Origin of the sequence: Aureimonas sp. AU20, from assembly GCF_001442755.1 — a bacterium.
Taxonomy (GTDB): Bacteria; Pseudomonadota; Alphaproteobacteria; order Rhizobiales; family Rhizobiaceae; genus Aureimonas.
The window spans coordinates 1130615-1245957 of the sequence record NZ_CP006367.1; the positions used below are offsets into that span (position 1 = coordinate 1130615).

Sequence of the window (115343 nt, forward strand, 5' to 3'; positions counted from 1 at the left end):
CACCTCGGTCAACCTGTTCAAGGTCCTGTCCGCCGCTCTGGCGCTGCGCCCCGGCCGGCGTGTGATCGTGTCGGAGCGGTCCAACTTCCCGACCGATCTCTACATGGCCGAAGGGCTCGCTGCCCTGCTCGGGCAGGGGCACGAGTTGCGTCTGGCGGACAGCGCGGAGGAAATCCCCGCGCTTGTGGATGGCGACACCGCCGTCCTGATGCTGACGCAGGTGAACTATCGCACCGGCGCGCTGCATGACATGGCGGCTCTGTCGGCCCTCGCGCACGACCACGGCGCCCTGGCGCTCTGGGATCTCGCGCATTCCGCCGGCGCCCTGCCCGTGGACCTGTCGCGCGACGGAGCGGATTTCGCCGTCGGCTGCGGCTACAAATATCTGAACGGCGGCCCCGGCGCGCCGGCCTTCCTTTATGTCGCCCCGCGCCACGGCGAGGCGGCCCGCCAGCCTCTGTCCGGCTGGTTCGGCCATGCCGCGCCCTTCGGCTTCGAGCCGGGCTACCGGCCGGCGCCGGGCATCGCCCGCTTCCTTACCGGCACACCCTCGGTTCTGGCGCTGTCGGCGCTCGACGCGGCGCTCGATGCGTTCGAGGGGGTGGAGATGTCCCGGCTGCGCGAGAAGTCGATGGCGCTGACCGCCTTCTTCGTGGAGGCGGTGGAGACGCTTTGCGAGGGCCGGGGCCTCACGCTCGCCGGCCCGCGCGAGCCGGCCCTGCGCGGCAGCCAGATCTCCTTTCACCACCCCGCCGCCTACGCCCTGTGTCAGGCGCTGATCGCCGCCGGGGTCGTGGGCGATTTCCGGGCGCCGGACATCCTGCGCTTCGGCTTCGCGCCGCTCTACAATTCCTTTGCCGATGCCCTCCATGCGGCGGATACGATGGCGGCGCTTCTCGCCTCCGGCCGCCACGAGGACGAACGCTTCCAGCGCCGGAACACCGTGACATGACGCTTTCCAAACCCCCCTGTCGCTTCGCCATCGCCGTGCGCTCCCCCGAGGAGGCGCGCCGCGCGCTGGAGGCGGGGGCGGACTACGTCCTGGCGCCGGCGCGGCGGGATCGGCCGGGCGCCGCCGGGACGGTGGAGCGGCGCGGCGACGGCCAGCCCGAACTCTACTTCGCCATGGCCGGCGACGTCACGTTGCCGGCGGACCCGCTGCGCGTGGCGCGGCTGGAAGCGCCGGACGAGTTCGTCGGCGTGCTGCGCGGCGGCTATTCCGTCGTGCTGCTCGATCCCGACCGAGCGCTGCTGCGCGCCTTTTCGCTGGAAACCCTGGCCGAGTTCCAGCGCGCCTGCCGCGAGGCCGGCTTGGAATGCTGGTTCGGCGGCCGGCTCGAACTGCCCGACATTCCGCGCCTTCTGGTGCTGGCGCCCGACGCGCTGGTGTTTGAGGAACTCGATGCCGAAACGCTGGCGACCGGCCGGCGCATGTTGAGCACGCCCGCCGCGCCGCTGGCGCCCGAGCGTGACTTGCCGGAAACGGACCGCATCTTCGTGCGCGGCTTCACGCTGCCCTTCCGCGTCGGGGCCTATCGGTTCGAGCGCGATCGCTCGCAGCGCCTGCGCTTCACCGTGGAGGCCGAGGTGCGCCGCCCCAGCCGCACCCCGCGCGAGGTCAGCGAGGTCTATTCCTACGACATCGTGACGGACGCGATCCGCCGTCTCGCCGACCAGGGCCACACCGATCTGGTGGAAGCGCTGGCCGAGGATCTGGCGGCCGATCTCCTCGGCGACAGCCGGCTCCTTTCGGTCGAGATTCAAGTGGAAAAGCTCGATCTCGGGCCCGAGGCGGTGGGCGTCGTGATTCGACGCCGGCGCGAGGATCGCGGCTTCTGAGAGGCGTCTGCGGGAAAGACGCCGGAGATCTTTGCTTCAAAGGCAGCTCTGAACGGGGCCTTTGGCGGGCTGGAAACAGAAATCTCCTTCCGAACGGTTTGCCGCGATAACGGGCAATGCATGGCACCTTTGCGTGCAACGAATGGTCACGCAACTTTGCAACCATGTTAAAACGTGTTCACATGATGCACATAATCGTGCCCCCGGCACGCCCATGGACCGGAAGGAGAGGATGATGACGAAATCCATGCTGATCGTGAAGTTCGGCGGAAGTTCGATCGCCTCGCCCGATCTCCACAAATGGGTCCAGGCCATCGAGAAGACGACGCGCCCGCTCGTCGTCGTGCCCGGCGGCGGCCCCTTCGCCAACACGGTTCGCCAGTTCCAGACCCGCATCGGCTACGATGGCGAGGCCGCCTATCGCATGGCGCTTCTGGCCATGGAGCAGTTCGGCCACGCGCTGGTCGCGCTCGGCCAGAAGCTGGTTCCGGCCCGCACCCTGGAAGCCATCGAATCGGCGCAGGCGCGGGGCTTTGTGCCGGTCTGGATGCCCTATGAGATGATTTCGTCGAGCGAGGGCGTCGAGCACAACTGGAACGTTACGTCCGACAGCGTCGCCGCCTGGCTCGCCGCGCGGCTCCCCGGCTCTCCGCTCTGCCTCATCAAGCAGATCGACGTGCCGGCCGGCTCCAGCCTCCAGGCGATTTCCGCCGCCGGCGTGGTGGACCCGTCCTTCGTGGCCTTTCTCCATCCGTCCACCCGGGTCTATGTCGCGGGTCCCTCCGATCTCGCCGTCTCCGGCCGCCGCTTCGGCGAAGGCGTGGTGCCGGGCCGGGAAGTCTCCTCCGAACAGCCGCACACCGCCTTTGCGGAAGCCGCGCAGTAGGCCTTTTCCCATTCCCCGTTTTCCCGCTCCATGCTGATCGACGGCGCTCGGCCGCTTGACGCTCGGCCGCCTGAAGGCGAGCCCGCGCCCGGCCGCGCCCAGCGCGCGCGGGGCGAGGCGCGCGCCGTGTTCGGCCCGGCGGGGCCAGGCGGCGCGACGCGGCTTCGCCGCCTGCATCAGGCCGGCGCGCTCAAGCTGCGCTTTCCCCGCCAGCCCTCGGCCGAGGCCGTTCTCGTCAACACGGCCGGCGGCCTCGCGGGTGGGGACGCCCTGTCGCAAGGCTTCGAGGTCGAGCCGGGCGGCGCGCTCAGCGTCACTACGCAGGCCTGCGAGCGCGTGTATCGCTCCACCGGGGCGGACGCGCGGCTCGATACGCGGCTTCAGGTGGGCGAGGGTGCCGCGCTCCGCTTCCTGCCGCAGGAAACCATCCTGTTCGACGGCGGGCGGTTGGCCCGCACGCTGGAGGTCGAGGCCCACGCCACGAGCCGGGTGCTCCTATGCGAAAGCGTGGTGCTTGGCCGCGAGGCCATGGGCGAGAGCGTGCGCAGCGGCGCCTTGCGCGATCGCTGGCGCATCCGGCGCGAGGGGCAACTCGTCTTCGCCGACGATCTGCGGCTGGACGGCGCGATCGACGCGCTAACCGGCGCCGCTGCTTCGCTGAACGGCGCGCGCGCTTTCGCGACGGTGTTTTGGCAGGACGAGCGGGCGGATCTGCTGCTGCCGGAGCTTCGCGCGCTTCTGGGAGAGGGTGGGGGCGCCAGCCTTCTCGACGGGTTCGGCATCGCCCGGATCGTCGCGCCGAGCTATTATGCGCTGCGAAAGCGGCTCGTGCCGGCGCTCGGCCTGCTTTCGCAGGGCGGCCTTCCCCGCGTATGGTCGCTCTGACACCTTCGGTGCCCGCGCCGGTCGATTCGTCGTCTCGGGCGCGGACCTGTTTCAGTGGAGATCGTGCTGATGAACCTCACCCCCCGCGAAAAGGACAAGCTTCTGATCGCCATGGCGGCCGTCGTGGCGCGCAAGCGGCTGGAGCGGGGCGTCAAGCTGAACCACCCGGAGGCGATCGCGCTGATCACCGACTTCGTGGTGGAAGGCGCGCGCGACGGGCGCTCGGTGGCCGATCTCATGGAAGCGGGCGCCCATGTCGTCGGCCGGGATCAGGTGATGGAAGGCATCGCCGAGATGATCCACGACGTGCAGGTCGAGGCCACCTTTCCCGACGGCACGAAGCTGGTGACGGTCCACGAGCCGATTCGCTGAATGTCGGGGGCGGGGTAGGGCCTTCGAGCGTTCCCCGCCCGATTCGCCGCGAAGCCTGAGCTTCGTGAACGGGCGACTTCTTCCGCCCACGCCGTGTCCGCAAGCCCTGTTCCGAAGTCTCAGCGCCCCTGCGTGTCCAGCGCCGCCATCTGGCCGCTCGGCTGCGCGGCGAGAAAGCGGAACGTGCCCGCCGACCGCGAGTAGTAGGCCGGCCCGCTGACGCCGTTCATGATGACGGTGCGCACCTGGAAGGGCTCCGGCGTTCCGGCCGCCGAGACGAGGCCGAAACTGGCGCCCAGAACCGCCAGGGCGATCGAAAAGGTCACGAGCTTCGCTTTCATCACTTCTCGCGCGTCCCACCACGAGACACGGCCGGCTTGGCGCCGCCTTCGCGTCTCTTCGCTTCTGCCCCTCATCATAGACCGGCTGAATTTCGGTTCGGTGACGGGCTCGGCGTCAATTTTATCGATCCAGTCCCGAGCCTCGGTGCAGCCCCGGCCGTTCCGCCCTTTGACAAGCCGCTCCGGCGCTTCCATCCTGCCTGTTCGAAACCCGTCGGGATTGCCGGGGCGGGGCCGCCCGTGCCAAGGGCGGAGCGGCGCGACCGACACACGGGCGCTTGTCGACCAAACGAGGGACATTCATCATGCTGAGACGATCCATCCTGACCGCCGCAACGCTCGCCGCCGCCACGGCGCCGGCCTTCGCGCACATGAACCCGGCCGAGCACGGCTCGTTCATGGCGGGTGTCAGCCATCCGCTGTTCGGCGCCGATCATATCCTCGCCATGGTCGCGGTCGGCCTCTGGGCCGCGCTGATCGGCGGGCGCGCTCTCTGGCTCGTGCCCTCCGCCTTTGTCGGCACCATGCTGGTCGGCTTCGCGCTGGCCCTGTCGGGCGTCTCGCTTCCCTTCGTGGAGCCCGCCATTCTCGCCTCCGTCGTGGCGCTCGGCCTTCTCGTGGCGCTGGCGGTTCGCCTGCCGACCGCGCTTTCGGCGGTCGTCGTCGGCCTCTTCGCGCTGTTCCACGGCTACGCCCATGGCGGCGAGCTGGGCGGTGCGGGTGCCGGCAGCTTCGCGTTCGGCTTCGCCCTGTCCACCGCCGTCCTGCACGGGCTCGGCCTCGTTCTCGGCCGCTCGCTCGGCGGCTCGGGCCTTCTGCCGCGCCTGCTCGGCGGCGCTACGGCCCTGGGCGGCCTCGCGCTGATGGTGGGCTGAGATGATTCCCGGCGAAGTCTTCGTCGCCGAGGGCGACATCGTCCTGAACGAGGGGCGGGAGGCGATCGAACTTCACGTCGCCAATGCGGGCGACCGGCCGGTGCAGGTCGGCTCGCACTATCATTTCGCCGAGACCAACGGGGCCCTGCGCTTCGACCGCGAAGCGGCGCGGGGCTATCGCCTCGACATCGCCGCCGGAACGGCGGTGCGCTTCGAGCCCGGCCAGTCCCGCGACGTGCGGCTGATCCCGCTGTCGGGAAACCGGCGCGTATTCGGTTTCAACGGCCGCGTTCAGGGGCAACTCTGACCGAAAAGCCAACTCTGACCAAAAAGAAAGGCGCCGCGAGGCGCCTTTCCTTGCGAGCGGTCGAGGACGGCTCAGTTGCCGGTGCGGTCCGGCGTCGCGTTGGGCCCCTGGCGCAGGGCGCTGCGGATCGAACCGAGGTCGACCTGAACGCGCGGGCTCGGAATGTTGTAGAGCGCCGCCGGCCCGGTGCCGGCCGTGCTCTGGGACGTGCTGCCCGTGGCCGAGCCGGTGGAGCCGCCGATCGTCGTGGCGGCGCCGATATTGCCGCTGCGCGCCGCCGCGTCTGCGTTCACCGAGTTCAATGTCGAGGAGCCCGCCGTCGCGCGCTCCTGCGTCGAGGTGCTGCTGGAGCCGACGCCGCCCGACGAGCCGACCGCGTTGGTCGCTCCGCCGAGGCTGGGCGTGGTCGCACCGCTGGCGCCCGCGCTGCCGCTGCCGATACTGCTGCCGCCGACACCGCCGCCGGCGCTGCTGCCGCTGATGCCACCGCCGCCGCCGACGCTTTGGGCCGCGGCGGGTGCGGCGAAGGCCAGCCCTGCGGCGAGGGCGATCAAGGAGGGTGAAAGGACGCGCATCGCTTTGCCTCGTTCTGGGGCGGGATCAGAGGCCCGCCGGATGGCTCGAATCGGGCCCGATGGACCCCTTTGTTCCCAAACAGGAAAACGCGCTTCCCGTTCCCCTTCCAAGCCTGCCATCCGCTTTCCTTCGCGCTTTGGTTAGCGCGAAGCTCCCTTCAGCGCGCCTTCGCGTTCGGCACGATGCGCGCCCGGCGCGGCGGCGTGAGGGGCCGCGTCACGCCGCTCTCGTTGATGACCGATCCGTCCGATCGGGCGAAGTCGCCTGCGCGGCCCGGCCCGATCGCCGGGTCGCCCTCGCGGGCGCGCAGCCGCGTCGAGGTACCGTCCGCGTCCGGCCGGGGAATGCGCGGCTTCAGATAGCTGTTGTCGTAGTCGCGTCCGTATTGCCGCTCCTCCACCGTGTCCCCAAACACCGGCGCGTTGGGAATGGCGAGCGGCGCGCGCACCTTCGGCGCGCCGGCGATCGACGCGCCCGACATGGAGGAGCCGACCGGCGTGCCCGGCGGGCCGGGGTCGAAGGGCTGGGCCTGCGCCATTCCGCCCATGAGGGCGAGACCGAGGGCGGGCAGCAAGGTCGGACGAAGAAGGTTGGACAAGGGCATCATGCTTCCTAAACGCGCAAGCCGGCGAAAAGCTCAACTTTCCCGCATTGCGAGAGAAGACAAGCTTCCGCGATCGAACTAATCTGCCCCCGCCGAATGCGCCGAGGAGACCCGATTCATGCCCGCATCCATCAGCCGCGCCAGCTACGCCGCCATGTACGGACCAACCGTGGGCGACCGGGTGCGGCTGGCCGATACGGACCTCATCATCGAGGTCGAGCGCGATCTCACCACCTATGGCGAGGAGGTCAAGTTCGGCGGCGGCAAGGTGATCCGCGACGGCATGGGTCAGTCCCAGGCGAGCCGGGCCGAGGGCGCGGTGGACACGGTCATCACCAACGCGCTGATCCTCGACCATAGCGGCATCTACAAGGCCGATGTGGGGCTTCGCGGCGGCCGCATCCACGCCATCGGCAAAGCCGGCAACCCCGACACGCAGCCGGGCGTCACCATCGTCGTCGGCCCCGGCACGGAAGTGATTGCCGGCGAGGGCAAGATCCTCACCGCCGGCGCGGTGGACAGCCACATCCATTTCATCTGCCCGCAGCAGATCGAGGAGGCGCTGTTTTCCGGCGTCACCTGCATGGTGGGCGGGGGCACCGGCCCGGCGCACGGCACGCTGGCCACCACCTGCACGCCCGGCCCCTGGCACATGGCGCGCATGCTCCAGTCGCTCGACGGCTTTCCCATGAACTTCGCCCTGTCGGGCAAGGGCAACGCCTCGCAGCCGCAGGCGCTGGTCGAGATGGTGCGCGCGGGCGCGGCGGCGCTGAAGCTGCACGAGGACTGGGGCACGACCCCGGCCGCCATCGACTGCTGCCTGACGGTGGCCGACGAATACGACGTGCAGGTGATGATCCACACCGACACGCTGAACGAATCGGGCTTCGTGGAAGACACGGTCGGCGCTTTCCGGGGCCGCACGATCCACGCCTTCCACACGGAAGGGGCGGGCGGCGGCCACGCGCCCGATATCATTAAGGTCTGCGGCCTGCCCAACGTCCTGCCGGGCTCCACCAATCCGACCCGGCCCTACACGATCAACACGCTGGAAGAGCATCTCGACATGCTCATGGTGTGCCACCATCTCGACCCGTCCATCCCTGAGGACATCGCCTTTGCCGAGTCGCGCATCCGCAAGGAGACGATCGCGGCCGAGGACATCCTGCACGATATCGGCGCCTTCTCGATCATCTCCTCTGACAGCCAGGCCATGGGCCGCGTCGGCGAGGTTATCATCCGCACCTTCCAGACCGCCGACAAGATGAAGAAGCAGCGCGGCCGCTTGGCCGGCGAGACGGGCGACAACGACAATCTGCGGGTGCGCCGCTACATCGCCAAGGTGACGATCAATCCGGCGCTGGCGCAGGGCATGGGCCGCGAGATCGGCTCGGTCGAGGTCGGCAAGCGCGCCGATCTCGTGCTCTGGGACACCGCCTTCTTCGGCGTGAAGCCGGCCATGGTGCTGCTCGGCGGCACGATCGTCGCCGCGCCCATGGGCGATCCCAACGCCTCCATCCCGACGCCGCAGCCCGTGCATTATCGCCCGATGTTCGGAGCCTACGGCAAGGCGATCGGCGCCTCCGGCGTCACCTTCGTCTCGGGTGCCGCCATGGCCGACGGCCTGCGCGAGAAGCTCGGCTGCGAGAAGACCTTCCTGGCGGTGGAGAACACGCGCGGCGGCCTCACCAAGGCTTCGATGATCCTCAACGACCTGACGCCGCATATCGAGGTCGATCCCGAAACCTACGAGGTGCGCGCCGACGGCGAGTTGCTGACCTGCGAGCCCGCCAAGGTGCTGCCCATGGCGCAGCGCTATTTCCTGTTCTAGATTCGGGCAACCGCGCATCGGCACAGCCGCAGGAGACGCAGATGACGCCGCTCGGGCTTGCGACAGACGGGGCATGGTCTCCCATGGCGCCTCACGGCTGCGACGTCTTTGCTCCGCCGTTTTCACCCTGGCGGACGAACCCCTTTGACGACAATTTCGAGCGAGTGAAACGGCGTGATCGAGGCCAATAGCATCATCGAGCGCGGCGCCTTCCTGGGCGAGGCCGCGGACACCATCACGCTGGACGAGGCGCAGCGCCATCGCCGGCGTATGGCCATGGTCAGCGACAAGGGCATCGCCTTCCTGCTCGATCTCGAGGAGGCGCGGCTCCTGCGCGAGGGCGACATGATCGTCCTGTCGGACGGGCGCTACGTCCAGGTCCTGGCCAAGCCCGAGGAACTCTACGCCGTGGAAGGGCGCGACAGCGTGCATCTTCTGACGCTGGCCTGGCAGATCGGCAACCGGCACCTGCCCTGCCAGATCGAGGCCAAGCGCATTCTCCTGCGCCGTGACCATGTGATCCGCGAGATGCTGCGCGAGCTGGGCGCCCATGTCGAGGAGGTCGAGGCCGCCTTCGATCCCGTCGGCGGCGCCTATGCCAGCCCCGGCGCGGCCGCGCATTCGCATGGCCACGGCCATCACGGGCATGGCTGAGCTGGGCCCGGCCGGAGCTTCGGGGGAAAGCGCCGGGATCGCGGCGCTGGTCCGGCTTCTGACCTGGACCTCGCCAGCCTTTCCCGTCGGCGCCTTCGCCTTTTCACACGGGCTGGAAGCGGTGATCGCCGAGGGGCGGGTGCGGGACGGCGAGGCGCTGTTCGGCTGGATCGAGACCCTGCTTCTGCATGGTTCGGGCTGGAACGACCTCGTCTTTCTCACCGAGGCCCATCGGCTGGCGAGCCAGGGCGAGACGGGGCCGGGCTGGGACGATCTTGTGGCACTCGCCCGCGCCTCCGCCGGATCGGCGGAGCGGCGGCGCGAGGTGATGGATCTCGGACGCGCCTTCGCGGAGGCCGCCGCGCCTTGGGCCGAGCCGCTTCAGCCCGGAGCGGCGCCCGTGCCCTATACGCTGGCTTTCGGCGCGCTGGCCGCGCGAGAGGGCGTGCCGCTTCTGCCCTGCCTTGCCGCCTTCGCCCATGCCTTCGCCGCCAATCTCGCCAGCGTCGCCGTGCGCCTCGTGCCGCTCGGCCAGCGCGAGGCGGTGCGCGTTATTCGCCGGCTGGAGCCGGTCGTCGGCAGCGCCGCCCGGCGCGCCGCGGGCTCGACACTGGACGATCTCGGCTCGGCCGCGATCCTGTCCGACATCGCGGCGCTACGCCACGAAACCCTGCAACCGAGGCTGTTCCTGACATGAGCCATTCGTCCGCGACCGAGAGCCCGTCCCGCCGCCGCCACGGCCCGCTTCGCGTCGGCATCGGCGGCCCGGTCGGCTCCGGCAAGACGACGCTGTGCGAGAAGATCTGCCTCGCCGCGCGCGACCAATGGTCGATAGGCGTCGTCACCAACGACATCTACACGACCGAGGATGCCGAAGCCCTGGTGCGCCGGCAGGCGCTGACGGCGGACCGGATCATCGGCGTGGAGACGGGCGGCTGCCCGCACACGGCGATTCGCGAGGACGCCTCGCTGAACCTGCGCGCCATCGCCGAGCTGAACGCCCGCCATCCCGATCTCGATCTGATCCTGGTGGAATCGGGCGGCGACAATCTCGCCGCGACCTTCTCGCCCGATCTGGTGGACCTGTCGATCTACGTCATCTCCGTCTGCCAGGGCGACGACATTCCCCGCAAGGGCGGGCCGGCCATCACTCGCTCCGATCTTCTCGTGGTCAACAAGGCCGATCTGGCGCCCTATGTCGGAGCCGATCTGGAGCGCATGAAGCGGGACGCCGCCAAGGGGCGCGGCCCCTTGCCCTTCGTCTTCGCCGACCTGTCGCGCCGCGAGGGGCTGGCCGCGATCCTCGACTTCCTGGCGCGGACTGGGGGCCTTGTGCCGCTTCGCGAGGCGGCATGAGCCGGCTGTTTCTCAAAAATCCGCTCGCCGTCTTGGAGCCGCTGGCGGCGGGCGGGATCGTCGTGGAAGCGGGGCGGATCGCCGAACTCGTGCCGAGCGGGGCCGAGCCCTCCGCCCCCGTGGACGAGGTCTTCGACGCCTCGCGCCATGTCGTGCTGCCTGGCCTCGTCAACACGCACCATCATTTCTACCAGACGCTGACGCGCGCCCACCCGGAAGCCATCGACAAGGAACTCTTTCCCTGGCTGCAGGCGCTTTATCCGATCTGGGCGCGGCTCGACCCCGACAGCTTTCGCCAGTCGGTGCGCCTGGCGCTGACCGAACTCCTGCTGTCGGGCTGCACCACGGCGGCCGACCATCACTATCTCTTCCCGCAGGGGCTAGAGGAGGCGATCGACATCGAGGCCGAGGAGGCGAAGGCGCTGGGCATCCGCGTGACGCTGACGCGCGGCTCGATGAATCTCAGCCAAAAGGATGGCGGCCTGCCGCCTGACTCCGTGGTGCAGGACGAGGACACGATTCTCGCCGATTCCGAGCGGCTGCTGAACCGGCTTCACGATCGCTCCGACGGCGCGATGGTGCAGATCGCGCTGGCACCCTGCTCGCCCTTTTCGGTGACCAAGAGCCTGATGGAAAAGAGCGCGGCGCTGGCCGAGCGCTTCGACTGCCGGCTCCATACCCATCTCGGCGAGACCGAGGACGAGAACCGCTTCTGCGAGGAGCGCTTCCGCTGCCGCCCGGTGGACTATCTCGAAGAGGTCGGCTGGATGGGGCCGCGCACCTGGCTGGCGCATGGCATCCATTTCACCTCCGACGAATGCCGGCGGCTCGGCGCGCACAAGGTCGGCGTCTGCCATTGCCCGACCTCCAACGCGGTACTCGCCTCGGGCTTCTGCAAGGTGGGGGAACTGGAGGCGGCGGGGAGCCCCGTCGGGCTCGGCGTCGATGGCTCGGCCTCCAACGATTCCTCCAACATGATGGAGGGCGTGCGCCACGCGCTGATGCTCGGGCGGCTGCGCACCGGCTCGGCCTCTTCGGTCACGGCGCGGGACGCCTTCCGCTATGCCACCGAAGGCTCGGCGGCGTGTCTTGGACGCGCCGATATCGGCCGTATCGCGCCGGGGCTGCAGGCCGATCTTGCGCTCTTCACGCTGGACGAGCTGCGCTTTTCCGGCGCGCACGATCCGATATCGGCGCTCGTGCTCTGCGGCGCGACGCGGGCGGACCGGGTCATGGTCGCCGGGCGCTGGCGCGTCGTGGACGGGCAGCCGATCGGCATCGATCTCGCCCGGCTGCGCGCCGAACATGGCGCTGCGGCGCGCCGCTTCGCCTGATGTCAGAGCTCGGGTTGGACAGAATGTCGCAGGTGCGATAAGCGCCGAAACACCTGCCGCAGACTTGTACCCTCCGACGCGACGACGCTGGCCCGCCTTTCGCGGATGCGCCGGGGAGGGGAGGGCGCCGGCTTGCGGCAGGGCGAACCCGAAGACAGAAGGCTGCGAGGCGCATCATGAGCGACGCGAACGACGACTACATCTATGACGAGGCCACCGGCGAATGGCGCCCAGCCTCGGAAATGGCGGAAGCCGCCGGCGCCAAGCCGGAAGCGCGCGACGCGGCTGGCAACGTCCTGGCGGACGGCGACAGCGTCACCCTCATCAAGGATTTGAAGGTGAAGGGCGCGGGCCAGACCCTCAAGCAGGGCACGGTGATCCGCTCCATCCGCCTGACCGAAAACCCGGAAGAGATCGACTGCCGCCATGAGGCGATCAAAGGTCTGGTGCTGCGCACCGAGTTCGTGCGCAAGCGCGGCTGACCTGAACCATCCGGAGGCGAAGCGGGTTCGTTTCGCCGCCGGATGGGCCCTTCGGTCACGGCATCGCCGCTGCCGGCCCTCGCCGTGGCCGCCACCGGGCCGTCATGGGCCCGCAATGCGTCTGGTGTATCGGATGAACCGAGCCGGTTGTGCTCCGGCCGGAGATGTCTGCCCAAACCTCACAGGGCCGACCATCCGACACTTGGGGAGGGAAGGCTAGCCAAGGGCAGGGCGCTACACTCTCTTATCCGCCGCGCCGCGTTCCAACACCGCCGGAAGAGAAATCCTTTGCCCCGGCACTCCACCGCCTCATGAGACTGCGTGCCCGCAAAGCATGGCCTTCGCCGTAAAACTTCCTGGCAAAACGCGGGAGATTTGGTGAGAACGTGCCTGGACCTCTGGGAAGAAAGAACCGCCCGTGACCGCAAGTGCCGCTCCCGCTCTGCCCGCTGCCGTGATCTTCGACATGGACGGGCTGCTGTTCGACTCGGAGATCCTCAGCCGCGACGCCTTTCTTTCCGCGTCCAGCGAGATCGGACGGGCGGCGAGCGAGGCGGATTTCCTCGTCATGGTCGGCCGGCCCTGGACGATCAACCGTGTCTATCTCCAAGACTTCTTCGGCGAGGCGCTGGATATCGAGGCCTTCGGCGCGGTCTGGCGCCGGCACTATGTCGCTGGAAAAGCAACGCTGGCGCTGAAGGCAGGGGTGGTGGAGTTTCTCGACCATCTCGACGCCTTGAAGATCCCGCGCGCCATCTGCACCTCGTCCGTCCACGAGGACGTCGCCTTCAATCTGGCGCTGCACGGGTTGGCGCATCGCTTCGACGCGGTGATCGCGAGCGGCGACTATACCAAGGGCAAGCCGGCGCCCGACCCGTTCCTGCGCGCGGCAGAAGTTCTCGGCGTCGATCCCAGTGAGTGTCTGGCGCTGGAAGACTCGCACAATGGCGTGCGCGCGGCGGCGGCGGCCGGAATGCGAACGGTCATGGTGCCCGATCTCCTGCCGGCCACCGACGAAATCCGCGCCCTTTGCCGGCTCGTCGCCGCCGACCTGCACGAGGTCCGCACGCATCTCACGCCCTGAGGGCGGCTGTCAGATCGCTCGCGCCTGATAAGCGCTCGTCACATAGGGAACGGTGATCTCGTCCTGCCCCGCCGTTTCCGGCGTCTCGACCAGAAGGCGGCGCAGACGGCCCGCCACCGCCTCCTGCTCCTCGGCGGGCAGGGCGGCGACATAGCTGACCGACAGGCAACGATCGACCACCACGCGCTCGGGCGGGCCGACCTGCTTGTTGCGCAGTTGCGTTTCCGCCAGCGGGCCGAAACCCTTGGCTGGGAAGAGCGCTCGCCACGCGCCACTTTCGTGGCGCGGCGTGTCGCCGGCCAGCCTCCGCATGATGTCGCCCAATTGGTGCAGCCAGGGCACGCTCTCGTCGCGCATGTTCCAGATGAGGATGAGCGAGCCGCCGGGCCGCAGCACGCGCCGGATCTCGGCCAAGGCGCTGCGCGTCGCGAACCAATGAAAGGACTGGGCGCAGCACACGGCCGAAAAGGCCGCGTCCTCGAAGGGCAGGGCGTCGGCCACCGCATCGATCACCGGCACGCCGGGATGGGCGGCGGCAAACCCCTCGCGCATGGCGGCCACCGGCTCGGCCGCCACCACGCTCGCCCCGGTGGCGAGAAGAAGCCCGGTGAACTTGCCCGTGCCGGCGCCGAGATCGAGCACTCGCTCGCCCGGCGCGATGCGCTGCGACAGCCAGCCGCCAAGCGCCTCGGGATAGCCCGGTCGGCCCCTGGCATAGGTCTCGGCGGCGCGCGAATAGCCCTCGCGCGCCGCCTCGTGGACTCCTTGTCCGCTCACTGCGCCTTCGGCAGCGCGTAGGCGATCACGCTGTCCCCCCGCTTGGTGCCGAGCGAGCCGTGGCCGCCGGCCACCACCAGCACATACTGCCGCCCGTCGGCACCGCGATAGGTCATGGGCGTCGCCTGACCGCCGGCCGGCAGGCGCGAGCGCCAGAGTTCCGCGCCGGTCGTCACGTCGTATCCGCGCACATACTGGTCCAGCGTGCCGGACAGGAAGGCGACGCCGCCTGCCGTCATCACCGGGCCGCCGAGATTGGGCACGCCCATGCGGAAGGGGATCATGGGCACGGGCGCGGCGTCGCGCACGGTGCCGTTCTTGTGCATCCAGGCGACTTCGCCGGTGGTCAGATCGACGCCCGCGACATTGCCCCAAGGCGGCGCCTGGCAGGGCAGGCCGAGCACGGAGGTGAAGGGCCGAAGCTTCACGGCATAGGGCGCGCCGAAATTCTCGTTCAGGGCCGGCAGGGCGCCTTCCGGCTTTTCCTTGTTCACCACCAGCGTCCGGTCCTGCGGGCGCGGCACGAGGGTGGACAGGAAGGCGAGATGGGCCGGCGTGCCGAACAGGACGCCGCGCTGCGGATCGACCGCCACGGAGCCCCAGTTGAAGACGCCGAAATTGCCGGGATAGATGATCGAGCCTTCCAGCGAGGGCGGCGTGAAGCGCCCGTCATAGCGATAGGAATGGAAGGCGATGCGGCAGAAGAGCTGGTCGAACATGGTCGCGCCCCACATGTCGCGCTCGCGCAGCGGCTTGGGATCGAAGCTGACCTGCGAGACCGGCTGCGTCGGCGCCGTGTGGTCGGGCGCGACGGCCCCGCCGGGCGCTGGCTTCTCGCGAACGGGCAGAACGGGCGTGCCGGTGCGCCGGTCGAGCACGAAGACCTCGCCCTGCTTGGTCGGCTGAACCAGAGTGGGCACGGTCTCGCCGTTGATCGGCAGATCGATCAGGCTAGCCTGCGAGGGCACGTCATAGTCCCAGAGATCGTGATGCACGGTCTGGAAGTGCCAGCGGACCTGACCCGTGCGGATGTCCAGCGCGACGACCGAGGAGGAATAGCGCTCCACATTCTCCGAGCGGTTGGCGCCCCACTGGTCCGGCGGCTGGTTGCCGAGCGGCACGTAGACCATGCCGAGCGCGGGGTCCGCGCTCATGATCGACCAGGAATTGGGCGAGTTCGGCGTGTAGGTCCCGCCTTCGCCGATCGGCGCCGTGTCGGTCGGATTGCCCGAATCCCAGTTCCAGACGAGATCGCCGGTCGTGGTGTCGAAGGCGCGGATGACGCCGGAAGCCTCAGCGGTCGAGACATTGTCCAGAACCGTGCCGCCGACGATCACGAGATTGTCGGCCACGACCGGGGGCGAGGTGGAATAGTAGGAGCCCGGATTGACGTTGGGCATCCGGTTCCAAAGATCGATCTGCCCGTCACCGCCGCCGAAATTCGAGCAGACATGGCCGGTCTCAGGATCGAGCGCGATGAGGCGCGCGTCCGCCGTCGGCATGAAGAGCTTGGCGTCGCAGACGGCCGTCTCGGCATTGGCGGCCGCCACCGGCAGGCCGGGATCGGCCGAGCCGGCGTTCTGCTGGGTGGGCGCGCCTTCGCTCGAAGCGCCGCTTGCGCCGCGTTCCTGCGGCGCGGTCAGTCCGCCTTGTGCGGCGAGTTCGGAGGCCGTACCGGCAGGGGCGTTCGGGTTTTCGGCGACGTTGGTCGGGGCCGGCTGCGCGGCGGCTTGAGCGCTGTTGGCGGAGCCGGGCGGCTGGTAGGCGAGGCCGCGGCAGGTCAGGTGTTGGAGCGCCAGCGCACCCTGGATGCGCGGGTCATAGCGCCAGACCTCGGCGCCGGTCGTCGCATTGAGCGCGATGACGCTCTGGTGCGGCGTGCAGAGGTAGAGGCGCTCGCCGATCTTCAGCGGCGTCACCTGGAACGTGGTCTCGACGGGGTCGCCGGGCTGCGGCAGGTCGCCGGTGTGGAATTGCCAGGCTTCTTCCAGGTTCGACACGTTGGCCGGCGTGATGTCGGCGAGCGGCGACCAGCGCTGGCCGGCCTGCGTGCGCCCATAGGCGTGCCATTCGCCCGCCGGAATGCCCGAGGCGTCGGCAGAGATGCGGGTGCGCACGCCCGGCAACTCGCCCTCGATCCGGTGCAGATCCACGAACCAGGACGTGATGGCCACGGCGACCGCCACGACCAGCGAGCCGCTCAGCATGGCGCCGGTGCCGCGAAGGGCCGAAGGGGGCGTAAAGGCCCGCCCGTCCAGCGCGTCCGCCACGCTGCGTCGGCCGAGCTCGCGCGTCACGAAGGGCAGGAGCAGCACGGCGCCGAGCACGAACACGACATCGCCGCGCGCCGCCAAGGGCCACCAGTCGAAGCCGACTTCGTAGAGCGCCCAGATCAGCGTGCCGAGAACCAGCAGCGCATAGACCGCCAGCGCTTCCGGCTTGCGCCGGTAGAGAAGAATGGCGGTGACGAGGAAGAGAACCGAGGCGACGAGATAATAGGCCGAGCCGCCCTTCAGGAGGAGCCAGGCACCGCCCGCGAGCAGTGCCAGGCCGAATACGGCGAGGAGGATGGAAAGAACAAGAAGGGCAGGTGGGGGAGAGCGGCCGGGCATGGTCGGGTTCCTTCGCGGCGACGACTGGTGCGAGATGTCGCGCTGCGAAAGGGCTTCAAGCCAAAACCTCACGCAAACGGGAAGATTAGGTCCGACCCGGTCGAATCTCGGTGAGAAACGCTGTGCGCGGGCGGAGCAATGGCTCTGCGGAGGGGAGCCAAAGAAGCTGGAGCGGACGCCTTTGCCGGCTAACCCCTGCGGAATGCCATGCCCCGTCCCTGGCGCAAACGAGCGGCAGTGCCTTCTCGATGCGCGCAAGGTGTCAGGCTCGACCGGCTCCAACGGCGCACAGGCGCCGTCGAACCGACTGAAGCGGGGCGCTAGATTGGATCGACGCGCACCGGCTCGGGCAGAAGGAATTCCACGAGATTGCTGCCCGTCCCGCCGCGATCCACCACCAGAAAGTCCGACACGTCCTCCAGCGCGATCAGCGGGTGGTGCCATGTGCCCTTGGCGTAGGAGACGCCCTGCCGGCCGCTTGCCAGAAAGGCCACCGGCTCGCCGGGCTGGCCGTCCCGATCGGGCGCGACGACCACGAGATAGGGTCGGCCCTCCAGCGGCATGAAGGCCTGGCTGCCCAGCGGATGGCGCTCCAGCATGGAAATCTCCAGCGGCAGGGAGAAGGGCTTGCCCCGGAAGATCGAGATCAAGGCGTGGCCGCCGCCGGACGCCACGTCCACCGGCGCGATGTCATGGAAGCGCGTCGTCGTGCCGTTGTTGATGAGGCGGATTTCGGTGGAATTGTCGGGCTCGATCACTTCGCCGAAGGGGCGAAAGCTGTCGGCGTCGAGCGGGCGGGGCGAAAGGCGCTTCATGACGCGGCTCGCTCTCCCAGGATCGCGGCGATGCGCAGGCGGGCGATCTTTTCGACCTCGCGGCAGGCGGCGGCAAATTCCTGCGTCTCGCCGTTTTCCACCCGCCTCTCGAAGGCGGCGAGGATGCCGTGCTTGGAAAGGCCGCGCACGGCGATGATGAAGGGAAACCCGAAGCGCTCGGTGTAGCGCCCGTTGAGGGCGGTGAAGCGCTCCAGCTCCTCCGGCGTCAGCTGGTCCAGCCCGGCCGAGGCCTGCTCGGCGGAGGATTCCGCGGTCAGCCCGCCGGCCAGCGCCAGCCGACCGGCGAGATCGGGATGGGCACGGAGGACGGCGAGGCGCTCGGCTTGGCTCGCCCGGCGGAACGTGGCGGCGAAGGCGGCGGAAAGGCTAGGAGCCGTGTCGTGGGCCGGGCCGATGCCGCGATCCAGAACCCGCTCGGCCAGATAGGCCGAGTGCTCGAACACGCCGCCGAACATTCGCAGGAAGACCGCGCTCTCCAGCCGGCTCGGCTGGATCGACGGGCGATAGGGGAAGTGCTCGCGCCAGTGGCGGGCGATGTCGGCGCGCGTCGCCACCCAGACGTCGGGCTTGGACTGGATATAGTCGAGGAAGCGCGCGAGCGCCTGCGCCCGGCCGGGGCGGCCGACCAGCCGGCAATGCAGGCCGATATTCAGCATCTTCGCCTGGCCTTCGCCTCCCTCGGCATAGAGACAGTCGAACGCGTCCTTCAGATAGGTGAAGAACTGCTCGCCCGTGTTGAAGCCCTGGGGCGTGGCGAAGCGCATGTCGTTGCTGTCCAGCGTGTAGGGCAGGATCAGGAGCGGCTTGGTGCGCGTTTCCTGCCAATAGGGCAGATCGTCGGCATAGGCGTCGGAGGCGTAGAGGAAGTCGCGCTCGGCGGCGAGTTCCAGCGTGTGCTGCGAGGAGCGGCCGGTGTACCAGCCGAGCGGCGCCTCGCCCGTCACCGCCTCGTGCAGCGCCAGCGCCTCGTCCATGTCGGCGCGCTCGGCCTCGATCGTGTGATCGCGATAGTCGATCCATTTCAGCCCGTGCGAGGCGATCTCCCAGCCGGCTTCTTGCATGGCGGCGACCTGTTCGGGGCTGCGCTCCAGGGCGGTGGCCACGCCATAGACGGTCACCGGCAGCCGGCGCTCGGTGAACATCCGCCAGAGCCGCCAGAAGCCGGCGCGCGCGCCGTATTCGTAGATCGATTCCATGTTCATGTGGCGCTGGCCCGGCCAGGGCGCTGCGCCGACGATCTCCGACAGAAAGCCCTCGGAGGCCTTGTCGCCGTGGATCACCGCGTTCTCGCCGCCTTCCTCGTAGTTCACCACGAACTGGACGCAGATCCTGGCCGGGCCGGTGCCGCCGGGGTTCGGCCAGCGCGGATCGGGGGTGCGGCGTCCGTATCCGAGCATGTCGCGGGGATAGGCTGTGGTCATGGCGCGGCTCTCCGGTCTCAGGCGTCCCTTTCGGATACGACGATCCACCGCCGATTTCCATGGCCGTCCGGGCGCGGGATCGTTCCCTGGAATCGTTCCGAGACTGGACGAGGGCGCCTGAAGCGGTGCAGACTGATTGACCGGATGGTCAAGACCGAAGGATCCCTCGATTCATGACAGCCAACGACGCGCCGGCCGGCCGGCTGACGACGCATGTCCTCGACACGGCGCGCGGCGTGCCCGCGAGCGGCCTGGAACTCGTGCTCCACCGTGTGGAGGGCGACCGGCGCGAGCTGGTGGTGGAAACGCGCACCAATGCTGACGGGCGCTGCGACAAGCCGCTTCTGGAGGGCGAGAGCTGCCGGCCCGGCGTCTACGAGCTGACCTTCTTCTGCGGCCCCTATTTCGACGGAAACGGCACCGAGCTGCCGGCGCCGAAATTCCTGGACGACGTGGTGATCCGCTTCGGCGTGGCCGAGACGCGGCACTACCATGTGCCTCTTCTCATCTCGCCCTTCGGCTATTCCACCTATCGCGGGAGCTGAGACACGATGAGCGAGGCGATCCGCTTTCTCCTGAACGGCGAGGACCGCAGCGTCGAGGGCCTCATGCCCACGACCACGGTTCTCGATTATCTCAGAGGCCCCACCGAGCGGCTGACCGGCACGAAGGAAGGCTGCGCTGAGGGCGATTGCGGCGCCTGCACGGTCCTGATCGAGGAGCCGGACGGGGAAGGCGGCCTCCGGCGCCGCGCCGTCAACAGCTGCATCCTCTTCCTGCCGGCGCTGCACGGGCGCTCGGTGGTGACGGTGGAGCATCTCGGCCAAGACGGGCCGCACCCGATCCAGAGCGCCATGGTGGAGCGGCATGCCAGCCAATGCGGCTTCTGCACGCCGGGCTTCGTGATGCAGCTCTATGCGGGCTGGCAAACCGGTGCGCTCGGTGATCGTCAGTCGGTGAAGGATCTCGTGTCCGGCAATCTCTGCCGCTGCACCGGCTATGGGCCGATCGTGGATGCCGGGCTCGATCTCGCCAAGCAGCCGCTGCCCGATACGGCGAGCGCGGATGCGGGAACCGCCAAGCGGCTGCGCGCCGCGCGCGGCGAAAGCGTCTTTCGTTATGAGGCGGAGGGCCGGCTCTGGCTCTCGCCCGGCAATGTGGACGATCTCGCCGACTGCTATGCCGCGCATCCCGACGCCACGCTGGTCGCGGGCGCCACCGATGTTGGGCTCTGGGTCACCAAGCAGCATCGCGACCTGCCGGTGATGATCGACGTTTCGCGCGTCGAGGACCTTCGCCATGTCGAGGAAGGGCCGCACTCGCTTTTCTTCGGCGCGGGCGTGACGCATGCTGAGGCGCGGCTGCGGCTGGCCGAGATCCACCCCGATCTCGGCGAGGTCATGCGCCGCTTTGCCGGCTATCAGATCCGCAACACTGGCACAGTCGGCGGCAACATCGCCAATGGCTCGCCGATCGGCGACCTGCCGCCCATGCTGATCGCGCTGGGCGCCAATCTCTTCCTGCGCCGGGGTGACGATATGCGGACGCTGCCCTTGGAAGAGTTCTTCATCGCCTATGGAAAGCAGGACCGCGTGCCCGGCGAGTTCGTCGCCGCCATCGAAGTGCCGCTCCTGAAGGAGGACGAGCGCTTCGCTGCCTACAAGATTTCCAAGCGGCAGGATTCCGACATTTCCGCCGTGCTCGCCGCCTTCAAGCTGACGCTCGAAGACGGCGTGGTGAGCGAGGCGCGCCTTGCCTTCGGCGGCATGGCGGGAACGCCGAAGCGGGCGCTCGCCGCCGAGCGCGCGCTGACCGGCCGGCCCTTCGACACTGAAGCCGTGGCGCTGGCTGGAGCGGCGCTGCGCGAGGATTTTCAGCCGCTGGACGATCTGCGCGCCAGCGCCGACTATCGGCTTCTCGCCGCCGCCGGCTGCCTGGAGCGCTTCCGGTTGCAACTCGCCGGCGTCCCGACCCGCATCGACGAGGTGGCGTGATGGACGAGACCCGCATTCAGGACCGGGGCGAAGCCGGCACGGTCGAGCCCACCGTGCTCGGCGAAGCGCCGCCGCTGCAACAGACGCGCCTCAAGGGCGGCGTCGGCCAGCCGATCCGCCACGATAGCGGCGCCAAGCATGTCTCGGGCGAGGCGCGCTATCTCGATGACGATCCTGAGCTTCCGGGCACGCTGCAAATCTTCCTCGCCATGAGCCCCAAGGCCCATGCGCGCATCCTCTCCATGGATTTGGCTTCCGTGCGCGCCGCGCCGGGCGTCGCCTGCGTCCTTTCCGTCGAGGATGTGCCGGGCATCAACGACTATTCTCCCGTCTTCGGCGACGATCCGATCTTTGCCGACGGGCTAGTCAGCTTCGTCGGTCAGCCGCTTTTCGCCGTGGCCGCCGAGAGCGTGAAGCAGGCGCGCGCCGCGGCCAAGCTCGCCGTGGTTTCCTACGAGGATCTGCCGGCGGCCGTGACGCTGGACGAGGCGATCGCGGCGGCCGATACGGCCGGCGAGGACCTTCTCGCTCCGCACGAAATGCGCCTCGGCGACTTGGAGGGGGCTCTCGCCGCCGCGCCGCATGTGGTGGAAGGCCGGGTCGAGACCGGCGGGCAGGACCATTTCTACCTCGAAGGCCAGATCGCCTATGCCTGGCCGCAGGAGGACGGCGACGTGGTGGTGCGCTCCTCCACCCAGCACCCTTCCGAAGTGCAGCACAATGTCGCCAAAGCCATCGGCCGCGCCGACCATGCGGTGACGGTCGAAGTGCGGCGCATGGGCGGCGGCTTCGGCGGCAAGGAATCGCAGCCCGCGCTCTTTGCCAGCGTCGCCGCGCTGGTGGCACTGAAGACCGGTCGTCCGGCCAAGTGCCGGCTCGACCGCGACGACGACATGGAAATGACCGGCAAACGGCACGAATGCCGCACCGACTACCGCGTCGGCCATGACGGCGAGGGGCGGCTCGTCGGCGCCGAGTTCCGGCAGTTCATCCGCTGCGGCTATTCCAAGGATCTGTCGGGCGCCATCGCCGATCGCGCGATGTTCCACGCCGACAATGCCTATGACCTGAAGGCCGCCCATATCCATTCGCGCCGCCTGAAGACGCACACGGTCTCCAACACCGCCTTTCGCGGCTTCGGCGGGCCGCAGGGCATGGTGGCGATCGAGCGGGCGATGGACCGGATCGGCTTCGATCTCGGGATCGATCCCCTCGACGTGCGCAAGCGCAATTTCTACCCCGCCATGGGCAGCGCCGAGCCGGGCGTGACGCCCTATCGCCAGAGCGTCGAGGACAGCGTCATCGCCGAGATCGTGGAGGAACTGGAAGCTTCCTCGCACTACCGCGCCCGGCGCGAAGCCCTCCGTGCCTTCAACGCGGCGAGCCCGGTCCTGAAAAAGGGCCTTGCGCTGACGCCGGTGAAGTTCGGCATTTCCTTCACCACCTCGCATCTCAACCAGGCCGGCGCGCTGGTCCATGTCTACAAGGACGGCTCGGTTCACCTGAACCACGGCGGCACGGAAATGGGGCAGGGCCTCTTCACCAAGGTCGCGCAGGTCGTGGCCGAGGAATTCCAGATCGACGTGGACAAGGTGAAGATCACCGCGACCACCACGGCCAAGGTGCCCAATACCTCCGCCACCGCCGCCTCCTCCGGCTCGGATCTCAACGGCATGGCCGCGCAGGCCGCCGCGCGCACGATCAAGGAGCGGCTGGTGGCCTTTGCCGCTGATCGCTACCGCGTCAGCCCGGAGGCGATCGAGTTCCTACCGAACCGGGTGCGGATCGGCTCCCTGGAAAAGCGCTTCTGCGACCTCGTGGGCGAGGCCTATCTCGGCCGCGTCTCGCTCTCTTCCACCGGCTTCTACGCGACTCCCGGCATCAGCTACGATCGCGACACGGCGAGCGGCAAGCCCTTTTACTACTATGCCTATGGCGCGGCTTGCGCCGAAGTGGTGATCGACACGCTGACCGGCGAGAACCGGTTGCTGCGCGCCGACATTCTCCACGATGTCGGCCAGTCGCTGAACCCGGCGGTCGATCTCGGCCAGATCGAGGGCGGTTTCATCCAGGGCATGGGTTGGCTCACCACCGAAGAGCTGGTCTGGGACAAGGCGGGGCGGCTGCGCACCCATGCGCCGTCCACGTACAAGATCCCGACCGCCAACGACCGGCCGGACGATCTCCGAATCAAGCTCTGGGACAAGGGCCGCAACCCGGCCGAAACCGTCTTCCGCTCCAAGGCGGTGGGCGAGCCGCCCTTCATGCTGGCGCTCTCGGTCTTCTCCGCCTTGACGGACGCGGTGCTGGCGGCCGGCGAGGGCCGGCGCTTTCCCCAGCTCGACGCCCCGGCGACGCCCGAGCGAATCCTGTCGGCCGTGCGCGCGGTGCGCGCCGTATGAGCGCTCTGCCCGCCCTTCGCGCCGCCCTGGTCGAGGGGCGGCCCGCCATCTTCGTTCGTGTCGAGACGGCACGCGGCTCCACCCCGCGCGAGGTCGGCGCCTTCATGCTGGTGACGGTACAGGATGCCAGCGGCACGGTCGGCGGCGGTGCGCTGGAGATGGAGGCGATCATCGAGGCGCGCCGGCTTCTGGCGGCCGGCGAGGCGCGGAGCGATCTCGCCATCCCGCTCGGGCCGGCCATCGGCCAGTGCTGCGGCGGCCATGTCGGGCTGGGCCTGCGCCGGCTCGACGCCGCTCTGCTCGCCGAGATGGAAGCGCTGGAGGCGCGGGAGAGAGACGCCTGGCCGAGCGTCTTCCTGTTCGGCGCCGGCCACACCGGCCAGGCGCTGGCCCAGGCCCTTGCACCGCTGCCGCTGCGGACGATCGTCGTCGACACGCGGGCCGACCGGCTGGCCGCCTTGCCCGTCGGCCCCGAGCGCCGCCTGCGCGCGCTGCCCGAGGCCGAGATTGCTGGTGCGCCCGCCGGTTCCGCCTTCGTGGTGATGACGCATGACCATGCGTTGGATTTCCTGATCACGACTGAGGCTCTGCGGCGCGCGGACGCGGCCTATGTCGGCATGATCGGCTCGGCCACCAAGCGCGAGACCTTTCGGCGACGCCTGACGGAAGCGGGGAAGGGGGCGCTCGCGGCCCGCCTCACGCTGCCGATCGGTGGGCATCAAGTGCGCGACAAGCGGCCGGCGGTGATCGCCGCCTTGGCGGCTGCCGAAATCTTGACCGCGATCCTATCGACGGCTGAGGAAAACCGCTGCTCAGGCTTTGCGCTTGTGCAAAACGAGTGCAATAACCCAGATGGTTGAATCGCGTCGGACCTCTTCCATGTCGCCTCGTCTTGAGCTTCAGTCCGTTTCGAAGCGCTTTCCGGGCGTTGTGGCGAACGACGACATCTCCTTTTCCGTCGCCCCCGGCGCCATCCATGCGCTGCTCGGCGAGAACGGGGCCGGCAAGTCCACGCTGGTCAAGATCATCTACGGCGTGCAGGGCGCCGACGAGGGCACGATTCTGTTCGACGGCCGCCCCGTGCGCGTCGGCTCGCCGCGCGAGGCGCGGCGTCTCGGCATCGGCATGGTGTTCCAGCATTTCTGCCTGTTCGAGGCGATGACGGTGCTGGAGAACATCGCGCTCGGCATGGACGATCCGCCGCCCCGGCGCGCGCTGGAAGCGCGCGTGCGCGAGGTGATGACCAGCTATGGCCTCGCGCTCGACCCGCATCGCGAAGTCCACACGCTTTCGGTCGGCGAGCGCCAGCGCATCGAAATCGTGCGCGCCCTGCTCGGCCGGCCCAAGCTCCTGATCATGGACGAGCCGACCTCGGTCCTGACGCCGCAGGAGGTGGAGGCGCTCTTTGCTGTGCTGCGCCAGCTGCAGGGCGAGGGCTGCTCGATCCTCTATATCTCGCACAAGCTGGACGAAATCCGCACGCTCTGCTCGACCGCCACCATCCTGCGCGGCGGGCGCGTCGTCGGCACCTGCGACCCGCGCGCGGAAACCGCGCGCTCCATGGCCGAGCTGATGATCGGCGGTTCGCTGAAGGCGCTCTCGCAAAAGCCCGCCAGCAGCGCCGGGGCCGAGCGGTTCGCGGTCTCCAGCCTGTCCGCCCCCGGCCTGCTGCCTTTCGGCACGAGCCTGAAGGAGATCGGCTTTTGCGTGCGCGCGGGCGAAATCCTCGGCATCGCGGGGGTGGCCGGCAACGGGCAGAACGAGCTTCTGGAAGTGCTGTCCGGCGAGCGCACGGCCGGCGTTTCCGGCCGCATTGCCATCGACGGACGCGAACTCGGCCAAGCCGGCGTCTCGGCGCGGCGCCGGGCGGGGCTCGCCACCGTGCCGGAAGAGCGCAACGGCCACGCCGCCGTGCCGGACATGACGCTAAGCGAAAACGCCATCCTTTCGGCCCGCGCCCGCAAGGGGCTGGCCTCAGGGGGCCTCCTGCGCACCGCAGCCGCGAGCCGTTTTGCCGAGGGGGTCATCAAGAGCTTCGGCGTCAAAGCGACGGGGCCGCGCGCCGCCGCGCGTTCGCTCTCGGGCGGAAATCTGCAGAAATTCATCATGGGCCGCGAGATCGGCCAGGAGCCGACCGTGCTCGTCGTCTCGCAGCCGACCTGGGGCGTCGATGCGGGCGCCGCCGCCTTCATCCGGCAGGCGATGATCGACCTCGCTGCGCGGGGCGCGGCCATCGTCGTGGTCAGCCAGGATCTCGACGAGCTTCTGGAACTCTGCGACCGGCTGGCCGTGATCAACGAGGGGCGCCTGTCGCCCGCGATGGAGGTGAAGGGCATTTCGATCGAGCGCGTCGGCCTTCTGATGGGCGGCATCCATGGCGAGCCCCATGCGGAGGTCGCCGCCTGATGGCTCCGCGCTTCGTTCCCCGGCGCGAGCCGAGCCGCACCATGCTCTTTGCGACGCCCGTGCTCGCGGTGGTGCTGACGCTCGTTGTCGGCGCCGTTGTTTTCACGCTGCTCGGCTATGACGGGTTCGGCGCCGTGCGCGAGATCTTCGTCACACCCCTGTTCAACCCCTATCGCTGGCAGGACCTTCTGGTAAAGGCCGCGCCCTTGGCGCTGATTGCCGTCGGCCTTTCGGTCGGCTTTCGCGCCAATGTCTGGAATATCGGCGCCGAGGGGCAATACGTCATGGGCGGCCTCGCCGGCACCGGTGTCGCGCTTCTTACGCTCGAGATGACCGGCCCCTGGATCCTGCCGTTCATGGTCGTGGCCGGCATCGTCGGCGGCGTGGTCTGGGCGGCGATCCCGGCGCTTCTGCGCACCGCGCTCGGCGTCTCGGAAATCCTGTCCAGCCTGATGCTGAACTACGTCGCGATCCAGATTCTCTATTATCTCATGCGCGGCCCGTGGAAGGACCCGATGGGGTTCAACTTCCCGCAGACGGCCATGTTCTCGGCCGACCAGACCCTGCCCTTCGTGGTGCCGGGCACGCTGATCCATCTCGGCATTCCTGTGGCTCTCGCTGTGGCGCTGGCGCTCTGGTTCGCCGTGTCGCGTACGGTGGCGGGCTTTCAGGTCCGCGTCGTCGGCCTCAGCCCGCAGGCGGCGCGCTATGGCGGCTTTCGCGAGAACCGGGTGGTCTGGATGACGCTGGCCCTTGGCGGCGCGTTGGCCGGGCTGGCCGGCATTTTCGAGGCGGCAGGACCCTTCGGCCAGATGGTCCCCGCCTTTCCCGTCGGCTACGGCTTCACCGCCATCATCGTCGCCTTTCTCGGCCGGCTGCATCCGATCGGCATCGTTTTGGCCGCCCTCGTCCTGGCGCTGACCTATGTCGGCGGCGAAAGTGCGCAGACCGCGATCGGCCTGCCGGCGGCGGCGATCGGCGTGTTCCAGGCCATGATGCTGTTCTTCCTGCTCGCGGTGGACGTTCTGGTGCGCTACCGGCTGGCGCTCGGCGGCTCCGGCGGGCTAGGCGGCCCCGCGCCCGCGACGCTGGCGCCCCCGGCGGGCGCGGCGACGCTGCCCGAAGCGAACAAGGCGAAGGGCGAGGTGACGGCATGAACGAAGCGCTCGTCGTCGCCATCATCGTCGCCATCGTTACCTCCGCCACGCCCATCCTGATCGCGGCGCTGGGCGAACTGGTGGTGGAGAAGTCGGGCGTCCTCAATCTCGGCGTCGAGGGCATGATGCTGATCGGCGCCGTCACCGGCTTCATCGTGTCGGTGACGACCGGCGTGCCGGCCCTGGGCGCGCTGGGCGGCATGGCGGCGGCGGCCGCCGCCTCGCTGATCTTCGCTTTCCTGACGCTGACCCTTACCGCCAACCAGGTCGCGACCGGTCTGGCGCTCACCATCTTCGGCACCGGCGTCTCGGCGCTGGCGGGCGCCTCCTTCGTGGGCATCACCACGCCGATCTTCGGCCCGGTCTTTCCCGCTTCGCTCAGCACCGATCCGATCTGGCGCGTCCTGTTCGGCTATTCGCCGATCGTCTACGCCTCCTTCGCGCTGACCTTCGCGGTCTGGTGGTTCCTCAAGCACTCTCGCGCCGGCCTCGTGCTCCGCGCCGTGGGGGAGAGCGACGCCTCGGCCCATTCGATCGGCTATCCCGTTCTCAAGGTGCGCTATTGCGCGGTGCTGTTCGGCGGCGCCATGGCGGGGCTGGCCGGCGCCTACTATTCGCTGGTGCTGACCCCGATGTGGGCCGAGCGGCTGACCGCCGGGCGCGGCTGGATCGCCATCGCGCTCGTGGTCTTCGCCTCCTGGCGGCCGGGCCGGCTGCTGCTCGGCGCCTATCTCTTCGGCGCCGTCATCACGCTGGAACTGCAGGCCAAGGCGGCCGGCTGGTCGCTCTTTGCGCCCGAGTTCCTGACCAGCCTTCCGTATCTCGCGACGATCCTCGTCCTCGCCCTCATCTCGGGCCGGGCGCGCACCCGCAGCGCCGCGCCCGCCTGCCTCGGCAAACCCTTCCGGGCCTCGGCCTGACCCCGCACCATCGCAAGGAGTGTTCGATGATCCTTCTCAATCGCCGTCAGGTTCTTCTCGGGGGCGCCGCGCTCGCCGCCACGCTGGCTATCGGCGCGCCCGCCTTCGCCCAGGTGAAGGACCGCCCGGTGAAGGCCGCCTTCGTCTATGTCGGCCCGATCGGCGATTTCGGCTATTCCTTCGCCCATGACCAGGGCCGCAAGTATCTGGCCGAAAAGCTCGGCGACAAGGTGCAGACGAGCTATGTCGAGAACGTCGCCGAAGGGCCGGACGCCGAGCGCGTCATCCGCCAGCTCGCGCAGGACGGCAACGACATCATCTTCGCCACCTCCTTCGGCTTCATGAACCCGACGCTGAAGGTCGCCAAGCAGTTCCCGAACGTGAAGTTCGAGCACGCCACGGGCTACCAGACCGCGCCCAACATGAGCGCCTACAATTCGCGCTTCTACCAGGGCCGCGCCGTGCTGGGCACGATCGCCGGTATGATGTCGAAGTCCGGCAAGGCCGGCTACGTCGCCTCCTTCCCGATCCCGGAGGTCGTGATGGGCATCAACGCCTTCACGCTCGCCGCCCGCAAGGTGAACCCGAAGTTCGAAACGCAGGTCGTCTGGGTCAATTCCTGGTACGACCCGGCCAAGGAAGCGCAGGCCGCCTCGGCCCTGTTCGACCAGGGCGCCGACGTCATCACCCAGCACACCGACTCGCCCGGCCCCTTGCAGGAAGCCGAGAAGCGCGGCGCCATCGCCTTCGGTCAGGCCTGGGACATGACGAACTTCGCGCCCAAAGCCCATATGACGGCGATCGTCGACCAGTGGGGCCCGTACTATGTCAGCCGCGTTCAGGCGGTGATGGACGGCACCTGGAAGCGCAGCGACGTCTGGCTCGGCATGAAGGAAGGCGAGGTCGAGATGGCCCCGTTCAATGCCGCGATGCCAGACAACGTGAAGGCCGCCGCGCAGAAGATCGTCGACGAGACCAAGGCCGGCACGTTCGAGATCTTCACCGGCCCGATCAAGGATCAGTCCGGCGCCGAGAAGATCGCCGCCGGAACGGTCGTGCCGGATGCGGACCTTCTGAAGATGGACTGGTACGTCGAAGGCGTGCGCAACTAATCGCCACGGCTCGCGCTGGCGGCCGTCTGGCGCGGTTCGCTGCGCTTCCGGTGCTCACGGACGGCAAGTCCGCTCCGCTCCGGGTCTCGCGACTCCACGCCATACGACTCGCCATCACGACCCTCCTGTCGCGCCCTGAGAGAAGGGTGCGCCAGTCCAGAGAAAGCCGCGAAGGGCGCGCCTCGCGCCCTTCGCTCCCAACGCCTGCTCCTCCCACCGTCTCCTGAACGGCGAGGGGCCCGCAAAGGCACATCGGATTCATTTTGGGGCGTTCCGCGACAAGGGGGCGGCGCTTCGGGGGTCATCCCATGTGGACCTATTTCGCCGAATGGCTGCAATTCGCCGTGCGCTGGGTGCATGTCGTCACCGCAATCGCCTGGATCGGCTCGTCCTTCTACTTCATCGCCCTCGACCTCGGCCTGCGCAGGCCGCATGGCGCGCCCTTGGTGGGCGTCGGCGGCGAGGCCTGGCAGGTCCATGGCGGCGGCTTCTACCACATCCAGAAATACATGGTCGCCCCGCCGCACATGCCGGAGGACCTGACCTGGTTCAAATGGGAAAGCTACGCCACCTGGCTGTCGGGCGCGGCGCTCCTGTTCCTCATCTATTATCTCGGGGCCGATCTCTATCTCATCGACCCCGCTCGCGCCGACCTGCCGGCCTGGGGCGCGACGCTGATCGGCATTGCCGGCCTCGCGCTCGGCTGGGTCGTCTATGACGCGATCTGCAAGTCGCCGCTCGGAAAGAACGATTCCACGCTGCTCGGCATCGTCTTCGTCTATGTCGTGGCGGCCAGCTTCGTGTTCAGCCAGCTCTTTTCGGGGCGCGGCGCCATGCTGCACACCGGCGCCATGATCGCGACGATCATGACCGCCAATGTCGCCATGCTGATCATCCCCAACCAGAAGATCGTGGTGGCGGACCTCAAGGCCGGGCGCTCGCCCGACCCGCGCCTCGGCGCGGCGGCCAAGCAGCGCTCGCTGCACAACAACTATCTGACGCTGCCCGTCATCTTCCTCATGCTCTCCAACCACTATCCGCTCGCCTTCGCGACGGAGTGGAACTGGGCGATCGCCGGGCTGGTGCTGCTGATCGGCGCCGTGGTGCGCCATTTCTTCAACACCAAGCATAAGACGGGGCAGCATCTCTGGTGGTGCTGGGCCGTGGCGGGCGTGCTCTTCGTCCTCGTCATCACGCTTTCGGGCGCGCCGGGCTGGCGCGCCTCGACGGCGGACGTCGCGTCCTCCACCAATTCCAGCCTCGACTTTCCCGCCGATCCGCAATTGGCGCTGGCGCGCTCGCCGCTCTTCCCGGAGGCGGAATCCATCGTCCAGTCGCGCTGCTCCATGTGCCATGCACGCAAGCCGCTCTGGCCCGGCATCGGCCATGCGCCCAAAGCCGTGCTTCTGGAAAACGGCCGCGACATCGTGCTGAACGCCTCGCTGATCGAGCGGCAGGCCGTGCGCTCGCATGCCATGCCGCCCGGCAACATCACCGGCCTCGAGCCCGAGGAGCGGCTGACGCTCTCGCGCTGGCTGGAGTCCGGCAGCGGCCGCTTTCGCCCCTGACGCCCGCCTAACCAGCCAGACTCTGGCCCTGCCGCGCCGTTGGGGGTAAACCCTGAGACCATGACCGACATTCTCTTTCCCCAAGGCGGCACGCTCGCCCTGCGCGCGCGCGTCCTGTCCTACGAGGTGCAGCACCTCGCCCCCGGCCAGACGCCGGCCGCCCGCTTCATCGAGGACGGGCTCGTGGTCGTGCGCGACGGCTCGATCGAGGCCGTGGGCGAGGCCGGCGACCTGCTGCCGACCCTGTCGCCCGATCTCTCCGTCACCGACTACCGGCCCTTCCTGCTGACGGCGGGCTTCATCGACCCGCATCTGCACATGCCGCAGACCCAGGTCATCGCCTCCTACGGCACGGAGCTGATGGAATGGCTGGCCAAATACACGTTCCCCGAAGAGTCCCGCTACGGCGACCCCGCGGTGGCGGACGCGGCGGCGCAGTTCCTGCTGCATGAACTCCTGCGCAACGGCACGACCACGGCGGTCGCCTTCTGCACCTCGCATCCGCAGTCGGCCGAAAGCTTCTTCGCGGAAAGCGCCCGGCTCGGCCTTCGCATGATCGGCGGCAAGGTCATGATGGACCGCAACGCCCCGCCGGCGCTGACCGACACGCCGGAGCGCGCCCATGACGAGACGCTGGCGCTCGTCCAGCGCTGGCACGGGGCGGGGCGGCTGGAGGTGGCGCTGTCGCCGCGCTTCGCGCCGACCTCGAGCGAGGCGCAGCTGGAGGTGGCCGGCGCGCTCGCCGAGGCGCATCCCGACATGGCGATCCAGACGCATCTTTCCGAAAACCTCGGCGAGATCGCCTTCGTCAAGGAACTCTTCCCCTGGGCCGAGGACTACACCGCCATCTACGAGCGCTACGGGCTGGTGCGCCGCCGCGCCCTGTTCGGCCATTGCATCCACCTGTCGGAGCGCGAGCGCGCCGCGCTCGCCGACCATCAGGCGACGGCGGTGTTCTGCCCGACCTCGAACCTGTTCCTCGGCTCCGGCCTGTTCGACCGCGACGCGGCGCTCGCGGCCGGGCTGCGCATGGGGCTCGCCACCGATATCGGCGGCGGCACGTCCTATTCCATGCTGCAGACGGCGGGCGAGGGCTACAAGGTGCTGGCCCTGCGCGGCCAGCGCCTGCCGGGCCACGCCGCCTTCTACATGATGACCGCCGGCAATGCCGACGCGATCGGCTTCGGCCACCGCATCGGGCAGGTCGCGCCCGGCTTCGAGGCGGATCTGACGCTGCTCGACGCGCGCGCCACGCCGGCCCTGCGTCAGCGCGCCGAGCGGATCGAGACGCTGGAGGAGGAGCTGTTCGCGCTGGCGACGCTGGGCGACGACCGCTGCGTGGTCGCAACCTACGCGGCCGGGCGCCGGCTCCATGCGCGCGGCGTCAGCGAGCCGCCGCCGCTCGCTCATGGCGGGCTGGCCGGGCCGAGCAGCTAAAAATCATCGTGAGCCCTGCGCCTCCCCTTGCGTGAGGGGCGGCGGACGGCGAAGGAACGACAACCCGCCGGACCAACAGACCGGCGCGGGGCAGGAGGGACAGGCATGAGACTGGTGCGATTCGGAGAGCCGGGGGCCGAGAAGCCGGGGCTGATCGACGAGGAAAACCGCATTCGCGACCTGTCGGGCGAGATCGACGACATCGCCGGCGCGGTTCTTTCGCGCCAGGGTCTGGAGCGGCTGCGTGCGCTCGACCCCAAGAGCCTGCCCAAGGCCGACCCGAGCCACCGGCTGGGCGCGCCGGTCGCCGGCACACGCAACTTCGTCGCGGTCGGCCGGAACTATGCCGAGCACGCGGCCGAGACCGGCTCAGAGACGCCGAGCGAGCCCCTCCTGTTCAACAAGGCGGTCAGCTGCATCGCCGGCCCGCGCGATGGCTTCGCCATTCCCAAGGGTGCCACCCAGGTCGATTGGGAAGTCGAGGTCGCCATCGTCATCGGCGAGCGCTGCTATCAGGTTTCCAAAGAAGAGGCGCTGGATTACGTCGCCGGTTTCTGCCTGTGCAACGACGTGTCGGAGCGCACGTGGCAGAAGGAGCGCGGCGGGCAATGGCTGAAGGGCAAGAGCGCCCCCGGCTTCGGCCCGCTCGGCCCCTGGCTGGTGACGCGGGACGAGCTGGAGAACCCCGGCGCGCTGGAACTCTGGCTCGACGTCAACGGCCAGCGGAAGCAGACCGGCACCACGGCCGACATGATCTTCGACTTCGCCACGATCGTGTCCTACGCCTCGGAATTCTTCGCGCTGGAGCCGGGCGACATCGTCACCACAGGCACGCCGGCAGGCGTCGGCGCGGGTATGAAGCCGCCGGTCTTCCTGAAGGCGGGCGACATCGTGACGCTGGGCAACGCGCATCTGGGCGAACAACGGCAGGTCGTGTCCGGCCAGCCCGAATAAGAGCGTAGCCGGGGAGAGAAACGGCGCTCCATGACTGGATGAATCGGGTTTGCCCTCTATTCCTTTGCCAAGAACGGGGGGACCGCTCTCCCGTCGTTGCAACGGCAAAGAAGGTTCGTCCATGGCTCTCCCCGAACCCGTCGCGGTCAAGCCCAAAAAGCGCGCGGCCTCGCAGGCCGCCGCCCAGGAGCAGTCGCTCTCCTGGCTGAAGGAACTGGCTGCCAGCCGCGTGGTGATCGAAGGCGTCGAACCGCTGATCGACGGCGGCAGATTCGCGGTGAAGCGGGTCGAGAACGAGCCGCTGACGGTGACGGCCGACATCTTCTCCGACGGCCACGAGATCATCGCCGCCGCGCTCATCACCCATGGCGGCGAGATGGAAGGGCTGGAAACGCCCTTCGTCTTCATCGGCAACGACCGCTGGGGCGCCACCGTGCGCTTCAGGACGCCCGGTCCCTATCGCTATTCCATCATCGCCTGGCGCGACGTGTTCGGCACCTGGGCGAGCGACACCAAGAAGAAGCGCGACGCCGGCGTCGACATCGCGCTGGAACTTCGCGAGGGCGAGCTCTTGCTGGAGCAGGCCGCCGGCTCCGGTCGCGGCTCGCGCGAGGACGGCAAGGCGCTGAAGGATCTGCGCGGCCGGGTCGAGAAGCTGCGCAAGCTTAAGGACGAGGACGCGCTCTACGCCCTGTTCATGCAGGGCGAGACGATCGAGCTTCTGCGCCGGGCCGGCGTGCGCGCCAACCTGACCCGCCACCCCGGCGAGGTGCCGGTCTGGGTGGACCGCGAGGCGGCGGGCTTCTCGGCTTGGTACGAGCTGATGCCGCGCTCCCAGTCCGGCGACACGGCGCGGCACGGCACGTTCGACGACGTCATCGCGCGCCTGCCCGACATCAAGGACATGGGCTTCGACGTCCTGTATTTCCCGCCCATCCACCCGATCGGCAAGATCAACCGCAAGGGCAAGAACAACAGCGTCACCGCCAAGCCGGGCGAGCCCGGCAGCCCCTATGCGATCGGCTCGGACGAGGGCGGCCATAAGGATCTGCATCCGCAGCTCGGCTCCTTTGCCGACTTCCAGCGCCTCGTCACCCGCGCGGCCGACCATGGGCTGGAACTCGCGCTCGACTTCGCCATCCAGTGCTCGCCCGACCATCCCTGGATCAAGCAGCACAAGGGCTGGTTCGACTGGCGGCCCGACGGCTCGATCAAATACGCGGAGAACCCGCCCAAGAAGTATCAGGACATCGTCAATGTCGACTTCTACGGGCCTGATGCGATCCCCTCTCTCTGGGTCGAGCTGCGCGACATCGTCCTGTTCTGGCTGGACAAGGGCGTGCGTATCTTCCGCGTCGACAATCCGCACACCAAGCCCTTCCCCTTCTGGGAGTGGATGATCGCGGAAGTGCGGGCGGTGGACCCCGGCGTGATCTTTCTGGCGGAGGCCTTCACCCGGCCCAAGCTCATGAAGCGCCTCGCCAAGGTCGGCTATAACCAGAGCTATTCCTACTTCACCTGGCGCAACCTTAAATGGGAGCTGCGCGAATATCTGACCGAGCTGACGAAGGAGGAATGCGCCGAATACATGCGGCCGAACTTCTTTGTGAACACGCCCGACATCAACCCGCTCTTTCTCCATACGAGCGGCCGGCCGGGCTTTCGCATCCGCGCCGCGCTGGCGGCGACGCTCGCCGGCAATTACGGCGTCTATTCCGGCTTCGAGCTGTGCGAATACGAGCCGCTCGTCACCGGCAAGGAAGAGTACAAGGACTCAGAGAAATACGAGGTCCGCGCCTTCGACTGGAAGCGCGAAGGGCATATCCGCGACGACTTCGCGCTGCTCAACCGGCTGCGCCGCTCCGAGCCGGCTCTGCGCGATTTTCGCAACCTGGAATTCTATCAGTTCTGGAACGACAACGTCCTCTATTTCGGCAAGCGGACGGCCGATCTCTCCTCGTTCATTCTCGTCATGGTGACGCTCGATCCGCACCAGCCGCAGGGCGGCCATTTCGAGGTGCCGCTCTGGGAATTCGGCCTTCCCGACAATGGCACGGTGAAGGTGGAGGACCTCGTGTCCGACCGTCAGTTCGTCTGGGCCGGCAAGGTTCAGCATTGGTGGTTCGAACCGGGGGAACTTCCCTACGCCATTTTCCGTCTTTCCGTCTGACGCGGGTGCAGCGCGGGTCGAGAGACCCGCGCTCCGGCCCTTTCGCTCGCTTTTGCCAGGCCCGCCGCGGCGGACCCATGACGATGATGGATGCCCATGACCGACACGCAGTCCAAGCCCGGCGCGGGCGCGCCCGACATGCTTCCCGCCTTCGGGCGTGTCGCTTCCCTGTCTGATCTCGTGGGCGCGGAGGGCGCCGCGCTGGAAGCGGCGCTCCGGCGCTTTCTCCAGCAGCAGCGCTGGTTCGCCGCCAAGTCCGAGCGGCTGGACGCCGTCTCCTTCGCGCCGCTCGGCACGGTGGACGGCGCGGGCGATGCGCTGGCCGGCGAGGCGGTGGTGCGCACGATTGATGGCGAGCAGCGCTATTTCCTGCCGCTCGCGTTGCGCCCACGCGGGCGGGGTGTCGGGGCCAATCTCCTGGCCGAGCTGGAGGGCGAGCGGGCGCTGGTGGACGCCACGCGCGACCCCGACTTCTGCCGGGCCGTGGTGGCACTGATCGCGGCCGGCGGCCGGACAGAGACCGGAGGCGGCGCATTGCGCGCCACGGCCTCCGCCGCCCGGGCCGAGCAGCTGCGCGAGGCGGTGGCGGTGGACCCATCCGATATCGCCCCTTTGTCGGGCGAGCAGTCCAACACCTCGGTCGGCATCGGCCGCGTCGCGATCCTGAAATTCTACCGCCTGCTGCGCGACGGCGAGCAACCGGAACTCGAAGTCACGTCCTTTCTGACGGAGAACACCGGCTTCACGGCGGCGCCGGCGCTGCTCGGCTCGCTGGAACTGTCGCGCGCGGACGGCAGCCGCGCGGCGGTGGCCGCCCTGTTTGAGCGCATTGGCAACGCAGGCGACGCGTGGGCCTCCGTCACGGGCTCGCTGGCCGCGCATCTGCGGGCGGGCGAGGGCGGGGCGGCCGAGTTCGCCTTCGATCCCGGCCGCACGATCGGGCGACGCACGGGCGAGATGCACGCCGCGCTGGCGAGCGAGACGGGCGATGCCGCCTTCGACCCCGAGCCGCTTGACCGCGTGTCGCTCGCCCGCATCGTGGACGAGGCCAAGCACGAGGCGGCCGGCGCCATCGCGCTTCTGCGCGGTGTCGAGGGCGGGGCGGATGTCGCCGCCGACATCGCGGCGCTGGGCGCGCGCGAGGGCGAGATCGCCCGCTGGTTCGAGAGCTTCGAGCAGCTGGAGCCGGCAGGCCGCCGCACTCGCATCCATGGCGACTACCATCTCGGCCAGCTTCTGGTGCGCGGTGATGACATCGTCATTCTCGACTTCGAGGGCGAGCCGGGCCGGCCTTTGCCTGAGCGCCGCGCCAAGACCTCGTCGCTTCGCGACGTGGCCGGCATGCTGCGCTCCTACGACTATGCCGCCTTCGCGGCGCTCGACTCTCTGCGCAGCGAGAACCCGGCGCTGGCCGAGCGGGCGCGGGACGCCGCCGAGCGCTGGCGCGACGAGACCTCCGCGTCCTTCCTTTCGGCCTGGGAGAGCGCCAGCGGCGTCGATCTCGCGGACGAGGGGAACGCGCGGCTGCTGGATCTCTTTCTGCTGCAGAAAGCCTTCTACGAATTGCGCTACGAGGCGGCGATGCGTCCCGCCTGGCTGTCGATTCCGCTGCGTGGAATCGTGTCCCTTCTCCAGAAACGACAGGTCCTTTGATGAGCCAGACCCAATCCGCCGCCAGCGGCATCGACCACGGCCTGCACGGGGACGAGGCGCGCGCGCTGGCCAGGGGGCTGCACGAGAACCCGTTCTCGGTGCTCGGCGCCCATCGCACTGAGGATGGCGGCGCGGTGCTGCGCGCCTTCCGCCCCGGCGCCGAGCGGGCCGAGGTGCTGGACCGCTCCGGCAAGCTGCTCGGCGAGCTGGAGCGCGGCGAGGTGGAGGGCCTGTTCTCCGGCGTGGTTCCGCAAGCCTTCGAGGACCATCGCTATCGCTTCTGGCACGGCGACGAGTCCTGGGAGGAGGAGGACACCTACCGCTTCGGCACGATTCTGGGCGATCTCGACATCTACCTCCTGAACGAGGGCCGGCATTACCGGCTCTACGAGAAGCTCGGCGCGCATCCGACCGAGATCGACGGCGTGAAGGGCGTGGCCTTCGCGGTCTGGGCGCCCAATGCTCGCCGCGTCTCGGTGGTCGGCAATTTCAACGCCTGGGACGGGCGGCGCCATGTCATGCGCAAGCGCGTCGACGCCGGGCTGTTCGAGATCTTCGTTCCCGGCCTCGACCGGGGCGAGGTCTACAAATACGAGATGATCGGCGGGCATGGCGAGGTTCTGCCGCTGAAGGCCGATCCGGTCGGCTTCCGCCAGGAACTGGCGCCCTCCACCGCTTCGATCGTGGAAGGACTGGTGGAGCACGATTGGGCGGACGACGCCTTCCGCGCCAAGCCGAGCGACTGGCAGGCCGCCGACAAGCCGATCTCGATCTACGAGGTGCATCTGGGCTCCTGGCGACGGGGCGAGAGCAACAGCTTTCTCGACTACGACACGCTGGCGCGCGAACTCGTGGACTACTGCCGCGACATGGGCTTCACCCATGTCGAGTTCCTGCCCGTGTCCGAGCACCCGTTCTACGGCTCCTGGGGCTATCAGCCGATCGGCCTCTACGCGCCGACCGCGCGCTATGGCGATCCGGCGGGCTTCGCGCGGCTGGTGGACGCCTTCCACCAGGCCGATATCGGCGTGCTTCTCGATTGGGTGCCCGGCCATTTCCCGACCGATATCCACGGGCTCGGCCGGTTCGACGGCACGGCGCTCTATGAACATGCCGATCCGCGCCGGGGATTCCACAAGGACTGGAACACGCTGATCTACGATTACGGCCGGACCGAGGTGAAGAACTACCTCGTCTCCAACGGGCTCTACTGGCTCGACCGATTCCATGTCGACGGACTGCGGGTCGATGCGGTCGCCTCGATGCTCTATCTCGACTATTCGCGCAATCACGGCGAATGGGAGCCCAACATCCATGGCGGGCGCGAGAACCTGGAGGCCATGGCCTTCCTGAAGGAAACCAACGAGCAGGTCGGCGGGCAATTCCCCAACGCCACGACCCATGCAGAGGAATCGACCTCCTTCCCCAACGTGTCGCGCCCGACCTATGCCGGGGGCCTCGGCTTCCACTTCAAGTGGAACATGGGCTGGATGCACGACACGCTGCATTTCATGCAGGAAGACCCGATCAACCGCAAATACCACATGCACCACATGACCTTCGGCATGGTCTACGCCTATTCCGAGAACTTCGTCCTGCCGCTCAGCCATGACGAAGTGGTCTATGGGAAAGGCTCGATCCTGGGCAAGATGCCGGGCGACTGGTGGCAGAAATTCGCCAATCTGCGCGCCTATTACGGGTTCATGTGGACCCATCCCGGCAAGAAGCTGCTCTTCATGGGCAGCGAGTTCGGTCAGGCCGAGGAGTGGAACCACGACCAGTCGCTTGACTGGCACCTTCTCGAATATCGCGAGCATTCGGGCGTGCAGCGTCTGGTGCGCGATCTCAACACGCTCTATCGCGGCCTGCCGGCGCTCTACGAGAACGATTGCGACCCACACGGCTTCGAATGGGTCGACACCTCCAATGTCGAGCAGTCGGTCCTGGCCTATCTGCGTAAGGACAAGAACGGCGGCGCGGCGCTGGTGGTCTGCAATTTCACGCCCAATGTCCACCATGACTACCGCGTTGGCGTGCCTCATGGCGGCTTCTGGGAGGAAGTGCTGAACACCGATGCCGAGATCTACGGCGGGTCGAATGTCGGCAATATGGGCGGGCGCGAGGCCGAGGAAGTCCACTCCAACGGCCGGCCCTTCTCGCTCTCGCTGAGCCTGCCGCCGCTTTCCACGATCGTCTTCGCGCCCCGGCGCGAGGCCCAGGCGCAGGTCGAGACCGAGCTGGGCGTCAAGCTGCTGGACGAACAGGATCTCGCCAAGGCGTGAAGCCTCGCCGGGCTTGAGTGAAAACCGAAAAGGCCGGAGCGATCCGGCCTTTTTTCATGAGGAGGATCGCTTGAGGATCAGGCGACGGCCGCGAGCGGTGGGGCCTGCTCGATCCGATCGCGCCCGAGCGTCTTGGCGCGGTAGAGCGCGGCGTCCGCCTGGCTCAGGAGCCGGGACAGGTCGGCATCGCGTCCGGTGGTATGGGCAAGGCCGACGCTGACGGTGGCATGGAGGCCAAGCCGGCCGAAGCCTGCGGCTTCGGCCGAGAAGCTGCGGGCGACGCGCTGGGCATCGCCGCGCACCTCCTCCAGGCTGCGCCCGGCCACCACGGCCACGAACTCTTCGCCGCCGAACCGGGCGATCAGGTCGATCGAGCGCAGCTCGCGCTCGGCGGTCCGGGCGAAGAGCTTCAGCACCTCGTCCCCGATCTGATGCCCATGCGTGTCGTTGATGCTTTTGAAATGGTCGAGATCGAACACCAACACCGAAACGGCCTCGCCCGTCTCGTCGGCCTCGCGCAGCCGCCGCTCCGCGCGCTCGAACAGGGCGCGGCGGTTGGGAAGGCCGGTGAGATAGTCGGTCTGGGACGCGGTGAAGAGATGCGCCTCGCCTTCCTCCCGCACCAGCGAGAGCAGCAGCATCGGGGCGGCGACGGCGAAAAGCACCGCCTCGAACATCGTGAGTTTGGCGAGCGAGGCGAGAATCACCGGGCCGCTCGTGAGGTCGAAGACCAGGAAGACCGCGACGCGCGCGACATAGAAGCCGGCGTGGAACAGGAAGACCAGCGCTGCCGGCCGCCGCGAGCGCAAGGAAAGGAAGGCCGCTCCGCGCCGCAGGACGAGGCCCGTGGCGCCCGAGATGAGGGCGATCGAGGCGCCGGCGAACATATGCCACTGTTCCAGCGTGATATGGGGAAACAGCGCGAAGCAAAGCGCGGCGAAGAGCAGCGCGCCAGCCCACCACAAGCGCGGAATGCTCTGATTGTTCAGCATCAGGACGCCGGCCAGCATCGTACCGTAGCCGCACATCATGAGAAGAAAGATCGGCGCGCGCTGGTGCGGGCTTTCGATCAGCGGGAAGACCGACAGGGCGCAGCCGGTCGCGAAGGCGACATGGCCGAGCGCCCAGCGGGCGAGGACGGTTTGCCGGTGCGGCTGGAAACGGCGCTCCCAATAGGTCAGCGATGCCGAGACGCCGAGCGTCCCAAGCACGAGCACATAGAGGGTGGAGAGGTCGATCTGCATGGATTTGCATCGCTCCTTACGAAGCGTAACTTAGCGTGCCGGTTTGAAAAGATCGCTTGCGAGAAACGGAAGATTTTAAACGAGGCGCGATGAGAGCGGGCGCCTATCGCGAAGGGAGCGATGCGTCCTCGGTCTCCTCGATCGGCACCATGTCGACGGAATGGTGATGGCGCTGCGGCCCGGAGGTCATGAGGACGCCGTCGATCGGCGCGACGTCGGCATAGTCCCGCCCGCGCGCCACCAGGACATGGTCTTCGCCGGCAAAGCAGCCATTGGTCGGGTCGAAGCCGAGCCAGCCCCCCTCCGGCCCCGTCCACACTTCGACCCAGGCATGCATGGCGTCGGCGCCTTCCAGCCTCGGCCGGCCGGGCGGCGGTTCGGTGCGCAGGAAGCCACTGGCATAGGCGGCGGGCAGACCGACGCCGCGCAGCCCCGCGATCATCAGATGCGAGAAGTCTTGGCACACGCCACGGCGCGCGGCGAAGGTCTCCTCCACGCCGGTCGAAATCGTGGTGACGCCAGCCTGGAAGCGAAAGTCAGAGCGGATGCGACGCGCCAGATCGAGTGTCGCTTCGCCGATCGGTCGGCTGAAATCGAGCCCCTCTTCGAGATAGGCCGCGACGCGCGCGGAAGGAGTGACGAGTCGCCCGGAGCCCAGGAAATGCAACGGGCTCTCGCCCTCGCTGGCGCGGGACTTTCGCGCCAGCTCGACGATGGCGCCGAGCGAGGGCGTCCGGGCAAGATCCGGCAGCGGCCGGTCCACCGCGACCCGGGCGCGCATCTCGATGCTCAGCGCCTCGTGCGGCTGGTCGATCAGGATATGGTCGATCGCGTTGCCGAAGAAGTCGGTTTCCGAAGCCGTTTCCGCCGGGGCGGGGGCGACTTCGAGCGAGAAGCGCTCGATACGCTGACCGGCGGTCTGTCGCGGCGAAACGCGCAGGATATGCCGGGCGTCGCGCACGAAGCCGGGATAGCTGTAGCCGATCGCGAGGCGGATGTCGTAGCGGCTCATGGGCGGTCTATTCCGTGTCCGAGCGTTCCGCCTCGCCGCGCGGCGCCAGGGCGAAATAGCGCTGCGAGAGAAGGTCGGAGATCTCGTATCCGTCGCGCGCCACACGCCGGAGGAACGCCGGCGTCACCTCGCCGGGCTGGGCCGTGCGCAGGCGCACCTGCAGCCGCGCCGTGCGGCGCGAGGCCGGGTCCAGGCTTTCGCCCATGAGATTGCCCGGCAGTTCCGCCAGCGCGGCTTCCAGCGCCCTTGCCTGGAAAGCGAGGGAGCGCGGGTTGAGCGGGTCGAGCAGCGCGAGGTCGATCACCGTGCTGCTGCCGAGTTGCACCGAGAAGCGACGGCGATAGGTCATCCGGCTGTCGGTGAATTCCAGCAGCGCCTCGAACACGCCGTCGCCGCCCGCCGCCATGAAGGCGCCCGCCGCCTCTGCCGTGGCCGAAAGGCGCTCCAGCCGCCGGCCGCATTCGTGGAAGCGCCAGCCGGTGAAGCGATACATGTTCTCCTGCACCAGACCGGCGAAGCCGGCGAGGCGCGTCAGCACCCGGCCAGCGAGCAGCGCGTCGTCGCGCTCGCGCGGGGGCAGGCGCATGGCCTCGGCCGTCACCTCCGCGATCTCGGCCAGAACCCGCCAGGCATCGGGCGAGAACCGGTCGCGAATGCGCGAGGCGAGATGGAAGGCGCTGTCGGCGAGTTCCTTCAGGCCGTGGATCGGGTCCGCCCCGCCAAGGCCGACGCCGGCCACGCGCAGGAGGTTGATGCGCGCCTCGTCCACGGGCGCGGGGTCCTCGCCCGCCTCGGCGCGCTCGATCGCGGCGCGCCAGTGCCGGAAGGCGACTTCCAGCCGCTCGACATAGCGCCCGAGCCAGAAGAGATTGTCGGCCGCGCGGGCGGGAAGCGAGCCCGGCAGGCGGCGGTGGTAGCCAGCTTCCGGAGAGGCCAGCAGCGAAACGGGCCGTTCGTCCGCCTCGCCGGCGATCCAGACATCGACGGAGCGCCCGCCGGCGGCGATGCCCAACGCATCGCCCCGCTCGTCATGGGCGGCGCGGGCAAAGCCGCCGGGCATGACGTCCCATCCGTCCGGGCCGCGCGCCAGAAACACCCGCAAGGTCACCGGGCGGCTTTCGAGTTCCCCCTCGCCGAACACGGGCACGGTGGAGAGCGGCGGTTGGCGCAGCGCCACGACATCCGCCCCGCCGCGCCCCTTAGCCCGCTCGGCCAGTTCCTCGGCCGAGATCGGCGCCTCGGGGCCGGAGGGAGCGGGCAGGGCGCGGGCAAGACGCCAGCCGGGTGGCAAGGCGTGAGCGAACCCTTGAGCGCCCGGCTCGCCCAGCCAGCGCGTTTCGGCCGAGGCGAGTTGCAGGGGCTCGCCGATCAGCGCCCGCGCCATGCCCTGTTCGAAGGCGGCGAAGGCCGGCGTTTCCAGAAGCCCCGAGCCCAGCGCGTTGACGAGTTCGAGCTTGCCGGCGCGGATGGCGCGCACGAGGCCGGGCGTGCCGATGCGCGAGCGGGAATAAAGCTCAAGCGGATCGGCATAGTCGGCGTCGAGCCGGCGCCAGAGGACGCGCACGGGACGCAAGCCGTCCACGGTGCGGATTTTGGCCTCGTCTCCCCGCACCACGAGATCGCCGCCTTCTAGAAGGTGGAAGCCGAGATAGCGGGCGAGATAGGAATGCTCGAAATACGTCTCGTTCAGCGGGCCGGGGGTCAGCAGGCCGACGCGCGCCCCTTCCGTGCCGTTGAGCTCGTTCAGCGTCTCACGGAAGCGGCCAAAGAAACCGGCGAGGCGCCGGACGTGAAGCGAGCGGGCGAGGTCGGGAAAGGCGCGCGAAGTGGCGACGCGATTTTCCAACGCGAAGCCCGAGCCCGAGGGCGCCTGCGTGCGGTCTCCGATCACGTACCAGCGCCCGTCCGGCCCCCGGCCGAGATCCACGGCGATGAAGCGGATCAGCGGGCGGCCGGTGCGGCCCTGGTCGGCAAGCGGGCGCAGGAACTCCGGGTTGCCGGCCAGAAGCAGGCCCGGCAGGTGCCCCTCGCGGACCATGCGCCGCTCACCGTAGAGATCGGTCAGCAGCCGTTCGAGATAGACGGCGCGTTGGCGCAGCCCCGCTTCCAGCCGCCGCCATTCCTCGGCCTCGATGACCACGGGCGGAAAGGCGATCGGCCAAAGCCGCTCACCGCCATCCGTGCCCGATCGGTAGAAGACGCCGGCCTCGCCCAGATATTGCCGCGCGGCGCGAAAGCGCGTCTCGCGCTCGGCTTCGCTCCAGCCGGCCAGCGCCTCCGTCAGCGGGCGGTAATGCGGGCGCACGGAGCCGTCCGCCGCCCGCATCTCGTCGTAGCGGGCGGCGGGCGGAGCGGCGGCTTTGCCGGCTTCGATGGGGATGGTCTCAGACGGCAAGGAAGGCAGGCCGTCTGAGATCGAGCGTGTGCGGGAAGCTCGGGTCGGGGATTTCGGCCGGAGGCTGGAAGGCGCCCGGCGTGTGGCCGATCGCCTCGAACCGCGCCAGACGCCGCGCCTCGGCCTCGTTGGCGTTGACCGGGAACGTGTCGTACGAGCGCCCGCCGGGATGGGCGACATGATAGGTGCAGCCGCCGAGCGAGCGGCCCGACCAGCGGTCGTAGATGTCGAAGGTCAGCGGCGCGTGGACGGGGATGGTGGGATGCAGGCCCGAGGCCGGCTGCCACGCCTTGAAGCGCACGCCGCCGACAAAGGTGCCGACATCCCGCGTGGGGGCCAGCGGCACCGGCCGCCCGTTGCAGGTGACGATGTGGCGCGAGGTGTCGAAGCCGGAGAGCTTCACCTGAAGGCGCTCGACGGAGGAATCCACGAAGCGAACCGTACCGCCGATGGCGCCCGTCTCGCCCATGACGTGCCAGGGCTCCAGCGCTTGGCGCAGCTCCAGCGTCACGCCCTCGTGGCGCACTTCGCCGCAGAAGGGGAAGCGGAACTCCCATTGCGCCTCGAACCATTCCGGCCGCACGGGATAGCCGGCGCGCGTCAGCTCGGCCAGAACGGCGAGAAAATCCTCCCAGACGAAGGCCGGCAGCATGAAGCGGTCGTGCAGCTGCGTGCCCCAGCGCGCGAAGCGCCCGGCCTGCGGCTCGCGCCAGAAGCGCGCGATGAGCGCGCGGATCAGAAGCTGCTGGGCCAGACTCATGCGCGCGTCTGGCGGCATCTCGAAGCCGCGAAACTCCACGAGGCCGAGCCGCCCGGTCGGGCCGTCGGGCGAATAAAGCTTGTCGATGCAGATTTCCGAGCGGTGCGTGTTGCCCGTCACGTCCACCAGGAGATTGCGGAACAGGCGGTCCACCAGCCAGGGCGGGGGCGCTGCGCCCTCGCCGGGCGCGGGCACCTGCGCCATGGCGATCTCGAGCTCGTAAAGCTGGTCGTGCCGGGCTTCGTCGATGCGCGGCGCTTGGCTGGTCGGCCCGATGAAGAGGCCGGAAAAGAGGTAGGACAGCGACGGGTGACGCTGCCAATAGAGCACCAGCGACTTCAGAAGGTCGGGTCGGCGCAGGAAGGGGCTGTCGATCGGCGTCGCGCCACCGATCACCACATGGTTGCCGCCGCCCGTGCCGGCATGGCGCCCGTCCACCATGAACTTGTCGGTGCCGAGCCGGGATTGGCGCGCGTCCTCGTAGACGCCTTGCGTAATGGCCACCGCCTCGCCCCAGGACGCGGCGGGATGGACGTTCACCTCGATCACGCCCGGGTCGGGCGCGACGCGCATCACGTCGAGGCGCGGGTCGAAAGGCGGGGCATAGCCCTCGATGCGCACGGGCAGCGCCATCGCCTCGGCCTCGTCCTCCACGGCGGCGAGAAGGTCGAGATAGGCCTCGGCCGATTCCAGGGGCGGCATGAAGACATGGAGAACGCCGTCGCGCGGCTCGATGGCGACGGCGGTGCGGACATAGCCGCCGATCTCGGCTTCCGGCCCGGGCTCGGGCGGCGACCAGGCAGGCGCCGGGTCGGCCTGCGAGATGCGCTTCTGCACCTGGCCCAGGATCTCGCGCTCCGGCAGGTCGGGGAAACGCTGCATCGGATCGGCCGGGTGCGTGTAGGGATAGCGTGCCGGCGGCAACCAGGGCAGGGCGGCCAGCGGCAGGCGGTAGCCCAGCGCCGAGTCGCCCGGCACCAGGAAGAGCTGGCCGCGCCGCGTCGACCAGCGCTCCGACATCCAACGGGCCGGCAGCGCCTGCCACGCCTGCACCGGCATGACGTAGCCGACAGGATTGTTCAGCCCCCGATCGAACACGCGGGCGAGGCGCGCGCGCTCCTCCGGGTTTTCCAGCCTGGAATTGTCCGGCGAAACGTTCTCGGGCAGCTGCGCCTCGCGCACGAGCCAGTAGGACGGGTCCTCGAAGGCGGGCAGCGCGTTGCCGGGCTCGACGCCGAGCCGCTTGGCCACGCCCTCGAGAAGCACCCGCGCCGTCTCGGCCGTCGCCTCGCCGGGTGTCTCCTCGCCCGAGCCCGCTTCGGCGGCGAACAGATCGGGGTTGCGCCAGATCGGCTTGCCGTCCTTGCGCCAGTAGAGCGAATAGGTCCAGCGCGGCAGGGATTCGCCGGGATACCACTTGCCCTGGCCGTGATGGAGAAAGCCGCCCGGCGCGAAGCGCTGCCGCAGCCGGCGGATCAGACCGTCGGCCAAGCCCCGCTTGCGCGGCCCCGTCGCGTCGGCGTTCCACTCGGCCGCCTCGAAATCGTCGATCGAAACGAAGGTCGGCTCGCCGCCCATGGTGAGGCGCACGTCCATGGATTGGAGGTCGCCGTCCACCTTTGCCCCAAGCGCGTCGAGCGCCTCCCAGCTCTCGTCGGAAAAGGGTTTCGAGACGCGCGGCGCTTCGGAAACGCGCGTCACCTCCATGGCGAAGTCGAACTCGGTCTCGGCGAAATCCACCCCGCCGGCGATCGGCGCGGCGGAGCGGTAGTGCGGGGTCGCCGCCAGCGGCACGTGGCTTTCGCCGGTCATCAGGCCGGAGGTCGGGTCGAAGCCGATCCAGCCGGCACCCGGCACGTAGACCTCCACCCATGCATGCAGATCGCAGAAGTCGACCGCCGTGCCGGCCGGCCCGTCCAGCGCGACGCGGTCGGGCTTCAGCTGGATCAGGTAGCCCGAGACGAAGCGGGCGGCGAGGCCGAGATGGCGCAGCGCGTTGACCAGGAGCCAGGAGGAGTCGCGGCAGGAGCCCGAGCCCTTTTCCAGCGTCTCCTCCGGCGTCTGGACGCCGGGTTCCATGCGGATGAGATAGTCGATGCGCTGCTGGACCAGCCGGTTGATCTCGACGAGGAAGTCGATCGTGCGCCGGGGCGTGCGGTCGACCTGCGTCAGGAAGGTCTGGAGCAGGGGGCCTGCCGGCTCGTGCGCGAGATAGGGCTTGAGGTCGATGAGGAGATCGTCGCCATAGGCGAAGGGATAGGTCTCCGCCCATGTCTCCATGAAGAAGTCGAACGGATTGTAGACTGTCATGTCGGCGAGAAGATCGACCTCGATGCGCAGCTCGCGCACCTTCTCGGGAAAGACGACGCGCGCCAGCCAGTTGCCGAACGGGTCCTGCTGCCAGTTCACGAAATGGTTCGCCGGCTCGATGCGCAGAGAATAGGCGGGGGTGCGCGTGCGCGAATGGGGGGCTGGCCGAAGCCGGATCGTCTGCGGGCCGAGGGTAACGGGTCGGTCGTAGCGATAATGGGTCAGGTGGCGGAGTGCGGCGAGGATCGGCATCGGTTCCCTTACACATGACCAGTCGAACGGGCAGCATAGGCACAAGGCGCCGCCACCGAAACCTTCGCGTTGCACAAACTGCGCGCTTTCCGGAATTATTAACGGAATCGGTTGCGGTGCGGAACAAGGCGGAAGGACCCGAGTTAGGCGCGGGAATTGGCCAAAGCCCGCCATCAGGAACTTTTTCGATGAAACTCTTCTCCTGCCCGTCCTGCGATCAGGTCGTCTTCTTCAACAACGTGGTGTGCGAGCGCTGCGGTCATGCCTTGGGCTACGAGCCGCGCGCCAACCGCGTGCTGGCGCTGGAAGCGGCCGACGACGGCTGGGTTTCGGTCGGCCGGGGCAGCGACGGATCGCACTGGCGCTATTGCGACAACTACCAGTACGGGGTGTGCAACTGGCTGGTGCCCGCCGAGGGCGTGGAGCGCCTGTGCCTGGCGGACCGCCACAATCTGATGGTACCCGACCTGTCCGACCCCGAGAACCAGGCGCTCTGGGCCAAGATGGAAGCGGCCAAGCACCGGCTCTTCTACACGCTGCTGCGCCTGGACCTGCCGCTCTATACGCGCGACGAGCATCCCGAAGGCCTCGGCTTCAAGTTCCTGGCCGACGATCCGAACTCGGACCAGAAAGTGATGACCGGCCATGACGAGGGCATCATCACCGTGGCGCTGGCGGAAGCGGACGATGCCGAGCGCGAGAAGCGCCGGACCTCGATGGGCGAGCCTTATCGCACGCTGCTCGGCCATTTCCGCCACGAGGTCGGCCATTGGTACTGGGACATCCTGGTGCGCGACGGCAACCTGCTCGACCAGTGCCGCGCCGTGTTCGGCGACGACCGCGAGGACTACGGCCAGGCGCTGCAGAACCACTACAACAACGGCCCCAAGCCGAACTGGCAGGACGAGTTCGTCTCTTCCTATGCTGGCTCCCACGCCTGGGAGGACTTCGCCGAGACCTGGGCGCACTATCTCCACATCATCGACACGCTTGAGGTCGGCGGTTCCTACGGCATTGCCATCCAGCCGCGGCTCGACCGCGACGGCATCCTGACCACCGATCTGGGCCTCAAGGTCTACGACCCCAACACGACGATGGAGGAGATCGCCGACGCGTGGCTGGCGCTCAGCCAGGCGCTGAACTCCATGAACCGCGCCATGGGCCTGCAGGACCTTTATCCCTTCGTTCTGTCGCCGACCGTCATCGCCAAGCTTGGCTTCATCCACGATCTCGTTCACGGCCGGGTCGGCCAGCGCGCGGGCGCCGACGAGGCGCACGGCATGTCGGAAGAGGCCGAGGACCTCGGCCGCCAGTCCAACGCAGCGAACGAGCCGATGGTGGCGGCCGGCTGAGGCGCGGGGGCTGGCGCGAGCGACTGGAAAATTTCCCCTTCCGGTCACTGGCACTGCCCTTTCCCGCTCCACTTAAGCTGAGCAACAGCAGCGACGACGCCCCTTCGCCTTCGCGCAAGCGAAGGGGCGTCTCACCCATCGTGCATGACCTTTTGCGAACCGGCGGAGCCCCTATGAACGGTGCCAGGACTTTTTCTTTCGACCTAGGGTGGGGCGCGCAATACGAGGACGGGCGCACGCGCTTCCGCATCTGGGCGCCGAGCGCGGGAAGCGTCGATGTCGCCAGCGCGGAATCCGACGAGTACCAGTGCGAGCGCTTCGAGCCGATGACGAAGGGCGAGGGCGGCTGGTGGGAACTGGTGACCGATCAGGTCCAGCCGGGCGACGGCTACGGCTTCCGCTTCGACGGCGGCAAGGTGAGGCCCGATCCGGCGGCGCGCGCGCAAGGGGGCGACGTCCACTGGCTGTCGCGCGTCGTCGATCCCAACGCGCACAAGTGGCGCAGCGCCGAATGGGCCGGCCGGCCCTGGCACGAATGCGTCTTCTACGAGCTGCATGTCGGCACCTTCACGCCGGAGGGCACGTTCGATGCGGTCATCGGCAAGCTCGACCATCTAAGGGACACCGGCATCACCGCGATCGAACTCATGCCCATCGCGCAGTTCGGCGGGCAGCGCGGCTGGGGCTATGACGGCGTGCTGCTCTACGCCCCGCATCAGGTCTATGGCGGGCCGGAAGGGCTGAAGCGTCTGGTGGACGCCGCGCACGAGCGCGGGCTGATGGTCTTTCTCGACGTCGTCTACAACCACTTCGGCCCGGACGGGAACTACCTGCCCGAATACGTGCCGGAGTTCTTCCATTCGGAAATCGCGACGCCCTGGGGCGCGGCCATCGCCTATGACGAGGCGCCGGTGCGCGAGTTCATGATCGAGAACGCGCTCTACTGGATGAACGAGTTCCGCATCGACGGGCTGCGGCTGGACGCGATCGACTCCATCAAGGACACGACCGAAACGCCGCTGGTGAAGGAACTCGCCGCCCGCGTGCGAGAGACCATCACCGATCGGCACGTCCACATCACCACCGAGGACGACCGCAACATCCGCTGGCACATCGAGCGCGGCGAGGGGGGCAAGATTCCGCTCGTCTCTGGCGAGTGGAACGACGACTTCCACCACACCGCCCATGTGATCGGCACCAACGACCAGGAAGGCTATTACCGGGACTACGACCCGAACTCGGCCGAGCAGATGGCGACCGCGCTCGCCACGGGCTTCGTGTTCCAGGGGCAGGAGTCCGAGCATCGCAAGCGGCGCGTCGGCACCGATTCGGCCGAACTGCCGCCCACCGCCTTCGTCAACTTCATCCAGAACCACGACCAGATCGGCAACCGAGCCTTCGGCGACCGGCTGCGCTCGCTTTCCTCGGGCCGCGTCTACGACTGCCTCCAGTCGATCCTGCTCCTGTCGCCGCAGATCCCCCTGATGTTCCAGGGCGACGAATTCGGCGACACCAACTCCTTCTGCTTCTTCACCGATTTCGACGGCGAACTGGCCAATTCGGTGTCGAAGGGGCGCAAGCGCGAGTTCAAGAGCTTTGCCGCCTTCGAGGACCCCGAGGCCGCCGACATCTTCCCCGACCCGAACGACGAGCGCACCTTCGAGATTTCCCGCCTCGACTGGGGCCGGCTGACCCAGCCGACGCACAAGCGGCGCCTGCAGGTGACGCGCAAGCTTCTGACCATCCGGCAGGAAACGCTGATGCCGCTTCTGGGCGCCGCGCCCGGCGGCACGGGCATGGCGCTGGTGGAAGGGCTCGGCTTCGTGGTCGCCTGGGAGCTTCAGCCCGGCCGCTTCTGGCATCTCGTCGCCAATCTGTCGGACGAGGTCTGGGACCTGGAGGACGCGCTGGTGGAAGACCAGATCGGGCGGGCCAGCTGCGTCTACACCAACCACAAGAACGCCTTCGAGGAAGTGACCGGCGGCGCGGTGCCGGCCTGCTGCGTCCTCGCTATCCTGTCGGACACGTTGCTGATCGCGGAGCCGGACGATGAATAAGCCGCTCGAAACCCTGGCGGAAAGCCACGGCATCCAGATCCGCTACGTCTCCGAGATGGGCGAGCCGAAGGAGATCGGCGAAGCGGCGCAGGACGGGCTCCTGCGCGCGCTGCAGGTCGACCCCGTTGGGGGCGAGGCCGGGCACTTCGCACAGGCCGAGCACAAGGCGAGCCTTGCCTGCGCGCTGCCGGGCAGCGTCGCCTCGCGCCGCGCCTGGGGCGTCACCTGCCAGCTCTACAGCCTGCGTTCGGCGCGCAATCTCGGCATCGGCGATTTCGAGGACCTGGCCGCGCTGGCCGAGACCGTCGCGCCGACCGGCGCGTCCTTTGTCGGCGTCAATCCGCTGCATGCGCTGTTTCTGGCCGATGCCGGGCATTACAGCCCCTATTCGCCCTCGACGCGCCGCTTCATCAACCCGTTCTATCTCGCGGTCGATACGATCGACGGTGGGGCGGAGGCCATCGCGGCGCTGCGCGAGGCCGAGCCAGACCTGTTCGAGGGGCTGGACGGCGAGCTGGTGGACTACCGCGCCGTGGCGCGCGTGAAGGTGCCGCTGCTGCGCACTCTCTATGAACGGGCCAAGGACGGGCTGGGGCGCGACGAAAGCTTCCGCGCTTTCCTGGAGCGGGGCGGCGACGCGCTGCGCGGCTTCGCCCTGTTCGAGGCGATCTCCGAAAGCGTGCGCGCGGACGGCGGCAGTGCCGGCTGGCACCATTGGCCCGAGGATCTGCGCGACCGCAACGGCGAGGGCGCGCGCGTCTTCGAGGCCGGGCACGAGGATCAGATCCGCTTCCACGTCTGGCTCCAGTACCAGTGCGACCGGCAGCTGGCCGAGGCGCAGCGCCGCGCCAAGGCGGCGGGCATGGGCATCGGCCTTTATCTCGACTTCGCCGTCGGCGTCTCGCCCGACGGGGCCGAGACCTGGGCCGACCCGGCGCTGACGGTGCGCGAGGCGCGCGTCGGCTCGCCGCCCGACATGTTCAACTCGGACGGGCAGGACTGGGGCCTCGCGCCGCTCTCGCCCAAGGCCCTGGCCGAGCGGCAATACGCGCCCCTTTCGGCCGCCTATGCCAGCCTGATGGAACATGCCGGCGCGATCCGCATCGACCACGCCATGGGCCTTGCGCGCCTCTGGTGGATTCCCGAGGGCGAGCGCTCGGGCGGGGGCGGCTATGTCCGCTATCCCCTCGGCGCCATGGTGGATGCCCTGGCCCGCGTGTCGCAGGACACGAACTGTCTGGTGATCGGCGAGGATCTCGGCACCGTACCGGAGGGCTTCCGAGAGGCCATGACCGACAGCCACATCCTTTCCTATAAGGTGCTCTATTTCGAGCGCTGGAAGGACGGGCTGTTCAAGGCGACGGGCGAGTATCCCGAGACCTCGCTCGCCTGCATCTCGACCCATGATCTCGCCACCCTTTCGGGCTGGTGGCACGGGTCGGACGTGCGCCTGCGCGCCGAGACGGGGCGGCAGAACGCGGCCGCTACGCAGCGCGATATGGCCGAGCGCGACCGCGACCGGCGCACGCTGATGGCGGCGCTGCGCCACGAGAACCTCCTGCCGCCCGAGGAGATCGCGCTGGCGGACGGCGGCGCCACCTTGCCGGCGCGGCTGCCTTTCGAGCTGGCGCTCGCGATCCACCGCTTCGGCGCGCGCACCCGCTCCATGCTCTTCGCCGTGCAGATGGAGGACATGATCGGTTCGGAAAAGCAGCCGAACCTGCCGGGCACGACCGATGAATATCCCAACTGGCGCATCCGCTCCGACATCCGCCTGGAAGAGCTGGCGGGCGACGAGCGTTTCCAAGCCATGGCCCGCGCGATGCGCGACGAGAGACCGGAGACCCCATGAGCCGTCCCCTGATCGCGACCTATCGACTGCAGTTCCGCGAGGGGACGGGCTTCTCTGAGGCTCAGGACCTCGTGCCCTATCTCAAGGTGCTGGGGACGAGCCACCTCTACGCCTCGCCCGTCTTCTCCGCCTCGCCCGGCTCGACCCACGGCTACGACGTGGTGGACTACAACCGCTTCGAGGCGGATCTGGGCGGCGACGCCGGTTTCGGCCGGATGAGCGACGCGCTGATGGCCGCCGATCTCGGCCTGATCCTCGACTTCGTGCCCAACCACATGGGCGTCTCCCAGGAGAACCCCTGGTGGGAGGACGTGCTGCGCTGGGGCCGCGAAAGCCGCTACGCGCAGACCTTCGACATTTCCTGGGACGAGGAGAAGATCCTCATTCCGACGCTGGGCGCGCCCTATGGCGAGGCGCTGCGCACCGGCGCGCTGAAGGTGGTCTATGACGAGGCGCGCGGCGAGGTGCGCTTTTCCGCCAATGGCTACGGCCTGCCGGTGGACCCGCGCACGCTCAGCCACGTCTTCGGCTTCGTCGAGCACGAGCACCGCGACAGTCTGGTGCGCCGCTTCGCCGCTTCGCTGCCGACCGACGGCGAGGAGCTGACCGAGCGCTTCGCCGAGCATGTCGCCGACCCCGCCTTTCTCGCCGCGCTCAAGAAGGGCATCGAGGCGCTGAACGCCGACAGCCAGGCTCTGCACGCCTTCCACGAGGTGCAAGCCTGGCGTCTCGCCTGGTGGCGTCTCGCGCGCGAAAAACTCTCCTATCGCCGGTTCTTCGAGATCGCGGACCTGATCGGCGTGCGCCAGGAAATGCGCCGCGTCTTCCGCGACTCGCATCGCACCATCTTCCAGCTGGCGCGCGAGCGCCGGCTGGACGGCATCCGCATCGACCATGTCGACGGCGTCGCCGACCCGAAGGGCTATCTCAGCGAACTCGCCGCCGGCTTCGAGGCGCTGCGCCGCGACGTCTCGATCCATGTCGAGAAGATCCTGACCGGGCCGGAGCGACTGCGCAAAAGCTGGAACATCGCCGGCACCACGGGCTACGAGTTCATCACCGCCGTCGCCGGGCTCTATGTCGACGCCTCCAAGGAGGAGGCGATGAGCAAGGCTTATACGGCCTTCGTCGGCACCGACGAGGACCTGCGCAGTATGATCGCCGACCAGAAGCGGGCGATCTTCACCCACAATCTGGCGGGTGAGCTGCAGGTTCTGACCGAGACCGCCATGCAGGTGGCGGCCAATGATCTCGAAACGCGCGATTTCGGGCGCGACGACATGAGCCGCTCCATCGTCGAGGTGGCGACCGCCTTGCCGGTCTACCGCACCTATTGCGGCGTCGCCGGCGTGCCGGACAAGGATGTCGAGGTCATCGACGACGCGGTGGAACTGGCCAAGAGCACCCGCAAGGTCGAGGCCGACGAGCCGATCGCCTTTGTCGGCCGGCTCCTGAAGCTCGCCTTCGAGGACGGGCGCGACGTGACCGGAGCGCTGAACTTCACGCGGCGCTTCCAGCAGACCACCGGCGCGGTGATGGCCAAGGCCGTGGAGGACACGGTCTTCTATCGCTACAACCGCTTGATCGCTCTGAACGAGGTGGGCGGCGAGCCCGACCATTACGGCACCTCGACCCCGCGTTTCCACGACGAGATGGCGATCCGCCTGGAGGACCAGCCGGACGGTCTCATGGCCTCCTCCACCCATGACACCAAGCGCGGCGAGGATGCGCGCGCCCGGCTGTACACGCTGAGCGAGGCGCCCGAACGCTGGGCCGCTTTGGTGGAAGAGATGGCGGGCGCCCTGGAGCCCTGGCGCAAAGTGCTGGGCGAGGCGTCGTCCGGCGAGACGCATGTGTCCCCCGACCCGGCCACCGAATGGGGCTTCTACCAGTCGCTGCTCGGCGTGCTGCCGGCCGATTTCGATCCGGCCGACGCCGAGGCGCGCAAAGCTCTGGAAGAGCGGCTTCTGGCCTTCGCCGAGAAAGCCGTGCGCGAGGCCAAGCGCTACACGAGCTGGACCGCGCCGGACGAGGCTTACGAGGAAGCGCTGAAGGGATTCGTGTCCGCCATCCTGCGCGAGGGCGAGACCGGCGGCCTCCTCGCGGACTTCTGGCTGAAGTCGCAGCCCTTCGTCGTGGCCGGCGCGCTCAACTCCCTGTCGCAGACGCTGATCAAGCTCACGGCGCCGGGCGTTCCCGATATCTACCAGGGCACCGAGTTCTACGACCTCAGCCTTGTCGACCCCGACAACCGGCGCAAGATCGACTTCGCCGCCCGGCAGACGGCGATGGAGGACGGGCACTCCGTTGCCGAAAGCCTCGCGCATTGGCGCGACGGGCGCGTCAAGGCCAAGCTCACCGCCGCGGCGCTGAAGGCGCGCATCAAGGCGCCCGAGCTCTTCACCAAGGGGCGCTACATCCCGCTCGAGGTAACGGGCGAGAAGGCGGCTCACGTCGTCGCCTTCGCACGCACCGATGCCGATGGGCGGGCGGCCGTGACGATCGTCCCGCGCCTCGCGCTGCAACTCCTGGGCGACAAGGCGGAGCGGCCGATGTTGGACGCGAAAAGCTGGGGAGATACGGCCGTTCGTTTGCCGTCTCACCTTGCGAGCGCCCGGTTTGATGACATCTTGACGCAGAAGACGGTCGGTACGGGCGCGAGCCTGAAGCTGAGCGAGGTTCTGGCCGAGCTCCCCCTCGCGCTGCTTCTCGCCGACTGAAAAGCCTTGGGACCCAAGGCCGAAACGCGCGGGGCGTGTGTCCCCGCGCCCAGCAGGATGGGAGGCGCCTGATGTCGATCCGCGTTGTCGTCTGGAACGAGTATCTGCACGAAAAGGAGAATGCGGTCGTCCGCGAGATCTACCCGGACGGGCTGCACAACGCGATCGCAGGGGGGCTTCGCGAGGAGGAGGGGTTCGAGGTCTCCACGGCGACGCTGGAAGAGCCCGAGCATGGCCTGTCGAAGGCGCGGCTGGACGAGACCGACGTTCTCGTCTGGTGGGGCCACAAGGCGCATGCGAAAGTCGAGGATGCCGTGGTCGAGCGCGTCGCGCAGCGCATCCACGAAGGCATGGGGCTTATCGTCCTCCATTCCGGCCATTTCTCGAAGATCTTCAAGCGGCTGATGGGCACGCCCTGTTCCTTGCGCTGGCGCGAGGCGGGCGAGCGCGAGCGGCTCTGGGTCATCAATCCCAGCCACCCCATCACGCAAGGCATCGACAAGGCGATCGAGCTTCCGAATTCGGAGATGTACGGCGAGCCCTTCCTGGTTCCCGAGCCGCTGGAAACGGTCTTCGTGTCCTGGTTCGAGGGCGGCGAGGTGTTCCGCTCGGGCCTCACCTACCAGCGCGGGGCGGGCCGCATCTTCTACTTCGAGCCAGGCCACGAGACCTATCCGATCTATCACGACCCGAACGTGCGCCGCGTTCTGCGCAACGCCGCGCGCTGGGCCTACAACCCCGCCAAGCCCTGGCGCGAGGTCGCCGAGGCGCCCAACGTGCCGATCGACCAGGCGCGCGAAAAGATCGAGCAGAAGGGCGGCTCGCTGCACAAGGCCGGCGAGGCGGGCTATCGATGAGCGAGGAGAAGCGCATCCTGATCCTCGGCACGGGCGGCATCGCTGCCCGCCATGCCGAGCATTTCTCCTCCATTCCCAACATGCGGGTCGTGGCCGCCGTCGACACCAATCTGGAGCGCGCCCGGCTCTTCGCGCTGGAGCATTCCATCCCGCAGACCTTCGCTTCGCTCGGCGAGGCCATCGCCTGGGGTGAGTTCGACGCGGCGGTGAACTCGACGCCGGACGGCGTCCACAAGGCGACGACGCTGCAGCTGATCGAGGCCGGCAAGCCGGTCTTCTGCGAGAAGCCGCTGGCGGTGAACTATCCCGACGCGCTGGCGATGACCGAGGCGGCGGAGGGCGCCGGCCTCGTCAACATGGTGAACCTCACCTATCGCAACGCCCATGCCATCCAGATGGCGCGGCGCATGGTGGACGACGGGCGCATCGGCACGATCCGCCATTTCGAGGCGAGCTATCTCCAGAGCTGGCTGACGGCCGGCCACTGGGGCGACTGGCGCACCGACGAGCGCTGGCTCTGGCGCCTGTCCTCCGCGCACGGCTCCAAGGGCGTGCTGGGCGACATCGGCATCCACATTCTCGACTTCGTGACCTTTGGCACGGGTCTCGAGTTCGCCGCCCTCCAGGCGCGGATGAAGACCTACGACAAGGCCGAGGGCGGCGCGATCGGCGCGTACAGGCTCGATGTGAACGACAGCGTCGCGATGACGGTGGAGATGCGAAACGGCGCGCTCGGCGTCGTCCACATGTCGCGCTATGCCACGGGCAATCTGAACGATCTCAACCTCGCGATCTATGGCGAGGAGGGGGCGCTGCGCATCTGGGCCAACCATCTGGAATCGCGCCTGGAAGTTTGCCTCGGCGCCGACCGCGAAACCCAGACCTGGGTCAAGGTGGACTGCCCCGTGACGCCGCGAAACGAGCACCGCTTCGCCCTGGCGCTGATGACCGGGGAGAACGGCCAGCCGAACTTCCGCCACGCTGCCGGCATCCAGAAGCTCTTGGACCTCTGCTTCGTCTCGGACGAAGAGGGGCGCATGCTGCCGGTCAACTGACGGCTGGGATATGAAAGCCGGCCCGACGGGGGAAATCCACGTACTGGGCCGGCTTTTACGGATGGCTCCGAGCGGCGCCTACGGGCAAAAGCCCTCAGACACCGTTTGACAGCCGGGTCGGTTGGTCAGTCAGCGCTTTTCCTTCCGTCCACACGGCGCGCCACGGCGCACAGGTGCATTGGAACTGCGCAAGCGCATCAGATGGCTCGCCTGTCCGCATAGACCGTTGTCGATCTTCACCGATGCCCGACCATCCTTCACGTTTGATGCCCCGCGAATGCGTGAGAAATCACGCGACGACCCTTCTAAACCGCGTCGTCAGACCGTCTCTTGGCCTCTGCGATCTCTGCGATCTCTGCGATCTCTGCGATCTCTGCGATCTCTGCGCACCAAGCCGGAATTCTTATTTTCGCCGCAGGATTTTCCTTGGTTTCGCCGCACTCTCCGCGGCGATGCAGTACAATCACGCCGACCGTGACGGCGTAAGATTATATGATCGGAATCAGCGGCTTGCCGCCGTTGCGAAGGCGCCTCGAAAGGAATTATCAACCGGGAAGCGCGATAGTGCGCTTGCCGACCTTCCCGTCCCGAATACGCGCCCGCAAGGGCAAACGATCGACCGATCGCGATGCCGGCTATCCCTGTTTTTGCAAAGTCGCATCCATGCAGACCGGCATCCTCTTGGCCTTCCTGGCCTATCTCTCCTATTCCTGCTCGGACGCTGCCGGCAAACTGCTGGGTTCGTCGCTTCCGACCTTCGAGATCGGCTTCTTCGTATCGCTGATCGCGCTGGGGCCGGCGCTCCTGTCGAAGCGGCCGGGCGAGACCTGGCGCTCGATCGTGCGTCCGCACCGCCCCTGGCTGGTGCTCGCGCGCATGACCACAGGCACGGTGGGCGGCATGTCGGCCATCTACGCCTTCACGCATCTGCCGATGGCGCAGGCCTATTCGCTGATCTTCCTGCTGCCGGTCTTCGTCGCGATCCTCTCCATGGTGCTCCTGAGGGAGTCGGTCGGCCCGGGCCGCTGGCTGGCGCTGCTGGGCGGACTCGCCGGCGTCATGCTGGTGGTGCGCCCCGGTTTCAACGCCTTGACGCTGGGACATCTGGCGGCGATCGTCTGCGCCTTTTCCGGCGCGCTCAGCGCCATTCTCCTGCGCTCGCTCGGGCAGACGGAAAAGCGGCTGACGCTGGTCGGCGGCGTGCTTATGGCCGCGACGCTGACCAACGGCCTCCTGATGATCCCGCATTTCGTCATGCCCTCCACCGCGCATTGGCCGATCCTCGTGGTGGGCGGTCTGTGCGCGGGCATCGGCAACATCGCCATGGTGGTGGCCGCCCGCCTCGCGCCCGCCAGCCGTCTCGCGCCGACGCAGTATAGCCAGATCGTCTGGGCAGCCCTGCTTGGCGCCCTCCTGTTCGGCGAGTTCCCCGATCCGCTGGCCGTCGCCGGCATGGCGCTGGTCGGCTTCTGCGGCATGATGACGCTGGGCGGTGGCGAGGATCGCCGTACGGCACCCGCCTTGCCCAAGCCCGCTGCCCGGGCGCTGTGAGCGAAGCGATCCCCCATCGGAGCTTCGAAGCCTGAAACTCCCAGAGAACCCGCCCTCGTGGCGGGTTTTTTGTTGCATGCAGCAAGTTGGCCCGCATTTGGCGAACAAGGCTGCGTTCTTATTTTTGACGAATCGGGCGGAAACGTGCATAGAGTGTTTCGACTTCATCGGAACATCCGGCATGATCATGCTTTCTCTCACGCCCGAGCGGCAGACCCTCATTCGCGATCGTTTGGCGCGGGACGGGCGCGTTCTCGCCTCCGACCTCGCGCGCGAATTCGGCGTGTCGGAGGACACGATCCGGCGGGACCTGCGCGAACTCGCTTCGTCGGGACTGTGCCGCCGCGTCTATGGCGGCGCCCTGCCGCCGGCGCCCGGACTGGTCTCGCTCAGCCGGCGGCGGGAGGAGTCGAGCGATCGCAAGCGGACCCTGGCGCAGGCCCTGGCTGAGCGCATAGGCGAGATGATGCCCGCCAACGCCACGCTCTTCATCGACGCCGGCTCGACCAATATCCTGGTGGCCGAAGCGCTGCGGGACGATTTGCCCCTGACTGTCGTCACCCATGCGCCCGCCATTGCCTGCGCGCTCGACGGCAAGCCCCTGATCGATGTCGTGCTTCTCGGCGGACGCGTGAACCGGCATGCCGGTGCCTGCCTCGGCGCGCGCAGCCAGGGCGAGGCCGAGACCATGCGTCCGGATCTTCTCGTGCTCGGTATTTGCGGTGTCGATGCCGAAATCGGCATTACCGCGCAGGACTATGACGACGCCGCCTTCAAGCGCGCCATCGCGGCGCGGGCCGGCGCGGTGGTGGCTGCGGTGGTGAACGAGAAGCTCGCCAGCGTCGCGCCTTTTCCCGTGCTCGACACGGGCCAGCTCGACACATTGGTTATCGAACATGACGCGCCGGAGGCCGCGCTTGGCCCGATGGAGGCTGCGGGCCTTCGTCTCCTGCGCGCCCGTCCGCCCCTGGCCGAGCGCGGCCCCGCGGCCAAATCCGCCCGCAAGGCCTCCTGAGTTAAGTCTGATCGCCGTTCAACCCGGCCCCGCCCAAGCCGGCCCCTGTTCAAGCCCAAGGAAACAGCCCGTGTCCCCCTCTCTTTCCCGCCGCGCGTCCGCCTGGCCGGCGCGCCGGATCGCGGTCTCGCTCGCCTTCCTCGTCAACGGCTTCATTCTCGGCAATTGGACGCCGCAGATCCCGCTTCTGGCGGATCGCCTGTCGCTCAGCGAAGGGCGCCTCGGACTTCTCATCCTCGTCTTCGGCGTCGGCGCAGTGGCCGCCATGCCGCTGGTCGGCGCGGCGACGGCCCGCCTTGGCTCACGCGTGCCGACGCTCGCGCTCCAGGCGCTGCTCGCCTTCGCCTTGCCGCTTCTGGTTCTGGCGCCGACACCGTGGACGGCGGCGGCCGCCATTCTCTTCTTCGGCATGACGATGGGCGGCATGGACGTGGCCATGAACGCCAATGCGGTCGCCACCGAGCGCACCTTGCCCTCGGCCATGATGTCCTCCTGCCACGGGTTCTGGTCGATCGGCGGCGTGCTCGGCGCGACGCTGGGCGGCCCGTTGATCGTGGCGCTCGGCTCACTGGGTCAGGCCACGATGGTTTGCCTCGTCATGCTCGCCGCGCTCTGGCCAATTGGCCGCTTCATGATGGACGACCGCGAAAGCCCGGCCGAGACCGAGGCCAAGGCCGCCTCCGCGCAAGGCGGCGGGGCGTCGGCCACCGTGCCCAAAGGATCGGGCAGGCTGATCGCGGTGGCGCTCGGCGTCTGCGCGCTGTTTTCGATGGTGCCGGAAGGCGCGGCGATCGACTGGAGCGCCATTTATCTCCGGCGGGATCTGGGCGCGGACACCACGACCTCCGGCCTCGCCTTCGCCGCCTTCTCGGCCACGATGGCGCTGTTCCGCTTCCTGGGGGATGTGATCCGCGATCGGCTCGGTGCGGTGCGGACCATCCGCCTGTCGCTCGGCTTCGCCATGGCGGGTCTGGTGCTGGTGAGCCTTGCCAACGGCTTGGCGCTGGCGCTCTTGGGCTTTGCGATCCTAGGGATCGGCTTGTCCAACCTCGTGCCTATCGCCTTTTCGGCGGCCGGCAATCTGGAGGGGATGAAGCCCGGCATCGCGATCTCGATCGCGACCTCGATCGGCTATAGCGGCATTCTCATCGCGCCATCGGCGATCGGCTTCTTCGCCGAGCATTTCGGCTTCTCGCCGGTGTTCCTCGGCCTTTGCGTCTGTCTTCTCGTGGTCTTCGCACTGTCGGGCCTGATGCACGGGGCCGACCGGCGGCAGGTCGCCCCGGTGGCCGAGGCGCGGGAAAAGGTGGCCGCCTGAGCGGCCACCTCTTTGGGGTGGGTCAGATTCGTCCGAGCAGGACGAGGATCAGAACCACCACGAGAAGGAAGCCGAGAAGGCCGCTTGGGCCGTAGCCCCAACCGCGCGAGTAGCCCCAGCCGGGAAAGGCGCCGATCAGGAGGAGGATCAGGACGATCAGGAGAATGGTGCCGATGGACATGGGGAACTCCACTTGGAACAATCGTGCCAGTGAAACTCACGTGCCCGTGTCCGGGTTCCACATTCCCGACACAATTTGCCGCAGGAACCTTTTTGTTCGGTGTCGGGCTCGCCGAGCGATCCCTTAGACCAGGATCGTCACCCAAATCATCACCGCGAAGGTGAAGACCACGCCGACCAGAAGCGCCGGTCGATAGGACCACCCGCGCGACCAGGGCCAGATCGGCAGGAAGCCGAGCAGCAGGAGAAGGCAGAACAGGCTCAGGGCGGCGCCGATGGGCATGGGCTTTCCTCTAGGAGGGGCAGGGGCGGGCCGCCCGCGAGACCTCGAACGGCGACCCGAAATGAATCGGACCGGGAGGAGGTGACAGGCCTCGGCCGCCGCCGCAAGCGGGGCGGGGTGGTCACGATGCGCCTCGCGTCATGCTCGCGACACGAAGTCTCTTCATTTGACACGCGCGCGAGGCGATATAGACGGGAAACGCGTTCGCGGCTCGCCGGAGCGCCACCGCCCTTTTCGCTGGGAAGCCGACCTCATGACCTCAGCCACGCCGCTCGAACCCGTTCTCGCCGATCCGTTGCCCCGTCGCCGGACGGTGGGCGTCGATGTCGGCGGCGTTCTCGTCGGCGGCGCGGCGCCGGTCGTGGTGCAGTCCATGACCAACACCGACACGGCTGATATCGACGCCACCGTGGCGCAGGTGGCGCAGCTGTCGCGCGCCGGCTCCGAGATCGTGCGCATTACCGTGGACCGGCCGGAATCCGCCGCCGCCGTGCCGCGCATTCGCGAGCGGCTGGATCGGCTCGGCCTTTCCGTGCCGCTGGTCGGCGACTTTCACTATATCGGCCACAAGCTGCTCGCCGACTATCCCGACTGCGCCGCCGCGCTCGCCAAGTACCGCATCAATCCCGGCAATGTCGGCTTCAAGGACAAGAAGGACCGGCAGTTCATTGAGATTGTCGAGATGGCGATCCGGCACGACAAGCCCGTGCGCATCGGCGTCAACTGGGGCTCGCTCGACCAGGAGCTGCTGACGCGGCTTATGGACCAGAACTCGGCGCTATCCGAGCCACGCCCGGCCCGGGCCGTGATGCGCGAGGCGATCATCCAGTCGGCGCTTCTGTCCGCCGCGCTGGCGGAGGAGACGGGCCTTGCGCGCGAGCGCATCATCCTTTCGGCCAAGGTCTCCAACGTGCAGGACCTCATCGCCGTTTATCGTGACCTGTCGCGCCGCACCGACCATGCGATCCATCTCGGCCTGACGGAAGCGGGCATGGGCTCCAAGGGCATCGTCGCCTCCTCGGCCGCCATGGGCATTCTCCTGCAGGAGGGCATCGGCGACACGATCCGCGTTTCGCTGACGCCCGAGCCCGGCGGCGACCGCACCAAGGAGGTGCAGGTCGCGCAGGAACTCCTCCAGACCATGGGCTTCCGGCAGTTCATCCCGATCGTCGCGGCCTGCCCGGGTTGCGGGCGCACGACCTCCACGCTCTTCCAGGAACTGGCCGAGACGATCCAGAACGACATTCGCCGCAACATGCCGGTTTGGCGCGAGCGCTATCCCGGCGTCGAGGCGCTGTCGGTCGCCGTCATGGGCTGCATCGTCAACGGGCCGGGCGAGTCCAAGCACGCCGATATCGGCATCTCGCTGCCCGGCACGGCCGAGGTGCCCTCCGCCCCGGTCTATATGGACGGGGTGAAGGTTGCGACGCTGCGCGGCGCCGGCATCGCACAGGAGTTCCATGAGATGGTTCTCGCCTATATCGAGCGCCGCTTCGGGGGCGGGCGCGCCGCCGCCGAATGACGCGACACCTCCTGCGCTCCGCCCTGGTCGGGGCCGCGCTCGTCGTGGCCGGGCCGTCACTTGCCCTGGCCGAGGACAAGACGGGCGAGAAGAACAATCCGCGCGTGGCGGAAATCTGCGACCTCATCGCCGAGAATGCCGGTGCGGTCGGCATGGAGCCGGCCTTCTTTGCGCGGCTGATCTGGAAGGAGTCGCGCTTCGACGAATCCGCCCTTTCGCCGGTCGGCGCGCAGGGCATCGCCCAGTTCATGCCCTACACCGCCAGGGAGCGAGGCCTGACGGACCCGTTCGACAAGCGCGAGGCGCTGCGCCATTCCGCCCGCTACCTGCGGGACCTGCGCGCCGAACTCGGCTCGTGGGGCTTGGCGGCGGCGGCCTATAATGGCGGCATCAATCGCGTCAAACGCTGGATGCAGAGCGGCGGGCGGCTTCCCTACGAGACCGAGGACTATGTCCTTTCCATCACCGCGCAGCCCGCCGCCTTCTTCCGCGAGGAAAAGCGCGAGGCGGAGGTGGCGCCGCTGGTGAAGGATCTCGACTTCGCGCTCGGCTGCCGCCGCCTGCCCATCCTGCCGACGCGAACCGTCTTCGCGGCGGCCGAAAGCGCGCCCATGCGCCCCTGGGGCGCGCAGGTCGCCGGCCATCCCAACGAGGCGATCGCCGTTCGCCTTTATCGCAAGCTGCAGGACCGCTATCCCGGCGTGCTCGGCGGCGTGGAGCCCATCGTCATGCGCACCCGACCCCTGTCCGGCCCGCGCCGCATCACCGCGATCCGCATCGGCGCCAACACGCGGGGCGCGGCCGACGCGTTCTGCGCGAAATATCGCGGCGTCGGCGGCTCCTGCGTGGTCATGAAGAACCGCTGAGATGGCGACGCTCTTCTTCGTCACCCACCCGGAGGTCGTGGTCGATCCGCACACGCCGGTGGAGCGCTGGCACCTGTCCGAACGCGGCATCGCCCGGATGCGGCACTTCGCGGCTCGCGAGGAGCTGAAGGGGATCGGCGCCGTGTGGGCGAGCACGGAGACCAAGGCGATCGAGGCGGCGGGTCTTCTGGCGGCGCGCTTCGGCCTTGGCGTGCAGACCGAACGGGCGCTCGGCGAGAACGATCGCAGCGCCACCGGCTTCCTGCCGCCGCCCGAGTTCGAAGCGGTGGCTGACGCGTTCTTCGCCGCGCCCGAGCAGAGCGTGCGCGGCTGGGAGCGGGCGGTGGACGCGCAAAGCCGCATTGCCCGCGCCGTGCGCACTATTGCGGAGCGGCACGAGGGCGGCGATCTCGCGATCGTCGCCCATGGCGCGGTCGGCGCGCTGCTTCTCTCAGCGCTCGCCGGCCGCCCGATCTCGCGCCGCGAGGACCAGCCCTTCCAAGGCCATGTCTGGCGCGCGTCCTTGCCGGACCTCGCCCTGTTGCAGGGCTGGGAGCCGATCGCGCCGAGGGATTGAAGCGGAGCTTTACTCCAGAAACTCCCTTGCGGCGCGAAGGAAGACCCGCGCGCCGATGGCAATGAGCTCGTCGGGAAAATCGTAGTCGGGATTGTGCAAGCGCGGATGGTCCGTGCCGGCGCCGAGAAAGAGCATGGCCGAGGGCGACAGGTCCGCGAAGCGGCCGAAATCCTCCGACGGATACATCGGCGTGCCCGGCGCATGCGCGATCCCTGCCGCGTCGAGCGCGCGGCGCAGCAGCGCGACCGCCTCGGGGTGGTTTTCGCAATGGCGGAACACATCGTCATAGGCGAGCGCGTATCGCAGGCCGGCAGCCTCCGCCTCGGCGGCGACCAGCGCTTCGGCCTCTCGAACCAGCGCGTCCATCGCTTCGTTGCGCAGCGTTCGCAGCGTCGCCCAGATTTCGGCCTCGCCCGGCGCGATGCCGAAGGCGGGCTCGCCCAGCCTCGCATGGGTGACGGTGACGAGGCGGAAGCGCTCGTCCAGCGCGCCGCCGGGTCCGAGCGCTGCGAGCGCCGGCATGAGCCGGGCGAGCGCCGGCATGGGCGAGAGGCCGTCCTGCGGCATGGAAGCATGGGCCGTCTTGCCGGACAGCGTGATCCGCAAGCCGCGCGAGGCGCAGTTGACCGGCCCTTCGCGCAGCGCGACCTCACCGAGCGACAGGCCCGGCCAATTGTGCAGGGACAGCGCCATGTCGGGCGCGATGGCGGAGAAGGCGGGATCGGCGATCACCGCCGCCGCGCCGGCGCCGGTCTCCTCCGCCGGCTGAAACAGGAGGACGACCCGACCGCGCGCCGGCCTCCGCCGGCTCAGCTCGGCCGCAACCAGCGTCAGAATCGCCGAATGGCCGTCATGGCCGCACAGATGCCCCTTGCCCGGCACGCGCGAGCGATGCGGCACGTCGCTGATTTCCTGAATCGGCAGGGCGTCCAGCTCGCAGCGAAGCAGCAGGCTCCGCCCCGGCGCCGCGCCCTCGAACACCGCTGCCACGCCATGGCCGCCGAGGCCGCGCAGCAGCTGGTCGGGCCGAAAGGCGGCGAGCCGCGCGGCGACGGCCTCGGCGGTCTCCGCCTCTTCGCCCGAGACTTCGGGCGCCTGATGAAGCCGGCGACGAAAGGCGATCGCATTGCTCACATGCCGTTCGTCGAGTTCCATGACGCTTCTTCCTTTGCCTTTCGCGAGTCCCGAGCGATGGGCTCTTCTAACGCCGATCCGCCACGATGCCCTGCGACAGACGCCATTCCTTCAGAAGCTGCGCTCTTCGCCTGGGGCTGCGCTCGTCCAGAAGCTCGGCGGAGGCGATCCGGTCGGTGCGGAAATGGCGGAAGTCGCCGCGCATCTCGCACCAGCCGAGAAGAATGCGCGCGCCCTCGAAAAAGGCGAGCGCGAAAGGCCAGATCACGCGATCCGACGCGCTGCCCGCCGCGTCCTGGTAGGCAAGGCGCAGCTTGCGCTCGCGCCGGATCGCGAGGCGCAGCAGCGCGGGGTCGATGGAATCGGCAAGGCGCGTCTTGCCGGGGCCGACCATGAGGCTGGACGCGTCGAGTTCGGCGCGAAGCTCGGGCGGCAAAACGGCGGCGATGCGCGACAGGGCCGAGAGGGCGGCATCCCGCAGGGCGGGGTCGGCCTGACCCGCCACCCAGCGCGAGCCGAGCGCCAGGGCCTCCAGCTCTTCCGGGCGAAACATCAGGGGTGGCAGGTGGAAGCCCGGCCGCAGGACATAGCCGACACCGGCCTCGCCCTCGACCTCGGCACCCAGCGCCTGAAGGCTGGCGATATCGCGGTAAAGCGTGCGCAGGCTGACGCCCAGCGTCTCGGCGAGCGCATGTCCGCTCACCGGCTGGCGATGCCGGCGCAGAAGGGCGAGAAGATCCAGAAGCCGTTCGGAGCGCGACATCGCGGCGGTCTGCCTGAGAATGGGAGCAGCGTTTGGAACCGGGGACGATGCCTGCGGGCGGAGGATGGGCGGGGAAATTCGTTCGGTCGCAAGGAGCGAACGAAAGACCCGGCCAGCCGACCCGGCAGGTTTCGTTTGTGGTTCTCAATGATCGCGGAAGGCGACGAAGCGGGCGATCTGCTTCAGCGTATCGGCCCGCTCGCCATAGGGCGCGAGCAGCGCCTCGGCCTCGCCGACGAGCTGGGCCAGTTCGCCCCGCGTCCAGTCCTGGCCGCGCAGCGCCGGCAAGGTCTTCTTGCCGCGCGCCTGATCCTTGCCGGTGGCCTTGCCGAGCGTCGCGGCGTCGGCGGTCTCGTCCAGCAGATCGTCGGCGAGCTGGAAGGCGAGGCCGACGATCTCGCCGTAGCGGCGCAGCGCGGCGCGATCGGCTTGCTTGGCACCGGCTAGAATCGCGCCCGATTCCGCCGCGAAGGCGATCAGCGCGCCGGTCTTCATCGCCTGCATCCGCGCGATCTCGGCTTCGCCGAGCGTTTCCGTTTCGGCGGCGAGGTCCAGCGCCTGTCCGCCAGCCATGCCCGCCGCGCCCGCCTCGCGCGACAGGAGCGCGACGAGCTTGAGCCTTGCCGCCGGCTCGATCGTCTCCGCCTCGGCCACCAGCCCGAAGGCCAGTGTCAACAGCGCGTCGCCGGCGAGAATCGCCGTTGCCTCGTCGAAGGCGCGGTGGACGGTGGGCCGGCCCCGGCGCAGGTCGTCGTCGTCCATGGCCGGCAGGTCGTCATGCACCAGCGAGTAGCAATGGATGCATTCCAACGCCGCGCCGACCGGGGACGCCAGGTCCGCTGAGGCGCCGAACAGGGCGGCCGAGGCCTCCACCAGAAGAGGGCGCAGCCGCTTGCCGCCGCCCAGCGCACCATGGCGCATGGCCTGGAGGAGCCGGTTCGGGGCGCCGTCGAGAAGCGCCGTGTCGCCCGCCAGCGCCGCTTCCAAGGCGGCCTCCATGCGCGCGGCGGCGTCCTTGAGCGAGGTTTCGAAGGCGTGCCGCGCGGCGATGTCCGTCATGGGGGCTCCAGGGCCGGGGGTGCGAATGGGTGGTGTCTCTGTGCCAATCGGCGCGCGCTGCCGCAAGTCGTGTTCGGCCGGGCGTTGCCCGAGTTTCCAAAGCCTTGCTATGACGGAGGCCAGAGGCATCCTGCCGCCGATCCCGGGGAGATCATGGACAAGACGCGTGGCCGACCGGATTGATAGGGGAGGGGGCGAGCCCGGCCTTCCGGTGGAGCGGGCCTTTCCCGCGCCCGAATGGGCGGCCGACACGCGCGAGGTGGATCCCCATGACGCCAGCGGGACGCCGGATTCGGGCGCCCGGCCGTTCAGGCCCTCGATGATCCGCCGCGCCCTTTATGCCGCGCTTCTGGTGCTGGTGGGCTTGGCGGCGCTGCCCGCCGCCCTGGTTCCGATCTATGCCATTCCCGGCGTGCGGCCGGTCTCGACCCTGATGCTGGCCGAGCATTTCAGCTTTCAGCCCTATGACCGCGAATGGACGCCGATCGGCGACATCGCGCCGGTTCTGGTCAGCTCCGTCATGATGTCGGAAGACGGGCAATATTGCTTCCATGGCGGCGTCGACTGGAACGCGCTGGGCACGGTGGTGGATCAGGCGGTGAACGAGGGCGAGGCCAGCCGGGGCGCGTCTACCATCCCCATGCAGACGGCGAAGAACCTGTTCCTCTGGAACGGGCGCTCCTTCCTGCGAAAGGGGTTGGAACTGCCGCTGGCGATCTATGCCGACTTCGTCTGGTCGAAGCGGCGCACCATGGAAATCTATCTCAACATCGCCGAATGGGGCGACGGCATCTACGGAATCGGCGCGGCCTCGCGCTTCTATTTCAACAAGCCGCCCGCGCAGCTCACCGCCCGGCAGGCCGCGCTTCTCGCCGTCACGTTGCCCTCGCCGCGCACGCGCGACCCCGCGCGGCCCTCGGCCGGGCTGCGGCGTCTGGCGCAGGTCGTGGAGGCGCGGGCGCGCGCGTCGGGCGACTATACCGGCTGCGTGCTGGGTGCCCGATAAGCGTTGAGGGTGTAAAAAACCGGCTCACCCCTTTCCAAGGGGAGGCATCTTTGCTAAGGGCAGGGCCGAATTCCCGTCAATTCGATAGGGCCGAATTCGAACCCTCTGGGCTTCGACGGTCGGTCGTTTGATCGGGATCGGCTTTCGCGGCGCTCCCGCGCCGGCCAAACCAAGAACAACAACCATTCGACGCGGTTCGTCCTCGACGGAACTCAGCGCCGCCGACGTGAACGGAGAAACCGATGGCCGTCCCCAAACGCAAAACCTCCCCCTCCAAGCGCGGCATGCGCCGTTCGGCCGACGCGCTGAAGGCCCCGACCTATGTCGAGGACAAGAACTCGGGCGAGCTGCGCCGCCCGCACCACATCGACCTGAAGTCCGGCATGTATCGCGGCCGTCAGATCCTCGCGGTCAAGCAGGACGCCTGATTTCAGGCTTGGGTCTCGCGACCCTGACACATTGAAAAAGCCGGATGCGCGAGCGTCCGGCTTTTTTCGTATGGGGGAACGCTGGGGCCGAACGCCGGAGCCGGCTGGCGAAGGGCGGCGAAGCCGCGCCCTCACGCCCGCCGGAAGGCGTCAGTTGCCCTTCTTGTCCATCTCTTCCAGCCGGCGCTGCATGGCGGCGAGCTGTTCGCGCATGGCGCTGAAATCGTCTGCCGTGGGCGTGGCCGCCGCCGGCTCGGGCGCGCGCTCGGGTGCTGCGCGGGCGCCGCCCTTGTCCGGCATGCCCATGGCGCTGGCGAGGAAGGGATTGAACATGCCCATCGCCTCGCGGAACATCTCGGTGTTGCGGCGCACCTGCGTTTCCATCAGCTGCAGCGGATTGCTGCCGGGCGTGGGGCGATAGGATTCCTGCTCGCGCGAGAAGGCGGCCATGGACTGTTCGAGATAGGCGGGAATCACCATCTGCATCTGGTCGCCGTAGAAGCGGATGAGCTGGCGCAGGAAGGCGATGGGCATGAGGTTCTGCCCGCCCTTGTTCTCCTGCTCGAAAATGATCTGGGTCAGGACGGAATGGGTGATGTCCTCACCCGTCTTGGCGTCCTGCACCACGAAGTCCTCGTTCCCCTTCACCATCGCGGCGAGATTCTCGAGCGTCACGTACATGCTGGTGCCGGTGTTGTAGAGGCGGCGATTGGCGTATTTTTTGATGACGGTCGGTTCGTTGCTGCGTGCCATTCGCTCTCTCCCAAGGCGATCCAGAGTTTGGGCCCATTCTTCGCTGCCCTTGCGAAAGGATAGGCATGTTTTGGCCGACATTCCAAACTTTTCCATCTGAATTTCTTGGGAAATCCCCGTTCGCGCGCCGAGAGCGCAGCGCACTCCCCGGCCGGCGAGATTGAAATCAGCCGTTGTGTTTGACAGGCTCCGCGCCACTCTGCAAAGGTCGGGCCGAATGCCGCCGGCAAGAGGCGGCAGGACTGGGAGAGAAGGGTCAGGGCATGAGCGCATTGCAGCGGATCGTCATCGTCGGAGCGGCCCGTACGCCGGTCGGCTCCTTCAACGGAGCCTTCGCCAACGTCCCGGCCCATCTTCTCGGCGTCGCCGCCATCACCGAGGCGCTGAAGCGCGCCGGCGTCGAGCCCGGCGAGGTGGACGAGGTGATCCTCGGCCAGGTCCTCCAGGCGGCCGAAGGGCAGAATCCCGCGCGCCAGGCGGCCATGAAGGCGGGCGTGCCGAAGGAGGCTTCGGCCTGGGGGCTCAACCAGCTCTGCGGCTCGGGCCTTCGCGCCGTGGCGCTCGGCGCGCAGCAGATCGCCACGGGCGATGCGCGCGTCGTGGTTGCAGGCGGGCAGGAGTCCATGTCCATGGCGCCCCATGCCGCGCACTTGCGCGCCGGCCAGAAGATGGGCGACCTGAAGTTCATCGACACGATGCTGAAGGACGGCCTGATCGACGCCTTCCAGGGCTACCACATGGGCAACACGGCCGAGAACGTCGCCCGCCAGTGGCAGATCACGCGCGACGAGCAGGACGAATTCGCCGTCCGCTCGCAGAACAAGGCGGAAGCCGCGCAGAAGGCCGGCCGCTTCAAGGACGAGATCGTTCCCTTTACCGTGTCCAGCCGCAAGGGCGACGTGGTGGTCGAGGAAGACGAGTACATCAAACCCGGCACGACGCTGGACAAAGTGCAGAAGCTGAAGCCCGCCTTCGACAAAGAAGGCACGGTCACCGCCGGCAACGCGTCGGGCATCAACGACGGTGCGGCCGCCTTGGTGCTGATGACCGAGGAGGAGGCCACGCGGCGCGGCTTGACGCCGCTCGCCCGCATCGCCTCCTTCGCCACTGTCGGCGTCGATCCGGCCGTGATGGGCTCCGGCCCGATCCCCGCGTCCCGCCGCGCGCTGGAAAAGGCGGGCTGGCGGATCGAGGATCTCGAGCTCGTCGAGGCCAACGAGGCCTTCGCCGCGCAGGCCTGCGCGGTGAACAAGGATCTCGGCTGGAATCCCGACATCGTCAACGTCAACGGCGGCGCCATCGCGATCGGCCATCCGATCGGCGCGTCCGGCGCCCGCTGCCTCAACACGCTTCTCTACGAGATGCGCCGGCGCGAGGTGAAGCGCGGCCTCGCCACGCTCTGCGTCGGCGGCGGCATGGGTGTCGCCATGTGCCTCGAGCGCTTCTGACGCTTCGAAGGCGGAGGAGGGCGCGCCGCTCTCCTCCGCCGCTTCTTCTCAGCCATTCCCGACCACGCTTCGGTTCGCGACCTTCCCGGTCGCGGCCCGCTTCGTGTCGTCCGATGCAATCATAAGAAACCGGAGGAAACAGATGAGCAAAGTGGCGATCGTGACGGGTGGAACGCGGGGCATCGGCGCCGCCGTCTCCAAGGCGCTCCAGCGCGCGGGCTACACCGTGGCGGCCAACTACGCCGGCAACGACGCGGCGGCCGAGGCTTTTCGGGCCGAGACGGGGATTGCCGTGTTCAAATGGGATGTCGGCTCCTACGAGTCCTGCACTGATGGCATCAAGAAGGTCGAGGCGGAACTCGGGCCCCTCGCGATCCTCGTCAACAATGCCGGCATCACGCGCGACGCGATGTTCCACAAGATGACGCCCGAGCAGTGGAGCGCCGTCATCAACACCAATCTCACCGGCCTCTTCAACATGACCCGACCGGCCTGGGAGGGGATGCGCGAGCGCCGCTTCGGCCGCGTCATCAACATCTCCTCGATCAACGGCCAGAAGGGCCAGGCGGGTCAGGTCAACTATTCCGCCGCCAAGGCCGGCGACATCGGCTTCACCAAGGCGCTGGCGCAGGAAGGCGCGCGCGTCGGCATCACCGTGAACGCCATCTGCCCCGGCTATATCGGCACGGACATGGTGCGCGCCATCGACGAGAAGGTGCTGAACGAGCGCATCCTGCCGCAGATCCCGGTGGGCCGCCTCGGCGAGCCCGAGGAGATCGCCCGCACGGTTCTTTTCCTTGCGTCCGACGAGGCAGGCTTCATCACCGGTTCGACGCTTACGGTGAACGGCGGTCAGTATTTCGCCTGACCCTTGCGGCATCGCAGCAATTCTGCTTTCGGCGAGCCAGTTTTCGCCGAAAGCCTCGAAGTTGAACCATTAAACTCATCGGGTGTCCGCGCGAAAACGGGAACCGAAGCACGGGCTGATCATTTTGGAGGCGACAAGCAACCGCGCCAGGTTGCGACCCTTCCGAGGATTCGACCTATGATCCGCAAGAACCTGACCTTGGCTCTCGCCGCCGTCGCCCTTCTGGGCACTGCGGCCCCCTCGCTTGCCCAGGGTATCGAGATCGGCCGTGATGGCGTTCGTCTCGTCGATCCCAACCAGCAGCGCAACCCGAACCAGCGTGACGACATGCGCCGCGACGACCGCCGTGGCCGCGAGATCGGCGAGCGGGACGCGGTGCGCATCGCCCGCTCGCAGGGCGTTCGCGAGGTGGACGACGTCACCCGCATGCGCAACAGCTTCCGCGTTATGGGCACGGATCGCCAGGGCGACGATATTCAGGTCGATGTCGACCGTCGGACGGGCGAAGTGCTGGCCGTTCGCTGAGCCGAAATTTCGATCAGTCTATCGGGCGGCGCCATGGCGCCGCCTTTTTCGTGTCTCCAGCCTGAGCCTGTCGGAAGCCTGCTCGCCTCGCGAAAAGGGCAGGAGGCCTCCGATTCGTTTGACGGGAACCTTTCTGCCGGGCCAAGGCTTTCAGGTCGCCAAATCGTGAGCGCTCCACCAATGGGGCGCATGGGAGACGAGAGATGATGAAGCGTTTCTTGCGCGTGGGAGGTCTGGCCGTCCTGACCTTGGCCACGACGCTGCCGGCGATGGCGCAGTCGCTGGAACTGGGGCCGGGCGGCCTGCGCGTCGTGCCCGACGACGACCGGCGCGGCCCGCCGCCCCCGCCCCCCTATGACCGTGGCCCGCCGCCGAACTGGCGCGATGGCCCGCCGCCCCCGCCTCCGGGCCGCCGCTCGCTCAGCGATCGCGAGGCGATCCGCATCGCCCGCACCGAGGGCCTGCGCGACGTGGACAACGTGTCCCGCCGGGGCCGCACCATTCGCGTCGACGGCGGCGATCGCCAAGGCGACGACATCACGGTGATCATCGACGCGCGCAGCGGCGACGTTCTGGACGTTCGCTGACCCCAGTCTCCGCCCTTTCACCGAAAGCCGCTTGCGCCTTCGAGGCGGGGCGGCTTTCGCTTGTCGGAGCGCTTCTGGCCGGCGGAGCCCTGCGTGCCGCCCACCCGGGCGTGGCTGCGCAACTTCCGGAACAGAATCGTTTGCGTTTCCCGGACGCGAACCCACCTATGGTCCGACCATGATGGACATGCGCATTACCCCCTCCAAGGACAAGCGGCCGGCCTCTCGTTTCGACGGGCGCGGCGTCACCGCCGTTCTGGGACCCACCAACACCGGCAAGACCTTTCTGGCGATCGAGCGGATGGTGGCGCATTCCTCCGGCGTCATCGGCCTGCCGCTGCGCCTGCTCGCGCGCGAGGTCTATCAACGCGTGGTGGAGCGCGTCGGCATCGGCGCCGTCTCGCTCATCACGGGCGAGGAGAAGATCAAGCCGCCCAACGCGCGCTATCAGGTCTGCACGGTCGAAGCGATGCCGCGCGAGACGCCGGCCGAGTTCGTCGCGATCGACGAGGTGCAGCTGGCCGGCGATCTCGAGCGTGGCCACATCTTCACTGACCGCATCCTTCACACGCGCGGCCGCTCCGAAACGCTGCTTCTCGGCTCGGCCACGATGCGCGGCGTCCTGGAGCGGCTGCTGCCGGGCATCCAGTGCGTGACGCGCCCGCGCATGTCGCAGCTCCTTTATGCCGGCTCCAAGAAGATCACGCGCCTGCCGCGCCGCTCGGCCATCGTCGCCTTCTCCGCCGAGGAGGTCTATGCGATCGCCGAGCTGATCCGGCGCCAGCGCGGCGGGGCGGCCGTGGTTCTCGGCGCCTTGTCGCCGCGCACGCGCAACAAGCAGGTGGAGCTTTATCAGAACGGCGAGGTCGAGTTCCTTGTCGCCACCGACGCGATCGGCATGGGGCTCAATCTCGACGTCGATCATGTCGCCTTCGCGCAGGACTGGAAATATGACGGGTTCCAGTATCGCCAGCTGACCCCGTCCGAATACGGTCAGATCGCCGGCCGCGCCGGTCGCCACGTGCGCGACGGCACGTTCGGCGTCACCGGCCGGGTCGATCCGCTGCCCCAGGAGCTGGTGGAGGCGCTGGAATCGCACCATTTCGACTCGGTGAAGGTTCTGCAATGGCGCTCGCGCCAGCTCGACTTCGCCTCGATCGACGCTCTGAAGCGCAGCCTGGACGCGCTTCCGCCGGACGAGATGCTGGTTCGCGCGCTTCCGGCGGTGGACCAGCGCGCGCTGGACTTCCTGACGCGCGACGAGGGTGTTATGGCAGCGGCCAAGGGGGCCAAGAACGTCGAACTGCTATGGGAAGCCTGCAAGCTTCCCGACTATCGCCGCATCGCACCCGCTCAGCACGCCGAGATCATCGCCTCGATCTACGGCGATCTGGTGCGGCGCGGCGCGGTGGCGGAAGACTACATGGCCTCGCAGGTGCGGCGCGCCGATTCCACCGAGGGCGACATCGACACGCTCTCGCAGCGGATCGCCGAAATCCGTACGTGGACCTATATTTCCCATCGCCCCGGCTGGCTGTCTGATCCGACACACTGGCAGGAAAACACACGGGCAATCGAAGATCGATTGTCGGACGCGCTTCACGAGCGGTTGACGAAACGCTTCGTAGATCGCAGGACAAGCGTCCTGATGAAGCGGCTGAGAGAGAACGCATTCATGGAAGCTGAAATCGGCAGCGACGGCACGGTGCTCGTGGAGGGCCACCTTGTGGGCGAGCTGCAAGGGTTCAGGTTCACGCCGGACACCAAGTCCGACGGGCCCGACGCCAAAGCCGTTCGCGCCGCCTCGCAGAAAGCCTTGGCGGGCGAGTACGACAAGCGGGCCGAGCGGTTCTTCAATGCGCCGAACGGCGATCTGGCGCTGGGCAGCGACGCGCTCGTGCGCTGGCTCGGCGCGCCGGTCGCCTCGCTCGCGGCCGGCGAGGACCCGCTGCGTCCGCGCACCGTGCTCCTGGCCGACGACGGGCTTACCGGCCCGGCGCGCGACAAGGTCGCCCAGCGGGTCGAGCGCTTCGTCACCTACCAGATCTCGACCATCCTCAAGCCGCTCGCCGACCTGCGCGAGCCCGAGGGCGTGGACGGCACGGCACGGGGCATCGCCTTCCGCCTCTACGAGAATTTCGGCCTGATCCAGCGCCGCGACATCTCCGAAGAGGTGCGCGGCCTCGACCAGGACGCGCGCGCGGCGCTGCGCCGCCTCGGCGTTCGCTTCGGCGCCTATCACATCTTTCTTCCCGCTCTGGTGAAGCCGGCCCCCGCCGCCCTGATGACGCTGCTTTGGTCCGTCGCCAACGACGGGCGCGAGCGCGCGGGCTTCGGCGAGGTGACGCAGCTTCTCGCCACCGGCCGCACCTCGGTTCAGCCGGACGCGACCTTCGACCCGATCTTCTATTCGCTGGCGGGCTATCGCCTGCTCGGCCGTCGCGCGGTGCGCATCGACATTCTGGAGCGCTTGGCCGATCTGATCCGCCCTGCGCTCGCCTGGAACCCCGGCACCGGCAAGCGGCCGGACGGCGCCTATAACGGGCGCGAGTTCCTGGTGACGCCCGCCATGATGTCGATCCTCGGCGCCACGGCCGACGACATGGACGAGATCCTGAAGGGTCTCGGCTACCGCTCGCAAGGTATCGATCAGCGCGAGGTGGAGTCCACCATCGCACGCCAGGATGAGGCGGCTCTCGCCGCGCAGGCCGCCAATCGCCAGTCCGCTGAGGTCAGCGCGGACGACGCCAAGATCCTCGAAGAGGGCGCGACGCTCGCGCTTCTCGGCGACGTGCCGGCGCAGGATGGGATCGCTTCGGAAGACGCGGTCGCCGAGCCTCTGGCCTCAGTCGAGAGCCTGTCCGCGTCCGATCTGCAGCCCGCCATGCAGCCAGGCGCGGCGCTGCAGGACGATGAACTCGCCGCCGTTTCGGGCGACGATCCGCGTCCGGTCGATTCGATCCTCAGCGACGAGCCGGTGTCGAGCGCCGACGAAGTTGAGGTCCATTCTGCCGGTTCCGTGTCCGATCCCGTCGCGCAGGAAACGCCGATCGAGACCGCCCTGTCGGAGCCGACACCTGAAGATGCGGGGACGGTGGCCGATCTGGAGCCGGCCGAGCCGGCCAAGCTCGTTCAGGTCTGGCGTCCCTATCGCGGCGAGAACCGCAGCCGCGGCCAGGGGCGCGGTGCGCCCGGCGCACGTGGCCCGGGCCGTCATGGCGGTGGCGGTCGCTCGGCCGGGCCTCGTGCCGGCGAAGCGCCGGTCGGGGAAGCCGGCGAGGCGCGTCCCGACAACCGCCAGCGCTTCGGGCGCGGCGGCCAGGGCCAGGGGCAGGGCCAAGGCCAGGGTGCCGGTCGGGGCGAAGGCGGTGGCGAGGGTCGCGGCCAGCGCTTTGGCGGCAAAGGCGGTGGTGAGCGGCGCGAGGGCGCCCGCCACGACGGCCCGCGCGAGCAGGGCCGAGGCGGCGAGGGCGGCAGCCGGGAGGAGCGTTTCGGCGGTCCGCGCGGCGGCGGCAAGGCCCACGCCAAGCCCGAGCGCGATGCTGGTCGGAACGGCGGCGGTCACGAGCCGCGTCGCTCCGACAACAAGGGGAAGCCGATCGATCCCGACAGCCCCTTCGCCAAGCTCGCGGCGCTCAAGGACAAGCTGAAGTAAGGAGGCCGGAGGACGCATGGTGGCAGGCGGCGAACAGCGCATCGACAAGTGGCTGTTCTTCGCGCGCGTCGTCAAATCGCGCTCTCTGGCCCAAAAGCTCGCGGTGTCCGGCGCCGTGCGCGTCAATCGCGAAAAGATCGGCCATGCCGCTCGCATCGTGCGGCCTGGCGACGTTCTCACCATCTCCGTGCATGAGCGCGTCCGCGTGCTTCGCGTGTTGGACTCGGGCCTACGCCGTGGCCCGGCCAGCGAAGCGGCGCGCCTGTTCGAGGATCTGACGCCGCCGGCCCAGCGCCGAGCGGACGACGGGGACCTCAGCGATCTCGTCGGCGCCGAGGACGAGGCGGCCGGCGAGGAGAATTGACGGCAGTTTCGGTCTGGAAACTCGGGATAAAGGCTCCCGGGGGTCGATCGGGTGGGTCCCTTGTCGGGTTACTTCATCGTGAGCGCTTAAGCTAAGCCGCCCGCCTCGACTGCGCTTCACCCCCGTGAGGGACCCAAGTCTCTCGCATTCCTGCTCGCAGGTTTTGTTTCGTGTTCCTAGCTGGCGCTGTCGCCGGTCCGTTCACCCCAGCGCATCTGGTATTGATGGAGCCGAGCGGTTGCGAGCCATGTCGCCTTCCGTCCAACACCCTGCGGCGCTTTGTCAGGGCGAGGACGATCCTTCCCGCATTGGCGGCAATTAGAGCAAGGAGTCCCTTGCCAGCGGGGCTGCGAGGGGCTACCTCCGCCATCAACCGGGCGCGGCCGATCCTCGCGTCCTTGCGAAGCGTCCCCGATTTCGGCGTGGCGTCTCGCCATCTCCTCAAGAGAGCGTTCTTTCCGGGCCAGGGTCCGTGCGGCACGGATTGGGCGCTCAGTTTCGGGAACATGCCATGACCTATGTCGTCACCGACAACTGCATTCGCTGCAAGTACATGGACTGCGTGGAAGTCTGTCCGGTGGACTGCTTCTACGAAGGCGAGAACATGCTGGTCATTCATCCCGACGAATGCATCGACTGCGGCGTCTGCGAGCCGGAATGCCCGGCCGAGGCGATCAAGCCCGACACCGAGCCCAATCTCGACCAGTGGCTGAAGCTGAATGCCGATTATGCCACGCAGTGGCCCAACATCACCGTGAAGCGCGACGCACCGGCGGACGCCAAGGAGATGGACGGCGTCGACGGCAAGCTAGAGAAGTTCTTCTCCACTGCTCCGGGGCAGGGCGACTGAGGACACCAGGGTCTCGCCCTCCCGAACGGACGGGTGAGACTTTTGACGGACATCCTTTGGCGGTAAAGCGTTCGCCTCCGCGAGGGTGGGGCGGCGCGCGGGTATCTGCACAGTCCGGCCCGATGGCTTGGTTGACCGAGCAAGCCGCCTGCCAGTCTGGGTCTCGCAGAACCGGTCTCGAAGTCCAGGATCGCCGCCCATGTTCCTCAAGCGTTGCGCGCGAGCAGGCGGCACGTCTATGGGCTCAAGGCCTAGTTCCGGTTTCGAGACCGGGACGCAAGCTTCGGGACAGGGGAGGCGACTTGCCGCTTGATCCCGGCGTCGCCTGCTTCTAACGTCGGTTTCGTGTGCCGCCATGGGCGGGCCGCCTCGGCCGAGCCCGAGCGGCCTGGGCGGATCACCAGCGGTCGTTCAACCCGGCCCGTCACCCCTCGAATGCCCTCCGGTCGGCCGGCGGCGACGCATTCTCTTTCGCACACGCGAAAGATGCGCGCGTGCGTGCGTCTAGAGGTGCGCATTTTGGTTGAATTTTTGATCGGAAGAGGGTATTATTTCTGCAACAGTCGAACGTTGCCGCCGAATGCTCGCATCCGGCCGACGCTCACGGCGCTTCCGAAAGGTCTTCCCGAACGTCCGCGTCCTGCGACCGCCACCGCTCAGGCGGGCTGTCGCTTGGTCGTCGTGAAGGTCGGTCCCGGAGGTCCAGACTGCACCGGCTCATTCGGGTCGGCACGCTCAGTCCGCGGCCTTGCGGTCGTGCCGTGCATAGCGGCCTTCGTCGCTCTGCACAACAGGGAGTTTACCAGCGTATGAGCAATCAGAAGAAGACCTCCCAGCGTCAGGGTTTCAAGACCGGCGAGAGCATCGTCTACCCCGCTCACGGCGTGGGCCAGATCGTGGCGATCGAAGAGCAGGTGGTCGCGGGCATGAAGCTCGAACTCTTCGTGATCGACTTCGAGAAGGACAAGATGCGTCTCAAGGTGCCGGTCGCCAAGGCCGAGCAGGTCGGGATGCGCAAGCTGTCCGAAACGGATTTCGTGGAACGCGCCCTGAAGGTCGTCCAGGGCCGGGCCCGCGTGAAGCGCACCATGTGGAGCCGTCGTGCGCAGGAATACGACGCCAAGATTAATTCCGGCGATCTGATCGCCATCGCCGAGGTGGTGCGCGATCTCTATCGCGCCGAATCGCAGCCCGAGCAGTCCTATTCCGAACGCCAGCTCTATGAAGCCGCGCTCGGCCGCATGGCGCGCGAACTCGCCGCCGTGAACGAGGTCAGCGAGACCGAGGCGGTTCGCCTGATCGAGACCAACCTCAACAAGAACCCCAAGCGCAACGCCAAGGTTCTGGACGAGGACGAGTCGGAAGGCGAAGGCGAGGACGATCTCGTCGCCGAAGCCGAGCAGGAAGAAGCCGCCTAAGGCCCTTTCGCTTCTGCGCTTCCCTTGAAAAAGCCGGCCAGACTCCTGGCCGGCTTTTCTTATGCGTCAAGACCTGATACGACCGAAACATGGGTCGAGCCATGACTCCCCATGCTTTTCCCCCTTCTCCTTGACCTTGAAAATAATGCGCTATCTTGCGCAAAAAAGTTTCCGGTTGCCGGAACCTTCCGTCGAGACACGCATTTTAGCTCATGAAGGACGGCGTGTGCCCCGGGCTGGCGCTGTCCCATGTGATCTGTGTTTTCGACGTCCTCGGAAGGTTCCCGCCATGAAGTCCCAGTCCACGCGTCGCCACCTCATTCAGGCCGCAATGGCTGCTCCCTATCTGGCGAGGGAGGAGGAATACGAGCTGGCCGTGCGCTGGAAGGAGAACCAGGATCAGGAGGCGCTTCACAAGATCACCTCGTCGCATATGCGACTCGTGATCTCCATGGCTTCGAAGTTCCGCCATTTCGGTCTGGCGATGAACGACCTGATCCAGGAAGGCCATGTCGGCCTGCTGGAAGCCGCCGCCCGGTTCGAGCCGGAGCGGGAAGTGCGCTTCTCCACCTACGCCACCTGGTGGATCCGTGCCTCGATCCAAGATTACATCCTGCGCAACTGGTCGATCGTGCGAGGTGGCACCTCGTCCGCCCAGAAGGCGCTGTTCTTCAACCTGCGTCGTCTGCGCGCCCGTCTCAGCCAGGGCAGCGAGAGCCTGTCGGGCACGGAGATGTACAAGGAAATCGCGACGGCGCTGAAAGTGTCCGAGGGCGACGTGGCATTGATGGACTCGCGCTTGTCCGGCCCCGACTCCTCGCTCAACGCCCCGCTGATGGAAGACGAGTCCGGCTCGGCCGACCGTCAGGACTTCCTCGTCTCCAACGAGCCGCTGCCGGACGAGATGGTGTCCGCCTCGATCGACGACGAGCGCCGCGTCATCTGGCTGCGCTCCGCGCTGGATGTTCTCAGCGAGCGCGAGTTGAAAATCATCCGCGAACGCCGCCTGCAGGACGAGGGCGCGACGCTGGAAGCGCTCGGCTCCAAGCTCGGCATCTCCAAGGAGCGCGTGCGCCAGATCGAGACCCGCGCTCTGGAAAAGCTCCGCGCCGCGCTTCTCAAGGCCAACCCGGACGAGGCCGCCTTCATCAGCTAGAAGGCAGGTTCGCTCCGGTCTTGAAATGAGAAAGGCCGCCGAAAGGCGGCCTTTTCGTTGGGCAGGTTCGGCTCGTCGAAGTCGGCCCTACTCCGCGACGATCTTGTAGCGCTCGCCCGGTTCCACTTCGCTGTCGGCGGTCATGTCGTTCAGCAGACGGAACATGTCCACCTTGCGATCCACGCCCTGGATGCGATTGGCGATCGAGGCTTCCGTGTCGCCGGCCTTGGCGGTGACGATGCGGATGCGCAAGGGTTTCAGATTGTCGCGCTCGGCCGGCGAGAGAAGCCGGAACGACTGGGCGATGCCACCGGAAATGCCGGCGAGCCGGCTGGACGAGTCCGCCGGCAGGGCGGTCAGGAAGCGATAGACCTGCCCGCCGATGCGGATCACCGTGACGTTGAACACATAGGACCCGCCGGCGGCCTGCGCCGTCACGGCCGGCAACCCGTTCACCTGAATGGTGCGGATCGACGTCTTGTCGAGACCGCCGACCCAACCGCTCTGGATATAGTCGGTCAAACTGGTCGATTCCGGCACGGCGATGCCGTCGAAGCGCACGGCCGTGTCGCCTGGGCCAGTGGCCAGAACCGCTTCGGCCGTGTTGTCGATCACGAAGCCTTCGGGCACCGAGAAGGTGATGCCGAGGCCGGGATGGTAGAAGGTGCGGGCGCGCACATAGCCTTCCGACGCCGTGTCGCCGAACAGCATGCCGTCGATGCCGTTGAGATATCGGTTGCGATCGGTCACGCCCGTGCCTTCCGGCCCGAAGACAGCCGCGTGCCGGCGCGCCAGCTCCATGCGCTGCGGCGCGGCAGGGTGCGAAGCGAGAAAGTCGAGCTGCGGATTGGTGGCCTGGAAGGCGTTGCGGAAATTGGAGAAACTGTCCATCGCCTTCAGGAATCGGGCGGCGGCATAAGGATCGTAGCCGGCATCGCCCGTCTGCTTGATGCCCATCGCGTCGGCCTGAAGCTCCTGATTGCGCGAGAAGCTGGCAAGGTTCAGCCGCCCGCGCGCCAGGGCCGCCCGCGCCGCCGTGTCGCTGGACAGGACCTCGGACACGACACGCCCGGCAAGCTCCGCCGCCTCCTCGCGCTGCTGGCGCTCGATGCCGTGATTGGCGCGCACGTGGCCCATCTCGTGGGCCAGCACGGCCGCCACTTCGGCCGAGTCGTTGGCAAGCGCGAGCAGGCCGCGCGTCACGTAGAGAAAGCCGCCGGGCAGGGCGAAGGCGTTGATGTTGGGCGAGTTGAGGACGGTAATGCGATAGGCGCGGTTCGGGTCCTCCGACACGGCGGCGAGCTTGCCGACGATGCCGGCCAGCATCAGCTCGAGCTTGGGATCGGAATAGGCGCCGCCATAGGCGGTCAGGATCTTGGGATGCTGGGACTTGCCGATGGTCGATTGCGGGTCGGAGGCCTGCACCGCGTCGAACGACACGGGCTGCCGGCTCTGCCCCGGCAGATAGCCCGACTGCACGTCGGGACTGACGGCCGCTTCCTCCAGCCCGGCACCCAGAGTGGTGCAGCCGGCGAGAAACCAGAGCGGCCCCGCGACGATCGCCCCCTTGAGCGCGCGGCGAACCATCGAGCTGGTTCGTGCGACGCCGAGCGGCGAAACCTCATGCACCATGTCCGACGATTCCCTGCGGTAACGTTCCTGCGAGATCGACCTGATCTATCCCAGACCCGCCGCACCGCGAAAGGGTTGGCGCGTCACACAGAATTTCAAAACGACACATGGGTCGTTTCTTTTCGCGATGCCTTGGGAAAAGGACCAAATTACGGTTTCCAGCGCCGGGCGGTCGGGATGCCTCGGGCTTTCGAAGGCGAGTGCATCGCCGTTGCGTCCTCGCACCGACGTTGGGCTTCGCAGAATACCTCGCATCACTTCCCCTTGAGGTTGCGTCAGAGGCCTTCGCGTGGCGGGGCGCGCTCGCCGAGATAGGCCCGAAGTCGCGGGTCCGCGCTCCGGTCGAGAAGCTCGGCCACCGGCCCGGTCAGGCGGATATGCCCGTCTTCCAGAAAGGCGAGCCGGTCGGCAAAGCCGCGCGCGTCGTCCGGGTGGTGCGTCACCATGACGATGGTCGGCGGCCGGGGGCTTCGGGTGCGCAGGGACGCAACGAGCGCCAGCATCTCGGCCCGCAGCGCCGGCCCCAGCGCGGCGAAGGGTTCGTCCAGAAGCAGAATGGGCCGCTCGCGCAGGATGACGCGGGCGAGCGCGACGCGCTGGCGCTCGCCGCCCGACATGTCCGACGGCCGCCGCTTGGCGAAGCCTTCCAGCCCGACCTCGGCCAGCGCCGACCTGGCCCGCTCGCGCGCGGCGCGGCCAAGCCGGGCGTGGGGTTCGATGCCGATCGCGACATTCTCCTCGGCCGTCAGATGGGCAAATAGGTTGTTGTCCTGAAACATCATGCTGATCGGCCGCGTGGCGGGCTCGTCCCGCGTCCGGTCCACCCCTTGAAGCCGGACCGTGCCCGATTCCGGCCGCAGGAACCCGGCGACGAGATCGAGCAGCGTCGACTTGCCGGCACCCGACGGGCCGATCAGCGCCAGCCATTCGCCTGTTCCCACTGCGAGGTCGAAACGCATTTCGGCGCCCTCGTAGCGGTGCGTCACGCCATCCAGCTCGATCGCCGTCATGCGGCCCCCCTTTCCTGAAATCCGCGTTCAGCGAGGAAGATGAGACCGAGGCAGAGCGCGCCCAGGAGCAGCGCCAGACCTTCCGCGTCGGTGGAGCGGTAGGACCCCATGCGCTGAAGAAGCAGGGTCGGCAGCGTCACGAAATCCTGGCTCCCGAACAGCGCGACCGAGCCAAGATCGCCCAGCGCCGTCGCAAGACCCAAAGACGCCGCGAGCGCCAGCGGCCGGCGCAGCGCGGCGAGTTCCACATGGCGCAGCCGCGCCCAGCCGCGAAGGCCGAGGCTGGACGCCAGACGCCCGGTCCGAACGGCCGCCGCCTCGGCCTCCGGCGCCAGAATGCGCGTGGCATAGGGCAGGATCACCATGGCGTTGGAGAGCACCGCAACGAAGGGCGCGAAGCGCGTGACATCCCCAAGAAGTCGGAGCGCCAGAAACCAACCGGCCCCGATGACGATGGAGGGCACCACGAGCCCGAGCGCCGGCACGAGGCGCAGGACCAGCCCAAGCCTGCCGGACAGGCCGGAGGACAGGACGAGCGCCAGCGACAAGGCGAGACCCAGCACCGTCGCGCTGCCGGCGATGGCGAGGCTGGTCAGCGCAGCACGCTGGAACTGCGGATCGGCGACGAGCCTGCCGAGATCGGCCTGCAATCCGCTCCAGACGATCGCGGCGAAGGGCGCTAGGAGAAACAGGAGCCCAAGGGTCAGCACCAGCCAATCGGCGGCGCGTTTCAGCGGGGCGGGCGGGTCGAAGCGGCGCTCCGGCGCGCCGAGTCCAAAGCCGCCAAGAGCCCCGCCCGCGCGCGCCAAGATCGTCGGCAGCAGGAACAGCGCGACGAGGGCGACCTGCGCCAAGGCCAGCGCCAGCGCGCGGCCGGGCGCGAAATCATAGCGCAGCGCCTGATAGATCGCGACCTGCAGCGTCGTCCCCGCCGGCCCGCCGCCGAGCACCAGAACCAGGGTGAAGCTCGTGAAGCAGAGCATGAAGACGAGGGCGGCCGCGCCCGGCAGCACGGCGCGGAGCGCCAACGCCTCCACGAGGCGAAATGTCGCGAGCGGCGACAGCGCCAATTGGCCCGCGAGCTTCCAGCTTTCCGCCGGCACCGCCTGCAACCCGCCCAGCGCCATGCGCGTCACCAGCGGCATGTTGAAGAAGACATGGGCGATTAGGATTCCGGGCAGGCCGTAGATCGAGGGGCGGGGAAGCCCGGCCCAGACCATGAGATCCGCCACCACGCCGTTTCGCCCGAACACCGTGACGAGCCCCAGCGCGCCGACCAGCACGGGCAGCGCCTGCGGCAGGAGCAGAAGCTTCAGGAGAAGCGCGTGGCCGGGCAGGCGGTTGCGATGCAGCGCCAGGGCGAAGGGAACGCCGAACAGGAGCGACAGCAGCGTCGAGAGGATCGCCTGGGTCAGCGTGAAGCGGATGACGCCTAGGATATAGGAATCGGTGAGGCTCGCCAGCGCCGGCGACAGCCCCTCCGTCCCGGTGCCCAGGATCAGGAAGGGCGCGAACAGGAAGGCCAGAACGAGCGCAAGCGCACCCAGCGCCGCCCCGCGCCGAAAGCGCCGGTCGGCAGCAGATAGAAACAAGCGGTCCTGCTCGGCGCCCTCGTTCAAAGGAATGGCCCGAGCGCGCGCGGGGAAAAGGTCGCCGACAAGCCGGCGATCAGTCTCTGCCCGCTCAACGCCCCAGCGCGCGAAGCCATTCGGCCGTCCAGGCTTCGCGATGGGTGGCCACCGTCTCGGCATCGATCGCCAGCGGCTTGGCCGGCTGCACCAGCGTTTCGAAGGCCGGCGGCAGCGGCTCGGCGGGTTTGGTGGCGGGTAGGGCCCAATTGCCGGTCGGGATCAGCTTCTGGAAAGCAGGCGTCAGGGTGAAGGCGAGGAAGCGCTGCGCGAGCTCGGGCTGTTTCGACGTGCGCAGCCGGCCCGCAAGCTCCACCTGGAGATAGTGCCCCTCCGAGAAGGCCGCCGCCTTGTAGCGCTCGGTGCCTTCCTCGATCTGATGATAGGCGGGGGAGGTGGTGTAGGAGAGGACCATCGGCACCTCGCCCTTGGTGAAGAGGCCATAGGCCTCGCTCCAGCCGGGCGTCACGGTCAGGATGCGCCGCGAAAGCGTGCGCCACTTTTCCTCGGCGCCATCGCCATAGACCGCCTTCATCCAAAGGAGAAAGCCGAGGCCCGGCGTCGAGGTGCGCGGATCTTGGATCGCGATCTTCTGCTCGGGATCGCCGTTCACCAGCTCGTCCAGGCTGGCGGGCGGGGTCTTCACCACCTCCGTGTCGTAGACGAAGGCGAGATAGGAATAGTCGAAGGGCACGAAGACATCGTCCGAGAAGCCGCCGGGAATGGCGAGCGGTGACAGATCGACGCCGGACGGCGCGAATAGCCCGGTCTTCTTGAACTCCGGCACCAGCTCCGCGGTGAGGCCGAGCGCGACATCGGCCTGCGTGCTCTCGCCCTCCAGCTTCAGCCGGTTGAGAATGGCGACGCCATCCTCCAACCCGACGAAGCGCAGGTCGCAGCCGCATTCGGCCTCGAAGGCCGCCTCGACCTTGGGGCCGGGACCCCAGTCCGGCACGAAGCTCTCATAGGTATAGACGGTGAGGACGGGCTTGCCGCTGTCCTGCGCCAGGGCGGGGGAAAGACCCGCGAGGGAGGCCAGAAGTCCGACGGCGAGGGCAGGGCGAAGCATCCCGTTCTCCATGGTTTCGGATGAACGAAAACGCCCTCGGGCCAGTGCCGCGACGCTCTCCATCCCTCCGCCGGTGCGAGCCGGATCAGGTTCGTCGGGTTGGGCCGTAGCGCCTCTCAGCCCCGAAGGGCACCCCGTGTGAGCGGGATCTTAACTAGCGGGGCAGAGGAAACGCGGCAAGGGCGTTTGGCGCGCGGGACCACGGGGTGGCAGGCGCCTGTCGATCGTCACTTGCTAGAAAGCGCTGACCAAACCTTGTTGAGCATCGAGCCGTGTCGCGTTCGGCTGGGTCCAGGCAGCAAAGGGCAGCATCGGACCCACGAGCGCAGGGGCAAGCCAGCCCTCTGGCATTCGGACTGGCCGCACCCTATGAGGCGTTGATCGAAACCCTTGCAAGGCGGGCCGCTCTCGCGGCCTGCCGATCGGGCGTGATACCGCCCGGGTCGGCCTTGCATGCCGCAACCGAACTGGCTCCATCCTCCGGGGAGGGGCCTATGGAGGTTCGGAGGAATTCACATGAGCCGTTTTGCCATCCTTCTGGCCGGGCCGATCGACCCGACGCCCGCGCTGCGCCAAGCCGTCGCCGGCCGTCGCGTGATCGCGGCGGATGGCGGCATCGCGCATGCCGTGGCGCTGGGCCTTTGCCCCGAACTCTGGATCGGCGATTTCGACTCCGCCCCGTCCGAGCCGCCGGCTGCGCTGCGCGACTGCGCGATGGCGCGCGAGGCCTTTCCGCGCGACAAGGATCGCACCGACGGCGAACTCGCGATCGAAGCCGCGAAGCTTCTCGGCGGACGCGACCTTCTCCTTGTCGGCGCGCTCGGCGGGCGCAGCGACCACGCCTTTTCCCATCTGGTCATCGCATTGCGGGAAGTGGAGGCGGACCCCTCGCTGACTCTCGCGCTGTTCGACGGGATCGAGCACGCCCTGCCGCTGCGCCCCGGCTGGACGGACATCGAGGCCGAGCCGGGCGCGCAGTTCTCGCTGCTTAAGTTCACCGATCTCACTGGCCTGACGGTCGAGGGCGCGCGCTTTCCGCTCGCCCGCGTGGAGATTCCCTTCCCCTCGATCCTGACCCAGTCCAACGAAGCGACCGGCCCGATCCGCCTCGGCCTGGAAACCGGCCGCGCGATCCTTCTTCTCCAAGCCGACCCGGCGCGCCGCTGACCCAGCGAATGCAGCCCCCGCCCTTGGCCAACCCCGCCGCGTCCGCTATAAGTCCCTGAGGGTCCCATAGCTCAGCAGGATAGAGCACCAGATTCCTAATCTGGGGGTCGTTGGTTCGAATCCAACTGGGATCACCATTCTCCCCAAATCCGCATTTTTACGAGGCACGCCTTGGCGTCCGCCGGCGACCCGCTTTGCGCTGCCCTTACGGAGCCGGCGCGATCTCGATTGGAAGGACGGGGGTGAGGGGGCGGGGGCGGAGCTTGGTGCGGATGAGGCGGGTGAGGTCGCGTTCGATCCACCGCTGGCTGAGATGGCCGACCAGAATGGACGGGGGCAGCGCCGCGAGGAAGAAGAGGAACTGCGAGAGGTTCCCCGCCACGGTGAACAGGCCGAGTGAGGCGAGCGTGCTCTTGACGATCGCCATCACCACGGGGTGCCAGAGGTAGAAGCTGTAGCTGATCGTGCCGAAGTAGAGCATGGCCGGCGAGCGAAGAAAGGCCGAGAGGCGGCCCTTGGACCGCACGAGCCCGTCCAGAAACAGGGCCGCCGAGGCGAAGGCGATGACGGCGTAGAGCCAAGCCGATCCGTCGAACCACTGCGTCATCGTTCGAAACTCGGGCAGATTGAGCAGGTGGACCGAGTTCCAGCTCCAGAGAAAGACGAGAAGTGACAGAACGGGCCGTTCCGCGAGAATGGGAAGGCGCAGGTAACGGCTGTATCCCGTCGCCACCAGAATGCCGCTCAGGAAGAAGAGCGCGCGCGGATGCGTGTCGATGATCGGCAGGCTGAGGACGAGCAGGATCGGGAAAATGTTGAGCGACAGCCGGCGCCGACAGACGAGATAGATACAGCCGAACAGATAGAAGCAGAGCTCGTAGCTGAGCGTCCAAGCCGGCGCGAGAAAGAGCGGAAACGGCAGTAGGTTGGGCAGAGCCGCCAGATTGGCCAGCGTGTGCAGTAGAAGGGGCCAGCCCGCGAAGCTCGCCGGCGCTTCCCGCCCGCTGACGAGCGACAGAAGAACCACGGTCAGAACGCCGATCCACAGGACGGGATAGATGCGTGTCGCCCGGTCGAAAAGGAAGGCGAGGGGCGTGCGGGCGCGGGCCAAAGTTCCGATGATGACATAGCCGCTGAGCGCGAAGAACAGCTCGACGCCGAACTTCAGCGGATCGAGAAGCGTGGCCATAAACTCCCAACCGAACAGCTGGGGCAGGCCGGAATTCTCGACATGGAAGACGAAGACGAGAAGCGAAAACAGCCCTCTCGCCCCGTGCAGTTCCACACTGAAGGCCGGCCGATCCGTCGTCCCGTCATGCATCAGAATGATCCAGCCGCCGAGGACGAGGGAGCGCGGGGGAAGGATTCGTACGCCTCGTCGATCGGCTCGGCGAAGCGTCTCAAGGACCTCGGGCGCCAGAGACCGGTGCCGAAGCGACCCACCCTCCACCTTCGCGAGACCCCATCCGGGATGTCGAAAGTGTTAAAGAAATCTCAATAAGATAAACCTTAAGTTATGTTGCAAAGCAATAGGACGCGTTCCATACAATGGATCGCTACTTATGCGAGTAAGATGTTGGGACAGAATAGGATTCTTCCGGCCCAGTAGGCCTGTGGGGCGGGAGATGAGTGCGGCTGGCAGCGACGTGTCGTCTCGGAGTGAAGGGTGTTTTGAAACCGCAGGATGAAAATTCGCGATTGCCTTTCGCTGGATAAAATGCAGCTGGGCCGTCAGCGCCGAAGCACGGAGATCGGTTCTGCCGCCAAAGCTGTGCAGATGGACAAACTGAGTGATCTAAAGGTGTCGGTCAGGCGCTCACGGACGTTTTGGCCGGGCCTGCCGGGCCGGGTGCGTTGCGACCGGGGCGGCGACGAGAGCTGTCAGCGCGTCGCTCGCAAAGAAGGGCGAAGCGTCGAAACTGGGGCAGCCTTCCCAGGGTGCGTCGCAGGAGCCACTTGTTCTCGATCCAAGTCTTGGCAGCTTTCGGCGCTGTGTGCGCTAATGCGATGGCAGGACAAATGTGATCGCATGTCTTCGGTGTGCAGCTCGGCCGGGCGGTCCCGGCCACTGGCGGACCAAGGGTAGGGCAGCGAACAAGAGTTCGAGACAAGACCTCCGCTGGAGGATCGGCAAGGGGTTTGTCCGCGTCTTGTCTTCGAGCGAGATTCCTTGATCGGCCCCTCATGAAATTTTGTTCGCGGTTCGAAGGTCTTGCCCGGCGGCTGTCGCTGACCGTGGCGCCTGCTACGCTCACCGCGAACGGGACGTTTTGCGCGTCTGTGAGACCATGGTGTGCCTGGGTCTCGGCGCGACCTGTTGCGGCCGCCTGGTCGCAGATGCACACGCGGGCAGTCGGTGGATGTGGCCGCTCCCGCCGCAGAAGCGCTTCGACCGTCGCCCGAGGCCGGTTCGAGAGAAGAGGTCGCGCCCTCCCAACGCGCAAGCGGACGTTCTACCAGACGCTCTCGGCTGCGCTGCGGGGGAAGGGACGAATCCCTTCCCATGTTCCGGTCTCGATCATCGTCCCGGTTCTCAGCCGAAGAGTGTGAAATCGGAGCTGGTCAGGGCGAGGCCCGGCTCCAGATGGGCAAAGCGCACGGCGGCGCCCGAACCGGAACCGTCCGCGTCGTAGAACAGATCGCCCGATTTCGTGTCGTAGACAATCCGGTCCGCGGCCGCATGGGCGACGCCGCCGGGGGCGGCGTAGAAGGCGGAGGGGGCGAGAGTGCCGGCCGGCCCGGCCTTGTCGAAGACCGAGATCGCGAGCGCGATCGTATCGTCCGCCGGGTTGAAGTCGGTGATCGTGTCGAACTCGCCGGGCTTCAGCGCCGTGGAGAAGACGAACGTGTCGCGGCCGGCGCCTCCGGTCAGCTTGTCGGAGCCATCCTCGCCGAACAGGCGGTCGTCGCCCGCGCCGCCCGACAGGACATCCTTTCCGGCCCCGCCATGCAGCTCGTTCGCGGTCTCGTTTCCATAGAGATAGTTGTTGAACTCGTTGCCGGTGAGCGTGAGATTGACCGTGCCTCCGGCCGCGTGCAGCCCTTCGATCTCCTGGCCCGGCGTCAGCGTGTAGTCGACATAGGCGATCACGGCGTCCCAGCCACCCTTGGCGCCCTCGATCACGACATCGCCGGGATTGTCGACATGGAACGTGTCGTTGCCGCCGCCGCCGATCATCCGGTCGGCGCCCGCGCCGCCATTGATGACGTTGTCGCCGCCATCGCCCTCCAGCACGTCTGCGAACCGGCTGCCGTCCAGGCGCTCGATGGAGGAATAGGTGTCCCCGGCCGCGTCGCCCGTGTTCTTCGTGGGGTCGATGAGGCTCGCCGTCACGCCCGATCCGGCCGTGGCGTAGGAGGCGGTGTCGTTGCCGTCGCCGCCGATCAGCTCGTCGGCGCCCTTGCCGCCGCGCAGCACGTCCGGTCCGTCCAGGCCGACCAGCCGGTCCCGCCCATCGGTTCCGGTCAGAACGTCGCGCGCCGCCGTACCGGTGATGACGTTGATCGGCGTCTCCACGGGCACCGGGGCCGTGGCCGGCTTTTCCGCATAGGCGCGGATGTAGTCGATCTTCATCTCGGGCGCGGGGCCGGACGGATCGGCGCCCGCTTCCATCGCCAGATTGGCAAGGATGTACATCGGCCCGTGCATGTCGCTCGGCGTCGCCTTGGTGCCGATCAGCTGGCCGTCGTAGTAGAAGCTGATCGTGTCCTTGTTCCAGTCCATCCCGTAGGTGTGGAAGCCTTGGGACTGGTTGGCGTGGTCGCTATAGACCTGAAGATCGGCGTTCGGGTCGGCATGGGGGTCGGTCGTGTGCAGCCAGCGATACACGCCGTTCGGGTTGTTGCCGTAGTGCTCGACGATGTCGAGCTCCTGCCAGCCGCCGTTCTTGCCCTCGTTGATCTGCTTGGTCGGCAGCAGCCAGAAGGCATCCCAGGCTCCCTTGGTCTCCGAGAGGTCGGCGCGCATCTCGAAATAGCCGTAGGTCTGTTGAAACGAGCCGCGCGTGTGGATGAGGCCGGACTCCCAGCTGCCGGACATGCCGTAGGGCGTGCGATCGGGCACGGCGGTGATGGTGAGAATGCCGTTCTCGACCTTGAACGGATCGTAGCCCGAGCCGGGATCGACGAAGGACGAGCGGCCGAAGCCGATGTCGGACTGCGCGTCGAAGCGCCATTCGGGGCGGATGTCCGCCCAGACGGTTCCCGCACCGTTCTGCGAGATGCTGCGCGTGTTGAACTCGTCGCTGAAGGTCAGCGTGTAGCCCGTCAGATCTTTCATCGCGCAATCCCTTTTATGGTGCGGCGCACGGTCGGTGACGCGGCTTAAGGCTTGCTTGCGAAACTGACGCCAATCTGACCTATCGGCTCCGGCCCACCTACAAGGCTGGAAAGTTGGGGGCATAATCTGAGGTTTCGGCTGCGTCTTCTTTCATCAAGCAGCTCTTGATCGAGCGGCCTGAGCTTGGGAGGCGAAGGCCTGTTTCTCAGCGCGTTCCGACTGGTTGGGAGCATCTCCGTGAGACGGGACAGGGACACTCCGAGCCCAGCTTGGGGCAAGTTTCCCTTACAGCAACGGCATGAGGCGAAATGTCGCGGAGCGGGCGGCGACTGACGGCCGAGTGGAACGGGGAGGGATGCCGCTTGCACGCGTGTCTTGAGCAATGGCATGTCCAGCCTCGCGAGTTGCGCCGCATCGCATGGCGCTTTGGGAAGGACGGATGGATGGCGATACGGGGCGGGCAGGTCGCCGGGCCTTCGGGCCGCCGGCCACCGCGCGGCGCGGCCCTCCTGCTCTGCGCCCTGCTGCTTGTCGGCTGCGGCGACGGCGAGCGCGAGGCGCGCCGGGCCAAACTCGGCCCCGACCCGACGTTGGAAGCGCGGATGGCGATCGCCGACCCTTCCGCCGGCGCGTCGCTGTTCGGCCCTTGCGCGGCCTGCCACACGATCGGCCGAGGCGGCGTGGACCTCGCCGGCCCCAATCTTTACGCCGTCATGGGCGCGCCGATCGGGCGCCGGCATGATCGATACGGCTACACGGCGGCGCTGCGCGCGGTCGGCGGCGTCTGGAGCGACGAGGCCATGGACGCCTGGCTCGCCGACCCCGCCCGCTTCGCGCCCGGCACCAAGATGACCTTCCCCGGCATGCCGGACGCTTTGGCGCGCGCCGATCTCATCGCCTATCTTCATAGCCAGAACCGCTAAAGCATTTCCAGGCAAAGCGGGCACGCTTTGCCGTCGCGACAATGCGGCAAAGTCAGAGAGCCGGAGCATTTTCGATGAATTTCTATTCATCGAAAATGCTCCAGTCTTACCTCGCGACATCCAGGGTTCTGCCGCCCGATCCGCTCAATTTTATCGATCGGCGTCAGGAAGCGTTCAGTCTCGTTAAGGATACGGTATTGCGTCGCAGCAATGCCGCGTCGATCCTGCTTGCAATCCGGAAATGGACGATAAAGCGCAGGACGAGCCGATGGCGGCTGACACCGCACGATCTCAGAGAGACGCCCTCGTCGCCGGCAGCCGCCGCGCGATGCTGCGCGGCATTGTCTATGTCGGCCTGCTCAGCGCGGTCCTGAACCTGCTGCAGCTTCTCGTGCCGCTCTACATGATGCAGGTGCATGACCGCGTCCTGTCCAGCCGCAGCATGGACACGCTGACGCTGCTGACGCTCTTGACCGTGGGCGGCCTTCTCCTTCTCGGGCTCCTCGAGTTCCTGCGCGGTGCGGCGCTGCTGACGCTCGGCGCCCAGTTCCTGCGCCGGCTGAACCTGCCCCTGGTCGAGGCGGCGCTGCATGCCTCGCTGCGTGAAGGCTCGGCCAAGGCCTCGCAGGCGCTGCGCGATCTCACCGAAATCCGCGGCTTCTTTGCCAATGGCGCGGCCGGTGCGCCGCTGGAGGCGGCATGGTCGCCGATCTTCATGCTGGCACTGGCGAGCTTCCACCCGCTCTACGGGCTGATCGCGCTCCTCTCCTCGCTCCTGATCCTCGCCTTCAGCCTGCTCGGCGATCTCGTCTCGAAATCCTTCATCAAGGAGTCCAACGCCGCCCAGGTGGAGGTCTATGCCTCCGTCGGCGCCAGTCTGCGCCATGCCGAGGCGATCGACTCCATGGGTATGATCGGGCCGCTAGGCCGGCGCTGGCAGGCCATGCAGGTGCGGGCCGACGGTTATTTCGCCATCGGCATGCGGCGCAACAAGATGATTTCCGCCGCCTCCAAGACCGTGCGCTACGGCATGCAGATCGCGGCGCTCGCGCTCGGCGCCATTCTGGTAATCGGCGGCAACGTGTCGCCGGGCACGATGATGGCGGCCAGTATTCTTATGGCGCGCACGCTGCAGCCCTTCGATTCCATGGTGGAGAACTGGCGCCAGTGGCGCGGGGCGCGCGCCGCCTGGGGCCGGGTGAGGGAGGCGCTGGCGACCGAGGGCGCCGAGCGCGACACGACGCCTCTGCCGAAGCCAGAGGGCGGGCTGGTGGTGGAAAAGCTGGTCTATGCCGTGCCCGGCTCCACCAGTCCGATCCTGAAATCGCTGGATTTTTCGGTCCTGCCGGGCGAGGTGCTGGGCGTCGTCGGTCCGTCCGCTGCCGGCAAGAGCACGCTGGCGCGGCTGCTGGCCGGGGTGGCCAAGCCCAATTCCGGTGGCGCCTATCTCGGCGGACACAATGTCTACACCGCCGAGCGCCAGTCCTTCGGGCGCTGGATCGGCTATCTCCCGCAATCGGTCGGCCTGCTCGACGGCACGATCCGCGACAATATCGCAAGGCTGCGCACGGAGGAGGACGATCCGGCCGACACGGTGCGCGCGGCGCGCCTCGCCGGTGTCCACGACATGATCGGCCGCATGCCGCTCGGCTATGACACGCGCATCGGCGACGCCCGGCTGAACCTTTCGGGCGGCCAGATGCAGCGCATCGGCATCGCCCGCGCGGTCTACGGCGAGCCGGCGCTGGTGGTGCTGGACGAGCCCAACGCCCATCTCGACGTCGAGGGCGAACAGGCCGTGGTGCGCGCCATCGCGCGGCTGAAGGCGGCCGGCGCCGTGGTGGTGGTGATCGCCCATCGCGCCGCCGTGCTCCAGGCGGCCGACAAGCTTCTCATGCTGGGCCGCGACGGCGCCTGGCAGTTCGGCCCGGCCGAAGCGGTGACTGCTGCCGTCGGCGGCCCGGCCGAGCGCGTCGCCTTGAACAATGCGGGAGACGCGGCATGAGCCGCGCCCTCGTTCCCGCTGCGCCCGGCCGCCGCGCCGCCGCCGCGCCGCCGCCCTTGCCCAGCCTCTGGCCCAACATGCTGGCCGCCGGGCTGGCGATCGCGCTGGGCTTCGGAGGGCTGGCCCTCTGGGGATTCACCGCGCGGCTCGACAGCGCCTCGGTCGGCCCCGGAACCGTGGTGGTGGACACGAGGCGCAAGTCCGTGACCCATCTGGAGGGGGGCCTCCTGCGCGAGATGCGGGTGCGCGACGGCGAGGAGGTCTCGGCCGGCCAGGTGCTTTTCGTGATGGAGGACAAGCGCGCCCGCGTCGAGCTCGGCCAGCTGGAAGCGCGGCGCCTCGGCCAGCTCGCTCGGCTGGCGCGGCTCGGCGCCGAGCAGTCGGGCGCGTCCGGCGTGCGCTTTCCGCCCGAGCTGACGGCGGGGGGCGACGGAACCGCCGAGGCGATCCTGTCCAACGAGGTGCGCCTGTTCGAAAGCCGGCGCGACATGCAGCGCCGCGTGGTGGAATCCCTGGAAGCGCAGATCGCGACGCAGGCCGCCGAGGGCGCCGCCTCGAGCGCGCAGCGCCGCGCTGCGGAGGCGGGCGAAGTGCTGGTGCGCGAGCAGATGGCGGCGATCTCGAAGCTGGCGACGCAGGGCTTCGCCACGCGCGCCCAGATCGCCGAGCTCGAAGCGCGCCTGTCGGTGCTGGCCGGCAATCGCGGCGAGCACGCGGCGGGCGAAGCGCGGGCGCGCCAGGCCATGGCCGGTCTCCAGGCCGAGATCGCCCGCGCCGAGATGGCGCGCCAGAGCGACATCGCCGACCAGATCCAGTCCGCGCGCATCGAGCTGAACGCCTCGCTCGACCAGCAGCGCGCGGCGGCCGACACGTTGAGCCGGGTCGAGGTGCGCGCGCCCGAGGCGGGGATCGTGGCCGACATCCGCATCCGCGCGCCGGGCACGGTGATCGGCGCGGGCATGCCCGTTCTCGACATCGTTCCGGTCAACGACGCGCGGGTGATCGAGGCGCGCATCAACCCGCGCGACATCGACGCGGTGCATCCCGGCTCGCCCGTGCGCGTGCGCCTTCCTTCCTACAACACGCGTGAGGTGCCCTATCTCGAAGGCACGCTGACCTATGTGGCGCCCGACCAGACGGTGGACGAGAAGACCTCGCTCGCCTTCTATCTCGTGCGCGCCGAGGTCGCACCCGCCTCGCTGGAGGCACATCCCACGGTCAAGCTCTATCCCGGCATGCCGGCGGACCTGCTCGTTCTCAACCGGCCGCGCCTCGCGATCGACTATCTCCTGTCGCCGCTCACCGACAGCGTCAACACGGCCTTCCGGGAGGAATAGGCTTTCGCGACCGAGCGATGCCGTTAACCATATCCGTTGACGATAAAAACTGCCGGTTGTCTGAACATTACTTGCATGTAATCTTCGCAAGTCAGAACAATACAGTTTTGACGCAACCTCCCAATTGTACGCGATATAGGAGGCCAGAAATGGCAACTGTAGAAGGTGGGCAGTTCGACGATACGTTGTTGGGCACTCGCTTCAGCGACTTCATCTTCGCCAAGGCGGGGAACGATTTCGTCTCTGCGGGCGATGGTGACGATTTCGTCTTCGGCGACAAGGGTGACGACATCCTGTTCGGCGGCAATGGCAGCGATCATCTCTTCGGAGGTCAGGGCTCCGACTACCTGGCGGGCGAAGCCGGCGACGATCTTCTGGACGGCGGGGTCGGTGACGACTTCCTGTTCGGCGGAGACGGGGCCGACACGCTGCTCGGCGGCGCCGGCAACGACTATCTGGACGGCGGCGCGGGTGGCGACATCCTGACCGGCGGCCTTGGAAACGACATCCTGGCCGGCGGCGCGGGCAACGACATTCTCTCCGGCGGCGCCGGGCAGGACGTCTTCGTGTTCGAGAGCGGCGGCGGCAACGACGTGGTGATCGACTTCCAGCCGGGCGACGATCTCCTGCAGATCGAGGCCGACATCAACGGCAGCGGCATCCAGTCCGCCGAGGACGTGGTGGCCAACGCCGTGCAGGTCGGCAAGAGCACGCTGATCAATCTCGGCAACGGCGACACGGTTCTCCTGAAGAATGTCAGCCTCGAGGACATTCAGGACAATCCGTCCAGCTACTTCACGGTCCACTGACCTTCTCCGGGAAGGGCGCCTTCGGGCGCCCTTTCCACCCGCGAGGTCCGTCATGGCAGTTGGAAGGGTTCGGTATCTGGCAAACGAGGTCCGCCAAGGCTGACCGTCATGGCCGATCGATCCAGCCGGTTAGGGAAGCGGCGCTCGTCTCGTTCTTCGCGCCCACCCTTGCGCACCAGGGCGTCGCCGGGCCGGCGCAAGACCCGCTCCCTTCTCATGACAAGCTCTAACCCCAGCCCCCTCTCGGAGCGTTTTGGATGACCGATGGCGCACCGCGCTTTCTCCGTCTCGGCCACGATCTGGCGCTTCTCGTCTGGCGCGGGAAGGGCGCCCCCGCCACCCGGCCCGTGCTGCGGGACGAGACGGGCGCGCCGCCCGCGCCGCTGAGCGCCCTGGCGCTGGCCGGGGGCGAGGGCGGCACACGCTTCGTCTGGGCCCTGCCGAGCCTTGTCGCGCAGAACGCCACCCTTGCACTGGATACGGGCGGGACCACCATCGCGCTGGAGCGGTTCGACGCCGCTGCCGCTCCCATCGCCGACGCCACTCTCTTCGACGGGCTCGCGCCGGCCGCCCGCACGCGCCTCGTCGCAGCGCTCTTGAGCGACTGGCCCCGTCTGTTTCGCCTTGCGCGCGCGCCAACCTATCTCGCCGCGATCCGCGCCCTCCTGCGCGCGCCAGACGGCGCGGCGGGCGAAGCGCGCGCGCTGGTCGGCACGGAGGGAGACGCCGTGATCGAATGCGCGCTGCCCCCGCGCTTCGGGGCGGTCCGTGCGGCCACGCTCGTTTCGCGCGCCGGCCTCGTGTCGCTGGTGCCCGACACGCTGCCCGGCGAGCGCGGGCCGCGCCGGCTTCTCCTGCCTCGCCCCGCTCTTGCACCGGGCGAGGCCGAGTGTCTTCTCGCGCTGCGCGGGGAAGGGGGCTTCGTTCTGCGGCGCTGGCGCGAGCCGCGCCGCGTGCCGGGCTTACGCGCCTGGTGGGAGCAGACGGAAGGGCGCGACCCCGGCCTGCGCCAGGCGCTGATCGCCGCCCTGTCGCGCCGCTCGCCCGCCTCGCGCGCGGCCTGCACCGAGTTTCAGCTGCGCTGCCCGCTCACCGCCCGCGCCGAGCGGGGCGGAGGAACGCTGCCCGCCGCCGAGATCCAGATCGCCCTGGCCGGCGCATCGGGAACGCTCGCCGCCGGCTGGCTGCGCGATCCCGGCGGCTTTCTGGACGATCTCGAAATCCTCTCCGACAGCGAGGCGCCGGTCGCCTTCGGCACGCGGCTCCATCGCTTTGCGGGCAAGGTGGCGGAGCCGGGCGGGCGCGCCGCGCCGGCCACCGGCTTTCTCGCCTTTCTGCCCGAGGTGCGCGGGCCGCTGCTGCAGCCGCGCTTCCTGCTGCGCCTCGGCTCGGGCGCCCGGCGCGCCCTGACGCCCCCCGTTCAGCCCTTCGACGGCGCGGCGCGGAGGGCGGCGGCGCTGCGCGCCGTGGCGCCCCAGGCCCTGGACGACCGGCTGATGCGCGAGGCGCTGGGGCCGGCGCTGGCCGATCTCCAGGCCGAGGCCTGCGCCGGGGTCGGCGCGCCGATCGTCAAGCCGATCGGCCGGCCCGTCGCCGATCCCGTCGCCACCATCATCGTGCCGCTCTACCGCGTCCTCGACTTCCTGCCCTTCCAGATCGCCGCCTTCGCCTCGGACCCCGTCATCGCCGGACGCTGCGAGATCATCTATGTGCTCGACAGTCCCGATCAGGCCGATGTCGCCGAGCATCTCCTGACCGGGCTGAATCTCGTCTACGGCCTGCCCGTGACGCTCGCCGTCATGGCGCGCAATGGCGGCTATGCGCTGGCCAACAACCGCGCCGCCGCGCTCGCCCGCGCGCCGGTTCTGGCGCTGGTCAATTCCGACGTCGTGCCCGTGCGCCCCGGCTGGCTGGAGGCTCTGGCCGCAAGGCTGGAGGACCCGGCCGTGGTTGCCAGCGGGCCGAAGCTTCTCTTCGAGGACGATTCCATCCAGCATGCCGGGCTCTACTTCGCGCCCGATCATCGCGGCCGCTGGCTGAACCATCACTACTACAAGGGTATGCCGCGCCATTACGCGCCGGCGGGGCGCGAGCGCGCCGTGCCGGGCGTGACGGGCGCCTGCCTCGTGCTGCGCCGCCGCGATTTCGAGGCCGTCGGCGGGTTCACGCAGGACTACGTGATCGGCGACTACGAGGACAGCGACCTCTGCCTCAAGCTGCGCCGGGGCGGCGGCGAAATCCGTTACGTGCCCTCGGCCGAACTCTACCATCTGGAGCGCCGCTCGATGAACGAAAACGCCGACTACACCAAGGGCGTCGCCGCCTTCTACAATTCCTGGCTGCACGAGGGGCGCTGGCGCGCCGACATGGAGGCGCTGATGCACGGGCCCTTCGCTCTCGCCAAGGCCGCCGCCGCATGAGCGCGCTGGCCCAGAGCCCGGCCGGCTCCGCCGTGCCCGTCGAGCCTTCCCTGATCGAGACGATGCCGGAGGATGCGGCGCTGGAAGCGCTTCTCGCCACGATCCGTCGCAACCGCTTCCTGCCCGCGCCGCAGCCCGGCAGCGTCTTCGTGGGCGATGGCGATTATCGACTGATCGGCGCGGAGTTCCTCGGCCATCTCGTGCGGCTCGGCGGACTGCGGCCCGAGGCACGGGTTCTCGACATCGGCTGCGGCATCGGGCGCATCGCCGTGCCGCTGACGCAATATCTCGGTGACGAAGGCTCCTATCTCGGGCTCGACCCCGTGCGCGAGGGCATCGACTGGTGCCGGGCCGAGATCGCCCCGGTCTATCCCGCCTTCCGCTTCCGCCATCTCGACATCGCGCACGAGATCTACAACCCGCAAGGCCTGCTCACCGGCGAGACGCTGGTTCTCCCCGTGGGGGACAGGTCGGTGGATTTCGCCTTCATGGTCTCCGTCGCCACCCATCTGCGCCCGGCCGAGATCGCCCGCTATGCCCGCGAGGCGGCGCGGGTCCTCGCGCCCGGCGGCACGCTCTTCGTCACGCATTTCGAGATGGACGAGGCGGCCCGGCGGTCCTCGGTGCGCGACCCGCGCCGGGGCTTCGTGCGAACGAGCGAGGGGCCGGACTGGCACGCCGACCCCAGCGCGCCGCTGGGCGCCGTCGCCTTCGACGCCGGCTGGCTGCGCGCCTGCCTGCGCTGGGCGGGTCTCGACTGCGTCACCGAGAGCCCCGGCCATTGGCGGGGCGGCGAGGCCGCGCATTATCAGGACATTCTCGTGGCGCGAAAGCCGGACACCCGCTGATGCGCATCCTGGTCCTCGCCCACAACCATCCCGAATTTCACCCCGGCGGCACGGAGATCTTCGCGCACGACCTGTTCAAGGCCTATCAGCGCCAGGGCGCGGAAGCGCTGTTCGTCGCGGCCACCAACGCGCTCCACCGCGAGCCGCGCCCGGGCACGAGCTTCCAGACGGTCGGCCCGTCCGGCGACGAGGTCGTGGTCTGGGCCGGGCATTTCGATCGGTTCTATCTCAGCCAGACCGACAGTTTCGGCACGCTGCAGGACATGGCGCGGCTTCTGGCCGAGTTCAGGCCGGACGTGATCCACCTGCACCATCTCCTGCTGGCCGGGGCGGAGCTGCCCTTCCTCGCCCGCCGGGTTCTGCCGGAGGCGCGCATCGTGTTGACGCTGCACGACTATTACCCGATCTGCCACCATGACGGGCTGATGTTGAAGACCGGCACGCACGAGCCTTGCCGCCGCGCCTCGCCCTCCGCCTGCAAGGGCTGCTTTCCCCAGATCGGGGCGGACCGGTTTCTCCTTCGCGAGCACAAGCTGCGCACGCTGCTCGGCAGCGTCGACCAGTTCGTCGCGCCGAGCCGCTTCCTGCGCGATCGCTATGTCGACTGGGGCCTGCCGGCCGAGCGCATCGTGGTGGTTCCCAACGGCCGGCCCGCAGCGCCTGCCGCGCCCCGCCCAGTGCCTGGCGGACGCGTCACCTTCGGCTATTTCGGCAATCTCAACCCCTGGAAGGGCGTGCCCGTGCTGCTTCGCGCGGCCAGACTCCTGGCGGAGCGCGGCCTCGACTTCACGCTGCGCCTGCATGGCGGGGCGCCGTTCCAGACGCCGGAGTTCCGCGAGCGGCTGGAGGAACTGGCCGAGCCGCTGGGCGACCGGCTGCTGCGCCTCGGCCCCTATGGGCGGGATCGGATGGGCGAGCTGATGGAGCCCGTGGACGCCGTGGTCGTTCCCTCGATCTGGTGGGAAAACGCTCCGCTCGTCATCTCCGAGGCCTTCCAGCACGGCCGGCCGGTGATTGCCAGCGGCATCGGCGGGATGGCCGAGATGGTGCGCGACGGGGTCGACGGGCTCCATGCCCGGCCCAACGATCCGCACGATCTCGCCCGCGCCATGGCGCGGCTGATCGAGGAACCCGGCTTGCTTGCGCAACTCGCCGCCTCCGTCGCGCCGCCGCCGACGATCGACGCGACGGCGGCGGCGCATCTCAAGCTCTTCGCGCCGGCACGCGCAGCCGAAAGGGAATTGGCATGAAGGCGGTCGTCACCACCAGAAACGAGGCGCAGAGCCCCCTCCAGGGCCGCGTCGAAGGGCTGGACCGGCAGTCGCTGCTCGGCTGGGCCTGGCATGCCGAGCGCCCGGCCGAGCGGCTGCGCGTCGAGGCGCTGATCGACGGCGCGGTGGTGGCGAGCGCCACCGCCGACGGCGCGCGGGTGGACCTGCGCCGCAACGGCATCGGAGACGGCTCCCACGCCTTCACCCTGGCGCTGCCCGAGGAGGTGCCGGAAGCGGTGCTGGCCGAAGGGCGGCTGGTGGTGCGGGCTCTGGCGGAGGGCGGCGAGACGCTGCTCCTGCGCATTCCCTCCACCGGCGAGCGCACCGCCGAGGCCGCCGTGGCCGCGCCCGCCGCGCGCATCATGGAGCGGCTCGACGTCATGCTCGCCGCCCAGCGCCAGCTGCATCTGGCGCAGCGCGAGGTGGCGCAGGGGTTTCGCGCCTCCGTGGAAAAGCTCGATGAGGCGGCCGGTGTGGGCCGCGAGATCGGCACGGCGCTCGAAACCGCAAAGCGACTCGACACGGAGATGGGCGAGCGCCTGACACAGACCGAAGGCATCCTGGCGCGCATCGACGAAACGCTGGGCGGCTTCGACGCACGGCTGCGGGCCATGGAGCGCGTCGGCCGCGACGAGGGGCGCGCCGCGCTTCTGCTTCTGGCGGTTCTGTCCGGCACGGTGATGGGCGCCGTTCTCACCTTCGTGGCGAGTTAGAGATGGCCCCCGCCAGCCCCGCTCCCAAGCCCGCCGCGCCCGCCATGCGCCAGGCCGGCACGCTCGAACTCCTCGCCGATCTCGGCGGGGGCGCGCTCTTCGTCGGCGGCTGGTGCGACGCGGCGCCCGCACCCGGCGCGGGAGCCCTGTTGCTGCTGCGCGAGGAGGCCGGCACACGGGTGCTTCCCGGTCGCTTCCACGCCGGCTGGCGCGACCGGCCCGACACAGGCCCCGCCACCGGCTTCTACGGCATCGTGGATTGCGGCGAGGTGCCCGATCCCGGCGCTATCGAAGGGCTGCTCTTTCCCGCCGAGGCCGGCCCCTCCGCCCTTCTGCCACGCTACGCCAGCGCGCAGCTCTTGAGTGAAGGCACCGCCGTCAATCTCCTGCGCGAGATCCTGGACGCGGGCCGCGCGGGCGAGGCGCGGGCGCGGCTGGGGCGCGCGGCGAGCCGGTTCGACGGCACCGACACGCTCGCGCGCTCCCCCCTGCCGGTGCGCGTCGGCATCGACGAATGCGCTCGCCTCGGGGCCGCCGGGCTTTATCTCAGCGGCTGGCTCTTCGACCCCGAGCGGCTGGTGGCGTCGGTTCACCTTTGCGAGGGCGAGGCGCGCCGCCGGCTCGACGGGGACTGGGCGATCCTGCCGCGACCCGACGCGGCCGAGGCGCTGGGCGACGAGCCCCGCCTTGCCGCCTATGGCGCGCCGGGCGCGGTTCATGGCTTCGTCGCGCTGGTGCCGGAGCCCGGCGCCGGCGGCGACGAGTTGCATCTGACGCTGGACATGGCCGGCGCGCCGCCGCTGCATGTGCCGCTCGTCGTGCGGCCGGGGCGGGCGGTGCCGCTTCTGCGGGCGGCGCTGCGCCGGCTCGACCCCGACCTGCCCGCCTCGCTCGACGTAGTGGATCGCCAGGTCGCCCCCGCGCTTGCGCGGCTGCCCGGCGCGGTGCCGAGGCTGATCGGCATGCGCGGCGGCGAGGCGGCGCCGGAAGCCTTGGCGACGCTCGTCATCGGCTGCGCGGGCGATGCGGAGGGCGTGGCGCCGCTTCTGGCGCTGCTGGCAGCGGACGATCCGGCGCTGGCGCTGCTGCCCATTCTCGTCTGCGGCGAGGCGCGCGATCTCGGCGTCCAGGCCGGCGACATCGAGCGCGCGAGCGCCTTCTACGGGCTGAACCTGCGCCTCGTCTTCGCCAGCGATCTGGAGGACGCGACCGACGCGCTGATGGCCGGCGCGCAATGGGCCGAGACCGAACTCGTGTGCCTCCTCACCCCCCGCGTCGTGCCGGCGACACCGCGCTGGCTCTCGGTGCTCATCGCGGCTCGCGCGGCGGCCGGGGCGGAAGCCGTGCTGCCGGCGCTGGACGATGCGGAGCCCGGCATCACCATTCCCGCCGCGCTCGGCCGGCGCGCCAGCGACCGGGGCGAGAACCGCCGGCTCGACGGCTGTCTCGTTGCCCGCGCGCGGCTTCTTTCGCTCGGCAGCGCGCAAGGCGCCTTTCTCGACCCGGACGAGAAGGAGCGCGACACGATCCGCCGCCTTCTCGCCGGTGGCCTCGGCCTTCATCGCACGCCGGCCGTGCGTCTTGCCACGACGCGCGAATCCGGCGCGGCCGGGCCTTGGATGCGGCTGGCCCGGCGGGCCGATCGGCGGGCCGGCGAGCTGCGCACCCTGGCGCGCCCGTCGGTGAGTGTCCGGTGACGCGCCCCCACCGCGTCGCTGTTCTCGCCCATGGCCATCCCGCGCTTTCGGCGGGCGGGGCGGAGCTGGCGGCGCACACGCTGTTTCAGGCGCTTCGTCAGCGGGACGATGTGGAGGCTCTGCTTGTCGCCTGCGTGCCCGAGGGGCACGCGCTGGCCGGCGGGGAAGGCGCGCCGGGCGTCCGCTTCGTGCCCGCGCAGGCGATCGATCCGTTCCGCCTCCTGTCGCGCGACCCGGCCGAGCCGCGCGCGGTGCTGGAGGCCTTGGCCGCGTTCCAGCCGGACACAATCCATCTCCATCACGTTCTCGGCTTCGGCGCCGATCTCCTCTTCGCGCTGCGCCGCGCCTTTCCCAGCGCAGCCCTCGTCTTGACGCTGCACGAATACCAGCCGATCTGCCGGCAGGACGGGCAGATGGTGCGCCCGGGCACGATGGAGCTTTGCGATCGATCCAGCCCCGCGCGCTGCGCCGGCTGCTTTCCCCAGCACACGCCCGAGCGCTTCCTCTCGCGCGCCGCCACGCTGCGCGCGCTCTTCTCGCTGGTGGACCGCTTCCTGGCGCCCAGCGCCTTTCTCGCCGCGCGCTATCGCGACTGGGGCCTGCCGGCCGAGCGCATCACCTGTCTCGAAAACGCGGTTGAAGCCCTGCCGCGCCTTCGCCCGCGCCGCTCCGGCCCAGCCGGGCGGAGGCGCGGGCGCTTCGCCTTTTTCGGGCAGATCAACCCCTACAAGGGCGTCGATCTCCTTCTCGAGGCGGTGGTGCGCCTCCATGCCGTAGGCGAATGGGAGGGCTGCGAACTCGCCATCCACGGCGCGAATCTGGAGCGCCAGCGCGAAGACTTCCAGGCGGAGATCGCCCGACTTCTGGCGCAAGCCCCGCCCGGCGTGACGCTTCACGGCGCCTATAGCCGCGACGCGCTGCCCCGGCTGATGGCGGAGGCGGATTGGGTCGTCGTGCCCTCGCGCTGGTGGGAGAACTCGCCACTCGTGGTGCAGGAGGCGTTTTGCGCCGGGCGTCCGGTGATCGGCGCGGCGCTGGGCGGGCTCGCCGAGAAGCTGACGGCGGAGCGCGACGCGCTTCTTTTCACGCCCGGTGACCCGCAAGCTCTGGCCGAGACGCTGATGCGCGCCAGGGATCCCAAGCTTTGGCGCCGGCTGCGCGGCGGCATCCGCCCGCGCGAGCCGCCCGCCGAGGCCGCCCGGCAGCATCTCGCCCTCTACCGATCCCTGACCGTTCCCGCGCCCGTGGCGGAGCCGGTCTGACCGGCAGCACTTCCCGCATCCTGAAAACAGGAGGGCGTCCGGCGCGAACCGGGCGCCCTCTTTTCGTTGAGAGAACGGCGGCACGAAAAAGGCCCGCCGCTTGGAGCGACGAGCCTTTTTGAAGGTTCGAGATCTTGGAGCTACACGACCGGCGGCGCCACCAGCGGAGCCGGGCGCGGCGGCGCGAGGCGGGCAGGCTTGGCGACGACGGTCGGCTTGGCGCGCACTTGGATCAAGCGCGGCGCGCCCTTGGGCAGGTTGGCGAGCCGCTTGGGGAACCAGCCGTCGAGGAGCTTCAGCACGCCCTCGGCCGAGCGCTCCCAGCGCGTCTCGGCAGCTCTGGCGGCCGCGCCGTCGCGAAGGCGAGCCAGTTCCGCCCGGTCTCCCGCCAGCCGGGCCAGAGCGTCCGCGAAGGCCAGCGCCACGGCGCCTTCGCCTTCGGCCCGCACGAGAAGCCCGTCCTGCCCGTCGCTCACCAGCTCCCCCACCGCGCCGACGGCGGTCGAAAGCGGCACGCAGCCGACGCGCTGCGCCTCCAGAATGGTGAGCGGCGCGCCTTCCCAGCGGGACGGCATGACCACGACATCGGCCCAGCCGAAGGCGCGGGTGAGATCGCGCGGGTCGTAGAGCGGCGGGATGGTGGCGATGCCGATTTCGGCGAAGCGCGCCTGCCAGGACTGGCCGGCGCCCTCGTCAAGCACGTCGCGGCCGACCACGCGCCAGTCGACCGGGACGCCTCGGCGCACCAGCTCGCCGGCGCAGCCATGCAGGCGCTCGACGCCCTTCTGCGCGTCGAACCGGCCGATGAAGAGCGCGCGCAGCGGCCCGGCCGGGCGCGTCGGTCGGTCGGTCAGAACGGCGAGCCGGTCGGCCTCGGCCAGTTCGTAGCTCGGGGCGTTGGGCACATGCAGCAGCTTGGCGCGCGGCACGCCCATGGCGTGGAGCCAGTCCACCATGTCTTCCGAGCAGGTGAGCAGCGCGTCGTAGACATGCTCGAAGGCCAGCGCGAGATAAGGATGGCCGGCGTCGCGCCCGTGCTGTGTGCGGTCCAGCACATGGAGATAGTTCAGCACCTTGACGCCGGAGCGGCGGAGGCTCCCGAGCACCGAGTTCACCGAGGCGACCTGATTGTTCACGATCACGTCGAGCCCGGTGAGAAGGCCCATCAGCGTCGGCGCGATGGCGGCCTCGTCGCCCTCCATCAAAAGCTCGTGCCCGCTATAGACATGCGCGCCGCCCCAGATCGGATAGTCCGAGGCGAGGAAGTTGACCGAGGTGAAGAGCCCCTCGTTCTCGCGATGAAGTTCGTAGACCGGCTTGCCGAGGATGAAGAGATGCACCTCGCAGCCGGCCGCCTTGAGCACCCGCGACAGGGCGAAGGCGACCTTCTCCACCCCGCCGAAACTGGCGATCGGCAGGAGCATGCCGACGCGCAAGGGGCGCTCGGGCGCGGGCAGGCGCGGCATCACCGCCTCGGTGCCGAGCGCGCGGCGCAGCAGTTCGTGATAGCGCGAGCGGTCCGGCAGATAGCTTTCGCGCCAGATCCATTTCTGGCCGCGCGCGGCGCGGAAGCCGGAATCGCGCAAGGCGCCGAGCGTCGCCAGAAGCGCGTTGGTGGGAGAGAGCACGGCCCCTTGCATCTCGCGCGGGGTGAAGGGCGCGGTGATGACGAGTTCCACGACGCTCGGGCCGGGATGGGGCTGGCGCAGCGTGCGGACCCAGTCGTCGCTCTTGTCGTCCACGCAGGCCGAAAGGATGCGATGGGTCGTCATCCAGCCCGACAGCTTGGCCTCCAGCGGCTCGGTGGCCGAAACCGGGCGCACCTCCATCTCCATGCGCGAGGGCGCGGAGCGAAAGCGGATGGCGACGAAGTTGAACCGCTCCGACAGGCGCTCGCCCAGCCAGAGCACATTGTGCAGGAGCTTCATGCGCGACAGGGCGCGCCGCTGCGCGTCGGTCATCCAGAGAAGGAAAGGCGGCGCGCCATAGGTGTCGGGCTCGTTGCGCGCGGCCCAGAAGCGGCGCACGAACTCGCCGAGCTCGTAGGATTCATGGGCCACGTCCGGGTCGGTGAAGGCGCGCACGACATAGGTGCCGATGCCGATCGAGGCATAGCGCGGCGCCTCGGCATGTTCGCAGGCGATCAGTGTATCGGGCTGGAACAGCGCCTTATGCTTCTGGCGGATGTACGAGAGAATGCTTTCGCGCGTCCGGTTGCTGTCGCGCAGCATGCTCTCGGCGCGCTGGCGATATTCGAAGCCGAAATGGGGGTGATTGGCGCCTTTGAAGCCGCGCCCCATGGCCTGCAGCCAGAAGTCCCAGTCCTCGAAGCCCGAGCGCATCGTCTCGTCGAAGCGCACGCCGGCATCGATCATCCGCCGCGACACGAGACTGCCGGCCTCGCAGATATTGTCGAAGGTCAGGTGCAGGAGGCGGGAGTATTCGGTCGTGTAGTTGCCGCTCCAGCTGATGCCGAACTTGTCGATATTGGGATAGACCCAGTCGATGTCCGGCCGAGACTGGAGAAAGGCGAGCAGCACCTCCAGCGCGTTGGGCGTGACGCGGTTGTCGGCGTCGAGCAGATAGATCGCCTCGAAGCCGGGAAAGTGGCGCAGCGCATAGTCGATGCCGGCATTGCGGGCCGAGGACAGGCCGCCATTGGGCTTCCGGAGATAGAAGACGTTGGCGTGCGCCATGGCATAGGCGCGCGCGACCTCCGCCGTCTCGGGAAAGGGGCAACCGTCGTCCACGACAATGGTCGCGATGTCGAAGGGCGCGGTCTGAGCGAGAACGGATTCGATCGCCTCGGCCAGAAGCGCGGAATGCTTGTAGACGGGGATCACCACGGCGATGCGCGGCGCGAAGCGGCGGGCGGGCGCGGAGGCCCGTTCGGTCAGAGCGTCGGTCATGGCTGCTCCAGAACGCTGAAATGGGAAAAGCGGGCCCAGGCGTAGCTGTTGTCGCCGGGCGTCGACATGCGCGTGGCGATGAAGAGATCCTGAGCGCTTTCGCCAAGGCCGGCCGCGAAGGCGCTGATGCGCCGGGTCTCGCCATGCGGCACGCGGCAGAAGGCGCCCAGCGCCTCGCCCGCCTCCGGCCGGGCGCGGCCCTCGAACAGCGCCTTGGCGCGCTCCGCATCGGGGGCGGCACAGAGCGCGAAGTCCACCGCCTGCGCCCGCTCGTTGGCGACATGCACGCTGGCCGAAACGCGCACGGCCTTGGGCGGCACCGCGCCGGGCAGGATGCCGAGCGTGAAGCCGTGGCTCGGCGGATGGCAGATCACCGAGCCCTCGCCCGGCGGCGCCTCGACGGCGGGAAACTCGAAGCGCACCATGTCCGGGTTGGCGTGGCTCGCCAGAAGAAGCCGGGCCGGGGCCACCGCGCGCTCGCGAAACCCGCCGCGCGCCGGGCGCTCGCCGGCCGGCCGGTGGTGACCTTCGACCTCCGGCACCCCGGCGCCGGGCAGGCCGCGCCAGAGCTGCAGCGCGAGCGCGTTGGGCGTGATCGGGCCGAGCCCCGGGGCCTGCACCTGAAAATCGGGAATGGGCTGCTCGACGCCGAGCGAGACCTGCACCGGCAGACCCTCCGGCCCGGCGGAAAGATGGAGTTCCAGCGTGCGCTGCTGCCCGGACAGGGCACGGGCCAGCGCCAGCACGGCCCAGCCGGAGGAAAGCCGCTCGCCCGGCACGGCCCAGCGGCCGACCGTCGCCCCGTCCTCCAGCGTGCGCAGCTCGGCCAGAAGCGGCGCCGCGCCGCTCTCCGGCACACCGCTGAGATGCACCGCGACGGCGGCAAGGCCCGTGCTCGCCAGCGGCAGGATCTGGCGCAGCGCGCCGGTGCCTTCGCCAAGCGGCAGGGTCTGCGCCGGGGAGCGGGCGGGTTCGTTGGCGAGCGCTACGGCGAAGGGCAGGGCGCCGCGCCGCGTCAGGGCCTCTTCGGCGGAGGTGAAGCGCTCGCGCAGGCGCCGGTTCATGAGCGCGACGCGGCGAACGTCGGCCCGCGCCCGCTCGGCGCTGCGATCGGCGGCGATTGCATCGCGGCGTAGGAGAGCGGCCAACTGGCGCAGCGCCATCTCCTCGCCGCCCTTCTCCCAAGGGAGGACGGGCGGCGGGGCGAGGCCGCGCTCACCGAGCCACGCGACCAGCCGGCGCGGCGTGTCGCTCTCCGGCTCGCCGGCGAGGATGGCGAGCGGCAGGGCGGGCGCGTCGAGAAGCGGGCGCGCCGCGCCGCCCCAAAGGATCACCGGCACGCCGCGCTCGAAGCGCAGAAGGGTGAGCACGGGGCAGCCGGCCGGCGCGCGCGCCGCCGGGTCGGCGTCGCAGCTGAAGACGATCGGCCCCAACAGGAGCGAGGCGAGCGAGCGGGGCGCGGCGGCCACCAGGGCCGTAGAGGTCGCCTGCGGCGGTGCGGGGGGCGGAAGCGGCGAGGCGGCGCGGTGAGGAATCGAGGTGCGGCTGGGCATGGGAGAGGCGGGACCCTTCCGGTCAGGCGGCAACGGATTGGGAAGCGAGGGGGGATTGGGAGCGGCTGGGAGCGGCAAGCTCGGCGCGCGGGCGAACGGCGAGATCGCTCAACGTGCCGGAATGGAGGAGGCCGAGGATCGGCAGCGTGGCGGCACCGGACGGTGGCGGGCCAGCGAGACTGTCCTTGGGCACATGGAGAAGCGCGGGGTCGGGCGCGGCGGCCAGCCTCAGGCGATAGGTTCCGCCGTCCGGCTGGCCGGAGACCAGCGCCGTGCCATAAAGGAAATCCGCCGGCAGCAGGGCGGCGAGAAAGCGGAAGCGCCCGGCCGTGACGCCGCCCTTGGCGAGCGCTGCCTGGCGGACGGCGCCGTTTCTTTCGATTTCCAGCGTGCCGGTGGCGGCTTCCGCGACATAGAGAAGGCCGAGCAGCTGCCCGCCGGCGAGGCGGAAGTGGATCTCGTGCGCCTCGGCGTCGAACCCGTCGAAGCCGAAGCGCCGGTTCTCGAAACGGCGCAGTTGCGTTCCGGCCAGCGCCGCCAGATCGGCGGCCTCCACCACGCCGGCCGCGCCGAACTCGGACGGGTCGATCGGCTCCGGCAGGGCGCCGGCGCGGGGCGGGGCATGGGCGGCCTCCACCAGGGCGTCGGCCACGATCTCGGCCACCATGGCGGTGGCGAGCGGGCGGGCGTAATGGCCCTGGTCGGCATAGAAGCCGGGATGCTCCACCACCTCGCGCCCATGTCGGCGCAGCAGCTCGCGGCTGACATCCACCACCGAGGTGCCATACCAGGCGGAGAGGTAGTGGATGCCGGCGTCGATCGCCGGCACCGACTGGAGGAAGCTGCCTGAGCGCGCGCCGAAGACGAGAGAGACGATCTTGAGCTTCGGATTGCGCGCCAGCGCATGGCGCAGCAGCCCCTCGTAGAGCCGCGCCCAATGCCGGGTCGGGCGCCGCTCGTCGCCATAGATGAAGGCGTCGTTGAGCGCGAACTCGATCAGGAGAACGTCGCTCTCCTCCAGCTGCGCCGCCGTCTTCAGGCGGTAGAGGCCGCAGGCGCTGGTGGTGCCGCCGATGGCGAGGTTCTCGACCTCGCCGATCTCCACGCCACGGAGCGCGGCGGCGCGAAGGGATTGGCCGAGATAGCCCGGCTCCATCACCGTGTTGGAGCCGCCGATCACCGTGACGCGGAGCGGGCGCATCAGGCGACGAGATCCAGCTCGCGTGCCGGGGCGGCGCCCAAAAGATCGTCCTCGATGCGATCCACGAAGCGCAGCCCGCCGGCCTCGGCAATGGACTGGAAGTTGCGCACGCGCTCGCGGTAGGTCTGGTGGAAGCGCGCGATGCTCTCGGTGGAGAGATGCTTGGCCATGAAGGCCTCGAGCCCCATCGTGTGGGCTTCGTCCATCGTGGCGTTGGGAATGCCGAAGAACTCCGACATTTCCTTCACGCGCAGGTCCTTGTGCAGGATGGCAGTAGGCAGGCCCGTCTGCAGCGCGGCGACGGCGCCGTGGAAGCGATCGCCGATGAAGACGTCGTGCCAGCTATAGGACTGGCGCCAGGACTCGACGCTGTCGAAGTGGAAATAGCGGCGGAAGGGCGTGTCGGTGCCGAGCGCCGCGTCCATCAGCGGCTTCAGCGCGGCGGGGTCGAGCTGGTTGGTGGCGTCGTTGAAGAAGCGCCGGTCCGCCAGCTCGCTCTTGAAGGCGAAGATCTCGTCCTGGAAGACGTAGGACACGTCCTGCCCCTCGAAGAAGCGGGCAAGCTGCAGCCCGCGCCGCGACTGCGGCGTGAGATAGCCCGCCGTCATGAAGCGTTTTCCCGCCGCCCCGCCTTCCGGCGCCTTGATGGAGAGGATGTTGCGGGGATAGAGCATCATGCTCGGGCAGCCCATGGCCACCGGCTTCTTCAGCCTCTGGCTGCGCAGCCAGGCCTCGGTGTAGAAGCCGCGCACGCCGAAGATATGCGCCTTCTCGTCGAGGAGATGCAGCAGCTCGGCGGTGCTGGGGTCGAGCTCCGACATGTCGGGGCCGAGATCGTTCTGCATGCCCATGCCAAGAACGACGATGGGAATCTTCACCTCGGTCAGCGCGTCCACCAGCGAACGGTGGTTGAGATTGGGCCGGATCTCGTTGGCCATGGGCAGGACCAGCGCGTCGAAGTTCTTGTTGATCCAGCCGATCGCGTCGTCCGAGCCCTGATAGTGATTGTAGAGGACATGGACGCTCAGCATGGCGCTGTAGTTGCGGTCGCAGTCGAAGATGCGCGCCGCGCCTTCGCCGATCAGCATGTTGCCCTTGTTGGAGGTCAGATAGAAATTCCGGTTGATCGCGGCGTAGCTCGCGTCGTTGGAGCGCGGCAGGCCTTCCGAGAAGGGCAGGCCGGGATGGTAGCGATAGCGCGTGTCGGCCGGCTGGCGTCCGAAGCAGAGACGTTTCATGGGGTCGGTCCTTTCGCTGTCGTTCCGAAGGGGGTGAGGAACGGGGAGGAGGGTCAGGGGGCGGTCGCGGGCCCGGGAGCCTTGGAGGGAAGGGCGCGGGCCAGATCGTTGGCGAGCGTCGTGGCCACGCCGCAGCGCACCAGACTGAAGGCGCCGTCGCCTTCCCAATCGTGCCAGAAGGCCGCCTTCACGCGGCTTTCTTGTTCCGGTCGCGCGAGATAGCGCAGCACCGGCTGAAGCAGCGCCCGGCGCTCCGCATCCGTCCGGTCGCAGCGCGCCTCGGCCGGTTCGGCGCTGCCGAATTCGGTGAGCCAGCAGGGGCGCCCGGCGAAGGCCGGCGTGCCGCAGGGCTTCAGGTCTTGTTCCAGAAGCGCCACGCGCTCGGCCTCGTCGCCGCGCTTCAGGCGCAGCGGCTCGTAGAGATGGACGCCCACCGCGCCGACGGTCTCGAACACGCCGGCTTCTCTCAGAAGCGCGCGAAAGGCGTCGGGGGAAAGCAGCGTCGCCCCGCGCTGGCGGACATAGGCGTCGTTCACATCCGCCAGCCCGCCGACGAGCAAGGGCGCGGCGGGCTCTGACTGCGCCAGCCGGGCGGCGACGCGGCGCGCGCTCTCCGCATAGAGCGCTATGCCCGCGCGCAGGGCCTCGGCCTCCGTCGCGGACAGAGCGCCGAGATCGGCGGCGACACGGCCTTTGCCGGCGGGCTGGAGGGCGAGATCGCCATTGTAGCCCGACCAGTTCATCTCGTTGCCGAGCTCGAGGCCGATGAGCTCGGCTCCGCTGTCCCGCACCGCCTGAAGCAGCGCCGCCGCCTCGGCCTCGACGCGGGCCGGGTTCAGGGTGGAGAGGCCATAGGCGGGAAAAAAACCGTCCCGCGCCGGCCGGGCGGTTGTGCCCTCGCGCGCGGTTTCCGCCCCGGTCAGCGGCAGGGTGACGAGCACCGCGACGTCGCGCCGGGCGGCCTCGGCCAGGGCGCGGCGGGCGCCGTCATAGGGCGGCTTCCAGCCGAGGCGGATGCGCTGGAACCCGGCGCGCTCCACGGCGTCCAGCGTCGCTGAGATTTCCGCTTGCGTCTCGCGACCGAGATTGGGCGTGCCGACGCCAAGGAGCGCGGCGGCCGAAAGGGGCGAGCCGGCGACGAGCGCCAGAACAGCGGCGCCGAGGGCGAGAGGCCGCGCGCCGATCATGTTCCGATCCGCAGCGCGATGTCGGCAAAGCGCGCCCAGGCGAAATCGGCCTGGCCCGGCCGCGCCATGCGCGTGGCGAGGAAGAGGCGGGCAGGCTCTCTGCGCGGCGCGCGAGGCCCGGAGCGGGCGAGAACGCTGAGCGAACCCGGCGTGCGCGGCCCTGCCGCCACCCAGGATGAGGCGCCTTCGCCCGGCTCGGGCTGCGCCTTTCCCGACAGAAGCAGCTTCGCCCGCTCGGCGTCGGGCGCCAGCACGGCGGCGAATTCGACCTCGCGCGAGCGCGGATTGGCGACGCGCAACTGGGCGCGCGCTTCCAGAACCAGGCGGCCGGGCGGCAGCGGCAGCGAAGCCAGCGTCAGGCCCTCGGCCAGCGGATGGCACTCCACCGCCCGCTCGCCCGGCAGGGGGCGCACGGCGGTGAATTCGAACGGCGCGTCCTCGCGGTTCACGTGCTCGGCCTGAACCATGAGCGTCGGCGACAGCGGCAGGCCGGCGCCCGCCTCCGCGAAGAGGGGGCCGGGCGCGGCCGAGAAGGGCAGCGCGCCGCCCGGCAGAACGGGCGAGCCGGTCCAAAGACGCAGCTCCATGGCGGCCGGCAGGATCGCCTTGTCCTCGGCGCCGCCGGAGCGCAGCCGGAAGCGGCGCACCGGCATGTCCTCGCCGCCGCCCAGCGTCACGCCCGCGCCCTCCGGCCCCTCCACCGCAAGGCGCAGTTCCAGAAGGCGCGGCGCCCCCGAGGGTTCGCGGTCGAGCGCGAAGGCCACCCAGCCGGGCGCCAGCCGGTCCAGCGGCAGGCTCCAGCGCGACAGGCTGCTGTGGTCGTTGAGTGCGACGAGATCGAGATGAAGCCGGGCGCCCGGCCGGGCGTCCACGGCGTGGAGCCGCAGCTCCACCGTGCCGAGACCGCTGCTGGCGGCCGGCAGGAGCTGGGCGACGCCCTCGCTCCCGGCGGACACGAAGACGCGGCGATCCTCCCGCTCGGCGCGGGAGCAGAAGACGAGGGCGGCGGCCTCGCGGGGATGGGCGAGATGGCGCTCCAGCCCGGCGAAATCGTTCTGCCCGGCCTCATTGGCGCGGCGCAGGATCGACAGGCGGCGCAGCGCCTGCGCATGGGCCGCCGCGCCCTGCCGGATGCGAGCGTCCAGCGCTTGGCAAAGGCTGGAAAGCTCTGCCAGCGGATCGCTGGGTTGTGCCGCCGGCTCCGACGAAACCGGGCGAGGCGGGTGGATTTCGGACGCGACAGCCACCGGCGCCGGGCTCGGCGCGACAAGGAGGGGCATTTGCGGAGTCGCGAGATCGCGTTCTGGCAAAGCAACCAGTGACATCGTCTGCCTCGTCGAAGCTGAATAGATCGGCTCATCGGCCGCCGTGGAATGTATTATCGCTGGAATATTGGGTTATTATCAATACGTTTATCAGTAAAAAATGCAGTCGCTTTTTCTTGTTGCAGCGCAGTGAGTTAGCTCCTGCAAATTACCATTCGCGCCGGCGTGATTAACCTTGGTTAACCATGCGAGTGGCAAGGGTTGGGGAGGCGCCGGAGCGGCTGGCCGAACCTGACGGTTGCAATTGCCAGGCAAAGCCGCACGGTGCGCGCTTCGTCGCGGCTGCAACCCGGTCGAGGTCGGCGGACTTGTCCTCCCAAAGCGGCGCACGGCGCCGATCCTCAGGCAAGGGACAGACGTATCGGCATGGCACGGTTCAGCGACAAGGTGGTCATCGTCACGGGTGCGGCGTCCGGCATCGGCGAAGGCGCCGCACGGCGTTTCGCCAGCGAGGGCGCCAAGCTCGTTCTCTGCGACAAGGAGGAGACGGAGCTCAAGCGGGTGGCGGCGAGCCTCAGTGCGGCGGATGTCGCCATCCAGGTGGGCGACGTCTCCGATGGCAAGGCGTGCCAGTCGCTGGTCGATCTCGCGCTCGATCGCTTCGGCCGGCTCGACATTCTCGTCAACAATGCCGGCGTCGATCATCTCGGCAAGCTGGACGAGGGAGACTTCTCCGCCTTCACGAAGGTGATCGAAAGCGATCTCTACGGCGTCGTGCAGATGAGCCGGGCGGCCATCGCGGCCCTGCGCCAGTCCAAGGGCTCGATCGTCAACGTCTCGTCCGTCTCGGGGCTGGGCGGCGACTGGAACCACAGCTTCTATTGCGCAGCCAAGGGCGCGGTGACGAACTTCACCCGCGCTCTAGCCATGGACGAGGCCAAGGCCGGCGTGCGGGTGAACGCGGTGAACCCCTCGCTGACCTACACCAAGCTCACCGAGGGCATGAGCGAGCAGCCCGAGCTGATCGCCGCCTTCGAGGCGCGCATTCCGATGGGGCGCGGCGCCGAGCCGGACGACATTGCCGGCGCCATCGCCTTTCTGGTGAGCGACGACGCGCGCTTTATTACGGGCGTCAACCTGCCGGTTGACGGCGGCCTCACCGCCTCCAACGGCCAGCCGCCTTTGACCTGATGGCGGGTTCGGCCTTCGCCCTCAGCGCGTCGAAAGCGGCAGGGGCGGAGGCGGCTCGGTGGAGCCTGGGCCGAGCGAGCGCTGGACCATGACGCTGTCGGCCCAGCGGCCGTAGCGGTAGGCCACCGCCGGCAGGTGGCCGACGCGCTGGAAGTCGAAGCTCGCGTGAAGCGCCAGCGAGGCGGCGTTGTCCGAGTCGATATAGCCGATCATCTGCCGGAAGCCGGCCGCCGCGCAGGCATCGATCAGCCCGCGCATCAGGAGCCGGCCGAGGCCTCGGCCGAGATGCTGGTGATGCACGTAGATCGAATGCTTCACGGCGTAGCGATAGGCCGGCCGCTTGCGGAACTGCACGACATAGGCATAGCCCACCACCTCGCCGCGACGGGTCGCGACGAGGTGGGGCATGC

At 68.6% G+C, this 115343-nt stretch carries 93 protein-coding genes, 1 tRNA gene and 1 riboswitch (2 of these 95 running past the window's edge); of the genes, 64 read left to right on the top strand and 30 right to left on the bottom strand.

Annotated elements, in window-relative coordinates:
• The 5 genes from kynU to M673_RS05170 all read left to right on the top strand — a co-directional run.
• Positions 1-952 carry the 3' portion of a kynureninase gene (gene kynU / locus M673_RS05150; protein WP_244493079.1) on the top strand. Its footprint begins 314 nt before the window's first position, so only the last 952 of its 1266 coding nucleotides appear in the window; its start codon lies off the left edge, out of view; the stop codon is at positions 950-952.
• On the top strand, positions 949-1839 hold the full coding sequence (locus tag M673_RS05155; RefSeq protein ID WP_061974166.1) for a dihydroneopterin aldolase: 891 nt from the start codon (positions 949-951) through the stop codon (positions 1837-1839). Before kynU ends, M673_RS05155 begins: the two co-directional genes overlap by 4 nt.
• 232 nt (positions 1840-2071) lie before the next feature.
• Positions 2072-2725: an amino acid kinase family protein gene (locus M673_RS05160; RefSeq protein ID WP_244510306.1), complete on the top strand. Its 654-nt coding sequence runs from the start codon at positions 2072-2074 to the stop codon at positions 2723-2725.
• A 30-nt stretch (positions 2726-2755) separates the two neighbouring features.
• On the top strand, positions 2756-3610 hold the full coding sequence (locus M673_RS05165) for an urease accessory protein UreD (protein WP_061974167.1): 855 nt from the start codon (positions 2756-2758) through the stop codon (positions 3608-3610).
• Between the two features lie 69 nt (positions 3611-3679).
• On the top strand, positions 3680-3982 hold the full coding sequence (locus M673_RS05170; RefSeq protein WP_061974168.1) for an urease subunit gamma: 303 nt from the start codon (positions 3680-3682) through the stop codon (positions 3980-3982).
• Positions 3983-4101: 119 nt separating this feature from the next.
• Here M673_RS05170 and M673_RS05175 read toward each other — a convergent pair whose 3' ends face one another.
• Positions 4102-4323, bottom strand: coding sequence for a hypothetical protein (locus M673_RS05175; RefSeq protein WP_061974169.1), 222 nt, complete (start codon positions 4321-4323; stop codon positions 4102-4104).
• A gap of 305 nt (positions 4324-4628) precedes the next feature.
• Between M673_RS05175 and M673_RS05180 the strand changes: the two genes are divergently transcribed.
• Together M673_RS05180 and M673_RS05185 are read left to right on the top strand one after the other, a co-directional pair.
• A complete protein-coding gene (locus M673_RS05180) occupies positions 4629-5198 on the top strand; it encodes a HupE/UreJ family protein (protein WP_061974170.1) in 570 nt (189 codons plus the stop codon).
• A 1-nt stretch (position 5199) separates the two neighbouring features.
• Positions 5200-5505 carry an urease subunit beta gene (locus M673_RS05185; RefSeq protein ID WP_061974171.1) on the top strand — a complete coding sequence of 102 codons (306 nt, stop codon included), beginning with the start codon at positions 5200-5202 and terminating at the stop codon, positions 5503-5505.
• 71 nt (positions 5506-5576) lie between these two features.
• Here M673_RS05185 and M673_RS05190 read toward each other — a convergent pair whose 3' ends face one another.
• On the bottom strand, positions 5577-6080 hold the full coding sequence (locus tag M673_RS05190) for a hypothetical protein (RefSeq protein ID WP_061974173.1): 504 nt from the start codon (positions 6078-6080) through the stop codon (positions 5577-5579).
• 158 nt (positions 6081-6238) lie between these two features.
• Positions 6239-6679, bottom strand: coding sequence for a hypothetical protein (locus tag M673_RS05195; protein WP_148639979.1), 441 nt, complete (start codon positions 6677-6679; stop codon positions 6239-6241).
• 124 nt (positions 6680-6803) lie between these two features.
• Here M673_RS05195 and ureC point away from each other — a divergent pair, with 124 nt between their 5' ends.
• The 7 genes from ureC to M673_RS05230 all read left to right on the top strand — a co-directional run bounded on the left by ureC (position 6804) and on the right by M673_RS05230 (position 13426).
• Positions 6804-8516, top strand: a complete 1713-nt coding sequence (gene ureC, locus M673_RS05200) for an urease subunit alpha (RefSeq protein WP_061974177.1) — start codon at positions 6804-6806, stop codon at positions 8514-8516.
• Between the two features lie 174 nt (positions 8517-8690).
• Entirely contained in the window at positions 8691-9170 is a 480-nt protein-coding gene (locus M673_RS05205; protein ID WP_061974179.1) for an urease accessory protein UreE, read from the top strand.
• Positions 9142-9867, top strand: coding sequence for an urease accessory protein UreF (locus M673_RS05210; RefSeq protein WP_244510307.1), 726 nt, complete (start codon positions 9142-9144; stop codon positions 9865-9867). Before M673_RS05205 ends, M673_RS05210 begins: the two co-directional genes overlap by 29 nt.
• The gene (ureG, locus tag M673_RS05215; protein WP_061974181.1) at positions 9864-10526 is read left to right on the top strand and encodes an urease accessory protein UreG; all 663 of its coding nucleotides are present in this window, start codon (positions 9864-9866) and stop codon (positions 10524-10526) included. Before M673_RS05210 ends, ureG begins: the two co-directional genes overlap by 4 nt.
• Entirely contained in the window at positions 10523-11860 is a 1338-nt protein-coding gene (locus tag M673_RS05220) for an 8-oxoguanine deaminase (protein ID WP_061974191.1), read from the top strand. Before ureG ends, M673_RS05220 begins: the two co-directional genes overlap by 4 nt.
• Positions 11861-12036: 176 nt before the next feature.
• Positions 12037-12342: an alkylphosphonate utilization protein gene (locus M673_RS05225; RefSeq protein WP_061974193.1), complete on the top strand. Its 306-nt coding sequence runs from the start codon at positions 12037-12039 to the stop codon at positions 12340-12342.
• 418 nt (positions 12343-12760) lie between these two features.
• A complete protein-coding gene (locus M673_RS05230) occupies positions 12761-13426 on the top strand; it encodes an HAD family hydrolase (protein WP_244493078.1) in 666 nt (221 codons plus the stop codon).
• A gap of 9 nt (positions 13427-13435) precedes the next feature.
• Here the strand turns inward: M673_RS05230 and M673_RS05235 are convergent, their stop codons facing one another.
• The 4 genes from M673_RS05235 to puuE all read right to left on the bottom strand — a co-directional run bounded on the left by M673_RS05235 (position 13436) and on the right by puuE (position 19072).
• Positions 13436-14203, bottom strand: coding sequence for a class I SAM-dependent methyltransferase (locus M673_RS05235; protein WP_061974195.1), 768 nt, complete (start codon positions 14201-14203; stop codon positions 13436-13438).
• On the bottom strand, positions 14200-16815 hold the full coding sequence (locus M673_RS05240) for a glucose/quinate/shikimate family membrane-bound PQQ-dependent dehydrogenase (protein ID WP_061974197.1): 2616 nt from the start codon (positions 16813-16815) through the stop codon (positions 14200-14202). The genes M673_RS05235 and M673_RS05240 overlap by 4 nt, the downstream gene beginning before the upstream one ends.
• Before the next feature lie 320 nt (positions 16816-17135).
• A complete protein-coding gene (locus tag M673_RS05245; protein WP_061974199.1) occupies positions 17136-17630 on the bottom strand; it encodes an ureidoglycolate lyase in 495 nt (164 codons plus the stop codon).
• A complete protein-coding gene (gene puuE, locus M673_RS05250; protein ID WP_061974201.1) occupies positions 17627-19072 on the bottom strand; it encodes an allantoinase PuuE in 1446 nt (481 codons plus the stop codon). The genes M673_RS05245 and puuE overlap by 4 nt, the downstream gene beginning before the upstream one ends.
• 173 nt (positions 19073-19245) lie before the next feature.
• Between puuE and uraH the strand changes: the two genes are divergently transcribed.
• From uraH to glgB, 14 genes are all read left to right on the top strand, one after another.
• On the top strand, positions 19246-19617 hold the full coding sequence (uraH, locus tag M673_RS05255) for a hydroxyisourate hydrolase (protein WP_061974203.1): 372 nt from the start codon (positions 19246-19248) through the stop codon (positions 19615-19617).
• 6 nt (positions 19618-19623) lie between these two features.
• Positions 19624-21066 (top strand): xanthine dehydrogenase small subunit, encoded by a 1443-nt coding sequence (xdhA, locus tag M673_RS05260; protein ID WP_061974205.1) that lies wholly within the window; start codon positions 19624-19626, stop codon positions 21064-21066.
• Positions 21066-23468 (top strand): xanthine dehydrogenase molybdopterin binding subunit, encoded by a 2403-nt coding sequence (gene xdhB / locus M673_RS05265; protein WP_148639980.1) that lies wholly within the window; start codon positions 21066-21068, stop codon positions 23466-23468. Before xdhA ends, xdhB begins: the two co-directional genes overlap by 1 nt.
• Positions 23465-24328, top strand: coding sequence for a xanthine dehydrogenase accessory protein XdhC (xdhC, locus tag M673_RS05270; RefSeq protein WP_061974207.1), 864 nt, complete (start codon positions 23465-23467; stop codon positions 24326-24328). The genes xdhB and xdhC overlap by 4 nt, the downstream gene beginning before the upstream one ends.
• 19 nt (positions 24329-24347) lie before the next feature.
• Positions 24348-25874, top strand: a complete 1527-nt coding sequence (locus M673_RS05275; RefSeq protein WP_061974209.1) for an ABC transporter ATP-binding protein — start codon at positions 24348-24350, stop codon at positions 25872-25874.
• On the top strand, positions 25874-27031 hold the full coding sequence (locus tag M673_RS05280; RefSeq protein WP_061974212.1) for an ABC transporter permease: 1158 nt from the start codon (positions 25874-25876) through the stop codon (positions 27029-27031). The genes M673_RS05275 and M673_RS05280 overlap by 1 nt, the downstream gene beginning before the upstream one ends.
• Positions 27028-27951, top strand: a complete 924-nt coding sequence (locus M673_RS05285) for an ABC transporter permease (RefSeq protein WP_061974214.1) — start codon at positions 27028-27030, stop codon at positions 27949-27951. The genes M673_RS05280 and M673_RS05285 overlap by 4 nt, the downstream gene beginning before the upstream one ends.
• Before the next feature lie 26 nt (positions 27952-27977).
• Complete coding sequence (locus M673_RS05290; RefSeq protein ID WP_061974216.1) at positions 27978-29063, top strand: BMP family ABC transporter substrate-binding protein; 1086 nt, start codon at positions 27978-27980, stop codon at positions 29061-29063.
• A 308-nt stretch (positions 29064-29371) separates the two neighbouring features.
• Complete coding sequence (locus M673_RS05295; protein WP_061974218.1) at positions 29372-30631, top strand: urate hydroxylase PuuD; 1260 nt, start codon at positions 29372-29374, stop codon at positions 30629-30631.
• 60 nt (positions 30632-30691) lie between these two features.
• Positions 30692-32068, top strand: a complete 1377-nt coding sequence (gene guaD, locus M673_RS05300; RefSeq protein WP_061974219.1) for a guanine deaminase — start codon at positions 30692-30694, stop codon at positions 32066-32068.
• Positions 32069-32173: 105 nt separating this feature from the next.
• Entirely contained in the window at positions 32174-33022 is an 849-nt protein-coding gene (locus tag M673_RS05305; RefSeq protein WP_061974221.1) for a fumarylacetoacetate hydrolase family protein, read from the top strand.
• 121 nt (positions 33023-33143) lie between these two features.
• On the top strand, positions 33144-35192 hold the full coding sequence (locus M673_RS05310) for an alpha-1,4-glucan--maltose-1-phosphate maltosyltransferase (RefSeq protein WP_082639183.1): 2049 nt from the start codon (positions 33144-33146) through the stop codon (positions 35190-35192).
• Positions 35193-35288: 96 nt separating this feature from the next.
• Entirely contained in the window at positions 35289-36845 is a 1557-nt protein-coding gene (locus M673_RS05315) for a phosphotransferase (protein WP_061974223.1), read from the top strand.
• A complete protein-coding gene (glgB, locus tag M673_RS05320; RefSeq protein ID WP_061974225.1) occupies positions 36845-39127 on the top strand; it encodes a 1,4-alpha-glucan branching protein GlgB in 2283 nt (760 codons plus the stop codon). The genes M673_RS05315 and glgB overlap by 1 nt, the downstream gene beginning before the upstream one ends.
• Before the next feature lie 77 nt (positions 39128-39204).
• Here glgB and M673_RS05325 read toward each other — a convergent pair whose 3' ends face one another.
• From M673_RS05325 to M673_RS05340, 4 genes are all read right to left on the bottom strand, one after another.
• Complete coding sequence (locus tag M673_RS05325; protein WP_061974227.1) at positions 39205-40371, bottom strand: GGDEF domain-containing protein; 1167 nt, start codon at positions 40369-40371, stop codon at positions 39205-39207.
• A gap of 103 nt (positions 40372-40474) precedes the next feature.
• Positions 40475-41383 (bottom strand): transglutaminase family protein, encoded by a 909-nt coding sequence (locus tag M673_RS05330; RefSeq protein ID WP_061974229.1) that lies wholly within the window; start codon positions 41381-41383, stop codon positions 40475-40477.
• Between the two features lie 7 nt (positions 41384-41390).
• Complete coding sequence (locus M673_RS05335) at positions 41391-43778, bottom strand: circularly permuted type 2 ATP-grasp protein (RefSeq protein ID WP_244493077.1); 2388 nt, start codon at positions 43776-43778, stop codon at positions 41391-41393.
• Positions 43768-47100 (bottom strand): transglutaminase family protein, encoded by a 3333-nt coding sequence (locus tag M673_RS05340; RefSeq protein WP_061974231.1) that lies wholly within the window; start codon positions 47098-47100, stop codon positions 43768-43770. The genes M673_RS05335 and M673_RS05340 overlap by 11 nt, the downstream gene beginning before the upstream one ends.
• Positions 47101-47288: 188 nt before the next feature.
• Between M673_RS05340 and M673_RS05345 the strand changes: the two genes are divergently transcribed.
• From M673_RS05345 to M673_RS05385, 9 genes are all read left to right on the top strand, one after another.
• Positions 47289-48452 (top strand): zinc-binding metallopeptidase family protein, encoded by a 1164-nt coding sequence (locus M673_RS05345; RefSeq protein ID WP_061974232.1) that lies wholly within the window; start codon positions 47289-47291, stop codon positions 48450-48452.
• A 173-nt stretch (positions 48453-48625) separates the two neighbouring features.
• On the top strand, positions 48626-50509 hold the full coding sequence (treZ, locus tag M673_RS05350; protein WP_061974234.1) for a malto-oligosyltrehalose trehalohydrolase: 1884 nt from the start codon (positions 48626-48628) through the stop codon (positions 50507-50509).
• Positions 50502-52361 (top strand): 4-alpha-glucanotransferase, encoded by a 1860-nt coding sequence (malQ, locus tag M673_RS05355; RefSeq protein WP_061974235.1) that lies wholly within the window; start codon positions 50502-50504, stop codon positions 52359-52361. Before treZ ends, malQ begins: the two co-directional genes overlap by 8 nt.
• Positions 52358-55081 (top strand): malto-oligosyltrehalose synthase, encoded by a 2724-nt coding sequence (gene treY / locus M673_RS05360; protein WP_061974237.1) that lies wholly within the window; start codon positions 52358-52360, stop codon positions 55079-55081. The genes malQ and treY overlap by 4 nt, the downstream gene beginning before the upstream one ends.
• A gap of 71 nt (positions 55082-55152) precedes the next feature.
• On the top strand, positions 55153-55938 hold the full coding sequence (locus M673_RS05365) for a ThuA domain-containing protein (protein ID WP_061974239.1): 786 nt from the start codon (positions 55153-55155) through the stop codon (positions 55936-55938).
• On the top strand, positions 55935-56993 hold the full coding sequence (locus M673_RS05370) for a Gfo/Idh/MocA family protein (RefSeq protein ID WP_061974240.1): 1059 nt from the start codon (positions 55935-55937) through the stop codon (positions 56991-56993). Before M673_RS05365 ends, M673_RS05370 begins: the two co-directional genes overlap by 4 nt.
• 663 nt (positions 56994-57656) lie before the next feature.
• Positions 57657-58544: a DMT family transporter gene (locus M673_RS05375; RefSeq protein ID WP_061974242.1), complete on the top strand. Its 888-nt coding sequence runs from the start codon at positions 57657-57659 to the stop codon at positions 58542-58544.
• 181 nt (positions 58545-58725) lie between these two features.
• Entirely contained in the window at positions 58726-59559 is an 834-nt protein-coding gene (locus M673_RS05380) for a DeoR/GlpR family DNA-binding transcription regulator (protein WP_061974244.1), read from the top strand.
• 70 nt (positions 59560-59629) lie between these two features.
• A complete protein-coding gene (locus tag M673_RS05385; RefSeq protein WP_061974246.1) occupies positions 59630-60877 on the top strand; it encodes an MFS transporter in 1248 nt (415 codons plus the stop codon).
• 22 nt (positions 60878-60899) lie between these two features.
• Here M673_RS05385 and M673_RS23555 read toward each other — a convergent pair whose 3' ends face one another.
• Together M673_RS23555 and M673_RS23560 are read right to left on the bottom strand one after the other, a co-directional pair.
• Positions 60900-61058: a DUF3309 family protein gene (locus tag M673_RS23555; RefSeq protein ID WP_082639184.1), complete on the bottom strand. Its 159-nt coding sequence runs from the start codon at positions 61056-61058 to the stop codon at positions 60900-60902.
• A 123-nt stretch (positions 61059-61181) separates the two neighbouring features.
• Positions 61182-61340 carry a DUF3309 family protein gene (locus M673_RS23560; RefSeq protein WP_082639185.1) on the bottom strand — a complete coding sequence of 53 codons (159 nt, stop codon included), beginning with the start codon at positions 61338-61340 and terminating at the stop codon, positions 61182-61184.
• A gap of 253 nt (positions 61341-61593) precedes the next feature.
• Between M673_RS23560 and ispG the strand changes: the two genes are divergently transcribed.
• From ispG to M673_RS05400, 3 genes are read left to right on the top strand one after another with little or no spacing between them, the layout of a single operon-like run.
• Positions 61594-62862, top strand: a complete 1269-nt coding sequence (ispG, locus tag M673_RS05390; protein WP_061974248.1) for a flavodoxin-dependent (E)-4-hydroxy-3-methylbut-2-enyl-diphosphate synthase — start codon at positions 61594-61596, stop codon at positions 62860-62862.
• The gene (locus M673_RS05395) at positions 62859-63728 is read left to right on the top strand and encodes a lytic transglycosylase domain-containing protein (RefSeq protein WP_061974251.1); all 870 of its coding nucleotides are present in this window, start codon (positions 62859-62861) and stop codon (positions 63726-63728) included. The genes ispG and M673_RS05395 overlap by 4 nt, the downstream gene beginning before the upstream one ends.
• Before the next feature lies 1 nt (position 63729).
• Positions 63730-64305 carry a histidine phosphatase family protein gene (locus tag M673_RS05400; RefSeq protein ID WP_061974253.1) on the top strand — a complete coding sequence of 192 codons (576 nt, stop codon included), beginning with the start codon at positions 63730-63732 and terminating at the stop codon, positions 64303-64305.
• Positions 64306-64314: 9 nt separating this feature from the next.
• Here M673_RS05400 and M673_RS05405 read toward each other — a convergent pair whose 3' ends face one another.
• From M673_RS05405 to M673_RS05415, 3 genes are all read right to left on the bottom strand, one after another.
• On the bottom strand, positions 64315-65460 hold the full coding sequence (locus tag M673_RS05405) for an amidohydrolase (protein ID WP_061974255.1): 1146 nt from the start codon (positions 65458-65460) through the stop codon (positions 64315-64317).
• 46 nt (positions 65461-65506) lie between these two features.
• Entirely contained in the window at positions 65507-66202 is a 696-nt protein-coding gene (locus M673_RS05410; protein ID WP_061974257.1) for a helix-turn-helix transcriptional regulator, read from the bottom strand.
• Positions 66203-66346: 144 nt separating this feature from the next.
• A complete protein-coding gene (locus M673_RS05415) occupies positions 66347-67261 on the bottom strand; it encodes a polyprenyl synthetase family protein (protein WP_061974259.1) in 915 nt (304 codons plus the stop codon).
• A gap of 319 nt (positions 67262-67580) precedes the next feature.
• On the opposite strand from M673_RS05415, the gene M673_RS05420 reads away from it, so the two are divergent.
• Together M673_RS05420 and rpmF are read left to right on the top strand one after the other, a co-directional pair.
• Complete coding sequence (locus tag M673_RS05420; RefSeq protein WP_061977681.1) at positions 67581-68267, top strand: biosynthetic peptidoglycan transglycosylase; 687 nt, start codon at positions 67581-67583, stop codon at positions 68265-68267.
• Between the two features lie 242 nt (positions 68268-68509).
• Positions 68510-68695, top strand: a complete 186-nt coding sequence (gene rpmF / locus M673_RS05425) for a 50S ribosomal protein L32 (RefSeq protein ID WP_019998007.1) — start codon at positions 68510-68512, stop codon at positions 68693-68695.
• Between the two features lie 150 nt (positions 68696-68845).
• On the opposite strand, the gene phaR is transcribed toward rpmF, so the two are convergent.
• The gene (gene phaR, locus M673_RS05430) at positions 68846-69448 is read right to left on the bottom strand and encodes a polyhydroxyalkanoate synthesis repressor PhaR (protein WP_061974261.1); all 603 of its coding nucleotides are present in this window, start codon (positions 69446-69448) and stop codon (positions 68846-68848) included.
• Positions 69449-69711: 263 nt separating this feature from the next.
• Between phaR and M673_RS05435 the strand changes: the two genes are divergently transcribed.
• The 9 genes from M673_RS05435 to M673_RS05475 all read left to right on the top strand — a co-directional run bounded on the left by M673_RS05435 (position 69712) and on the right by M673_RS05475 (position 80319).
• On the top strand, positions 69712-70896 hold the full coding sequence (locus tag M673_RS05435; protein WP_061974263.1) for an acetyl-CoA C-acetyltransferase: 1185 nt from the start codon (positions 69712-69714) through the stop codon (positions 70894-70896).
• 142 nt (positions 70897-71038) lie between these two features.
• On the top strand, positions 71039-71764 hold the full coding sequence (gene phbB, locus M673_RS05440; protein WP_061974265.1) for an acetoacetyl-CoA reductase: 726 nt from the start codon (positions 71039-71041) through the stop codon (positions 71762-71764).
• A gap of 177 nt (positions 71765-71941) precedes the next feature.
• Entirely contained in the window at positions 71942-72289 is a 348-nt protein-coding gene (locus M673_RS05445) for a hypothetical protein (protein WP_061974267.1), read from the top strand.
• A 203-nt stretch (positions 72290-72492) separates the two neighbouring features.
• Positions 72493-72876: a hypothetical protein gene (locus M673_RS05450; RefSeq protein WP_061974269.1), complete on the top strand. Its 384-nt coding sequence runs from the start codon at positions 72493-72495 to the stop codon at positions 72874-72876.
• Between the two features lie 187 nt (positions 72877-73063).
• Positions 73064-76531, top strand: a complete 3468-nt coding sequence (locus tag M673_RS05455) for a helicase-related protein (RefSeq protein ID WP_061977682.1) — start codon at positions 73064-73066, stop codon at positions 76529-76531.
• A gap of 16 nt (positions 76532-76547) precedes the next feature.
• Positions 76548-76895: an RNA-binding S4 domain-containing protein gene (locus tag M673_RS05460; protein WP_061974271.1), complete on the top strand. Its 348-nt coding sequence runs from the start codon at positions 76548-76550 to the stop codon at positions 76893-76895.
• Between the two features lie 511 nt (positions 76896-77406).
• Positions 77407-77745 (top strand): ferredoxin FdxA, encoded by a 339-nt coding sequence (gene fdxA, locus M673_RS05465; protein ID WP_061974273.1) that lies wholly within the window; start codon positions 77407-77409, stop codon positions 77743-77745.
• 809 nt (positions 77746-78554) lie between these two features.
• A complete protein-coding gene (locus M673_RS05470; protein WP_061974275.1) occupies positions 78555-79163 on the top strand; it encodes a CarD family transcriptional regulator in 609 nt (202 codons plus the stop codon).
• 289 nt (positions 79164-79452) lie between these two features.
• Positions 79453-80319, top strand: coding sequence for an RNA polymerase factor sigma-32 (locus M673_RS05475; protein ID WP_061974277.1), 867 nt, complete (start codon positions 79453-79455; stop codon positions 80317-80319).
• An 87-nt stretch (positions 80320-80406) separates the two neighbouring features.
• On the opposite strand, the gene M673_RS05480 is transcribed toward M673_RS05475, so the two are convergent.
• The 4 genes from M673_RS05480 to thiB form a co-directional block, all read right to left on the bottom strand.
• Positions 80407-81951, bottom strand: coding sequence for a M48 family metalloprotease (locus M673_RS05480; protein ID WP_082639187.1), 1545 nt, complete (start codon positions 81949-81951; stop codon positions 80407-80409).
• Positions 81952-82226: 275 nt separating this feature from the next.
• On the bottom strand, positions 82227-82961 hold the full coding sequence (gene thiQ, locus M673_RS05485) for a thiamine ABC transporter ATP-binding protein (protein WP_061974279.1): 735 nt from the start codon (positions 82959-82961) through the stop codon (positions 82227-82229).
• Positions 82958-84553, bottom strand: a complete 1596-nt coding sequence (locus M673_RS05490) for an ABC transporter permease subunit (protein WP_061977684.1) — start codon at positions 84551-84553, stop codon at positions 82958-82960. The genes thiQ and M673_RS05490 overlap by 4 nt, the downstream gene beginning before the upstream one ends.
• Positions 84554-84644: 91 nt before the next feature.
• On the bottom strand, positions 84645-85658 hold the full coding sequence (thiB, locus tag M673_RS05495; protein WP_061977685.1) for a thiamine ABC transporter substrate binding subunit: 1014 nt from the start codon (positions 85656-85658) through the stop codon (positions 84645-84647).
• A gap of 45 nt (positions 85659-85703) precedes the next feature.
• Positions 85704-85805, bottom strand: a riboswitch (TPP riboswitch).
• A gap of 369 nt (positions 85806-86174) precedes the next feature.
• Between thiB and M673_RS05500 the strand changes: the two genes are divergently transcribed.
• Both M673_RS05500 and M673_RS05505 read left to right on the top strand, forming a co-directional pair.
• Complete coding sequence (locus tag M673_RS05500) at positions 86175-86825, top strand: thiamine diphosphokinase (RefSeq protein WP_061974281.1); 651 nt, start codon at positions 86175-86177, stop codon at positions 86823-86825.
• 60 nt (positions 86826-86885) lie between these two features.
• Positions 86886-86962 (top strand) — tRNA-Arg (locus tag M673_RS05505).
• Between the two features lie 68 nt (positions 86963-87030).
• On the opposite strand, the gene M673_RS05510 is transcribed toward M673_RS05505, so the two are convergent.
• Positions 87031-88146 (bottom strand): acyltransferase family protein, encoded by a 1116-nt coding sequence (locus M673_RS05510; protein ID WP_061974283.1) that lies wholly within the window; start codon positions 88144-88146, stop codon positions 87031-87033.
• Positions 88147-89358: 1212 nt separating this feature from the next.
• Positions 89359-91104: a family 16 glycosylhydrolase gene (locus M673_RS05515; protein ID WP_061974285.1), complete on the bottom strand. Its 1746-nt coding sequence runs from the start codon at positions 91102-91104 to the stop codon at positions 89359-89361.
• Between the two features lie 443 nt (positions 91105-91547).
• Between M673_RS05515 and M673_RS05520 the strand changes: the two genes are divergently transcribed.
• The 10 genes from M673_RS05520 (at position 91548) to M673_RS24070 (ending at position 104389) form a co-directional block, all read left to right on the top strand.
• Complete coding sequence (locus M673_RS05520; protein WP_061974287.1) at positions 91548-92027, top strand: c-type cytochrome; 480 nt, start codon at positions 91548-91550, stop codon at positions 92025-92027.
• 268 nt (positions 92028-92295) lie between these two features.
• The gene (locus M673_RS05525) at positions 92296-94032 is read left to right on the top strand and encodes a type I secretion system permease/ATPase (RefSeq protein WP_187301301.1); all 1737 of its coding nucleotides are present in this window, start codon (positions 92296-92298) and stop codon (positions 94030-94032) included.
• Positions 94029-95369: an HlyD family type I secretion periplasmic adaptor subunit gene (locus M673_RS05530; RefSeq protein ID WP_061974291.1), complete on the top strand. Its 1341-nt coding sequence runs from the start codon at positions 94029-94031 to the stop codon at positions 95367-95369. Before M673_RS05525 ends, M673_RS05530 begins: the two co-directional genes overlap by 4 nt.
• A 149-nt stretch (positions 95370-95518) precedes the next feature.
• Entirely contained in the window at positions 95519-96178 is a 660-nt protein-coding gene (locus M673_RS05535) for a calcium-binding protein (protein ID WP_061974293.1), read from the top strand.
• A gap of 257 nt (positions 96179-96435) precedes the next feature.
• Positions 96436-98598 carry a glycosyltransferase gene (locus M673_RS05540; RefSeq protein ID WP_061974295.1) on the top strand — a complete coding sequence of 721 codons (2163 nt, stop codon included), beginning with the start codon at positions 96436-96438 and terminating at the stop codon, positions 98596-98598.
• Positions 98595-99446 (top strand): class I SAM-dependent methyltransferase, encoded by an 852-nt coding sequence (locus M673_RS05545; protein ID WP_082639189.1) that lies wholly within the window; start codon positions 98595-98597, stop codon positions 99444-99446. The genes M673_RS05540 and M673_RS05545 overlap by 4 nt, the downstream gene beginning before the upstream one ends.
• On the top strand, positions 99446-100696 hold the full coding sequence (locus M673_RS05550) for a glycosyltransferase family 4 protein (protein WP_061974298.1): 1251 nt from the start codon (positions 99446-99448) through the stop codon (positions 100694-100696). Before M673_RS05545 ends, M673_RS05550 begins: the two co-directional genes overlap by 1 nt.
• Positions 100693-101430: a hypothetical protein gene (locus M673_RS05555; protein WP_061974300.1), complete on the top strand. Its 738-nt coding sequence runs from the start codon at positions 100693-100695 to the stop codon at positions 101428-101430. Before M673_RS05550 ends, M673_RS05555 begins: the two co-directional genes overlap by 4 nt.
• A 2-nt stretch (positions 101431-101432) precedes the next feature.
• Entirely contained in the window at positions 101433-103127 is a 1695-nt protein-coding gene (locus tag M673_RS24525; protein WP_061974302.1) for a hypothetical protein, read from the top strand.
• Positions 103124-104389 (top strand): glycosyltransferase family 4 protein, encoded by a 1266-nt coding sequence (locus M673_RS24070; RefSeq protein WP_061974304.1) that lies wholly within the window; start codon positions 103124-103126, stop codon positions 104387-104389. The genes M673_RS24525 and M673_RS24070 overlap by 4 nt, the downstream gene beginning before the upstream one ends.
• Before the next feature lie 140 nt (positions 104390-104529).
• Here the strand turns inward: M673_RS24070 and M673_RS05570 are convergent, their stop codons facing one another.
• The 6 genes from M673_RS05570 to M673_RS05595 are packed head-to-tail and all read right to left on the bottom strand — an operon-like array spanning position 104530 to position 113757.
• Positions 104530-107298, bottom strand: a complete 2769-nt coding sequence (locus tag M673_RS05570; RefSeq protein ID WP_061974306.1) for a glycosyltransferase — start codon at positions 107296-107298, stop codon at positions 104530-104532.
• A complete protein-coding gene (locus M673_RS05575; RefSeq protein WP_061974308.1) occupies positions 107295-108851 on the bottom strand; it encodes a DUF6212 domain-containing protein in 1557 nt (518 codons plus the stop codon). Before M673_RS05575 ends, M673_RS05570 begins: the two co-directional genes overlap by 4 nt.
• A 22-nt stretch (positions 108852-108873) precedes the next feature.
• On the bottom strand, positions 108874-110052 hold the full coding sequence (locus tag M673_RS05580; protein ID WP_061974310.1) for an SGNH/GDSL hydrolase family protein: 1179 nt from the start codon (positions 110050-110052) through the stop codon (positions 108874-108876).
• Positions 110052-111290, bottom strand: coding sequence for a polysaccharide pyruvyl transferase family protein (locus M673_RS05585; RefSeq protein ID WP_061974312.1), 1239 nt, complete (start codon positions 111288-111290; stop codon positions 110052-110054). The genes M673_RS05580 and M673_RS05585 overlap by 1 nt, the downstream gene beginning before the upstream one ends.
• A gap of 53 nt (positions 111291-111343) precedes the next feature.
• Positions 111344-112477 carry a hypothetical protein gene (locus M673_RS05590; RefSeq protein ID WP_061974314.1) on the bottom strand — a complete coding sequence of 378 codons (1134 nt, stop codon included), beginning with the start codon at positions 112475-112477 and terminating at the stop codon, positions 111344-111346.
• On the bottom strand, positions 112474-113757 hold the full coding sequence (locus M673_RS05595; RefSeq protein WP_061974316.1) for a DUF6212 domain-containing protein: 1284 nt from the start codon (positions 113755-113757) through the stop codon (positions 112474-112476). Before M673_RS05595 ends, M673_RS05590 begins: the two co-directional genes overlap by 4 nt.
• Positions 113758-114168: 411 nt before the next feature.
• On the opposite strand from M673_RS05595, the gene M673_RS05600 reads away from it, so the two are divergent.
• Positions 114169-114933, top strand: coding sequence for an SDR family NAD(P)-dependent oxidoreductase (locus M673_RS05600; protein WP_061974318.1), 765 nt, complete (start codon positions 114169-114171; stop codon positions 114931-114933).
• Between the two features lie 21 nt (positions 114934-114954).
• Here M673_RS05600 and M673_RS05605 read toward each other — a convergent pair whose 3' ends face one another.
• Positions 114955-115343, bottom strand: partial view of a GNAT family N-acetyltransferase gene (locus tag M673_RS05605; protein WP_061974320.1) — the 3' portion only. The gene runs 172 nt beyond the window's last position; 389 of the gene's 561 nt are visible here — the last part of the coding sequence; its start codon lies beyond the right edge, outside the window; it ends in the stop codon at positions 114955-114957.

Excerpts from the sequence above, each read along its gene's own strand:
- glgB (WP_061974225.1), top strand. The coding sequence starts at position 36,845 with ATGAGCCAGACCCAATCCGCCGCCAGCGGCATCGACCACGGCCTGCAC.
- M673_RS05445 (WP_061974267.1), top strand. The coding sequence starts at position 71,942 with ATGATCCGCAAGAACCTGACCTTGGCTCTCGCCGCCGTCGCCCTTCTG.
- M673_RS05180 (WP_061974170.1), top strand. The coding sequence starts at position 4,629 with ATGCTGAGACGATCCATCCTGACCGCCGCAACGCTCGCCGCCGCCACG.
- M673_RS05305 (WP_061974221.1), top strand. The coding sequence starts at position 32,174 with ATGAGACTGGTGCGATTCGGAGAGCCGGGGGCCGAGAAGCCGGGGCTG.
- M673_RS05275 (WP_061974209.1), top strand. The coding sequence starts at position 24,348 with ATGTCGCCTCGTCTTGAGCTTCAGTCCGTTTCGAAGCGCTTTCCGGGC.
- M673_RS05375 (WP_061974242.1), top strand. The coding sequence starts at position 57,657 with ATGCAGACCGGCATCCTCTTGGCCTTCCTGGCCTATCTCTCCTATTCC.
- M673_RS05310 (WP_082639183.1), top strand. The coding sequence starts at position 33,144 with ATGGCTCTCCCCGAACCCGTCGCGGTCAAGCCCAAAAAGCGCGCGGCC.
- M673_RS05280 (WP_061974212.1), top strand. The coding sequence starts at position 25,874 with ATGGCTCCGCGCTTCGTTCCCCGGCGCGAGCCGAGCCGCACCATGCTC.
- M673_RS05395 (WP_061974251.1), top strand. The coding sequence starts at position 62,859 with ATGACGCGACACCTCCTGCGCTCCGCCCTGGTCGGGGCCGCGCTCGTC.
- phbB (WP_061974265.1), top strand. The coding sequence starts at position 71,039 with ATGAGCAAAGTGGCGATCGTGACGGGTGGAACGCGGGGCATCGGCGCC.
- M673_RS05420 (WP_061977681.1), top strand. The coding sequence starts at position 67,581 with ATGATCCGCCGCGCCCTTTATGCCGCGCTTCTGGTGCTGGTGGGCTTG.
- M673_RS05155 (WP_061974166.1), top strand. The coding sequence starts at position 949 with ATGACGCTTTCCAAACCCCCCTGTCGCTTCGCCATCGCCGTGCGCTCC.
- uraH (WP_061974203.1), top strand. The coding sequence starts at position 19,246 with ATGACAGCCAACGACGCGCCGGCCGGCCGGCTGACGACGCATGTCCTC.
- M673_RS05460 (WP_061974271.1), top strand. The coding sequence starts at position 76,548 with ATGGTGGCAGGCGGCGAACAGCGCATCGACAAGTGGCTGTTCTTCGCG.
- M673_RS05365 (WP_061974239.1), top strand. The coding sequence starts at position 55,153 with ATGTCGATCCGCGTTGTCGTCTGGAACGAGTATCTGCACGAAAAGGAG.
- M673_RS05580 (WP_061974310.1), bottom strand. The coding sequence starts at position 110,052 with ATGCGCCCGCTCCGCGTCACGGTGATCGGCGGCTCCAACACGGTGATG.
- rpmF (WP_019998007.1), top strand. The coding sequence starts at position 68,510 with ATGGCCGTCCCCAAACGCAAAACCTCCCCCTCCAAGCGCGGCATGCGC.
- xdhA (WP_061974205.1), top strand. The coding sequence starts at position 19,624 with ATGAGCGAGGCGATCCGCTTTCTCCTGAACGGCGAGGACCGCAGCGTC.
- M673_RS05330 (WP_061974229.1), bottom strand. The coding sequence starts at position 41,383 with ATGAGCCGCTACGACATCCGCCTCGCGATCGGCTACAGCTATCCCGGC.
- M673_RS05160 (WP_244510306.1), top strand. The coding sequence starts at position 2,072 with ATGATGACGAAATCCATGCTGATCGTGAAGTTCGGCGGAAGTTCGATC.
- M673_RS05515 (WP_061974285.1), bottom strand. The coding sequence starts at position 91,104 with ATGAAAGATCTGACGGGCTACACGCTGACCTTCAGCGACGAGTTCAAC.
- xdhB (WP_148639980.1), top strand. The coding sequence starts at position 21,066 with ATGGACGAGACCCGCATTCAGGACCGGGGCGAAGCCGGCACGGTCGAG.
- M673_RS05545 (WP_082639189.1), top strand. The coding sequence starts at position 98,595 with ATGAGCGCGCTGGCCCAGAGCCCGGCCGGCTCCGCCGTGCCCGTCGAG.
- M673_RS05570 (WP_061974306.1), bottom strand. The coding sequence starts at position 107,298 with ATGACCGACGCTCTGACCGAACGGGCCTCCGCGCCCGCCCGCCGCTTC.
- M673_RS05510 (WP_061974283.1), bottom strand. The coding sequence starts at position 88,146 with ATGCATGACGGGACGACGGATCGGCCGGCCTTCAGTGTGGAACTGCAC.
- ispG (WP_061974248.1), top strand. The coding sequence starts at position 61,594 with ATGACCTCAGCCACGCCGCTCGAACCCGTTCTCGCCGATCCGTTGCCC.
- puuE (WP_061974201.1), bottom strand. The coding sequence starts at position 19,072 with ATGACCACAGCCTATCCCCGCGACATGCTCGGATACGGACGCCGCACC.
- M673_RS05190 (WP_061974173.1), bottom strand. The coding sequence starts at position 6,080 with ATGCGCGTCCTTTCACCCTCCTTGATCGCCCTCGCCGCAGGGCTGGCC.
- M673_RS05345 (WP_061974232.1), top strand. The coding sequence starts at position 47,289 with ATGAAACTCTTCTCCTGCCCGTCCTGCGATCAGGTCGTCTTCTTCAAC.
- M673_RS05535 (WP_061974293.1), top strand. The coding sequence starts at position 95,519 with ATGGCAACTGTAGAAGGTGGGCAGTTCGACGATACGTTGTTGGGCACT.
- M673_RS05175 (WP_061974169.1), bottom strand. The coding sequence starts at position 4,323 with ATGAAAGCGAAGCTCGTGACCTTTTCGATCGCCCTGGCGGTTCTGGGC.
- M673_RS05380 (WP_061974244.1), top strand. The coding sequence starts at position 58,726 with ATGATCATGCTTTCTCTCACGCCCGAGCGGCAGACCCTCATTCGCGAT.
- M673_RS05480 (WP_082639187.1), bottom strand. The coding sequence starts at position 81,951 with ATGGTGCATGAGGTTTCGCCGCTCGGCGTCGCACGAACCAGCTCGATG.
- M673_RS05240 (WP_061974197.1), bottom strand. The coding sequence starts at position 16,815 with ATGCCCGGCCGCTCTCCCCCACCTGCCCTTCTTGTTCTTTCCATCCTC.
- guaD (WP_061974219.1), top strand. The coding sequence starts at position 30,692 with ATGACCGACATTCTCTTTCCCCAAGGCGGCACGCTCGCCCTGCGCGCG.
- phaR (WP_061974261.1), bottom strand. The coding sequence starts at position 69,448 with ATGGCACGCAGCAACGAACCGACCGTCATCAAAAAATACGCCAATCGC.
- ureG (WP_061974181.1), top strand. The coding sequence starts at position 9,864 with ATGAGCCATTCGTCCGCGACCGAGAGCCCGTCCCGCCGCCGCCACGGC.
- M673_RS05185 (WP_061974171.1), top strand. The coding sequence starts at position 5,200 with ATGATTCCCGGCGAAGTCTTCGTCGCCGAGGGCGACATCGTCCTGAAC.
- M673_RS05435 (WP_061974263.1), top strand. The coding sequence starts at position 69,712 with ATGAGCGCATTGCAGCGGATCGTCATCGTCGGAGCGGCCCGTACGCCG.
- M673_RS05340 (WP_061974231.1), bottom strand. The coding sequence starts at position 47,100 with ATGCCGATCCTCGCCGCACTCCGCCACCTGACCCATTATCGCTACGAC.
- M673_RS05455 (WP_061977682.1), top strand. The coding sequence starts at position 73,064 with ATGCGCATTACCCCCTCCAAGGACAAGCGGCCGGCCTCTCGTTTCGAC.
- M673_RS05540 (WP_061974295.1), top strand. The coding sequence starts at position 96,436 with ATGACCGATGGCGCACCGCGCTTTCTCCGTCTCGGCCACGATCTGGCG.
- M673_RS05475 (WP_061974277.1), top strand. The coding sequence starts at position 79,453 with ATGAAGTCCCAGTCCACGCGTCGCCACCTCATTCAGGCCGCAATGGCT.
- M673_RS05600 (WP_061974318.1), top strand. The coding sequence starts at position 114,169 with ATGGCACGGTTCAGCGACAAGGTGGTCATCGTCACGGGTGCGGCGTCC.
- fdxA (WP_061974273.1), top strand. The coding sequence starts at position 77,407 with ATGACCTATGTCGTCACCGACAACTGCATTCGCTGCAAGTACATGGAC.
- M673_RS05525 (WP_187301301.1), top strand. The coding sequence starts at position 92,296 with ATGGCGGCTGACACCGCACGATCTCAGAGAGACGCCCTCGTCGCCGGC.
- M673_RS05500 (WP_061974281.1), top strand. The coding sequence starts at position 86,175 with ATGAGCCGTTTTGCCATCCTTCTGGCCGGGCCGATCGACCCGACGCCC.
- M673_RS05575 (WP_061974308.1), bottom strand. The coding sequence starts at position 108,851 with ATGCCCAGCCGCACCTCGATTCCTCACCGCGCCGCCTCGCCGCTTCCG.
- M673_RS05550 (WP_061974298.1), top strand. The coding sequence starts at position 99,446 with ATGCGCATCCTGGTCCTCGCCCACAACCATCCCGAATTTCACCCCGGC.
- M673_RS05220 (WP_061974191.1), top strand. The coding sequence starts at position 10,523 with ATGAGCCGGCTGTTTCTCAAAAATCCGCTCGCCGTCTTGGAGCCGCTG.
- M673_RS05530 (WP_061974291.1), top strand. The coding sequence starts at position 94,029 with ATGAGCCGCGCCCTCGTTCCCGCTGCGCCCGGCCGCCGCGCCGCCGCC.
- M673_RS05520 (WP_061974287.1), top strand. The coding sequence starts at position 91,548 with ATGGCGATACGGGGCGGGCAGGTCGCCGGGCCTTCGGGCCGCCGGCCA.
- M673_RS05450 (WP_061974269.1), top strand. The coding sequence starts at position 72,493 with ATGATGAAGCGTTTCTTGCGCGTGGGAGGTCTGGCCGTCCTGACCTTG.
- M673_RS05285 (WP_061974214.1), top strand. The coding sequence starts at position 27,028 with ATGAACGAAGCGCTCGTCGTCGCCATCATCGTCGCCATCGTTACCTCC.
- M673_RS05400 (WP_061974253.1), top strand. The coding sequence starts at position 63,730 with ATGGCGACGCTCTTCTTCGTCACCCACCCGGAGGTCGTGGTCGATCCG.
- ureC (WP_061974177.1), top strand. The coding sequence starts at position 6,804 with ATGCCCGCATCCATCAGCCGCGCCAGCTACGCCGCCATGTACGGACCA.
- M673_RS05315 (WP_061974223.1), top strand. The coding sequence starts at position 35,289 with ATGACCGACACGCAGTCCAAGCCCGGCGCGGGCGCGCCCGACATGCTT.
- M673_RS05595 (WP_061974316.1), bottom strand. The coding sequence starts at position 113,757 with ATGCCCCTCCTTGTCGCGCCGAGCCCGGCGCCGGTGGCTGTCGCGTCC.
- thiQ (WP_061974279.1), bottom strand. The coding sequence starts at position 82,961 with ATGACGGCGATCGAGCTGGATGGCGTGACGCACCGCTACGAGGGCGCC.
- M673_RS05370 (WP_061974240.1), top strand. The coding sequence starts at position 55,935 with ATGAGCGAGGAGAAGCGCATCCTGATCCTCGGCACGGGCGGCATCGCT.
- thiB (WP_061977685.1), bottom strand. The coding sequence starts at position 85,658 with ATGCTTCGCCCTGCCCTCGCCGTCGGACTTCTGGCCTCCCTCGCGGGT.
- treZ (WP_061974234.1), top strand. The coding sequence starts at position 48,626 with ATGAACGGTGCCAGGACTTTTTCTTTCGACCTAGGGTGGGGCGCGCAA.
- M673_RS05590 (WP_061974314.1), bottom strand. The coding sequence starts at position 112,477 with ATGATCGGCGCGCGGCCTCTCGCCCTCGGCGCCGCTGTTCTGGCGCTC.
- malQ (WP_061974235.1), top strand. The coding sequence starts at position 50,502 with ATGAATAAGCCGCTCGAAACCCTGGCGGAAAGCCACGGCATCCAGATC.
- M673_RS05290 (WP_061974216.1), top strand. The coding sequence starts at position 27,978 with ATGATCCTTCTCAATCGCCGTCAGGTTCTTCTCGGGGGCGCCGCGCTC.
- M673_RS05245 (WP_061974199.1), bottom strand. The coding sequence starts at position 17,630 with ATGAAGCGCCTTTCGCCCCGCCCGCTCGACGCCGACAGCTTTCGCCCC.
- M673_RS24525 (WP_061974302.1), top strand. The coding sequence starts at position 101,433 with ATGGCCCCCGCCAGCCCCGCTCCCAAGCCCGCCGCGCCCGCCATGCGC.
- M673_RS05225 (WP_061974193.1), top strand. The coding sequence starts at position 12,037 with ATGAGCGACGCGAACGACGACTACATCTATGACGAGGCCACCGGCGAA.
- M673_RS05165 (WP_061974167.1), top strand. The coding sequence starts at position 2,756 with ATGCTGATCGACGGCGCTCGGCCGCTTGACGCTCGGCCGCCTGAAGGC.
- M673_RS05555 (WP_061974300.1), top strand. The coding sequence starts at position 100,693 with ATGAAGGCGGTCGTCACCACCAGAAACGAGGCGCAGAGCCCCCTCCAG.
- treY (WP_061974237.1), top strand. The coding sequence starts at position 52,358 with ATGAGCCGTCCCCTGATCGCGACCTATCGACTGCAGTTCCGCGAGGGG.
- M673_RS23555 (WP_082639184.1), bottom strand. The coding sequence starts at position 61,058 with ATGTCCATCGGCACCATTCTCCTGATCGTCCTGATCCTCCTCCTGATC.
- M673_RS05410 (WP_061974257.1), bottom strand. The coding sequence starts at position 66,202 with ATGTCGCGCTCCGAACGGCTTCTGGATCTTCTCGCCCTTCTGCGCCGG.
- xdhC (WP_061974207.1), top strand. The coding sequence starts at position 23,465 with ATGAGCGCTCTGCCCGCCCTTCGCGCCGCCCTGGTCGAGGGGCGGCCC.
- M673_RS05415 (WP_061974259.1), bottom strand. The coding sequence starts at position 67,261 with ATGACGGACATCGCCGCGCGGCACGCCTTCGAAACCTCGCTCAAGGAC.
- M673_RS05325 (WP_061974227.1), bottom strand. The coding sequence starts at position 40,371 with ATGCAGATCGACCTCTCCACCCTCTATGTGCTCGTGCTTGGGACGCTC.
- M673_RS05295 (WP_061974218.1), top strand. The coding sequence starts at position 29,372 with ATGTGGACCTATTTCGCCGAATGGCTGCAATTCGCCGTGCGCTGGGTG.
- M673_RS05170 (WP_061974168.1), top strand. The coding sequence starts at position 3,680 with ATGAACCTCACCCCCCGCGAAAAGGACAAGCTTCTGATCGCCATGGCG.
- M673_RS23560 (WP_082639185.1), bottom strand. The coding sequence starts at position 61,340 with ATGCCCATCGGCGCCGCCCTGAGCCTGTTCTGCCTTCTCCTGCTGCTC.
- M673_RS05405 (WP_061974255.1), bottom strand. The coding sequence starts at position 65,460 with ATGGAACTCGACGAACGGCATGTGAGCAATGCGATCGCCTTTCGTCGC.
- M673_RS05585 (WP_061974312.1), bottom strand. The coding sequence starts at position 111,290 with ATGAAACGTCTCTGCTTCGGACGCCAGCCGGCCGACACGCGCTATCGC.
- M673_RS05210 (WP_244510307.1), top strand. The coding sequence starts at position 9,142 with ATGGCCACGGCCATCACGGGCATGGCTGAGCTGGGCCCGGCCGGAGCT.
- M673_RS05470 (WP_061974275.1), top strand. The coding sequence starts at position 78,555 with ATGAGCAATCAGAAGAAGACCTCCCAGCGTCAGGGTTTCAAGACCGGC.